This window comes from Streptomyces sp. NPDC127114 (assembly GCF_042677525.1).
In the GTDB taxonomy this organism is placed as follows: domain Bacteria; phylum Actinomycetota; class Actinomycetes; order Streptomycetales; family Streptomycetaceae; genus Streptomyces.
In genome coordinates, this window is the sequence record NZ_JBHXTJ010000001.1 from 169,357 (window position 1) to 268,064 (window position 98,708).

Here is a 98,708-nt window from a genome sequence, read left to right on the forward strand (position 1 = left end):
GGTGGAGTTGGCGGTGACGGTCACGCTGACGCCGGTGATGCTGGTCGAGCAGCCGCTGAAGGTGGGCGGGTTGATGGTGGCGGAGACGGGTCCGGCGTCGTTGTGGTTTGCGGGCGCGGCGGGGACCTGGTTGTTCGCGCCGGTCGTCGGCACAGAGGCGGAGACCGTGCAGGTCATGGTGGTGGAGCCGGCCACGAAGGTGGCCTTTCCGGTGAGTTTGGCGGCGAAGGAGTGACCGGCGGGAAGCAGTGTGGTCGAGGCCGCCTGGGTGCCGGTGCCGCCGAGGGTGAGCGCGGTGGCCGCGGCGAGACCGGTCGCGGCGAAGAGCAGCTTGGACATGGGGATCTCCTCGGTTTCGGAGTGTGGGGAGCGAGGAGGTGCGGATACGCGGTGCGTGTGCGCGGTGCCTCTGCGCGCGGGCTGACGGGTGGGGTGGGGGGTACGCGCAAAGTGACTTGAGAGTAGAACCGGCCGGTAGTCGTGTACAGGCATCATTCCGGCCACTACTGACATCCTGTCAGGAGGATCCCAGGCTCCGCATCGCTCGACGGGGCGGTCCCAGGTGAGCGTTGGTGCCACCCCCGGAGCGGAGCCTCGTCCGGGGGCGGCGGCGAGCGGCGATATCGGCGCACGACGCTCGGACACGGGATCCGGGAGCCCCCACGGCTCCCGTTCGGAAACGATCCCGACCCACATGATCTTGCCGTGTCTCCCCCCGGGTTCCGCGATCTTCACGCGCGAAACCGCACGATCCGGCGAAGTCCTCGCCGCGCCTTGACGCCGCGAGCACACCGACGCGCGCCCCCTCCCCCACTCCGCCGTCCCCCGTCGCAACCCCGCCGACCCTCGCCGCCGATCCGTAACTACCCATTCGCCGCCGGGTGGTTGACGCTCCTCGCGCCCGGCTGCGAAGGTGACCCGCCCCCACACCCAAGGAGTTGACGTGCACCTGACTTCCACGCCGGGGCGCCGCCGGACGGCGCTCGCCGCCCTCCTGTGCGCCCTCGCCCTCGTCGTCGGCGTCCCGGCCACCGCCCACGCCGCCGTGCTCCCGCCCCTGCCGCAGAACGCCGACGGCCTCGACCAGACCTTCGCCCCCGCCTACGACTTCGACACCGACGGCTGCTACATGACGGCCGCCATCGGCTCCGACGGGACCCTCAACCCCGGCCTCAAGCTCGGCGGCACGGTCAGCGGTCAGTGCCACGACCCCGCCCAGCTGGCCTCGGCCAACAGCTACTCCCGCGCGAAGTGCAACAACGGCTGGTGCGCCGTCGTCTACGCCGGCTACTACGAGAAGGACCAGGCGACGTGGGGCCCCCTCGCGATCGGGCACACCCACGACTGGGAACACGTCGTCGTCTGGATCAGCGGGAACGAGGTCCAGTACGTGTCGGTCTCGCAGCACAGCGGCTACCAGGTGGCCGCCCGCTCCTCGGTGCGCTTCGACGGCACCCACCCCAAGATCGTCTACCACAAGGACGGGCTCTCCACCCACTGCTACCGCTTCGCCAACTCCACCGACGAGCAGATCGAGAACTCCACCGGCCGCTGGTTCTCCCCGCGGCTCGTCGGCTGGAACGGCTATCCGACGGGCCTGCGGGAGAAGCTGACGGGCGCGGACTTCGGTTCCGCCACCCTCAAGATCCGGGACTCCGACTTCGCCTCCGCGCTGTCCCGCGCCAAGCCGGCGGGCATCCCGTTCGACCCGAACGCCTGAGCCCGCGAGCCCGCCCCTCCTTCGGTCGGTCCTTCCCGTCCGTCGCGGCGTCCGAATCCGGCCTCCTGCCGAAAGACCTGGTCCGCGGGTTGGAGATACTGGGAGGCCCACGGATCGAGGCGAGAAGGAGGGCCGGGTGGAGTTCCGCCTGCTCGGGACGGTGGCGATCACTTCCGAGGCGGGTGAGTTGCCGCTCGGCCCCGCCAAGCGGCGCAGCGTGCTCGCCGCGCTGCTGCTGCGCGCGAACGCGGTCGTGCCCGTCGACCGGCTGATCGACACCCTCTGGGCCGAGTGCCCGCCGGCCCGCGCCCGCACGGTGGTCCAGGGACACGTCTCCCGGCTCCGGGCGCTGTTCGAGCAGGGCGGCGCGGGCGAGTACGGAGTGGAGCTCGCGACCCGCTCCCAGGCCTACGAGCTGCGGATGCCGGACGAGCTCCTCGACACCCACCGGTTCGAGGAGCTCGTCCAGCTCGCAGGCCATCAGAAGCACCCAGGAGACGCGGTCTTGATGCTCCGCGAGGCCCTGGCCCTGTGGCGCGGGCCTGCCCTGACCGGCACGGTGGCGAGCGAGCCGCTGCTGGTGGCGGCGCACGCCCTGGAGGAGACCCGGCTGGTCGCGGTCGAGCAGCTGGCAGCGGCGTACGGCCGGCTCGGCGAGCACACCAGGGCGGCGGCGGTGCTGCGCGCCGAGGCAGCCGCCAACCCGCTGCGCGAGTCCCTCACGGCCGCCCTGATGCTGTCCCTCTACCGGACGGGGCATCAGTCCGACGCCCTGGACTGCTACCACCGCACCCGCACCCTGCTCGCCGACGAACTGGGCGTCGACCCGGGACCGGCCCTCCGCGCCGCCTACGAGGCCGTCCTGCGCGGGGGCATACCCGGCGTGATACGCGGCGCGTCACCGGGGCTGGTGACGGACGGGGTGTCGGGCGCGGTTTCGGACGTGGTGACGGGGGCGTTGCCGGGCGCGGGGCCGGGCACGTCACAGGGCCTGGTGCGAGACGCGGGGCCGGGCCCGTCGCGGGGCCCGGGGCCCGCGCACCCCGGGGCGCCGGACTCCCCCGTGCTCGCCTCCGGCCGTACGCCCGCCGTACACACCGACGGCGACGGTGACGGCGACACCGAGGACCCCAACGGCAACGACGTCAGACGGAGGCATGCCCAGGCCGTCTCCGAAGCCTGCCTTGCCGACGAGATCGCGCCCTTCGCGGCTCCGGCCGGCGCGGTGGACGCGCCGGCCGGCGGCGGCACCACCGCCGCGAACCCCGCCGGCACGAACCCTGCCGGGGCAGCCCGCGCCTGGGCGGAGGCGACCGCCGGCACGGGAGCCACGGGCACGGGAACCCTCGGCACAGGGGCGTTCGGAGCCGGCGCCGGCGCCGGCTCCGCGGTGCTGCCCGCGCCCGACCTGCTGCCCCGTACACCGCGCGGGTTCATGGGCCGCGAACGGGAACTCGCGGCGCTCGACGCGGCGGTCGAGACCGCGGGGGTCGCGATCGTGACCGGCCCGGCGGGCGTCGGGAAGACCGCGCTCGCCCTGCACTGGGCGCACCTTCGGGCGGACCGGTTCGAGGACGGCGTGCTCTACGCCGACCTGCGCGGTTTCAGTCCCGACGAAGGGCTCGACGCCCCCGACGTGCTGCGCGAGTTCCTGTTCGCGCTCGGCGTGCCGCCGCGACGGGTGCCGGAGTCGCCCACGGCCGCCGCCGCGCTCTACCGGTCGCTGACCGAAGACCGGGCCGTGCTCGTCGTCCTGGACAACGTGCGCGCTGCCGAGGAGGCACGGCCGCTGCTGCCCTCCGGGGCCCGCGGCGCGGCCGTCGTGACCTCGCGGCTGCGGCTCGGCGGCCTCGTGGTGAGCGAGCTGGCCCGGCCGGTGCCGCTCGGCGTCCTCGGTCCGGACGAGTCGGCGGCGCTGCTCGCGGCGGCGGTGGGGGCCGACCGGCTGGCCGCCGAACCGGCCGCCGCGCACCGGCTGGCCGCGCTCTGCGACGGCCTGCCGCTGGCTCTGCGGGTCACCGCCGCCCAGCTGGCCGCCCGCCCGCACTGGCGGCTCGCCGACCTGGCCGCCGAACTCGCCGACGAACAGCGGCGGCTGGCCCTGCTCTCGGTGGACGGTTCCGGAGGCGGCGAGGGCCAGGGAGTACCGGCCGCGCTGCGGCACACCGTGCAGGGGCTGCCGGACGAAGCGGCCCTGCTGTTCCGTCAGCTGGGGGCGCTGCCGGGGCAGGACCTCGACCGGCACGCGGCGGCGGCGCTGCTCGACCGGCCGCCGGCGGTCGCCGCCGAGGCGTTGGACCGGCTCTGCGACGCGCATCTGCTCACCGAGTACGCGCCGGGCCGGCACACGCTGCACGACCTCGTACGGCTCTACGCCCGCGGGCTCCGCCCGGACGAGGAGGCGCTGCTGCGGCTGCTCGACCACTACACGCTGACCGCGATGGCCGCGGCTCGCGCCGCCGAGCCCGACGACCTGCCGTGCTGCGCCGTGCCGCCGGATGTGCGCACGCCCCCCGCGACCCCGCACTTCGCGGGCCGTGACGCGGCGCTGCTCTGGTACGCGGCGGAGCGCGACAACCTCGCCGCGGCGGTCGCCGCCGCCCGTGCGACGGGCCACCACGACCGGGCCTGGCGGCTCGCACTGCTCCAGTGGCCGTACATGCTGTGGGACAGCCACGACGGCTGGGTGCCGCTCCTGGAGGCCGCGGTCGACTCGGCCGCGCGCGAGGACGATCCGGACGCCGAGTCCCGCGCCCGGGCGCTGCTCGGCTGGCTGCTCACCCAGGACGGACGGATCCCCGAGGCCCTGGCACACCTGCGTCTGGCACCGAAACTGGCCGCCCGCGCGGGCGACGTGTCCAGCGAGGCGACCGCGCTGGTCAATCTCGCGGTGGCGCTCGACACGGTCGGTGTGACCCCGGAGTCCCTGGCGCACACCGCCCGGGCCGCCGCGCTCGTACGGGACGGCGGTGACGTGATCACCGAGCTGCTGGCCCTGGAGCACCGCGCGCGGCAGCTGCTCGCGGCGGGCGATCCGTCCGGTGCGCTCGCCTGCGCCCACCAGGGCCTCACGCTCGACGGCGACACCGTCAACGGCCTCCTGGGCCTCCGGCACGGCATGCTGACGGCCACGGCGGGCGCGGCCCTGCTCGCCCTGGGCCGCACCGCCGAGGCCGAACTCACCCTGACGAAGGCACGGGAACTGGGCCTGACCCACACCCACCAGGAGACCGTGCACCGCGCGGAGACCCACCTGCGGCACCTCCGCACCCCGGAACCGGCGGCGCGCCGGGGTGCGAGCGGCCAGGATCGTCCGGACGCCGGTCCGCCGGACCGGCCCGAGATCCCCTAGGGGTGTCGCGCCGATCATGCCGGGCTCGTGACGCCCGGCACCAGACGCCGCTCCCTGATCCGGCCTGATCGAGGAGACACCTTTTAGCGCCCGCCCGCGGGCCGGTCCTGGCGACCCGTCTTCCGGCGCGTCGCGGCGCCGGCCGCGGCGCGGAGCAGGCGGACGTACGGCGACCAGCGGGCCGGCCGTCGTACGGTGCCGGTGCCGGCGAGTTCGGCGCGGTCGAGGCCGTCCTCCAGGCAGGCGTCGTGCATCGGGCGCCAGGCCAGGGGCCAGGTCAGCCGGGCCAGGCCCCTGGCCTCCATGGCCAGGGTGTGGTGCAGCCGTGTCCGGTCCGGGCCGTCGGGGAGCACGGCCAGTTCGTGGAAGCCGTGGAAACCGCGGGGCCCGGTGAACTCGAAGCGGATCCAGCGCCCGGGGGCGTACCCGGCCACGATGTACCGCACCGGCCCGTGGCCGCCCCGCGCGCCGGCGGACAGCGGGCGGTCGAATTCCATCGGCCCCCAGGCGGCGCCGGGCCAGAGCCGGTCGCCCTCACCGCTCGCCAGGCCGTCGATGAGCGCGCCCACCTCGCTCTCCTTCATCGGCAGCAGGCGCTCGTGCACGTTGTAGACGCCCATGGGTCCTCCCCTGAGAAGTATTGGAGACCTCTCTCCAATTAATTGGAGAGTACTCTCTGATTCATGGCGAGACCACCCCGCTTCGACACGGACCAGCTCCTCGACGCCGCCGTCCTGCTCGCGGCCTCCGGCGGCCCCGCCGCCGTGACCATGTCGGCGGTGGCCCAGGCCGTCGGCGCACCCAGCGGCTCGATGTACCACCGCTTCCCGGGGCGCACGGCACTGCTCGCCGAGGTGTGGCTGCGTACCGTGGAGCACTTTCAGGAGGGCTATTTCGCGGTCCTGACCGGAGAACCGGACCCGCGCACGGCCGCCCGAGCGGCCTCGCGGCACGTCGTGGCCTGGTGCCGCGAGCACCCGGACGAGGCGGCCCTCCTCCTGTACGGCGCCGCCGACTTCGGCCGCAGCGACTGGTCCGAGGAGCACGTGCGACGCGCCGACGCCGGCAACAGCCGCGTGTTCGCCGCGCTCGCCCGCCTGGCGGAGGCCCTGGGCGCCCGCGACGAGCAGGCCCGGGACCGCGTCGTCCTGGCGCTCGTCGAACTCCCGCTGACCGTCGTCCGCCGTCATCTGCGCGCGGGCAACCCCCTGCCCCCGCACGCCGAGGACCTCACCGAGCAGTGCACGGCGGCCCTCCTCGCCTGAGGAGGACCTTCTGGGTTCACTCGCCCCAAGCCCGGACGGATTCCGCCCGCTCCGGCCGCGTGAGGTCCGATTTCAGGGCGAGGCACAGGCGGCCGTGGACGGCTCCGGCGGTGGGGCCGTCCGCCGCCCCGCGGAGTTCGCCGGCGAGCTGCCAGTAGCGGCCGATCAGCGGATCGGCGCCGGCGACGAGGAGGCCGGCGAGACGGCGACGGAAGGCCGGGGTGTCACGCGCGCCGAGCGCGTCGGCGTAGGCGGCCACGAAGCGGCCGAGGGCCTGGCCTCCCGGGCCGGGTGGCGGGGGTCCGTCGGCCGATGCGCCGACTGTCCGGTCGCTGACTGTCCGGTCGCTGGCTGTCCGATCGCTGGCTGTCCGATCGCTGGCTGTCCGATCGCTGGCTGTCCGGTCGTCGTCTGCGGGTTCGCCGTCTGCTCGTCCGCCGGTGGCCCGTTCGGGAAGGGCCCGCGCGGCGGCGGCGCGCTCGGCTCCCCGTTGTGCGGGGGCCAGTGCGGCGGCGGCCGCCCGCTCGGCGGCGACCCGTTCTGCGGCGGCCAGCTCGTACGCCTCGGCGAGCCCGGCGTAGAGCGTGGCCGGCCGGTGGGCCACGTCCGCCAGGTGGACGGTGGGTGCGGGCGCCGCGGCGACCAGGTCGTGCAGTCGCGCGAAAGCCAGTACCTGCGCGGGCGTGGGATCGTCCGGCGGCTGCGGCACGGCCGCCTCCACGACCGAGGCCGCGAGCCGCGCCGGGAACCGCACGGGGAGGGTGCGCCGCCAGAACCGGGCGAGGGCGGTCGTGTCGGGCGGCGTGGACAGCCCGCCGAGCAGCCGGAGCCGTTCGGCACGTTCGGCCGGAGTGCAGTCCTGGAGGAGCCGCAGCGAGGCCTCGTGCCAGCGCAGCGCGGTGAGCCGGCCGCCGACCTCGCGCAGCCGGCGCGCGACGACGTCCTCGAGCGCGTCGTCCTGGTCGAGCACCCGTCCCACGTCGGTCACCGGCAGGTCGAGCGTGCGCAGCGAGCGGATCAGCCGTAGTCGCTCCAGTGCCGGGGGTCCGTAGCGCCGGTGCCCGCCGCCCGTGCGGCCGGTCTCGGGCAGAAGGCCGCGGTCGGAGTAGAAGCGGACGGTCTTGACGGTGGTTCCGGCGCGCTCGGCGAGTTCGCCGATGCTCCACAGCCCGTCGCCCGAGACCGCGCCTGCGCCTGCCCCGGCGCCGGATCCCGCGCCTGACGGGCTACTCACTGAGCCCCACGACCGCCCAGCCCCTGCGAGCCGCCTCCGTGAGGATCAGGCCCCAGTCCCGCAGCAGCAGTTCGAACTCGCCGAACTCGCCGACCCAGCCGGTGGGATCGGCGGCGTGCGCGTCGAACGGTGCCCGCAGCACGCCGAGTCCGGGCGGCCGTCTCGCCGCCCGGTCCCAGGCGGCGGCGAGTTCCCGCACGCCGGCCGGCGTGCGGGCGAGGAGCACGCCGTAGACCTCGGGCCCGTCGCCGAACACCTCGCGCTCCACACGGAGTTCGACTCCCTCCGGGCCGTCCCAGATCAAGCCGCGCAGCACGGTGTCCAGGTCGGCGCGCAGGGCCCGGTCGACGTGGTCGCGGACGTCTTCCCAGCGGCTGCCGGCCCAGAAGTGCGGCTTGAACGAACTGGTGGTCCGCGTGAACTCGTAGAGCGCGAAGCGGTCCTGGTGCGGGCCGCGCGGCAGGATCCAGCCGCCGTCGGTGACGGGCGCGTCGGCTTCCCAGAACCCGGTCGCGTCGTCGTACCACGCGTCACGCAGCAGCCCCGGCCGCTCCGGGGCGGGAGCCGCGCTCAGCCACGACCAGTCGGCGATCAGCACCGTGATGTCCAGACCCATGGGCACGAGCCTACGACGGCGAGTACTTGAACCTCCCCCAGCGGGAGTTCCTACGGTGCCCCGCGTACGGAACGGACGGACGGGACGAGGAGAGGAACGTGACGATGACCGCTTTCGTGCTGGTGTCGGGGCCCTTCACCGGCGGGTGGGTCTGGGAGGAGACCGCGGCGCTTCTGCGGGAGGCCGGGGCCGCCGCGTATCCGGTGACACTGACCGGCATGGCGGGCGGGGACGGGCCGGCGGCCGGTGGGACGGCGGCCGGTGGGACACCGGCGGAAGGGACCGGTCTGGAGACGCATGTCGAGGACGTGGTGCGGGCCGTCGACGAGGCCGCGGTCGACGGGCACGACCGGGTGGTGCTCGTCGGCCACGACTACGGGATCCATCCGGTGCTCGGGGCCGCGGACCGGCGGCCCGGGCGGTGCGCCCGGGTGGTGTACCTGGATGCGGGGATGCCGGCGGACGGCGACCCGGCGAGCGCCTTCGTGCCGGATCCGTCCGCCGTGGGGCAGGCGGACGGGACCGGTCTGGTGCCGGCGCCCTCGGGTGCGGGGTGGGGCCGTTGGGGCAGTACGGAGGGGCTGACCGAGGAGACTGTCGCACGCCTCGACCGGCTGGCCGTGCCGCAGCCGGTGCGGACCCTCACCGAGCCGCTGCGGCTGACCGGCAGCCCGTTCGACCGGCCGGTGACCGGTGTGCTGTGCACGGCGAACGGCGGGTCGGTCTCCATGGTCGAGATGCTGGTCGCGTCGGGGCCGCCCCGCTTCCGCGCGCTCGCCGGTCCCGACGTGGGCTTCTTCGAACTCGCCACCGGACACTGGCCGATGCTCTCCGCACCCGGCCCGCTCGCCGATGTCCTGCTGCGGGCGGCGGCCGACGGGGGCGTGCGCCTGAAGCTCCCCGACTCCGCGCCGCCCGCGGACGGCGGTTCCTTCGTGCTCGACGTGCCGGAGCGCCCGCGCGAGCGCCGGGGCCGGGTGGACCTCCATCTCCCGGACGCCGAAGGACCGCGCCCCGCCGTACTGTTCGTGCATGGCGGCCCGGTCACCCCGGACCAGGTGCCGACGCCCCGGGACTCGCCGTTCTTCCTCGGCTACGGCCGCCTCGCGGCGGACCTCGGCCTGGTCGGGGCGACCCTGGACCATCGGCTGTACGGCTTCGCGGACTATCCGCGGGCGGCGGACGACGTCGCCGAGGCGGTGGAGCTGGTGCGCGCGGACCCGCGGGTCGACGCCGACCGGATCGCCCTGTGGTTCTTCTCGGCCGGTGGCCTGCTCGTGGCCGACTGGCTCGCGGCCCCGCCGCCGTGGCTGCGCTGCGTGGCCCTGAACTATCCCGTCCTGGCACCGCTGCCGGACTGGCGCCGGGTGGAGGCCCGCTTCCGCCCGGCGGACCGGCTGACGGCGGCGTCCCCGCCGATCGTGCTGACCAGGGCGGGTCTGGAGCACCCGATGTTCCAGGCGACGGTCGACCACTTCCTCGCCGTCGCGGAGGAGGCCGGCGCCGAGGTCGAACGCATCGACGTCCCCACGGCCCACCACGGCTTCGAGGCCGTCGACCACAGCCCGGAGACCCGCTCCGCGGTGCGACGGGCGGCACGCTCGGTGCGCGGGCGACTGATGGGATGACCGCGCAGGCTGGTGACCGCTCCTCCGCCCCAGGGAGCGTCACCGACAGCACGCCCGCTGCCCGCTGCCGGGCGACAAACCCGGTCGACGTGCGCCGGTCCCGTACCCGATCATGCGTTCATGTCCGTGAAAGAGACCCTTGCCCGAGTCGACGCGGACCTGGCCGCCGGCCGGGTTCCCGTCGCGCGTCAGCGTTTGCGCGGGCTCGTTTCGTCCTTCCCGTACGACCTGACGCTCCGCCGGCGTCTGGCCGAGGTGTACCGGCTCTACGGCGACGTCGCGGAGGCCGGGCGCTGGATGTACCTCGAAGAGGACCGCGACGCGGACGAGACCGCGGCCTTCGAGGCACGGTACGGGTCTCCGGGGTGGCGGATGAGGGCTCTCGCCTGGCGCGGCCCGGAGGGCATGGCCGCCACGGCCTTCGCGGAGGGGCAGCTGGTCGCGGTGCGCACCGCATGCGCCGAGGAGCTGGGGCACCCCGTCGACTGGGACGATCCCGCGTCGTACCGGGACGGTCTGGAGGCGGCGTACGAGGCGCCCTCGGAGCCGCGGACGGTCGGCGGTGTGCTGGCGGGTGTCGGCTGCCTGGTAGGGGCCCTCGCGTTCCTCGCGGTCTGGGTGAACGGAGTCGTCGCCCTCTTCGACTGACTCTTTCCTCCGGGTGCCCCGGGTGCGGTGGGCGACGAGGCACCGGACGCACCATCGGGGCCGTCGCGCCGGGTCGCGATGGGCATCCCCGGGCGCCCCGGCGCCGCCTGCCGTCGGGCGCGGCCGATCGGTACCCGAAAAGCGGGCCGTCCAGCCCTCCACCCCGGCGCGGGCGCGGGCTGAGACTGATAGCGGAGGAAGAACGACGACGAGGCCCGGACCCCGCCTGACGTGCGGATGGCGCACATCCGGCCCGTACGGCAGCAGGTACGTGGACGGACCGCGCCGCCCCCGTCTCGGTCTCCGTCGCAGGAGGACGTCATGACCGTCCACGCGGACGCCACGCTCGCCGAGGCGGCACGGATCATGGCCAAGCGGAGGGTGAAGCACCTGCCGGTGGTCAACGACCTCGGCATGCTGGAGGGCGTGGTCAGCCGCAGCGACCTGCTGAAGGTCTTCCTCCGCCCGGACGCCGAGATCGAGGAGGACATCCGCCGTTCCGTGCTCGGCGAGCCGGCCGCACCGACGGGGCTCGACATCTCGGTGCGGGAGGGCGTGGCCACCGTGCGTGGCGTGCTCGCCGACCGGTCCCTGGTACCGCTGACCGCCCGCGCCGTGCGCGCGGTGGAGGGTGTCGTCGACGTCCGGATGGACCTCGGCGCCCCTTGAGACGCTCCATGACGGACAATCCTTGTGGGGGCGGGTACGGACCCACCGACCGCAGGGAACGCCATGACCGATCTGCCGACAGCCGCCACAGCCACGCGGGTGTTCCTCGTCGACGATCACGAGGTCGTCCGCCGCGGCATCCGTGACCTGATCGACGACGAGCCCGACCTGGAGGTGGTCGGCGAGGCCTCGACCGCGGAGCAGGCACTGGCCAGGGGTCCCGCCCTGCGGCCGGACGTGGCGGTTCTCGACGTACGGCTGCCGGACGGCGACGGCATCTCGGTGTGCCGGGAGCTCCGCTCCCGGATGCCCGAGCTGGCGTGCCTGATGCTGACCTCGTTCGACGACGAGGACGCCCTCCTCGACGCCATCATGGCCGGCGCGGCCGGCTACGTCCTCAAGCAGATCAAGGGCTCCGACCTCGTCTCGGCGGTACGGACCGTGGCCACCGGGCAGTCGATGCTGGACCCGGCGACGACCGCCCGGCTGATGCACTCGCTCCGCGACCCGGAGGCCGCGAAGCCACCGGAGGACGAACGGCTCACCGGACTGTCCGAGCGGGAGCGGTCCGTACTCGACCTGATCGGCGAAGGCCTCACCAACCGGCAGATCGCCAAGCGCCTCTACCTGTCGGAGAAGACCGTCAAGAACCACATCTCCCGACTGCTCGGCAAGCTCGGCGTCGAACGCCGCGTACAGGCCGCCGTCATCGCCGCACAGGCACACGGGCACCACGAGACCCCCGAGCACCCCCAGCACGACCGCGAGAAGGGCGCCCCTTCGCGGTAGTTCGGGGAACCCCGGGGCACGACGGGCTCGGTGTCTTCTTCACCCTCGATGTCCTCACCCGGCCCGTCATCACGTGTCCTCACGTGCTGCCGTGTCCCGGCCCGCTCCGGGGAATGAGCTCCACGGGGCAGTGGGCGTGCTGCAGCAGGCCGAGCGTGGTCCGTCCGATGGTGGGACCGAGGTAGCCGGGCGACCGTCGACCGCCGCTGACCAGCAGGTCCGCATGGCGCGATGCCTCGACGAGGGCGCCGGGCACGCTGTGGCTCTTCTGGCCGTCGGCGTACACGGTCAGGTCCGGGAACTCGTCCCGGATCCGGTCGGAGATCGCGGCGAGCACGTGCACGTGGCCGCGGGCGGTTTCCTCGCCGCCGTTGCGCAGCGCGGCCCGCGAGCCGGCGGACAGCGGCGTGCCCCAGATGTGCAGAAGCCGCAGCGGCACCTTGCGCAGCAGGGCCTCGCCGGCCGCCGCACGGGCACAGCCCACGTCGGCCTCGTTCCGTACGGCCGCGAGGACCACGCCGGCCTCGACTGGCTCCGCCGCCCCGCGCACCACGATCACGGGGGTGGTCGCGGCAGCCGCGACCTCGAGACCGACCGATCCGAGCAGCAGGGAGGAGAATCCGCCGAGTCCGCGGTGGCCGACGACGATCGTTCCGGTCAGGGCGGCGGCTCGGCGCAGGCCGGCGGCGGCGGCGCCGTCGGCGAGTTCCGTGACGACCGCCAGCTCGGGGTGGCGCGCGGATATCGACCCGGCGGTCCGGTCGAGCAGTTCCCGGCCCGCCTGCCGGATCCTGACGATCTCCGACTGCGGCAGGAACGGGGCCGGTGCGTCCGTGTCCGCCGCGTGGACGAGGCACAAGGAGCTGCCGCGCAGGGCGGCCTCGGCCGCCGCCCACATCGCCGCGGTCCGTGCGGACGGAGATCCGTCGACGCCGACGACGATCCTGCCGAGGCCGGGACGAGCTGTCGTTCCGCCCATGGCTCCTCCTCACACGGTTCTCCACGCGGTCTCTCGCGCCGCTCCTCGCACGGTGCCCCACCCGCTTCACCCAGCGCGGTCCCAGCGCTTCCTTCCACTCTGGCAGCTGGTCCCGGGCGGCCGCAGGGCCGCTGGGGGCAAGGGCGGGGCCCGAAGGTCCCCATCGGGTCGGGACCGGCCGCCGGAGCGGCGGTGACGAGCCCGTTCGGTCCTGAGGGTGGACCGTTCGGCCCCTCCCTGGCCCCGTGCGCGCGATGGAGGGTGGTGACACGGGACGGCGCACACCGTCCGAACCCTCGCCCTCGAACAGGAGGCCCGGCGATGAAGCACATGAAGATCGGCGGGCTCATGACCGGCGACGTGGTCTCCGCCGTTCCCGGGACCTCGTTCCGGGAGATCGCCAGGCTGCTCGCCGAGCACGAGATCAGCGGCGTCCCGGTCGTGGACGAGGACGACCACGTCCTCGGCGTCGTCTCCGAGAGCGACCTCCTGGCCCACCACGACCTGACCGCACGGGCCCTGATGACGACGCCGGCCGTCACGGTCCACGCCGAGGAGACGGTGGCCGACGCGGCGCGGCTGATGGTGCGCCTGGGGGTCGAGCGCCTTCCCGTGGTCGACGTGGAGGAACGGCTGGTGGGCATCGTGACCCGCCGTGACCTGCTCTGCGTCTACCTCCGCCCGGACGCGGAGATACGGCGCCGGCTCCGCGAGGACGTCCTCACGGACGCCACGGACCTGCCCGCGGACGCGGTCGACGCGCACGTCCTCGACGGCGTGGTGACGCTGGCCGGCCGTGTGCGTCGGCGCAGCCAGGCCCTGATGCTCGTCGGACTCGCCGAGCGGGTGGACGGCGTCGTCGCCGTCGTGGACCGGCTGACCTGGCACGAGGACGACACGCGTCTCACGTCCGCCACCCGGACTCCCCACGACCTCGCATGGTGACCCACCTCAGAGGGGACGAACCGTGACCACCACCACTCTGACCCGACCACTCGTGACCTCGCTGATCGAGGACGCCGTCACGGCTCCCTCGATGCACAACGCACAGCCCTGGAAGTTCGTCTGCAGGGCGGGCACCGGCGTCATCGAGCTGCACGGCGATCCGTCGCGCGCCATGCCGCGCGAGGACCCGGACCACCGCGCCCTGCACCTCGGGTGCGGCGCCGCGCTGTTCGGGCTGCGGGTCGCCGCCGCGCACCGGGGCAGGCATCCCGCGGTCCGGCTGCTGCCCTCTCCGGACGACCCGTGGCACCTCGCGGACGTGCGCCTCGACGGTCCCGACGACGCCGACGACGAACTGGACGCGCTGCATGCCGCGCTGCGACGCCGGCACACCAGCCGCTTCCCCTTCACCGAGGAGCAGGTCCCCTCCGAGGTGATCGGCGGGCTGCGTGCCGCGGCCCTGCTGGAGGGCTGCCGGCTCGTCGTTCCCGGGGCGTGGCACACCGACACCGTCATGGACCTCGTGCACACCTCCGAGCTGTTCGAGGCGGCGGACGAGGCCGTCCGCGCGGAGATCGCCGCCTGGACGCGCACGGGCGCGCCGGGGGAAGGTTCCGACGCCGAGGGCATTCCCTCGTACGCCTTCGGTCCACGGCAGTACGACGTGACCTCGCCCGTCAGGGACTTCGGCGCTCCGGGACGGGTGCCCGGCCGGGTGTCGGCGCGCTTCGAGAAGAGGCCGCAGATCGCCCTGCTCGGCACGGTCGGGGACACGCCACGGGACTGGCTGAAGGCCGGTCAGGCGATGCAACGCGTCCTTCTGCGGGCCACCCTCGACGGCCTTGCCACCTCCCTCATGTCCCAGCCGCTGGAATGGCCCGAACTGCGTTCCGACGCCCGCGATCCCGGCTCGGCCATCGGTTTCGTCCACATGGTGATCCGCCTGGGCTACGGCCCCCAGGGGCAGGCCACACCGCGCCGGCCCGTCGCCGACGTGCTCACCTTCGGCTGAACCCCTCCTCACGGGCGGGAGCGCTGCTCACAGGCGGAACCAACGCTCCTGTCCGGCCTCGACGGTGAGCCGCCGGCCGCCGGGGAGCACGACGGCGAGCGGGCCCTCGGGCGAGGCGGGCACCCGGACCGCCAGCCGCCCGGGGAGCATCCGCAGGCGCACCCCCCGATGGCGCCCGACGCACAGGGTGAAGGCGAACCGGGGGATCTCCGCGAGGGCCACCGGAGCCACCCGGAGCCCTTCCGGCCCCGTTTCCAGGCCGGTGATCCCGCGTTCGACCAGGTCGATCGTGCCGGCCATCGCCCCGAGGTGGATGCCTTCCCCGGTCGTGCCGCCCTGGACGTCGGCCACGTCGGCGAGCAGGGCCTCCTCGCAGTACCGCCAGGCCTCGGCGCCCATCTGCCGGGCCAGCACCCAGCCGTGGACGAGGCTGCTGAGCGTCGAGCCGTGGCTGGTGCGCCGCAGGTAGTACGAGACGGTCGCCCGCCACACCTCGTCGTCGAGCTCGTAGCCGAGCCGGCGGAACAGGCCGTACAGCTCGGCGGGCCGGAAGAGGTAGCCGAGCATGAGGGTGTCGGCCTGCTTCGACGCCTGGTAGCGGTTGACCGTGTCGCCCTCGGCCTCCAGGATCCGGTCGAGGCGGCGGATGTCCCCGTAACGGGTGCGGTACGCCTCCCAGTCGAGCTCCGCGAGGTCCCCGTAGCCCTCGAACTGGCTCACCACGCCCTGGTGGAACGGCACGTACATGCGGCGGGAGACGTCGTCCCAGCGGGCGAGTTCGCCCGCGTCCAGGGACAGTCGTTCCGAGAGCTCCGAGCGGCGGGCCGCGGGCAGTTCGCCGAGCAGGTCGAGGCCGCGGGCGAGCACCCAGGCGGCGGTCGCGTTGGTGTAGGCGTTGTCGTCGATGCCGGGGGCGGCGGCACCGGGATAGGCGTCGTGGTACTCGTCGGGGCCCACGACCCCGCGGATCCGGTAGCGCCCCGTGCCGGTGTCGAAGGCGGCTGCCCCGGCCCAGTGGCGGGCGATCTCCAGCAGGATCTCGGCGCCGGCGGAGTGCAGGAACCCGCGGTCTCCGGTGGTCCGCGCGTACCGCCACACGTTGTGGGCGACGGCCGCACCCACGTGCCGCTGGAGCCGGGAGAAGTCGGGCAGCCAGCGTCCGGAGCGCGGGTTGAGGTGCAGTTCCTGGGTCTCCTCCCGGCCTGAACTGGCGCTCTGCCAGGGGTACATGGCGCCGACGCCGCCGGCCCGGCGGGCCGCCTCGCGCGCCGCCGGGAGCCGCCGGTACCGGTACAGGAGCAGGGACCTGGCCACCTCGGGGAAGTGCAGGTCCAGGTAGGGCAGGACGAACAGCTCGTCCCAGAAGACGTGGCCCCGGTACGCCTCGCCGTGCAGACCACGGGCGGGAACGCCCACGTCCAGGTCGGCCGTGTGCGGGGAGAGCGTCTGCAGCAGGTGGAAGAGGTGCAGACGCAGGATGCGTCCCGCCTCTCCCGGCACGTGCAACTCTCCCTGATCCCATAGGCGTTGCCAGGCCGCCCGGTGACCGGCGACGAGCCGGGGGAAGACGGGGGCGAGGGCGAGGTCGTCGCGGGCGGCCGCGAGCGGATCGGTGGCCGGGCGGTCCGTCGACGCGCGCAGGGCCAGTGTCTTCACCACCGTCGCCGAGCGGCCGGGGCCGATCGGCAGGCGGTAGGTCTGCACGGTGCCGGTGCTCTTGGCGGTCTCGCGCGCGGGACGGGCGGGGCGGGTGACGGTGCGGACGGCGAGGGCGATCCTGAAGCCCGGGTCGACGGTACGGCAGGTGAGCCAGGCGACGCCGTCGGAGGTGAAGCCGGTCCGGTGCTCCCGGAGGTGGTCCTTCTCCAGGTGCCGGTAGCGCTGCACCCCTGCATTGGTGACGGCGCCGTCGAGCATGCTCTTCACCTCGACGGCTCCGCTCCAGCCGTAGGCACGGAACACGGTCTGCTGCGCCGCCAGGTGCGCTTCTCCCATGTGCACGACGCGGGTGTGACCGACGCGCAGTCCGCGGCCGCGGGCGTCCCGGAACAGCATGCTCCGGGTGAGCACTCCCCCGCGCACGTCGAGCTGTACGTCGTAGTGCCGCAGGGCATCGGCGTCGGGCGTCAGCCATGCGCCCGGCGGTCCGTCGTCCGGCAGGCAGCGGTACGACAGCGGCGTCCAGTTCGGGAGGTTGACAAGGTCCTCGTTCTCGACCTCCGCACCGGCGACGGCCGACGTGCGCCGGTCGTAGCAGCCGGCCAGGTAGGTGCCCGGGTAGTGGGCGCCGCCGGCGGCGCACTCGGGAGCGGAACCCCGGGTGGCGAAGCGGCCGTTGCCGAGGGTGCAGAGCGCCTCGACGAGCTGTTCCCGTTCCGGCTCGTACCGGTCGTACCGCCACGTCCAGCCGGTGCTCATACGCGCTCACCCCACACCTCGCGGACCAGCGCCGCGAGGTCGGCCACGACCAGGTCGGCGCCCTGCTCCCGCAAGGCGGCGGCGTCATGACCGCCCGGCGTGCGGTCGACGCCGACGACGAGACCGAAACCGCCGTGACGAGCCGCGCGGACACCGGCGAGCGCGTCCTCGACGACCGCGGTGCGGCTCGGGGCCGCACCGAGCAGCCCGGTCGCGTGCAGGAAGAGCGCGGGGTCCGGCTTTCCGGGGAGACCGAGCCGGGCGGCGTCCTCTCCGTCGACGACGGCCGCGAGGTACGGGCCCAGCCCGGCGGCGGTGATCAGCGCCCGGGCATGGCGGGACGCCGACACGGCGGCGCACGGCACCTGGAGCGAGCGGAGAGCCCCGAGGGCCGTCACGACGTCGTCGAAGGCGGCGACCCCCCGCGTGGCCAGCCGGTCCAGGAAGGCCGCCTCCTTGCGGGCCGCGACCGCCCAGACCGTCCCGCAGCCGGGCGGGTCGCCCGGCTCCCCGGAGTCGAGGCGGATGCCTCGGGCCGTCAGGAACGCCTCGGCCCCGTCGTAGCGCGTCCTGCCGTCGACGAACCTCCGGTACTCGGCGTCCGCGTCGAACGGCACCCACTCCGCCGGCGCGGGCGCCAGCTCGTCGAGGCAGGCGTCGAACGCCGTCTTCCACGCCGCCGCGTGGACGACGGCGGAGTCGAGCAGGACGCCGTCGGTGTCGAGGACGACCGCTCGGGGCAGCGGAGCTCCCGGGGGCGAGCCGTTCATGGGGCACCCGGCGGGCCGGCGGCGTGGGCGGCTGAGCCGCCGACCGCGCGCGGGGGCGGGGGCACGGACTGGTCCGTGCGGGTCACCCGGACCGGTGGGTCCTCGGGTCCGCGGACCGTCCATGCGACCGGGCCCTGCCACCGGGAGACGGCTGCCTTCATGGCACCCACCTTTCTGTCACAGGTGCGGATGTGCCGGCACGCCCAGGCTCGGCCGTCCCGCCGCGACGGCGCACGTGCCGATCGGCCCACAACCGGGGCCGACCGGCCCCTCGGTGCCTCGGTCCCTCGGTCTCTCGGTCTCTCGGTCTCTCGGTCTCTCGGTCTCTCGGTCCCTCGGTCTCTCGGTCTCTCGGTCTCTTCCAGGGTTTCGCGAACCTCGGGCGCCGCAACCGGGACCGGTTCGCCCGGAGGGGCCGACGCGGACGGGACGGCGCAGACGAAGGCCAGGGGGCGGACTGCGATGGACCGGCTGCCGCGCACGGACTGCTGTGGCCGTTCCGGTCGGCCGGACCGGGCCGATCGGCACCCATCGGGTGACCCGTCCGGCCCTCGCGGCGCACGCCGCCCGGCGGCAGTCTCAGGGGTGAGGGCTTCACGTGAGGAGCGAGTGATGACCCCACAGCCGTTCACCGTCACCGACGTCATGACCAAGAAGGTCGTCGCGGTCCTGCCCGGCGCGGACTTCAAGGAGATCGTCACCACGATGCAGCGGTGGAACGTGACGGCTGTCCCCGTCATCGCGGGCGAAGGCCGCGTCCTCGGCGTCGTCTCCGAGGCGGACCTGCTCCTCAAGGAGGAGTTGCACGACCACCGCCTGGGGCTCGTCGAACAGCTACGGCGGCTCGACGCGACGGCCAAGGCCGGCTCCCGCCGGGCCGAGGACCTGATGACCTCGCCCGCCGTCACCGTCAGGCCCGGCACGTCGCTGCCGCAGGCCGCACGCCTCATGGCCACCCACCGGGTGAAGCGGCTGCCGGTCGTCGACGCGAACGGCACGATCCAGGGGATCGTCAGCAGGTCCGACCTCCTCAAGGTCTTCCTGCGCCCGGACGACGAGCTCGCCGCGGAGGTGCGGCGGGAGGTCGTCGAGCGCCTGTTCCCGCTGTCGGGGAAGCGGGTCGACGTCCGGGTCGACGGCGGCGTCGTGGTCCTGTCCGGACGGGTCCGCGACGGTGCTCTCATCACCGTGGCGGAACGGCTGGCGCGGGCAGTCGAGGGCGTGGTGGACGTGCGGTGCGACCTCACCGCCGCCGAGAACGACGCGTAACGATTCGCAGCGATACGTCATAGCGAGGCGTGAGGCGGCCGAGAGGCCGCGGCGACGGGCCGGGACGGGCTGAGCGGCGACGGCGAACCGGCGGCAAGCGCCCTCCCGCCTCCGGGGTGAACCCGGGGCTGGAGGGCCGGATGCCGCGGCGGTGCCGCTCAGCGCATGGCGCCGAGCTCCTTTCCGATGTGATGCGCCCATTCCTGGATCCGTGCCGGATTGCGGAAGTCCCCGCCCTTGCCGTGGCGGACCATGGATCGGGCGAAGCGGCCGGGCGTCTCGGCGGTCATGGCGCCGCCGAAGGTGATGTGCTCGCGGGCTCCCAGTTCCTTCATCCGGCGCGCGACACCGGGCGCGGGCGGGATGTCCCGCTGTTCGGCCGAGCTGTCGACGGGGCCGCTGCTGAAGAGCCAGACGGGCCGGTTCCGCAGCTGGTCGGCGTTGCGCCGGGCGCAACGGCGGGCCTTTCCGTTCCAGTGTCCGGCGTACAGGGCGCCGCCCAGCACGACACCGTCGTAGTCGCTCACGTCGGTGACCGTGTCGGCCGGCAGGACGACCGCGTCGACGCCGTCGTCGCGGAGCGTCCTGCCGATCTCGTCGGCGATGCCCGCGATCGCCCCGTGCTTGCTCCCGTAGGCGACCAGCACGCGCTTGGCGTTCATGACGTCGCTCCCCTCTCCCCGCGCTTCACCGGGATGCTGCGTGCGGTCCGGGCCTTCTCCTGGGGCATCGGGAGGCGGACGGTGAGGATGCCGTCCTGGTAGGAGGCGTCCACGTCGTCGGCGGGGATCGCGGCGGGGAGCCGCAGGGTCCGGCGGAAGGATCCGTAGCGGAACTCCGAGTGCTCCTTGTCCTCCTCGCTCTCGCCGTGCTCCGCCCTGATCGTGATCGTGTCGTCCTCGACGGTGATCGTGATGTCCTCCGGCTCCATCCCGGGCAGCTCGGCCCGCAGCACGTAACCGCCGTCGCCGCTGGTGACCTCCACGGGGATGGAGTGAGCGGCGGCGCCGGGGCGCCATCCGGGCAGCCCGGGGAACTCGCGGTCGAACCAGTCGCTGAAGTCGGGGATCAAGCTGTGCCTGCGTTCCACCTTGTCTCCGGTCATCGTTCCGCTCCTCGTGTGCGGCTCCCGGTACGGGACCCGGCGGACGGATCCGTTCGGGAGCTCTCGTTTCCCACGCTGCTCCAGGGAGGGCGTGCGCCCCAGTGCCGAGGGGGTCAGCGGGCCGGGGCCGGTCGGTCCGTACGTGCCGGGACCGGTCGGTCCCGGGTCGTGGCCTGCCCGGCCCTCACCTCCGCCGCCGCAGCGCGTCAGGGGCCGGTCCCGTGCTCATCGGTGACCGGTCCCGGCGCCCGTCAGCGACCGGTCCCGGCCCCGTCCCCGTCCCCCGCTCCCCCCGGAGCGCCCTGCGCCCGGATCCGGCGGCCGGTCACCCGGTGCGGGGTGAGCACGACGAGGACGTCCCGCCCGTCACCTGCCCACGGCGTCGAGTAGACGGCTTCTCTGAGCGTCCGGGCCGTGGCCGGGTCCGACACCCCGTGCGCGGGGCCGACCAGAAGGACGCTCCAGCCCTGGCTGAAGGCCTCGTCCACGCGGTCCTGTTCGAAGGCGATCGTCGCGCCGGCGGACGCCGCCTTCGCGAGCGGCGTGTCCGCCGCCGTCATGAACAGCACCTCCCTGCCCACCACCTGGTAGTTCACGGGGAAGATCTCCGGCCCGTCGTCCCCCACGACGGCGACCCGGCCGACGCCGTGGTCGTCGAGCAGCCGCCGGCACTCCGCCTCGTCGATGCCCGCCATCGTGGCGTGACGGCCGGCGCGCCCCGCTCCCGGGGCGATGTCCGCGGCGTACCCGGTCAGGTCCTGGACGGTGGTCTCCAGCGCGTTCGCGAGCCGGACCAGGAACTCGATCCCCGGGCTGGGCAACTGCTCCTCCAGGAGGCCGATGTAGCCGGGCGTGGATCCGGATCGCTCGGCCACCTCCTCGCGGGACAGGCCGAGGTGGGTGCGCCGGGCCTCGACGCGGCGGCCGAGGTCGCTCATGTGGTGCCGGACGGCGGCGTTCATCACTGGTCTCCCTCCGTAAGGGCGGGAAGGTGCTGCGGGACGACGGCGACCGGGCACGAGGCGTGGTGCAGCGCCCGGTGCGCGACCCTGCCCAGTTCCAGGCCGACGAGACGGCCCCGGCGTCGCGCCCCGACGACCAGCAGGTCGGCGGCGGCGGAGCGCTCGGTCAGCACGCGGTGGGCGGGACCCTCGACCGTGCTCCTGCGCAGCCGTACCCGGGGGTACTCCCGCGCGAGCGGATCGAGTGCCTTGTCCAGGAGCGCGGAGGCGCGGTGCTCGAGGTACGCGCCGGGCTCACCGGCCAGGAGCGGGTGACCGGCCGGCGCGTGGGCGGGCCGCCGCCAGGTGGACACGACGTCGAGTTCCGCGTTCCGGACCGCCGCCTCGCGAAAGGCGAAGCGGACGGCCGGCGAGTCCACGTCGTGGTCGCCGACGCCGAGAAGGACACGCTGGTGGCGCGCCTCCAGCGCGTGCCGGTCGCCACGGACGACGACGGCCGGGCCTGGGGCCCGGGCGGCCACCATGAGACCGACGGATCCGAGGAGCAGGTCGGCCGGCTCTCCCCGCCCGCGGGACCCGACGACCAGCAGCAGGGCTTCCTGGCCTTCGCGGAGCAGCGCGCGGGAGGCGTCCTCGGCGAGGACGTCCGCGGTGAGGGCGAGGCCGGGTGCACGGCGCCGGGCGCGTTCCACGGCCGTGCCGACGATGTCCTCGGCGAGGACCTGTTCGGAGGGCCGGTCGGTGCTCGGGGCCGATGCGACGCCCTCGTACCGTTCCCAGAGCGAGGCGTACACGATCCGCAGCGGACGTCCGTGCCGCATCGCTTCGTCGACCGCCCAGTCGAGGGCCGCGAGACCGGCGTCGGAACCGTCGACGCCCACGACCACGGGGCTCGCCGCCACGGGGTCCGTCACCACGGGGCCTGTCACCACGGGCGATTCCATCGTCCTCACCGCCTTCCGGGTACGAGGTGGCTCCCTGTCACGCTGTCACCGGGCGCCCGCCCGGGTGGGGCCGGTCGGGCCCGGCCCGGTCCCGACCGGGTAAGCCGAAGCGATCCCGGTCCCGACCGGGTCCGACGCGAACGGACCGGCCTCTCGCGGGGGCGAACGGTCCCGGAAGGGGACCGTTCGGCACTGCCGCGGGGAAGGTCCGCACATCAGGGTGGGATCCACTGAGGACGACCGCCCGGCCCTCGCCGTCGGACCCGTCCCGACTGGACCGGCGTGGAGGCGGCGCGTCTCATGGAGAGCGACGACAGCACAGCAGGAGGTGGACGATCATGACGCAGGGCATCGTGGTCGGCGTCGACGGCACGGACCAGGCGTACGCCGCCGCCGAGTGGGCGGCGAACGAGGCGGTGCTGCGCGGCACCGGCGTCCATCTGGTCCACGCGAGGGAGCCGTGGCCGGATCCTGACGAGGCCTGGGCCGAGGAACTGCTCGCGCGGACCGCCGGGCGGCTGCGTGACGCGTGTCCCGGACTGTCGGTGACCACCCGGGTGCTGACCTCGGGTCCCGTTCCGGGCCTGGTCGCCGCCGCCGACACGGGTGACCTGCTGGTCCTGGGATCACGCGCGCTGGGCGGCGTGGCCGGCTATCTGGTCGGCTCGGTCGGCCTGTCGGTGGCCGGGGCCGTCGGGCGGCCCGTCGTGCTCGTACGCACCCTCGGCACCGCCTTCCCGCGCGGACGGGTCACCGTGGGGGTCGACGCGGAGGAGCCCGCGGACGCCGTCCTGGAGTTCGCGTTCGAGGAGGCGGCCCGGCGGAGCACCGACGTGAAGGCCGTCTACGCCCAGCAGCTCCCGCTCTACGGCGCCCTCGGGCCCGCCATGGTCCCGGACGTCCGACCCGCCGTGGCCCCGGCGGTCGAGCGTTCGCTCGACGAGATCCTCCGGCCCTGGCGGGAGAAGTACCCCGCCGTGCCCGCGGCCGGGCGCGTGGTGGTCGGATCGGCCGGGGTGGAGCTGGTGCAGTCCTCCGACGACGCGGCGCTCGTCGTGGTCGGCAGGCGCACCCGGGGGTCCACGTTGGGCGCGCACATCGGCAGCGTCACGCACTCGGTGCTGCACCACAGCCGGGCGCCGGTCGCCGTCGTCCCGCACGACTGACCTTGACGGCCGCGCGGCGGACCCGGCGCTCAGGCCGTGCCGCTGATGCGGGCGACGAGGAGGGCGATGTCGTCGTCGGCGGAGGCCGGGACGAGGTGGGTGAGCAGCCGGTCGCAGAGGGCGGGCAGGGACGGGCCGGGCTCGGCGAGCAGGTCGGTCAGTTCGCCGAGGCGCGCGTCGATGTCGCTGCTGCGGGCTTCGACGAGGCCGTCGGTGTACAGGACGAGGAGGCTGCCGGGAGGCAGGGTGAAGTCGGTGGTCGTGAAGCGGACGCCGCCGACGCCCAGCGGCAGTCCCGCCGGCACGTCGAGGAGGCGGACCGTGCCGTCGGGGGCGACGGTCGCGGGGGGCGGGTGACCCGCGCGGGTGATGCGGCAGTGACCGGTGGCCGGGTCGACGACGACGGAGAGGAAGGTCGCGAGCATCGGTTCGGCGAGGTCGTGCAGGGCGGCCTCCAGCTGGTACAGCAGCTCCTCGGGTGACAGGTCGAGCCGGGCGAGGGCCCTGACGCTCGCGGAGAGCCGGCCCATCACCGCGGCTGCCGCGATGCCGTGCCCCATCACGTCGCCGATGACGAGCGCGGCCCTGCCGTCCTCCAGGGCGATGACGTCGTACCAGTCGCCACCGACCTCGTTGACGTCGCTGGCGGGCAGGTACCGGTGGGCGACCTCGATCCCCGGCGGCGGGGTGATGTGCTGCGGCAGCATGCTGCGCTGCAGCACGGCGGCGGTGTCGTGCTCGCGGCGGTAGAGGCGGGCGTTGTCCACGCAGACGGCGGCACGGGCCGCCAGGTCGCCGGCGAGGGCGACCTCGCTGTCGGTGAAGGGGCCGACGGGGCGGGTGCGGTAGAAGGTGGCGAGGCCGAGCACCACGCCCCGGGCGAGCAGCGGGACCATCATGAACGAGTGCACTCCCCGCCGGAGCAGCTCCGCGGGCGCGGCGGAGTGGCCGGCCGCCGGGGCGATGGCCTGCTCGTCGAACCGGGCGAGCACGAACGGGCGGTGTGCGCCGAGCGCCCGGACGTAGGGCGTGCCGGCCGGGAAGGCGAGCGTGCGTCCGAGCGGGGCGAGGACGTTGGTGACGGGGGATCCGGCGAGCGGCGCCTTGGCCAGTCGGCGCAGTACGGCGCCGCCGACCAGGCCGGTGCCGAGCTCGCCGCCGGCGGCGAGGCTGTCGAGGACGTCGACGGTGACGGCGTCCGCCAGGTCGGGAACGGCGACGTCGGCGAGTTCCTGTGCGGTGCGTTCCAGGTCCAGACTGGTGCCGATCTTGAGCGTGGCCTCGTTGACCAGGGCGAGGTGGCGCCGGCCCGCCTCGGCCTCGAGCTGCGCCTGTTCCTTGGCGGTGATGTCGATCAGGGTGGCGGCCACCCCGATGGGGCGTCCGTCGGTGTCCTGCAGCCGGACGTACGACCCGGACCACACGTGGTCGTGGTCCGGGTCGGCCGGCGTGCGGCCCGTACGGCGCGAGTCGAGGACGGGCCTTCCCTCGTCGAGTGCCCGGCGCATGGCGCGCTCCATCTCGGCGGCGTTGACGTCGGGCAGGATCTCGACGAGCCGGCGCCCGATGTGGGCGGCCTGGGGAAGACCGTTCATGGCCTCCAGTGCCGGGTTGACGCGGAGGAACCGCAGCTGGGTGTCGAGGATGGCGATGCCGACCGGGGAGCGGTCGAACAGCCCGTCCCACACCGCCGACGAGCCGCGGATCCGCCGCGCGGCCTCCGCCTGCGCCGCGAAGACCAGCACCGTCGTGCCGCCCCGGTGCCGGGCCGGGACGGGACACGCCCAGATCTCCAGGTCCAGCGGGCGTCCGTCCTTGTGCCAGGCGGTCACCATGCCCATCACGCCGCGTCCGGTGGCCGCCCCTTCCCACAGCGACCGGCCGAGACTCCGGTCCGCACCCGGATGGAGCAGGTCGGCGATGTGCAGGCCGAGCACCTCGTGCGGGGTGTAGCCGAGCAGGTCCTCCGCCGCGTGGTCCCAGCGGACGATCGCCCCGTCCGCGCTGGTGGCGACCACGGCCACCGGCAGGGCTCCCAGCCACCCGCCGGCGTCCCTCGCCGCACCGGTGGTCACTTCGTCGAAGGGCACCTGCTGCATCGCCACCGCGATTCCCGTCCGTACGCACCCCGGGACCGCTGCCGTCCTCCTCAGTATGGGCGCGTGCGTTCGGTTCGTCGCGCGGACCGGCCGGGCCTGCCGCGGTCGTCGGGCGGTCCCGGAGGACGCGCGGGGTGCCCCGCGGAACCGGATTGGGCCGTTCGGACCATCGCCGGGGCCTGGACGGCCGTAGCCGCGGGTCGCCTCCGGGGTTTCGGATGGAAGGCATGAACAGCGACCTGCCCCTCCTGGTCGCCACGGGAGTCCGCAAGATCTACCGGACGGGCTCGGTGGCGGTCACCGCCCTGGACGACCTGGACCTCGCCGTGCGCCACGGAGAGCTGGTGGGCGTCATGGGCCCGTCCGGTTCTGGCAAGACGACCCTGCTGAACTGCCTGTCCGGGCTCGACGACATCGACGGCGGCCGGGTGGAGATCGACGGCCGCGACCTCTTCGCGATGTCGGACGCCGAGCGCACGGAGCACCGGGCCCGGACGATGGGCTTCGTCTTCCAGTCGTTCAACCTCATCCCCGTCTTCTCGGCGGCGGAGAACGTCGAACTGCCCCTGCTGCTCGTGGGCACCCGGCCGCGCGAGGCGCGGAGCAGGGCACTGGCCATGCTCGACCGCGTCGGCCTCGCCCACCGCGTGGAGCACCGGCCCAGCGAGCTGTCCGGCGGCGAGCAGCAGCGGGTGACCATCGCGCGGGCCCTCGCCGGCCGGCCGGCCGTCGTGTGGGCGGACGAGCCGACGGGCAACCTCGACAGCGCGATGGCCGACCAGGTCATGGACCTGCTGTGCGACCTCAACCGGGACGAGGGCCAGACGATCGTCCTGGTCACCCATGACAGTGCCATCGGGGCCCGCGTCCCGCGGCTGATCAGCATGCGTGACGGGCGGCTGGTCGACGACCTGCGACAGGTCGTCCCGGGCCCGGGCACGGTCACCGACGCCACCCGGGGCTGACGATGTACCCGAACCTCCTGCTCCCGCTGCTGGTCGCCCTGGCGCTCGTCCTCGTGGTGCTCGCCTGGGTGGCGGTCCGGCAGCCGGTCTCGCGCCGTCTGGCCTTCCGTCAGCTCGCCCGGCGGCGCACCGAGGCCGCACTGGTGACCGGCGGATCCGTCCTCGGCACCGCCATCATCATCGGTGCCCTGGTGGTCGGTGACACGCTCGACTTCTCGGTGCGGCAGGAGGCCTACCGCACTCTGGGGCCGGTGGACGAGCGTGTCGTCGCGCCGCCCGGCCCGGCCGGACGCACCGTCGCCGAACGGCTCGCCTCCCTGGCGGACGACCCCGACGTCGACGGCGTGCTCGACGCCCGGGCCGCCCAGGCGTCGGCCGTCAGCCGTGGCGACGGCCGTCCGGGCGCGGAACCGCGCGTCCTGGCGTGGCAGATGGACTTCGACGACGCCTCCCGCTTCGGCGCCCCGAACGGGGCCTCCGGTCTCGCCGGACCGGCCCCGGGGCCCGGCGAGGTCGTGCTCAATGAGCCGCTGGCGCAGTCCCTGCGGGTCGGATCCGGGGAGTCGGTCACGCTCTACCTGTTCGGGTCCCCGCACACGTTCCGGGTGGACCGTGTGGTTCCGGAGCAGGGTCTGGCGGGTGTGGGCCTCGGCGGCAGGCTGAACCGCGACGTCTTCCTGGCGCCGGGCACCCTGGACGCCGCGGCCCGGGCGGCCGGGGCGGAACCGCTGTCGGTCACCTTCGTGTCCAACCGCGGCGGCGTCGAAGGCGGCAACGCCCTGACTCCGCGCGTGACCGAGGACATCCGCGAGGCCCTGGGCCCGCTCGCCGGCCAGGTGGCGGTCGACACCCCGAAGCAAACGGTGCTGCGGGACGCCAAGCGGGCCGGGGACTCGCTCGGCGCGCTGTTCCTGATGATCGGCAGCTTCAGCATCATCGCCGGCGCCCTGCTCCTGGTGAACATCTTCGTGATGCTCGGTGAGGAGCGGAAGGCGCAGATGGGCATGGTGCGGGCGATCGGCATGAAGCGCTCGCGGCTGGTCGGTTCGTTCACCCTGGAAGGGGCGGCGTACGCGCTGCTGTCCGCCCTGCCGGGCGTGGCCATCGGGGTGGCCGTCGGCTGGGGCGTGGCCGTGGTGGCCGCGGAGATCTTCCAGGGCTGGTCGGTCGGCGGCAGCAGCCTGCGGATCGCGTTCGCCGTCACCCCGACGAGCATCCTGAACGGGGTGGCCATGGGCCTGCTCATCGCGTTCGCCGCGATCGTCGCCACCAGTGTGCGCATCAGCAGGTTCAACATCATCGCCGCCATCCGCGACCTGCCGTCGGAACCGGGCCGACGGCCGCGCCGCCGGCTGCTGGTCGTGTGCAGCGCCCTGTCGGTCCTCTTCGCGGTCGCGGCCGTCCCCGCGGTGGCCCGCAGCCAGGCTGAGGGGACCTACCTCATGCCGACGCTCGCGATCGCCTTCGCCGTCCCCGCGCTGATGCGCGTGACGTCCCGGCACGCCGCGACCTCGCTCGTGGCGGGTGCCGTGCTGGCCTGGACCCTCCTGGCGCCCGTCCTGCGCCCTCGGATCTTCGACACGCCGTCCATGTCCGTGTACGTCATCCAGGGCGCCCTCGCGGCCTTCTCCGCGGTGGTCCTCGTCAGCGACAACCAGAAGACGCTGCTGCGCCCCGTACGGCGGCTGCTCGACCGCCCGTCGGAATCGGGGCTGGCGGCACGGCTCGCCGTCGCGTATCCGCTGGCGAAGCGGTTCCGCACGGGCGCGACGCTCGTGATGTACACGCTGATCGTGTTCGTCCTCGTCCTGCTGACCGAGATCTCCGGCATCCTCCGCGCGGGCGTCGACGGCGTCGTCAGCGACGCCACGGCCGGCTACTCCCTGCGGCTCGACTACAACCCGCAGGTCGCGGGCGATCAGCTCGTCGCCGACCTGCGCAGCGGCCCTTCGGCCGCCGGGATCTCCGCCGTCACGCCGCTGCTGAACGCCAACGGCCGGGCCACCGACCCGGGCCGCCGCAGCGCCCAGCCGCTGGACGTCGCCGCGGTGGGCGTGCCGGACGGCGCGATCACCGGCATCACCTTCCGCGAGCGGCTGCCCGGACTCGCGGACGACCCGGCGGTCTGGCACGCCCTGGCCACCGACCCCCGGTACGTCGTCCTGGACGCCTTCTTCGGCAGCACCGGTGGCCCGGCCGGGGACTACTACGACCCCGGCGACACCCTCACCGTCACCGACCCGCGCACCGGCCGCGCCGAAGAGAAGGTCATCGCCGGCGTGCTGAGCAACGGGATGGTCTTCTATCCGGGGACCGGGGCCAGTTCGACTACCTACCCCGTGGTCATGGGAGAACGGGGCATCCGCGGACTGTTCGGCGACCAGGCCCAGAACGCGTCCGCCCTCGTCGCCACGAGCCCCGGGACCTCCGCCGACGCGCTGGCGACCCAGCTGCAGGGCGAGCAGCTGTCGTCCAGTCTGGTCGCCACGCCCATCGCCTCCGAGATCCGCCACCAGTTCGACTCCAGCACCGCCTTCTTCCGCCTCATGCAGGGCTTCCTCGCGCTGGGCCTCGGCGTGGGCATCACCGGCCTCGGCGTGGTCATGGTCCGCGCCGTACGCGAACGCCGGCGCACCATCGGCATCCTGCGCGCCCTCGGCTTCCGGGCGCACACGGTGCGCCGCTCCTTCCTCTGGGAGAGTGCCTTCGTCGCCTCGGAGGGCATCGTCCTCGGCTCCCTGCTCGGCGTCCTCACCACCTGGCTCATGTACCGCAACAGTGCCGCCTTCGAGGGGCTCGAAGGCGGGTTCCCCGTCGAGTGGACGAGCATCGTCGGCCTGGCCGCGGCGACCTTCGCGGCCTCGCTCCTCGCCACCGTGGGCCCGGCCCACCGCGCCGCAGCCATCCGCCCGGCCCGCGCGGTCCGCGTCGCGGACTGACGGGTCCTGGCTGCCCGCGGCAGCGGCGGCGGGCCTCCGTCGGTGTCAGGCCAGGGCGAAGTAGCGCAGCCACAGGTAGAGGGCGGACACGGCGACCGTGGCGGCGGTGACGACGAGGCCGTACCTGGTGAACTGCCAGAACGAGATGGGCCGGCGGTTGCGTTCGGCGATGCCGAGGACGACGACGTTGGCGGAGGCGCCGATGGCGGTGGCGTTGCCGCCGAGGTCGGCGCCGAGCGCCAGGGCCCACCACATCACGTGGTCGGGGTCGCCGCCCGTGCCGGTGACCAGCTCGCCGGTGATCGGCGCCATCGTGGCGACGTACGGGATGTTGTCGACGATGCCCGACAGGACGGCCGAGCCGCCGAGCAGCAGCATCGATCCGCCGAGTTCCGCGCCGCCGATCGCGTCCGCCAGAAAACCGGCCAGCTCCCCGATGACGCCGGTCTCGATCAGCGCGCCGACCATGACGAACAAGCCGGCGAAGAAGGCCAGGGTGGGCCACTCCACCTCGCCGAGGACCTCGCCGGTCTCCACCTTGGAGACGGCGACGAGCAGACCGGCGCCGAGCAGGGCGACCACGCTGGGCTCGTAGTGGAGCACGGGATGAAGGACGAACCCGGCGACGACGACGGCGAGGACGCCCAGGCCCAGCACCAGGAGACGGGGGTCGGTGATCGCCTCCCGCTCGCGCAGCTCCATCACCTCCGCCGCGCGCTTCTCGTCGTGGACGAAGTACTTCGCGAACATCACCCGGCACAGCAGCACCAGGACGACCATCAGCACGGCGCACAGGGGGGCGAGGTGGACCAGGAAGTCGTTGAAGGTCAGGCCGGCCCGGCTGGCGATGATGATGTTGGGCGGGTCGCCGACGAGCGTGGCGGTTCCGCCGATGTTGGACGCGAAGACCTCGGCGAGGAGGAACGGCATGGCCGGCAGCTTCAGCCGGTCGCACACCAGGAGCGTGACCGGCGCCACCAGCAGCACGGTGGTGACGTTGTCGAGCAACGCGGACGCCAGGCCGGTGATGACGACCAGCATGGCCATCACCCGGAACGGTCTGGCCCTGGCCCTCTTCACCGACCAGATGGCGAGGTACTCGAAGAGACCGGTCCGCCTGAGCACGCCGACGATCATCATCATGCCCATGAGCAGGAAGATGACGTTCCAGTCGATGCCGGTCTCGTCGGAGTGGAAGGCGGAGGCGTCGTCGGTGGCGCGGATGGCGAGCATCAGGCCCGCACCGCCGAGGGCCGCCGCGACGCGGTGGACCCACTCGGTGATGATCAGGACGTAGACGCCTGCGAAGACGGCGACCGCGGCCCAGCTCTGCCAGTCGCTCACGCCCGGCCTCCGGCCGCGAGCAGGTGCCGCATCAGCCCCGCCGCCGAGACGACGCCCAGGAGGCGGGTCGCGCTCCCGTGCCGCTCGACCACCGCCACCAGGGGAACGTGGGTGCGTGCCATGGCGGCCGCGATCTCCATCATGCCCGCGTCCGGGCCCACGTACGGCGGCCTGAAGGAGCGGGCAGGCAACCACTGGAAGACCGTCTGCCCCTCGAGTTCCCCGACGACCGCTTCGGCGTGCCGGTCGTCGATGACCGGGGCGAGCAGCGGGTCCTCCATCACGTACGCGGGGACCAGTTGACGGACCAACTGAGAGCCGGGCACGGCGGCGTACGGAGCGCCGTCGGCGTCCAGGACCAGCAGCGCGGGAAGGTTGTGCTCGGCGAGCAGCCGGACCGCGTCCACGGCACTGTCGTCGGTGGTGACGTGCGGGTAGGGCTCGGCGAGATCACGGGCGGACATGGCGCTGCTCCTGGTGGGGTGGGGTGCCGGAGGGCGAGGGGCCGGAGGCCTGGGGTGCCGGAGGCCTGGCGTGCCGAAGGCCTCGGGTGCCGGAGGGCGGGGGTGCCGGAGGGCTCTGGCGCCGGGGGCCCGAGGCCTGGGGTGCCCGAGGGCTGGGGTGCCCGAGGGCTGGGGTGCCCGAGGGCTGGGGTGCCCGAGGGCTGGGGTGCCCGAGGGCTGGGGTGCCCGAGGGCGGCAATATCCACGGGGCCTACGGGGGCGTGGGGTTGGCTCGGACCGCCGCCCGACGGCCGACGGCCGGACCGCTCGCTGCAGGTGAGGTCGCGCCGGCGTGCGCAAGCCGCCAGGGCCGGGCCGGCGGTCACGCCGCGGAGCGCGCGGCGCGACCGAGCGCCGAACTGCGATGAACGTCATGGCCCCAGGTCCCGATCCGCGCAGAGATTCGTCCCTTGCTCGCCGACCAGACTTCCCCGCACACCGCGGGCCACCTTATCGACATCCCTACGGTTCTCCGACGACTTGCTGCCGGCACTCCGGCGCGCCGGAGGCCGCCGGGCTCCGGCATGATCGCGCCCGATCACCGGTGCCCCCTGCGACGCGCACGACACGGCCGCTCTCGGCGGGACGAGGCCGTCCTCGGCGTCCCACGGGAAGTGGACGCCGAGCCGGATCCTGCTGTACCGCGTCCTGCCCCCGGGGCCGTGCCCGCGGGCTGCAGCGATGCGATCAGTCCTCGCAGCCGTATGCCGCGGCCAACTCCGCCAGTCCCTCACGGTCGCCGTCCGCGATCCCGCCCTCGCCCGCGCGGGCGATCAGGACCACCCGGGCCGGGACGCCGCCGGCCGCGTACGCGGCGAGCCGGTGGTGACCGTCCAGCACCACGCCGACCAGCCACCGCTCCTGGTGCTGTGCCTGCACGTACCGCTCGTCGATCCAGCCGAGGAGCACGGCGGCGGGCCGCTCCCCCGCCGCGATCGCACCGGCGTGCCGGGCGATCGTCAGGGGATCGAGCGCCTCCGGCGGCTGCGAGGGCAGGACGGCGCCGTACGTGAACGGCACCCGGCTGCCCGGAACGGGCGTGGTGAGCTGGTAGTGGGCGACGCCGGGCCAGTAGTCCTCCTGACGGTCGGAGGCGGACTCGGAGTCGTAGTTGGAGTCGTAGTCGGAGTCGTCGCTGTCCCCCTGCGCCCGGGCTGCAACCCGGTGGTACCACCACGACCGGGCCGGCTCGGCCACCTGCCCCAGGGGAAGATCGAGCAGCAGGGCGCGGTAGTGGCCCGTCTCCAGCTCGCCGAGCACGGGGCTCCATTCGGCGAGCAGCGCGGCGTCGAGCCGGTCCAGGCCGGCCAGCCGCCCGCGCATGCGGGCCGCGATCCGGGCCGCCTCGTCTTCCGGCCAGTCCAGCAGTCTCAGGCTCAGCTCGCAGGTGTCGCAGACCGAGCCGACCCGGTACAGCGGCTTCCCGTCGAACGTGAGGGACCGGTCCCAGCGGGGCCAGGAGGAGCCGGGCGACGGCGGGTCGAAGGCGATTCTGATCCGGCCGGCACCCCCGTCGACGGAGAACCGCGCCTGCGCACCGGACTCGATGACCAGGTCCCGCACCACTGCGGGAGCGCGCTCGGTGCGGCCGTCGGCCCAGGCGGCGCGCACGGCCGCCGCGTAGGCCGCCCCGCCCGACCCCTCGGGCAGGAGTGGATCACGTCCAGTGATCCGCACAAGGGCGTGATGGACGTCGTACACCCGCTCCTCGCCGCTCTCGGCCAGCCATCGCAGCAAGTGCGGTACGGCGGCGGGGTCGCCCATCAGCTCCAGGGCGACGACGAACGCGGTGTGGTCGAGCCCGGTCACCTCGGACAGCCGCACGGCGATCTGTTCCGTCCACTCGCGGGCCCCGAGGCGGCCCAGCGCGAGCGCGGCAGTGGCGCGGGGGGCGGCGGGGTCCCCGAGGAGGGCGCCGAGGTACGGCGCGAACGACGGGTCGCCGGACAGTCCCATGGCCTCGACGAGCTCGGGGGCGGGCGGGCCACCCGCGCGATTCCCGCCCGCGCCGGGCTCCGGAACGTCCCTCGCGTACGCGCGCAGCACGTCGGCGGGCAGGCGCAGCCCGCGCGCCACGGCGGCCTTCAACAGGTCCTGGCGGTCGTCGGCAGCGAACGCGGGCTCGGCGAGCAATCGCAGCAGTACCGCGTCACCGGGCTCGCCGATGCTCCCGAGGAGCCAGGTGAGGTGCCGACCGAAGGCTGCCCGGTCCGCGTCCGATCGGTACAGCTCCTCGACCGGCCCGGCGAGACAGCCGGGCAGGTCTCCGTTCAGTGCGTACAGCGCGGTCCACGGGTCGTCGGCGCTCAGGGCCGTACGGAGACGCGTCTGGACGGTGTCGTGATCCCCCATGCAGGCAGTATCGGCCACGGACGGGCCCAGCCGCGGCGGACTGCGCCTCGCGTCAAGGAGTCGGGGGCGGCCGGCTCTCCAGGTGAATCGTCCAGCCCGATCGTCAGTGGGTGCCGTCCGGTAGCCCGACCGCTTCGGTACACCACGTCACGAGGTCGGCTGTGAGGTCCTCGACCGAGTGATCGATCTTCGTTCGGGCGCGGCCGTCCGGGCCGAGGAATACGGCCTTGAACGGCCACGGCCCTTCCATGTGCACCACATGGTCTTCCGTGTCGTCGGTCAGCACGGCCGTCCGCGCGCCGTCCAGGGTCACCACCCAGTACGCGCCGTCGCCCTCCAGGTCATGGAACACCTGTATCCGGGCGGCATCGACACCCGCCCTCAACAGCGCGCTCAGAACACCGTATCGATGCGCCACGCGGTGGGCGTCCTCCGTCTCCCGCCACGCCACCGGGGCCGCGCCGGCAGGGACCTGCACGGGCCGAGCGGGTCCCGGTGCCCAGGGACGCGAGTCCCCCTCCGCACACCGTGATCCGACCGAGTCCTCACCCGTCACGACAGCCCCCTCTCCTCGACGCATGGGTTCCCTCCCTCCGGGAGTCCCATGCGCAGCGCCGACCGGTGTCCCCGCCGTCGGGGATCGTCCGTCACGGAGCAGCCCGGAGACCGTGGAAGGTCGTCATCGTCGCTCGCGGGGACGGCCGGATCCACACACCTCTCACCGCGAGAAGTCGCTTCGTCGACGGGGTATGCATGGGCTTCGGTGACGACAGCGAGAGGGAACCTGTGAACGGTGAGGGCTCCATGCCGCAGTGGCTTCTTCCGGAAGGTGCGGGCCTTGCGGCGCGTCAGCTCGTCGAAGGGACCATGGCTCCCGTCGTCGTTCTCGACGCGCAGCTGCGCCATCTGTACGTCAACCCGGCATGGGTCCGCGTCAGCGGTGTGCCCGCCACCGCATTCCTGGGACGAACGCTCGGGGAGGTGCTGCCGGATCTCCAGAGCCCGGACGACGTCCTGTTCGAGGTACTCGCCGACGGGCAGCCTCGGGAGGCCACCATCTCAGGCACGACGGAGGTCTCCTCGCCGTTGGGGCAGCGGCTCTGGCGAGCGGTCTATCACCGGATGGAACTGCCGGAACGGGGCCCGTGGCTGTGCGGAATCGGCGTGGAGATCAGCAGTCTGCGGCGCTATATGGACGACCTGGAGACCGCCCATCAGCGGCTTGCCCTGCTGGATGCCGCGGCCACGCGCGTCGGCACGACACTCGACATCGACACCACGTGCCAGGAACTGGTCGACTTCCTGGCCCCCTCACTGGCCGACCTGGCCGCGGTGGGCATCGTCGAAGAGGAGTTCACCGGCGCTCCCCCACCTCCGCCCGGTTTCCTGCGGCTGCGCAAGGTGAGGGGCTCGGCACCCCCTGGGTTGGAATGGGTCCTGGACCATCTGGGCGGACCCGGGCCGTACGTCGACGTTCCCCGTGGCGTCGCCACACGGCATTGTCTGGACAGCGGGCGGCCGTGGCTGGGCAACCTGGCCTCGGACGAGCTGTTCCAGAAGGTGACGGTGGCCCCCGAGCGGGCCAGGCTCTTTCGCGCGGCCGGCGTCCACTCGCTTCTCATCGCCCCGCTGCTCACGGCGGGCCGCCCGGTCGGCGTCGTCCTTCTGGGCCGGGCCGGCGCGTCTCAGCCTTTCGACGACAACGACCTCGCGACGCTCCAGGCGCTGGCCGGACGGGCCGCCGTCTCGATCGACAGCGCGCGCCGCTACAGCTACGAACACACCATGGCGCTGGAACTCCAGCGGGCCCTGCTGTCCGAACCCCGGACGCCCCACCCCGCTGTGGAAGTGGCCGCCCGCTACCTCCCTTCCGGCCACAGTGTCCTCGTCGGCGGGGACTGGTACGACTCGATTCCCCTGTCGGACTCCCGCACCCTGCTGGTCATGGGCGACGTGATGGGCCACGGTTTCCAGGCCGCCGTCGCGATGAGCCAGTACCGCTCTCTGCTCCGCACCATCGCCGCTTCCGGCGCGGGCGTCGACATGATCCTCGACGAGTTCGACCGCCAGGTCGCGCACCTCGGTCTCGACCGCCTCGCCACCTGCCTGCTCGCGCTGATGGATCCCGCTGCCGGCACCTGTACGACGGCCAGCGCCGGGCATCTGCCGCCCGCCGCCGTCCGACCGGACGGCAGCGTCGACGTCCTCTGGCTCCCGGCCGGCCCGCCCGTCGGCACCGGACTCGGCAGCTACGAAGCGCTCACCCTCCGCATGGACCGCGGCACCACGCTGCTGCTGTACACCGACGGGCTGGTGGAAAGACGCGGCACGGACATCGACACCTCGGTGCAGGCGCTCGAGACCGTGCGCCTGCCGGCGGACAGCCCTCTCGACGACATGCTCGACACATTCCTGGCCCACTTGGCGAACGGCGCGTACGAGGACGACGTCGCCGTCCTCGCCGCTCGCCCGCGTGACGGAAGCGATTGACCTCCCGTCGGAGCCGGAAGCGATGCGAGGAGTACCACCGATCCACTCATACCCGCGCTTGCACTTATGGCGCGTGTGCAACTATTGTCGAAGCATGCAAAGGGATCGTTCAAGTAATTCCGCGCAGGGCCGAGCCATGCCCCTCGCTCTCCTCGCGCTTGCGGTCGGGGCCTTCGGTATCGGTACGACCGAGTTTGTGATCATGGGGCTGCTCCCGGAGATCGCCGCCGACTACGGCGTCTCCATCCCCACCGCGGGCCTGCTGGTCACCGGGTACGCGCTCGGCGTCGTCCTGGGTGCGCCGCTGCTGACCGTCCTGGGCAACAAGGTGAGCCGCAAGCGGATGCTCATGATGCTCATGGGCCTGTTCGTGGCCGGCAACCTGCTCTCCGCCTTCGCGCCGAGCTTCGGGCTGATGCTGACCGGCCGCGTCGTCGCCTCGCTCGCCCACGGCTCGTTCTTCGGCATCGGGTCCGTCGTCGCCGCCGATCTCGTCGCCCCGGACAAGAAGGCCGGCGCCATCGCCACCATGTTCACCGGCCTGACCGTGGCGAACATCGTGGGCGTGCCACTCGGCACCTTCATCGGGCAGGCCGTCGGCTGGCGCGCCACCTTCGCGATCGTCGCCGCGCTCGGCGTGGTCGGTCTGCTCGGCATCGCCCGGCTCGTGCCCGCCATGCCCCGCCCCGAGGGCACCCGGCTGCGCGGCGAGCTGAAGGCCTTCCGCAACCCGCAGGTGCTGCTCGCGATGGCGATGACCGTGCTCGGCTTCGGCGGCGTCTTCGCCGCGATCACCTACATCGCGCCGATGATGACCGAGGTCACCGGCTACTCCGACGGCGCGGTCACCTGGCTGCTGGTCCTCTTCGGCGTCGGCATGTTCCTGGGCAACCTGCTCGGCGGCCGGTACGCCGACCGTGCGCTGATGCCCCTGCTCTACGTCACGCTGGGCGGGCTCGCGATCGTTCTCGCGCTGTTCACCGTGGCCGCCCACGACAAGATCCTCGCCGCGGTCGCCATCCTCCTCGTCGGGGCGCTCGGCTTCGCCACCGTGCCCCCGCTGCAGAAGCGCGTCCTCGACCAGGCGCACGGCGCGCCGACCCTGGCCTCCGCCGTCAACATCGGCGCCTTCAACCTCGGCAACGCGCTCGCCGCCTGGCTCGGCGGCGTCGTCATCGCCGCCGGCTTCGGCTACACGTCCCCGAACTGGGTCGGTGCCGTCCTCGCCGCCGCCGCTCTCGGCCTCGCCTTCTGGTCCGCGGTGCTCGAGCGCCGGGCCCCCACGCCCGCGGCGGCGGCCGCGCCTGCCGAGGCGACCGGGGCGACCGGGGCGACCGGGGCGACCGGGGCGACCGGCGGAGCCGACGTTGCCGACGCAGCTGGCGTGGCCCCGGCGGCCGCTGTGGGCGCCGCCCCCCGTCCGTAGCCCTGTCCACCACTGACCCACCGCACCGGTCCCGACCCCACCCCACCCCGCCCCTCAAGGAGAAGCGCCATGAGCACCACCACCGTCACCCCGCTGACCACCGCCGACGCCGAGGTCCTGATCACCGCCGCCCGCCACGCGGCCGAGGCCGCCGGGGCCACCGTCAGCATCACCGTGCTCGACGCCGGCGGACACCTGCTCGCCTTCCGACGCGACGACCGCGCGGTCCTGATCGCGGGCGAGACCAGCACCCGCAAGGCGTACACCGCCCTCCAGCTCGACGCCGCCACCGCCGACCTGGTCGACCTCGTCAAGCCGGACGGCCCGTTCCACTCGCTGACCACCGCCCTCGACCGGCCGCTGCTCTTCATCGCCGGCGGTCTGCCGATCCACCGCGACGGCCGCCTCATCGGCGCCATCGGCGTCGGCGGCGGCGCCCCCGAGCAGGACCACTCCTTCGCCACCACCGCGGTCGAGGCCCTGTCCCGCTGACCCGCACCCCGCACCCCGCAGCCGGCGGTAGCCGGCGTGCACCCCGGCCGCCGGGGCATGGCGGAGGGGCGGCACCGGCAGCCCTGAGGCTCCGGTGCCGCCCTTCGGTCGGCATGGACCGGCGCTGCGCGCACGTCGGCTCACCGACGCCGGCCCGTTCGGTTCGCAGCCGGCGCCCGTGTTCAGTTCACGAACACCACCGGGCTGCCGGCCTGACTGGTGTCGAGCACCGGGCCGTACTTCGCGCTGAAGTAGCCGCTGGCCGGACAGGTGCCGGGTCCGCTGTACTTGCTGAACAACTGGTCGGTGAAGGTGAGCGAGTTGTCGGCGTTGGACGGCGTCGCCGTAAGGCTGTTCGCCCGGTAGACGCAGGTCGTCGTGCCGAGGATCGTGCTGATCTTGAGCGTCGTCTGGATCGGTCCCGCGGCGCCCGCGGTGACCGTGAGCGAGCCGCCGGAGGTGACGGCGGCGGCGAACGGCAGGTTGTTGACGGTGATGCTCTGCACGCCCGTGGCGCCGACGATGTTGGTGGTGCAGCTGCTGAGGGTGTGCGCCGTGACCGTCTCCGTCGCGGTGCCGGGAGCGGCCGGGTTGCCGGTCACGGTGGCGGTGAAGGCGGACGTGCCGCAGGTGATGCCCGTGCTGCCGCCCTGGGTGGTGGCGATCCTCGCCTTCGTACCGGAGGCGAGGGAGGCGGACAGGACGTCACCGGTCGCTACGGCGGTGCCGCCGGCGCTTCCGGTGGTCAGGACCTCGCCGGCGGAGGCGGTCGCGGAGGCCGAGGCGGTCACCGCGAGCACCGCGGCGACGGCGGCGCCGAAGGCCGCGGAGAGAGCACGCTTGTCCATGGGGGTTCCTTTCGCGCGAAGGCGGAGGGTGGAAGAACTCGGCGGTCAGCGTGGGTCGTTGGGGGTCGTTGCGGGGTTGGGATCGTTGGGGGTTGGGGTCGTTGGGGGTCGCGGAATGAGTCGCTGCGTGGGAACGTGCGCGCGTGGGGACGTGGCGCACGGAGGGGCTGCGGGAGCGCTCGCCACGCGGGGATCACGTCATGCACCCGCCGCACGGGCACACGTCCGGGCACGGCGTACGGCCACGGCGCGCGGGCACGGCTCGCGGGCCCGACGGCCGTCGTACGAGTGCGGGGAAACGGGTGCCTGGGCACGGTGAGGCGATGGCGTGGTGACGCGGCTGCGCCATGACGGCGACGGCCGCCGCCGGAGAGTTCCGGCGCCACGGTTCTCCGGCGGCGGTGTCGCGATACGGGGTGGAGCGTAATACTCGGTGTGCGGTGCGCGGCGGCGGCGCATCCCGTCCCACTGGGGTGCGGCTCCGCCGGTGCTCGCCCGGAACACCGAGAGGAAAACCCACGAGGGTTGTAATCCTGTCGAGTATGTGACGTCAACAACCGCAGAAGGATGTGGCCGATGACGAGCGTTCGCGGCGCCGAGGAGGATCTGGTCCTGCCGGGGGCCCGCACGGGCCGCGAGCCCGAGCGCTCGCTGCGCCCGGGGCCGCGCCGGCTGAGCCCCGAGCAGGTGGCCTCACGACAGCGTGACCGGCTGCTCGACGGGGTGGCCCGCACGGTCGCGGCGAACGGCTACACGGGCGCCCGGATCAGCGACATCTGCCGGGCCGCCGGAGTGACCCGACCGGTCTTCTACGAGCTGTTCTCCGGCAAGGAGGACGCGGTGCTCGCCGCCTTCCGGGGCGGCACGGAGACGGTGGTACGGGCGATGCAGCGGGCGTACGAGGAGCGGGGCGGCGCGGTGGCCTGGCCGGCCGCGGTGCGGTCGGGGCTCGAGGTGCTGCTGACCCTGCTCGCGCAGAACCCGGCCTTTGCCACCATGGTCGTGGAGATCGAGTCGGTGGGGCCGGCCGGGCGCCGGGCGCGCTCCGAACTTCTGGCCAGTTTTCGCCGGTTCTTCGCGGACGCGCCACCCGGTCCGCCGGAGGTCGCGCGGGCCGAGCTCGTGGACGCGGTGGTCGGCGCCGTCCACGCGGCGGTGCTCCGGGCGGTGGACGAGGGCCGGTTCACCGGGACGGCGGGGACAACGGTCTCGGCCGGGACGGCGGGGACGACGGGGAAGGCCAGGACGACTGGGGCGGCAGGGGCGTCGGGAACGCCAAAGGCACCAAGGACGCCAGGGACGATCGAGGCGGTGGGGGCGGCGGAGGCAGATGGCGGGCTGCGCGGGCTCCTGGACGTGCTGGTGCACGTGGTCGTGTCACCCTTCGACTGCCCGACGGATCCGAAGCAACCGGACGGCGAGGCCGAAGAGGACGGCGAGGCCGGAGAGGACAGCGGCAGGGCCCCCGGCCGGGCCGGCGGCGGCACCGCCGAGCGGCGCTCCGGAGCCCCGCTCGACTCCTGACGGAGCATCAAACCCTATTTGTTACTGACCGGTTGACGCGCCCTGTTACCGCGCGTACGGTCCGTTACGGTTCCCTGCGGCACCGCTGCCTCCGCACGAGTCCGGGAAGACCCAGGTGGATGGGGAACCGTCCGCGCCAGGACGTCGTCGCCGCGCTCCGTTACCCCAGTCACGTCAGGAGCGACGCATGGCCCTGCCCGAAGGCACCACCGCACCCGGGTCGACGCCCGACCCGGCCGATTCCGCAAGGCGCGGCGGCGTCCGCTACCGCCGCGCCGCCCTGATGGGCGTCCCCGCCCTCCTCGCCGCCTCGACCCTGGTGGTGCTCACCGCCCAGGGTGCGCTCGCCGCCCAGTTCGCCATCTCCGGCATGCCGTTCACCGTGACCGCCGACTCCCTCGAGGGCAGCGGCTTCGGACAGTTCGGCGCGCTGGACAACATGGCAGAGGGCAGCCCGAACGCGGGCGACACGGGTGGTCAGGTGCTGGTCATCGTGACCGCGTTCCGCGAGGCGAAGCTGACCAACCTGTGCCAGAGCGTGGAGCTCGGCGGGACCCATCTGCTGATCACCGCGGGCAACAAGGGCATCCCGGTCAAGGCCTCCGGCCTGACCACCGACTCGACCGAAATGGCAGCGAAACTCGCCGAGTTCGAGAACATCGAGATCGGCGGGGACGCCAGCACCTTCGACAAGCCGCCGGTCAAGGGCCCGCTCGGCTCGTTCGGCCAGCAGGCCGACACCGTCAGCATCAAGAACGTACGGCAGAACAACTACGCCACGACCGCGACCCGGTTCACCCTGCCCGATCTCCACATGGGCTTCAGCTCGAAGGGCTGCTGAGGATGACGTCGGGCACGGACGAGGCCGCGTCGCCGCCTGGGGCGGGCACCCGGCGGGCGGCACGGCCGGACGGCCGCCGGCACCCCTGGCGGGCGTTCCGGCGCTGGCAGCACCGGCGGCCCTTCGGGGCCGGCCTCGCCCTCGCACTAGGCGGCGCGGAGATCCTGCTGACCCAGCGGGCCAGCGTCTCGGTGATCCTCACCGCCGGCGCCGACAGCCTCGCGGGCTACGTGCTGCCGATCATCATGACGGTCTGCGGGCTGCTCATCGTGTTCAACCCCCGCCAGCGGCTCTTCTATTCGGTGATCGGCGTCCTCGCCTCGCTCGCGAGCTGGGTCACGTCCAACCTCGGCGGCTTCTTCATCGGCATGCTCCTCGGCCTGGCCGGCAGCTCCCTGGCCTTCGGCTGGCTGCCGGACCGGCCCCGTCGACGTCGTCGGCTGCGCCGCCGGGGCCGCCGTACCGAGGAGGCCGCCTAGGCGGCTTCCGGTGCCTTCACCCCTCCCGTGGCTCGCCGCCACACCCACTTTTTTGTGGGTACTTGTCGCGCGTCGGGCCACGGGAGAGCCTTGTGGTGGCCGAGGGAACGGACACCGGAAGGAGGATGACGAGGCGTCACACGCCTCGGGGGCGTACGCGACACCGGAAGCCACGGAACATCGTGGGCGCACGAAGCGCCTGGGCGCCCCGGGCGCCGGGAGTCTCAGGAGACGGCCCGCTCCGCGGTCATCCGGTCGAGTCGACGGTGGCCCCACACCGACAGCGCAGCCAGCGCGACGGAGAGCTCGCGGCCCTCGTCGGTCAGCGAGTAGACGGTCTTCGGCGGCACCACGTCGAACGCCTCGCGGTGCACCAGACCGTCCGACTCCATCTCCCGCAGGGCCTGGGTCAGCACCTTCTCGCTGATCGCCGGGACCTTCCGGCGCAGTTCACCGGGCCGGTGCGGGCCTGATTCCAGCAGCCAGAGCAGCAGGGTCTTCCACTTGCCGTCGATCACCGCGACGGCGGCGGTGACCCCGCACACGTCCGTGTCCCTGGCTCGCACGCGCCCCATCGTCCTCGTCCTTCCCTTCCTTCGGCATGCCGTTCCGCGCCGGCCCGGCCGTGCCTACGTCACCTACCTCACTTATCTCATTTACAAGGGAGTTCACCCATGTCTTCTTCCCCGCAGCCCGCCACGCAGCCGGCCGCCGTCACCGTGATCGGTCTCGGTCCCATGGGCCGGGCGCTGGCCGGCGCGTTCGTGGCCGCCGGGGTGCGCACCACCGTGTGGAACCGCACGCCGGGACGTGACCGCGAGCTCGTCGAGCGCGGCGCCGTCGGGGCGGCGAGCACCGCCGAGGCGGTCGCCGCGAGCCCGCTGACCCTGGTCTCCCTGGTCAACTACGACGCCTCGGACGCCGTGCTGCGCCAGGAGGCGGTCACGGCCGCGCTCAAGGGCCGCGCGCTGGTGAACCTGACGGCCGACACCCCGGAGCGGGCCCGGGACACCGGGCGGTGGGCCGCCGAGCACGGCATCGCCTATCTCGACGGGGCCATCATGACGCCGACGACGACCATCGGCACGCCGCAGGCGGTGTTCCTCCACAGCGGCCCCGAGGAGCTGTACCAGGAGCACCGGCCGGTGCTCGACGTGCTCGGCGGTACGCACACCCACCTCGGCGAGGACGTCGGCCGGGCCGCCGCGTACGACATCGCGCTGCTCGACATCTTCTGGACCTCGATGGCCGGCTACATGCACGCGCTCGCCGTGGCGGGCGCGGAGGGCATCAGGCCGGGCGAACTGGTCCCGTTCGCCCAGGGCATCGGAGCGATCCTGCCGCCGCTGTTCCAGGAGTTCGCCGAGGACATCGAGAGCGGCACGTACTCCGGTGAGATCAACCCGCTGACCTCGGCGGTCTCGTCGATGGCCCACATCGTGCACGCCTCCGAGGCGCACGGCATCGACGCGGGCGTGATGCGCGCCGCCGAGGGCCTGGCCCGCAGGACCGTGGGCCTCGGTCACGGAGCCGACGGCTTCTCCCGGATCGCGGAGGTCCTCGGCCGGCGCTGACCCCGCATCGCGGTACCGCACGGCCCCGCGCCGCCTCGTACGGCACCGCACAGCACGGCACCGCACGGCGCGGCACCGCACTTGCCCCGCACGGTGCCGCGCCGCGCTCCCCTCCACCTGCTCAGATCCTGCGCAGCGCACCCTCCGCGCGCAGGTCGGCCAGGGTCGGGTAGCCGTCGACGGCCATGATCAGGTCGGCCTCGGCGAGGAGCGAGCGCAGCACGTGGACGATGCCGTCGGTGCCGTCGAGGGCCAGGCCGTAGGCGTACGGCCGTCCGACGGCGACGGCGGTGGCACCGAGCGCCAGCGCCTTGACCACGTCGGCGCCGCTGCGGACGCCCGAGTCGAAGAGCACGGGCAGTCCGTCGGCGGCGGCGACCACCTCCGGCAGCGCGTCGAGGGCGGGCAGGCCGCCGTTGGCCTGGCGGCCGCCGTGGTTGGAGCAGTAGATGCCGTCGACGCCGCCGTCCCTGGCCCGGCGGACGTCCTCCGGGTGGCAGATGCCCTTCAGGATCAGGGGCAGTTCGGTGAGCGAGCGCAGCCAGGGCAGGTCGGCCCAGGTCAGCGGCTTGCCGAAGATGCCGGTCCACTCCAGGACGGCGGCCTGCGGGTCCTCTTCGGGCGTCTTGGCGAGCCGGGCCCGGAAGACGGGGTCGGAGGTGTAGTTGGCCAGGCAGTGGCCGCGCAGCTGGGGGAAGTTGCCGGCGGCGAGGTCGCGGGGGCGCCAGCCGGTGACCCAGGTGTCGAGGGTGACCACGATGCCGCGGTAGCCGGCCGCCTCGGCGCGGTGGACCAGGCTCTCGGCGAGGGCGCGGTCGGTCGGGGTGTACAGCTGGAAGAGGCCCGGGGTGTCGCCGGACTCGGCGGCGACGTCCTCCAACGGGTCGACGCTCAGCGTGGAGGCGATCATCGGGACGCCGGTGCGGGCGGCGGCGCGCGCGGTGGCGAGGTCGCCGTGTCCGTCCTGGGCGCACAGGCCGATGACGCCGACCGGCGCCATGAGCAGCGGGGTGGGCAGGCGGAGGCCGAACAGCTCGACGGAGAGGTCGCGTCGGTCGGCGCCGACCATCATCCGGGGTATCAGGCCCCAGCGCCGGAAGGCCTCGGTGTTGGCCCGCTGGGTGCTCTCGTCGCCCGCGCCGCCGGCGACGTACGACCAGACGGAGGGCGGCAGCGCGGCCTCGGCACGTCGTTCGAGCCCGGCGAAGTCCATCGGGAGCCTGGGCAGGGTCCCGAAGAGCCCGTTGAGGTAGATCTCGTTCTGGTAGTCGCCGAACCGCTGGTTCATCGATGCCCCTCACCCTCGCGCTCGCCCGCGCGCGCTCACTCGCGCGCTCGCCCTCGCCGTGCCCTGCCAGGCTTCCGGCACGGACGCTACCTTCCGGTAGGGCGGTTGACCACGGCCCGGGACGGCGGGCCTGGCGCGGTCGCGGAGGGTCAGGCGGTGGCGAGGGCGAGGTCCTGGCGGACCACGATCGCGTTGAGCCGGATCGCGAACGGCACGGTGTCGGTCATCCCCAGGGTTCCGACGCGGGCCTTGTCGCGGCCGATGGTGACGTCGATGCAGAAGGCGACGGCGTACAGGTACGCGCCCGTCTCCTCGTCCTGGAGGGCGAAGAACACGTCACGGTAGTAGCGGGTGCTGTCCGGGCCCTCCTCGTAGTACGAGAGGCCCTGCAGGCCCTCCTGCTCGGCGAGGCCCGTGAACGCGCTGACGAGCTCGCGCTCGATCGTCTCCCAGAACGCGGCTTCCGCCGCCTCGGGGGGCAGCGCCTGGCGCACCGCCTCCTTGAGGGAGAGCACCATCACCAGGACGGGGGCCTCGTCCTGGAGGCCCCAGCCGCGGACCATCCGCACGATGTCGCTGTCGGGGATCGCGGCTGCGGCGTCGCGGATGTGGTCGAAGTCGAAGTTGACGGTGGCCGGGGCGATGGCCTCCTGGAAGGCGCGGGCCAGGGCCTCCGCCTGACCGAGGTGGGCCGGGGCCACCTCGATGACCGTCTTGAAACTGGCGGCCAAGACTCCTCCTTAAACATTTTGTTGATCGAGGGGGCGTCAGTATGCCGCAGCGCTGCCGGGCGGTCGCGGCCGGGTCGTACGAGGCACCGATGCCCGGGTCAGCCGAACGGCTGACCCGCTCGGACGAGAACGGCCCGAGCATGGGAGACGGGGTCGGCCCCACCCGCCCCGTCCGCCCTCGTGGCGGCTGCGCGACCGGCGCGGCCCGACGCCCGCCGGTCGAGCGCCCGTCGCCCGATCGTGCGCCGCCCGACCGCTCGACCTCCTGGGAGCCCGCCGATGAACCGAAGCCGTGCCCTCGCCGTACTGGCCGCCTCCGTCGCGCTGCTCGCGGGCTGCGCGCAAGGCTGCGGCGAGCCCACCCCGGCCGGCGAGCCCACCCGGTCCGGCGAGCCCGCCCGGTCCGCCGAGAGCCGCCCGGCCACCACGGCCGCGCCGTCCGCCGCGGGCCCCCGAGCAGGCTCGGGAACGACGAGCGGCGCCACTCCCTCCGGCACCCTTCTCGTCGCCGACTTCGGCTCCGACACCGTCACCTTCGTCGACCCGGCCCGCGGCGCCTTCGCCTCCGTCGAGGTCGGCACCGCCCCGTACGGGCTCGTCGTGGGCGCCGACGGCCGGGCCTGGGTCGCCACCGCCGAGGGCGTCGCCGTCGTGGACACGAAGACCCGCACGCGCCTCGCCCTCGTGCCGTACCGCACGGCCACCGGCCCCGCCACGACGGGCGAATACCGGGGCGGCGGCATGGGCATCGCGCTTTCCCCCGACGGACGACGGGTGTACGTCGGCGTCAACGTGCCCGGCGGCAACGGCACCCTGGAGGTGATCGACACCGCCGCCCTGAAGGTCACCGACCGGGTCCCGGTCGGCCGGCGGCCCTTCGACGTGGACGTCTCGCGCGACGGCTCCGAGGTGTACGCGACGAACCACGACTCCTTCGACGTCACCGTCGTACGGGCGGACAGTCTGAGCACCCGCCGGATCGAGGTGGCCCCGTACGGCACCGAGGGCGGGCTCGGCTCCTGGCTGAAGCCGCACTACACGGCGGTGCGCCCCTCCGACGGACGCCTGCTGCTCCCGTTCGAGGGCGAGAGGCTCGTGGTGGTCGACCCGGCCACCGGCCGCTCCGAGGTCCTGCGGATGACGGCGAACACCCATCAGCACGGCACCACGATCACGCCGGACGGCACCCTTCTCACCGTCGGTACGGGCCCCATCGACCCCGCCGCCGACCGCGGCCCCTCGCTCACCGTCCGGGCGCCGGACGGCACCGAGCGGGTCTTCCCGCTGGACGGCCCGCACGAGGACGTCGCGGTGTCCGATGACGGCCGCACCGCCTACGTGACGGGCGGCTTCACCCGCGACGGGTACGGGGACGGCCTGACCGTCGTCGACCTGACGGACGGTTCCTCGCATCGGCTCGCCGCCGGATCCCGGCCGCTGGGGATCGCGGTCCTCTAGTGCCTGTCCGGCGGCCGCAGGTGTGCGGAGGCCAGGGGACTGTCGGTGCCATGGTGTTGGGTGGGAGGCGCACCGACCCCGTACGAGGAGACACCATGACCGACGCCGCCCCCGCCCACCGCAACGTCCTGCCGCCCGCGGCCCAGGCCTCCCTGGGCGCGGGTGTCGTGGTGACGGACGCGGCCGGCCGCGTCCTGCTCGGGCTGCACCGCTCCGGAGTGTGGGAGCTGCCCGGCGGCAAGGTCGACCCGGGCGAGTCCATCGAGCAGGCCGCCGCGCGCGAACTCGCCGAGGAGACGACGCTCGTCGCCGACCCGGCCGACGTGTCCGTGATCGGTCTGGTCCTCGACACGGAGACCTCCGCCGAGCTGACCCGGCTGACGGCGGCGACCGTGGTCCACGCCCACACGGGCACCCCGGCCGTCGCCGAGCCCGACAAGATCGAGCGCTGGGAGTGGTTCGCGCCGGACCGGCTGCCCGACGCCCTGTTCGTGCCCTCCGCCCAGACCCTCAGCTTCTGGCGGCCCGGACTCCCGCTGCCCCGGGGCCCCTTCCACCGTTACGACGTGACGCCGCGCCGTTGAACCCGCGCAGGCCCGACGGCTCGCCGACGCCGCCGACACCCTGGCTCGGCCCCGGCACCGGTGACATCATGCCGTCGGGGGGATGCGCTATGGAGCGACTCGACCGGGGACTCGACCGGGCGACGGTGCCTCCGCCGAGTGAGGCGGCGACGCGTGCCGCGCGCGAGGCGGGACTGGGTGTCTACTTACGGGCCTTCAGGGCGCGGCACTGCGACGACGAGCGGGCGTCGGCGCGGCCGGGGCGGCGACGCCGCCGGACGCTGCTCCTGCTCCTCCTGGGGGCGGCGGGTCTCGCGCTCCCGGCGGTCGCCACCCGTTTCGTGGGGGCCTGGCTCGGCGTGCCGCTGTTACTGGTGCCGTTCGGCGCGCTCGGCTGGTTCCTGTGGCGTTCCTTCCGGCCGCCGCCGGCGGGGCTGCGGCCCGAGGAGTACGTGTACCTGTACGAGCGAGGCCTGGTCTGCCCCGGTGCGGGCGGCGCCGCGCGGGCGGTGCCCTGGCGGGCCGTGACGGCGATGCACCAGGACGTCACCCGCACCTATGTGAACGGCGGCTACACGGGCACGCACTACGCGTACCGGCTGCTGACGGGCGGGGGGCAGGGGGTGACCGTGGGCGGGTTCCTGAACGAGGAGACGGTGGCGGGGCCCGCGGACTCGCAGATCCGCGAACTGGCCCAGATCGTCCTGGACGAGACCGTGCGCCGCGCACTGCCGTCGGCCGTGACCGCCCTGGAGGCGGGTGAGCGGGTCGCGTTCGGTGAGGTCGCGGTGGACGGCCGGGGCATCGCGCTGCCGTCGGGGACGGCGCCGTGGGAGCGGGTGCGCGGCTGTGAGTGGCGCGGGGACGGCCTGGTCGTGGTGCGGACGGCCGGGGCGGGCCGCTGGGCCCGCGAGGCGAAGGACATCCCCGATTTCCCGGTGTTCTGGACGCTGGTGAAGGAGCTGTTCCCGCACGCGCGGGAGTACCGTCGCTGAGCGTTCACTCGAACGTCCGTCCGTCACCGTGCGTCACCGAGCGGAGCGGGTCGGACGTGGCTAGCGTGGCCTGGAGACAACGACGTCAACGATCCGGAAGAGAGTCACCGTCATGACCTCACGACCTGAGGGCTCGCCGTGCTGGGCCGACGCGATGTTCACCGACATCGAGGGTGCGAAGTCGTTCTACGGCGACGTGCTGGGCTGGACCTTCGGCGAGTCCTCCTCGGAGTACGGGAACTACACCCAGGCGTACAAGAACGGCAAGGCGGTCGCGGCGGTCGTCCCGCCGATGCCCGACCAGGACGGCGAGACGCACTCGGCCTGGTGTCTGTACTTCGCCTCGCCCGATGTCGCCGCCACCGCCGAGAAGATCAAGGGCGCGGGCGGCACACTGCTGATGGAGCCCATGCAGGTGGGCGACTTCGGCTCGATGTGCCTCGCGCAGGACCCCACGGGCTGTGTGTTCGGCGTGTGGCAGGCCGGTGTCCACGAGGGCTTCGAGCTGCAGGGCGAGACGGGCAGCTATATGTGGGCCGAGGTGTTCACGCGTGAGCCGGCGAAGGCCGACGCGTTCTACACGGAGGTCTTCGGCTACTCGTCGAAGAAGATCAAGGACGAGCACATGGACTACCGGGTCTTCGAGCTCGGTGCCGACCAGGTGCTCGGCCGCATGGTGATGACCGCGGACGACTTCCCGGCCGAGATCCCCGCGTACATCCAGATCTACTTCGCCGTCGACAACTGCGACAAGGCCGTCGAGGCGGCCGAGGCGGCGGGCGGACGCAAGGTCTTCGGCCCGATGGACAGCCCCTTCGGCCGTTTCGCGGCCGTGCTCGACCCGCAGGGCGCGGCGTTCGCGGTGATCGACGTGCGGACGACGGTCGGTGAGATGCCCGAGATGGAGTGATCTCCGCCGAGCCCCTCACGGGATGCGGGTGCCCGGGACCGCGGGGGTCCCGGGCACCCGTGCGTGCGGCCTCAGCCGCCGTCGCGGACGGAGACGATGCCGTTGAACACGCCCACGTAGGCGGTGCCGTCCGGGCCGATGGTGATCGGCGCCCAGTTGTTGTCGTAGGCGGGACCGGTGCCGGTGAGGCGGGACCAGGCGCGCTCGCCGGTGCGGAAGTCGACGGCCGTGAGGTACCAGGCGTCGATGCCGAGGGCGTGCGGGCGCTTCTCGTAGAAGTAGAGCAGCCCGTTCGCGGTGGAGAGCTTCGGTACGGTGGACGGCGAGCGGACGTCGCTCTCCCAGACGGTGTCGCAGCCGCTGCCGTCGGGGCGGACGTCGATGCGGGTGACACCGCCGACGACGCTGCGGCCGAAGGTCAGCGACGTGGGGTTCTCGTAGCCGTAGTTGTTCTCGACGACGAGGCTGTCGCCCCAGCTGATCAGGGAGTTGTCAGTGGTGGAGGCGCCGGTGCCGAAGACCGGGACCTTGCAGACGAGGCGGTCGGCCTCGGCGACGTCCGTACCGCGCCGGTAGACGAGCACGTTCATCCGGTCGTCGGCGTTGTCGGTGATGGCGACGTACCGGGCGCCGTGCTGCCCGAAGAGGTCGGGCGTCGTGCCCGAACCCTGGTTCACCGAGCCGGGTTTGGTACCGGTGCCACGGTCGTAGGTCTGCCGCCACTGGACGCGGGGAGTCCCGTCGGCGTCGGCGCGGAAGCTGTAGAGGGCGTGGTCGGAGACGATGGAGACGCCGTCCTCGGCGACGGAGAAGGAGTTCTGGATCTCCTCGCCGTCGAGCCGGACGGCGCGCAGCGCGCCGGTGGCGGGGTCGACCGTGCCGACCCTGCCGAGGCGGGTGACCCACCAGATGCGGCCCTGCCAGTCGGGCATGACGGAGGTGACGGGGTCGCAGACGCCGCTGGGGAAGAGGTTGGTCCAGCTGACGCAGTCGTGCGGGACGAGCGGGGTCAGGTCCCAGTCGTCCTCGACCACGAACTCCCAGCCGCCGCCCGCCCGCTGACGGTGCGCGATGCGCAGGACGTGCTGGCGGGAGTCGGCGAGCACGACGCGGTCGCGGTCGTCGAGGTAGAAGTAGGCGCCGCCGGAGGTGTCCTTGAAGATCTTCTCGAAGTCGAGGCGGGTGATGGCCTCGACGGTCGAGGAGCGCTGCGGCAGCTGGTACTCGGCGAGGGTGTCCAGGGTGCGCGGGTCGAGCAGCTTGAGCAGGAAGCCGTTGAAGGTGCCGCAGACGGTGAGGAGCCGGCCGCCGGCGTCGAAGGTGACGGTGGCGCACTCGCCGCCGAGCGCGGCGATCTTCTCGCTGTCGACCTTCGGGTCGCGGCCCAGCGGCCCGGAGTAGGGGTGGGTGCCGCTTCCCGCGGCGTCGGCGTGCATGCCGCTGCGGCCGTTGGGGGCGAGGTACGGGTGCTGGGGCGGGGCTTCGCCGGGGACCGGCCGCGCGGTGGCGGGGGCGCCGTCGTAGTGGTCGACGAGCCGGTGGCCCGGGGCGAGCGGTATCTCGTCGGCGAGGGCGGCGGGCGTGGCGAGCGCGAGGGCGGTCGCGCCCACCGCGGCGATCAGCGCGAGTGCGCGGGTTCGCCGGCGGGGCGGTCGGGTGGTCAATGCGGCTCCTCGGGTCCGTGCGAAGGTCGCGCCGGCGGCCGACGCTAGGCCCGAGTGCGTGAGATGTACATGGAAGTGCGTGCGGTTTCACGGGCACTTCATGACCTTGAAACGCTGCTGCGTGCCGAGGTCGGGGCTCAGGGGTCGAAGGGCTCAGGGGTCGAGGCTCGGGGCTTCGGCCCTCAGGGCTTCAGGCTGGACACCACGTTGGCGGTGGCGGCGACGCCGTTCTGGATCGTGGGGGCCATGCTGGTGCTCGCCAGGAAGAAGCCGAGCAGGGCGCAGACGATGGCGTGCGAAAACTTCAGACCTCCGTTGCGGAGGAAGATCACCGCCAGGATCAGCAGCAGCATGACGACGGAAACGGAAATGGCCACCGGACTCATCCTCCTCGCGCCGCACGGGAATTGCGGCGTTCGGCGGACAGTGTGACGTAAGGGACGATCCGGACGGCGGTATGGCAGGGCGGCCATCCGGGTGACTTTCCGGAGCAGGCCGTTCCTCAGGCGCCGGCCAGGGCTTCCGCCGGTTCCGTCCAGTGGACCGTGCGGTCGCACCAGCGTTCCAGGAGCACCCGGTCGTGGCCGACGGCGAGCAGTCCGGTGCCGGTCTCGGCGCGGTAGGCCTCGACGGCGGCGACCAGGGCCGCGGTCGTGGACGCGTCGAGCATCGCGGTCATCTCGTCGCAGACCAGCCAGCGGGGGCGCAGCACCAGGGCCCGGGCCAGGCAGGCGCGTTGCAGCTGGCCGTCGCTGACCTCGTGCGGGCGGCGGCCGAGCAGGTCCTCGGTGAGGCCGACCGCGGGCAGCAGTTCGGCGAGCCGCGCGGGGATCTCGCCGCGTCGCCCGGTGGCCCGCAGCGGCTCGGCGACGAGGTCGGCGAGGCGCAGCCGCGGGTCGGCGGAGAGCCGCGGCTGCTGGAAGACCACGCCGATCGCGGTGCGTTGTGCGCGCGGGGCGCGGTGGCGCCAGGCCCGTACCGTGGTGCCGTCGAGGACGACCCGGCCCGCGTCGGGGCGGTGCAGCAGCGCGGCGACCCGGGCCAGGGTGGACTTGCCGCAGCCGCTGGGGCCGAGCAGCCCGACGGACTCGCCGGCGGCGACGGTGAGGGAGACGTCGCGGAACACCGGCGTACGGCGCTCGTATCCGGCGGTGACGGAGTGCAGTTCAAGCACGGGTCGCTCCCAGGGGATGGTGGCAGGCGGCGCCCGCGAGGAACTCCGGCCGCACCGCGCAGGCCGCGCTCGCCCGGGCGCAGCGCGGGGCGAAGGCGCAGCCCTCGGGCAGGTCGGACAGTGCGGGCGGCAGTCCGGGGACGGGCGTGAACTCCCGCTCCGGCAGGGCGTCCAGGAGTCCGCGTGCGTACGGGTGCCGGGGTCCGGGCTCGCCGAAGAAGCGGGCCGCGGGCGCGATCTCGACGATGCGTCCGGCGTACATGACGGCCACCCGGTCGGCCACCCGGCGGGCTGCCGTCAGGTCGTGCGTGATGAGCAGCAGCGCCTTGCCGCGGTCGGCGTGGCGCCGCAGTTCGTCGGCGGTGCGGTCGACGAGCTCGCGGTCGAGTCCGGTGGTGGGTTCGTCGGCGAGCAGCAGCGGCGCGTCGCCGACGAGGGCGAGGGCGGTGGCGGCCCGCTGGGCGAGGCCTCCGGAGAGTTCGTGCGGGTAGCGGTCGAGGTGCCCGGCGGGGAAAGCGGCTCGCTCGGCGGCGGCTTCCGCCGCGGCACGCCGCTCGCGCCGCGGGGTGTCGGTGAGGGCCCGTACGGTCTCCTCCAGGTGGGCCCGTACGGTGCGCACCGGGGTGAGGTGGGCGGCCGGGCTCTGCGGTACGAGGCCGATCCGCCGCCCGCGTACGGCCCGTGCGAGCGTCCGCTCGTCGGCGGCGAGCAGGTCGAGCACCTCCTGCGGCCGGTCGCCCCGCGGACGACCGGCCTGCCGACCGACGTCCCCGTCCCGGTCGTCGCGCCGGCCCGGGTCCGGCCCCGGCCGGTCCCGGTGGGGCCGCCGCGGGCCGGCCGGGGTCGTCAGGAGGGCCGTGCCCTCCGTTTCCGCGTTGCCGGGGAGCAGGCCGAGGAGGGCGGAGGCGAGGACGGACTTGCCGCAGCCGCTTTCGCCGACGAGGGCCAGGCACTCCCCCGCCGCGAGGTCGAAGTCGGCGTCGGTGACGGCCGCGACGCTCCGGCCGCCGCGCATCCGGAAGCGGACGGTGAGTCCGCGGACGCTGAGGACGGCGTCCGCGGCGCGTTCGGCGCTGACGGCTTCGAGCGCCCGTACGAGGTGCGCGTCAGGGGCGGTCACAGCGTCAGCTCCGATCGGCGGCGCGGGTTGAGCCGGTCGCGCCAGACGCCGACGAGGCCGGCGACGGCGAGGGTCGGCACGATGAGGAAGAGGCCGGGGAAGAGGGTCGGCCACCAGTCGCCGGCGAGCAGCGAGGAGCGTGCGCCCTGCACCAGGTTGCCGAGGCTGGCCTGGTGGCTGGGCAGGCCGAGGCCGAGGAAGGACAGCGCCGACTCGTGCCACATGGCGTGCGGCACCATGAGCACGGCGGCCAGTCCGGCCTGCGGCAGCACGGCGGGCAGCAGGTGCCGCACGGCGATCCGCCAACGGGACGCGCCGCCGGAGATCGCCGCGTCGACGAAGGGCCGGGAGCACAGCGAGAGGACTTCGGATCGGACGATCCGGGCGGTGGAGAGCCAGTGGGTGAGCGCCACGGAGACGATCACGGGCCAGACGCCGGGCCGGAACATGGCGACGACGAAGATCCCGAGCAGCAGGTGCGGCACGGACGAGAACGCGTCGACGACGCGCATGACGAAGCGGTCGACGCGTCCGCCGAGCGCGCCGGCCGCGGCGCCGACGGCGGTGCCCATGACGGTGGCGGCGAGGGCGGCGACCAGGCCGACGAGGAGCGAGACGCGCAGCCCGTAGACACAGCGGAGCAGCAGGTCACGGCCGACGTCGTCGGTGCCGAAAGGATGGTCCCAGGACGGTGGCAGCAGTTTGCGTCCCAGGTCGACGGCCTGCTCGTCGAGCCGGACCAGCGGCGGGACGAGGAGGACGGCGAGGACGACGGCGCCGAGGATCAGGGCAGAGGTCCACAGCCGGACCCGGCGGGTGGCGTCGGCCGGGACGGCGGCGCGGGGCCGTCGGCGGGCGGTCGCGCGCTGCGTGTCAGCCATCGAATCCCACCCGGGGGTCGGCGAGCCCGTAGAGGAGGTCGGAGAGGAGGTTGCCGAGCAGCACGGCGGCGGTGGCGAGCACGGTGAGCGCGGCGAGCAGCGGGAAGTCCGCGGAGACGGCGGCCTGGACGGTGGCGGCGGCGATGCCGGGCCAGCTGAAGACGGTCTCCACGAGCAGCGCTCCGGTGATGAGTTCGGGCACGCGGGAGCCGACGAGGGTGAGCACGGGCAGCATGCCGGAGCGCAGCGCGTGGCCGGTGAGGACGGTGCGTTCGGCGAGGCCGCGGGCGCGGGCGCCGCGGACCGGGTCCTCTTCCAGGGCGTTACCGACGCCCTGGCGTACGTAGAGGAAGAACCAGGGCAGTTGGGAGACGCCGAGGACCAGGGCGGGCAGCACGAGGTGGGTGGCGACCTGGCCGGCGGTGACGGTGTCGCTCGCGGTGTCGGTGAGGCCGCCGGCCGGGAGCGCGCCGAGCCTCAGGGCGAAGAACCAGATGGCGAGCAGGCCGAGCCAGAAGGCGGGCGCGGCTTCCAGGGTGTACGCGAGTGAGCTGACGGCGCGGTCGAGGAGGCCGCCGCGGCGGCGTCCGGCGAGCACGCCGAGGGTGGTGCCGAGGGTGATGGCGACGAGGAAGGCGGTGGCGGCGAGCAGCGCGGACCAGCCGACCCGCTCGGCGATGGCGTCGGCGACGGGTTGGCGCATGACTCCGGAGTCGCCGAAGTCGCCCTGGACGGCCCGGCCGAGCCAGTCCCACCACTGTGCGGGCCAGGGCCGGTCGACGCCGAGGTTGGCACGGATCTGGTCGAGGTTCTCCTGCGAGGCGGTGAGTCCCGCGGTGCCGGCGTAGGCCTTGACCGGGTCGAACGGGGAGGCGGCGGCGACGGCGAAGACCGCGAGGGTGACGCCGAGGAGGACGGGGACGGCGGCGAGTGCGCGCCGTCCCGTCATCCGGGTCATGGCCGCCCAGGGGAGGCGGCGGCTCACTTCGCGCTCGTTCCGCCGCTCTTGGGCTTCCAGTCCTCGATGTTCCACCAGGGGCCGGAGCCGAGGCCGTGGTCGTGCGGCTCGACCTGGGTGGTGAGGCCGCCGGCGGCGGTGTCCCAGCGGTCGCTGACGACGTAGAGGTGGTCGACGTGGGTGAGGAAGGTGTAGCCGGGGTTCTTGACGAGTTCGCGCTGGACGGTGTCGTACGCGGCCTTGCGCCTGGCCGGGTCGCCGGTCCGGCGGCCGTCCTCCAGGGCGCGGTCGACGGTCCTGTTGTCGTACCACGCCATGTTGTTGAAGCCGTCGCCGCCGAGGGTGGACTTCAGGAGCAGGTACTGGTCGAAGTCGGGGTCGCCGGGTGAGCCGCCGCCGGCGAGGACGGCGTCGGTCTTCATCCGCGGTTCGATGACCTCCCAGGTGCCGGCCTGGGTGGTGATCTCGATGCCGGCCTTCTTGGCGTCGGAGGCGTAGGCGAGGGCGTGGTCCTGGCGGAGCCGGTCGCCGGAGAGGTACCAGAGCGGGAAGGCGGCGCGGACGCCGTTCTTCACGCGGACGCCGTCGGGGCCGGGCTTCCATCCGGCCTCGTCGAGGATCTTCCGCGCGCCGGCGAGGTCGTGGCGGCGTTCGGTGCCCTTGGCGAACCAGGGGCTGTCGGTGGGGACGGGTCCGTAGGCGGGCCGGCCCGCGCCTTCGAGGATCTTGTCGACCATGGTCTGCCGGTCGACGGCGACGTCGAGCGCGCGGCGGACGGCCGGGTCGCCGGCGACGCGGTTGTGCGTGGGCAGGGTGACCGTGCGGTAGTCGTAGGTCGTGGCGGTGTAGGTCTTCTTCGCCGTGTCGCCGCTGAAGCCGGCGGCGAGGTTCGGCGGCAGGATCGCGGCGTCGAGGTCGCCGGCGCGCAGCCGGGTGGCGCGCACGTCGTCGTCCTTGACGACGGCCATGGTGAGCTTCTTCACGGCCGGGGCGCCGCCCCAGTAGTGCGGGTTGGCCTGGAAGGTGAGCTTCTCGCCCTTGGACCAGCCGGTGAGGACGTACGGGCCGGTGCCGACCGGCCTGGTGGTGAAGGAGCCGGTGTTGACGTCCTGCCGGCCGGCGACGTGCTCGGGTGCGATGGCGAGGACGGTGCGCTCGGCGAAGGGCGCGTAGGGGTACTTGAGGGTGAAGACGACGGTGTCGTCGTCGGTGGCCCTGACGTCCTTGAGTGCGTCGAGTTCGGTCCGTGACGGGTTGTTGGTCCTCGGGTCGAGGATCGTCCGGTAGGTGAAGACGACGTCCCTGGCCGTGAAGGGCTTTCCGTCGCTGAAGGTCACGCCCTGGCGCAGCCTGTAGGTGTACGTGAGGCCGTCGGCGCTGACGGTGGGCAGCGCGGCGGCGAGCGCGGGCCGCAGCTTCATGCCGGCGTCGAAGGCGAGGAGCCCGTCGAAGATCTTGGAGTTGCCGTCCTTGCCGTAGCCGAGGAGGGGGCTGAGGGTCTCGGGCTCGAAGGCGATGCCGACGACGGCGGAGTCCTGGGGGCCGCCGGAGCCGGCGCCGCCGCCGGGGTTCGAGCAGGCCGCCGCCGTGAGGGCGGTGGCCCCGGCGAGTAGCGCGGCGGACGCGCGTCGGACCGGTCGGGCGGCCGTCCTGGCCATGGTGTCCACACCCCTTTTGAAGATCAACTGTTATTGCGAAGACTTCGCAATTAAACAGTATGTAAAGGAGTGCGGACACATGGGCCCCTTACCGGGCACCTCGGTGGGCGATGCGGACGCTCACCTCGGGGCCGGCAGGTCCATCAGGTCGGCGACGGCGTCCTGGTGCCGGCCGGCCGAACCCAGCGCGATCGAGGCGGACTTCGCCCGCTTGAGCGCCAGGTGTGCCGGGTGCTCCCAGGTCATGCCGATGCCGCCGTGCAGCTGCACGCACTCCTCCGCCGCGTGGACGGCCGCCTTCGAGCAGTAGGCCTGTGCGACGGCGACCGTCAGCTCGGCGTCCGGGGCGCCGGTCGCGAGCGCGTCGGCGGCGGCGCGGGCCGCCGCCCTGGCGCCCACGAGCTCCAGCCAGAGCTGGGCCATCCGGTGCTTCAGCGCCTGGAAGGAGCCGACCGGCCGGTTGAACTGGTGGCGTTCCCTGGTGTGCCGGACGGTCTCCTCCAGGCACCACTCGGCGATCCCCAGCTGCTCGGAGGCGAGCAGCCCGGCGCCCGCGAGGAGCCCCTGCCGGACCGCGGCGCGCCCCGCCTCGGCGTCCGCCAGCCGGACACCCGCGGCCCCGCTCGTGTCGACGACGGCCAGCGGGCGCGTCAGATCGAGCGAGGACTGCCGGGTGACCACGGCGTCCCCGGCGTCGACGGCGTACAGCCCGTCGGGGCGCGGGACGAGGAGGACGTCGGCCGCCGCGGCGTCCGCGACGGCGGGCACGCGGTGAGCGGGGTCGGTCACCGTGCGGGGTGCGGTGGCGAACGGCACGGCCAGAACGGCGACGCGTTCACCGCTCGCCATCCCGGCGAGCAGGTCGGCCGCCGGGCCGCTTCCGGCCTCGAGCGCCAGCAGCGTCCCGGTCGCCACGACCGCGCTGGTGAGGTACGGCGCCGGGGTCACCGCCCGGCCGAGTTCCTCCAGGACCACGGCCGCCTCGCGGTGGCTCGCGCCCTGGCCGCCCAGCTTCTCCGGGACGAGCAGCCCGGCGGCGCCCATCCCGCCCGCGAGGGCGTCCCACAGTCCGGGGAGGTAGGGGCGCTCGTCCTCGATCCGGCCGAGCACCGCCTGCGGGCCGGCCCGGTCGGCGAGCAGCGAGCGGACGGCGGCCCGCAGGTCGTCCTCGGTCTCGGAGTAGAGCAGGTCCGGCTGTCGCGTCATCGGGCGAGGTCCTTCCAGGCGACGTCCTTGTCGTTGCGGGGCTCGGGCGGCAGGCCCAGGACCCGTTCGGCCACGATGTTGAGCAGCACCTCGGTGGTGCCGCCCTCGATCGAGTTGCCCTTGGAGCGTAGATAGCGGTAGCCCGCGTCGCGGCCGGTGAAGTCGACCAGGTCCGGCCGGACCATCGCCCAGTCGCCGTACAACAGACCCTCGTCGCCCAGGAGTTCGACCTCCAGGGCGCTGATGGCCTGGTTGAGCCGGGCGAAGCCGAGCTTCATGGCGCTGCCCTCGGGGCCCGGCTGGCCCGCGACCAGCTGCTGGCGCAGCCGTTCACCGGTGAGGCGGGCCACCTCGGCGTCCACCCACAGGTCGAGCAGCCGGCGGTGCAGGTCGTGGGTGCGCAGGTCGGGACGGTTCCGCCAGGTCTCGGCCGCCTTGCCGATCATGCCGCCCTCGCGGGGCAGCCGGGCGCCGCCGATGGAGACCCGCTCGTTCATGAGGGTGGTCTGGGCGACCCGCCAGCCGTCGCCGACCTCGCCGAGGCGGTGGGCGTCGGGGATGCGGACGTTCGTCAGGAAGACCTCGTTGAACTCGGCCTCGCCGGTGATCTGGCGCAGCGGCCTGACCTCGACGCCCGGGTCGGTCATGTCGCAGACGAAATAGGTGATGCCCCGGTGCTTGGGCACGTCGGGGTCGGTACGGGCGATGAGGATCGCCCAGCGGGCCACGTGGGCGCTGGACGTCCACACCTTCTGTCCGTTCACGACCCACGCGTCTCCGTCGCGGACCGCCCGGGTGCCGAGGGCGGCGAGGTCCGAGCCGGCGCCGGGCTCGCTGAAGAGCTGGCACCAGACCTCCTCGCCGACCCACAGCGGCCTCAGGAAGCGCTCCTTGACCTCCTCGGAGCCGTAGGCGAGCAGGGTCGGGGCGGCCATGCCGAGGCCGATTCCGATCCGGCGGGGATCGTTGTCGGGGGCTCCGGCGGCGGCGAGTTCGGCGTCGACGACGGCCTGGAGCGAACGCGGGGCGCCGAGGCCGCCCAGGCCCACCGGGTAGTGCACCCAGGCGAGTCCGGCGTCGAAGCGGGCGCGCAGGAACTCGGTGCGGCCGGTGGTCGCGGGCGGGTGCTCGGCGAGCAGGCGGCGGGTGCGGTCGACGAGTTCGGCGGCGTCGAGCGTGGTCTCCGTCATGCCCGGGCCCCTTCCGGGAGGACGACGAGGCGGCCGGTGGTGACGCCTTCGGAGAGCCGCTGCACGGCGTCGGCCGCGCCGGCGAAGGGCACGCGCTCGCTCACGTACGGCTTGATCAGGCCCTTGGCGGCGAGTTCGGTGAGGGTCTCGTGGCAGCGCAGGACGGCGGCCGGGTCCTTCAGGTTGTACAGGCCCCAGTGCAGGCCGACGATCGAGTAGTTCTTCACGAGGGCGTGGTTGAGGGTGGGGCTCGGAATGGTGCCGCTGGCGAAGCCGACGACCACGATCCGGCCCTCGAAGGCGACGACCTTGGCGGACTGCTGGTAGGCGGCGCCGCCGACCGGGTCGTAGATCACGTCCGCGCCGCGGCCTCCGGTGGCCTCCTTGACGGCGGCGACGACGTCCTCGGCATGCCGGTCGACGACGGTGTCACAGCCGAGTTCGCGGGCGACGGCGGCCTTGTCGGCGCCGCCGACGACGCCGATGACGGTGGCGCCGGCCGCCTTGCCGAGCTGGACGGCGGCGCTGCCGACACCGCCCGCGGCGGCGTGCACGAGCAGGGTCTCGCCCTCCTGCAGGGCGGCCCTGCGGTGCAGCCCGAACCAGCCGGTCTGGTAGCCGATGTGGAGGGCGGCGGCCTCGGCGTCGTCCAGCGCCTCGGGGGCCGGGAGCAGCGCGGCCGCGTCGGCCACCGCGTACTCGGCGAGTCCGCCGTAGGGCAGTGCGGGCGTCGCGATGACGCGACGGCCGTCCTCGGTCTCGGCGCAGACCTCCACGCCGGGGGTGAAGGGCAGCGGAGGGCGCACCTGGTACTGACCCCGGCACAGCAGCGCGTCGGGGAAGTTGAGGCCGGTGGCGCGCACCTTGAGCAGCACCTGGCCCTCACCGGGCACGGGCCGGTCGGTCTCGTCGAGCTGCATCACCTCGCCCGGTTCGCCGTTCTCGTGCACTCGCCATGCCTGCATCCGGAGCCTCCAGGTGCCGTCGTCCGTCCTGCGTGGGTCGACCGCATACTAAGCGGTCGCTTGGCTTCGCGGAACCAGCCGCGCGAGTCGTCTTTCCGCCGCTGCTAGATTCGTCCGCCATGCGATCACGTGAGTACGACCTCGAGTTCCGCGCCCAGGCCCGTCGGACGAGCGCCTGGGGTGTCGGCCTGCTGGCCGTGGCGGCGCTCCTGTGGACCTGGTGCGCGCTGCTGCTGCTCACGCCGTACGAGGTCGAGAGCCCCGACGGCCGGCACACGCGTGACTGCAGATCCCGGCTGCTGACCGAGTACGGCACGGCCAACGAGGGCCGCCACAACGGCGACCTGTGCGGGGACGAGCGCGACTGGCCCGAGGCCCTGCTGATACTCGGCCTGTCCGTGCCGGCCGCCGTCGCCGGCACGGCGCTCTTCGCCATCGGCACCGTGAGCGGCCGGATGAGCGCCCACTCCGAGACGATGCGCGAACTGGACCGGCTCGCCGAGTCCGGGAAGCCGTAGCACCTGCCCGGCGGCGGCCTCTCAGGAGCTCTTCGGACGAGCCCGCACGTGCATGCGCTCGCCCTGCGGCCCGTACAGGCTGAGGAACTCCACCGGCCGGTCCCCCGCCGGGCCGAACCAGTGCGGCACCCGGGTGTCGAACTCGGCCGCCTCGCCGGCGCCGAGCACCACGTCGTGCTCACCGAGCACCAGCCGCAGCCGCCCGGAGAGCACGTACAGCCACTCGTAGCCCTCGTGGACGCGCGGGTCGGGCGCCTCGGAACCGGGTTCCTGGACGACCTTGTACGCCTGGAGCCCGCCGGGCTGGCGGGTGAGCGGGTACATCGTGCGGCCGTGACGGACGATCGGCCGGGCCTTGACGCGCGGGTCGCCGACCGGCGGGGCGCCGACCAGCTCGTCCAGCGGCACCTGGTGGGCGCGGGCGATCGGCAGCAGCAGTTCGAGGCTGGGCTTGCGCTGTCCCGACTCCAGGCGCGAGAGCGTGCTCACCGAGATGCCGGTGGCGGTGGACAGCTCGGCGAGCGTCGCCCCGCGCTCCCTGCGGATGCGGCGGAGCCGGGGCCCGACCTCGGTGAGGACGGCTTCGATGCGGGCGTCTTCGGTCATGCTCCCATTGCAGAAACGGCAACTTCGTTTGTCAACCGTGTGCCGACGGGCGACCCTCGCGGCATGAGCGAACACAGCGTGCGGAACACGCGGAACATGCGGACCGACTACGACGTGGTGGTGGTCGGCGGCGGCGCGGCCGGCCTGAGCGCGGCCCTGGTCCTGGGCCGGGCCCGGCGCACCACCCTGGTGATCGACGCGGGCGAGCCGCGCAACGCGCCCGCCGGCCACATGCAGGGCTATCTCGGCCTGGACGGCATGAGCCCGGCCGACTTCCTGGCGGCCGGGCGGCGGGAGATCGCCGCGTACGGAGTGGAGTGGACGGAGGGCCTGGTCACGTCCGTGACGCGACAGCCGGCCGACGGCGCGCACGACGGTCCGGGAGTCGGTCCGGGAGTCGGTCGGGACCGCGACTCGGACCGCAGCTCGGCCGGCGGCTCCGGCGAGGGCTTCGCGGTGCGTCTCGCGGACGGGCGGGTGGTCCGCGCGCGCCGGCTGATCGTCACCACCGGTCTGGTCGACGAGCTGCCGGCGATCGACGGTCTCGCCGAGCGCTGGGGCCGTGACGTGATCCACTGCCCGTACTGCCACGGCTGGGAGGTGCGCGACCGGGCCTTCGGCGTGATCGCGCACCCGGCGATGCCCGCGCACCAGGCGCTGATGGTCTCGCAGTGGTCCGCCGACGTGACCCTCTTCCTGCACACCGCCCCGGAACCCTCGGCCGAGGACACGGCCCGGCTCGCGGCGGCCGGTGTGACGGTCGTGAGGGGCGAGGTGGCCGGGCTGGTGGTCGCAGAGGACCGGATCACGGGGGTACGCATGGCGGACGGGCGGGTCGCGGCCCGCGAGGTCGTGTTCGTCGGGACCCGGACCGTGCCCCGCGACGGCCTGCTCACGGCGCTCGGCGCGGCCACGCACGAGACGCCGTTCGGCACCTTCGTCACGGTCGACGAGACGGGCCGCACGAGCGTCCCGGGCGTCTGGGCGGCCGGGAACGCGATCGGCGCGCACGAGCAGGTGGTGAACGCGGCGAGCGGCGGCTACCGGGCGGCGGCCATGGTCAACGGCGACCTCCTGATGGCGGACCTGGACCGCAGGGCCACGGCGGCCGGCGAGGGCTGAGTGGTCTGGGTGAGGCGCCTGAGGGGCTGAGTGATGCGCCTGAGGTGCTGGATGAGTGGCCTGGGTAGGCCCGCCTGAGGGGCCTGGGTGAGGGGGCCTGAGGAGCCCGGGCGCCCTGGGTGAGGGGCCTGAGAGGCCCGGGTGAGGCGCCTGAGGGACCTGAGCGCCCTGGGTGAAGGGCGGCCGCGGCGCCCGCCAAGGAGACGCAGGCATCAGGCCCCGTACGGCGGCGCCCGCGAGGAGCGGCCGGGGTGAGGCCCGGTGGGCGCGCTGCGCCGTGCGGATGAAACCCGGCGGGCGGCGCTGCGCGGGCCTGGCCCGGCGGCAAGGATCGGCCATGGTGGCCGGAACACCCGCCACCCGCCGTCACGGCACGGCCTCCCCACCCGGAAGGACGGGACTCACCCCCATGCTCGGAACGGACTTCACCACCGGCTCGCCCGACTGGCTCGACCTCGGCAGCCGAGACACGGACGCCGCCGCGATGTTCTACGGCCGGGTCTTCGGCTGGGACTTCGTCTCGGCCGGCCCGGACGCCGGCGGCTACGGATTCTTCCAGCAGGACGGCAAGACCGTCGCCGCGCTCGGCCCGCTCACCGAGGAGGGCGCGAGCAGCGCCTGGACCGTCTACTTCCAGACCCCGGACGCCGAGGCGACCACCCAGACGGCCGAGGACAACGGGGGCACGGTGCGGCTCGCCGCCTTCGACGTCATGGACGCGGGCCGGATGGCGGCGCTGACCGACCGCGGCGGCGCGCAGTTCGCCGTGTGGGAGCCGGGCCGGGTCAAGGGTCTGGAGCGGACCTCCGTACCCAACACACTGGTGTGGGTCGAGCTGCACACCGTCGACCCGGAGGCCACGCTCGCCTTCTACCGCGCGCTGTTCGGCTGGCGCTGGGAGGAGATGGAGGCGCCGGGCATGACCTATCGGGTGATCTCGACGGCCGAGGGTGACCTGAACGACGCCTCGTTCGGCGGCGCGGCACCGCTCCAGGGCGGAGCCGACAAGGCGCGCTGGATCCCGTACTTCATGGTCGAGGACCCCGACACCACCTCCGCGACCGTGCAGGAGAGCGGCGGTTCGGTCCTCATGCCGCCGGCGGACGTCCCGGACGTCGGCCGGATCGCCTGGTTCGCGGACCCCTTCGGCGCGCCCTTCGCGGTCCTGAAGCCCGATCCGTCCATGGGCTGACAGCTCATGCCGTGACGAACAGGAGCCTCCACGTCCACGGAACCTCCGTTCCTCCGGTGACCGTGAGGCCTTGCGGGCGTCGGACGACGACGAGGAAGCGGCCCCCGCCTCCATGACCGCTTCAGGAGGCACTGAGGGCCTGCCCCTCCCTAGGCCCACTCCCCCAGGGCCCGTCCGGCACCCACCCGTGCGCCGGACAGGCCCTAGCGGGGGTACACCTCGAAGGCCACCGCCGGGCGGCCGCCGAAGCGGTCGGCGGCGCGGGCGGTGGACTCGGCGACGAACGACCGGCAGTACTCCTCCACGTCCTGCTCGGTCAGCGCCTCGATGTACGTGCGGTGGGCGCGCAGCGAGAGCACGGCGCGCTCCAGGCCCGGACCCGCGTCGACGGCGTGGGTCGGCAGGTTGGAGCCGGCGACGGCCACCCAGCGCACGCCGTTCCACGGCTCCAGGCCCTGCTCGGTCAGCTCGGGGAAGATCCAGCGGTTGCCGGCGTCCGCCGCCGCGTCCAGGGTGGCGCGGCCGACGGCGCGGTGGTCCGGCGTGTTCCAGAAGCCGCCGGGCTCCGGGCCCCAGGTGTCGCGGTGGTTGAGGGTGATGACGAGTTCGGGCCGGTGGCGGCGGATCGCGGCGGCGATGTCGCGGCGCAGCCCGAGCCCGTACTCGATCACACCGTCCCCGTGGTCGAGGAACTCCACGGTCCGCACGCCCACGACCGCGGCGCTGTCCCGCTGCTCCTGCTCGCGCAGCGGCCCGCAGGTGGCCGGGTCGAGCGAGTCGATGCCGGCCTCGCCGCGGGTGACGAGGAGGTAGGCCACCTCCTTGCCCTCGTCGGTCCAGCGGGCGACGGCGGCCGCGCAGCCGTACTCCAGGTCGTCGGGGTGGGCGACGACGGCGAGGGCGCGCTGCCAGTCGGAGGGCATCTCGGCCAGCTGCGGGGCCTGTTCGGTTTTCTCGATCATGAGCGCAGGATACGAGCCGGGGCGCGGCGGCGTCCGGCGGTGCCCGGTCAGCGGGCCCCGGCGAGGATGACCGAGCGGGTGAGGTTGCGCGGCCGGTCGGGGTTGAGGCCGCGACGGCGGGCGAGGGCGACGGCGAGCCGCTGGGCGCGCACCAGGGCGGCGACCGGGTCGACGGCGTCGGCGACGAACTGGGCTCCGGTGGCGTTGACTTCGTCGGCGAGGCCGGGCGGCACGGGGCCGAGGCACCAGACCAGGCTGTCCGGGTCGCTGATGCTGATGGGTCCGTGCCGGTACTCCATCGCCGGGTACGACTCCGACCAGGCGCGGGCCGCCTCGCGGAGTTTGAGCGCGGCCTCGTCGGCGAGGCCGACGGTCCAGCCGGTGCCGAGGAACGTGAACTGGCCGTGCCGCTCCCAGGCGGCGGGCAGCGGCTCGTACAGGGCGAGTTCGGCGTCGCCGACCGACGCCTCGAGGTCGACGCCGAGGCCGGCGCGCAGGAGTTGCAGCGCCGTGGTGGCGAACCGGGTCTGGACGACGGAGCGTTCGTCGGCGAAGCCGAGGTCGAGGACGGTGTCGGCGTGGTGGCCGGCCGGGCTGTCGGGGACGCCGGTGAGCGCGAGGGTGGGGATCCGCCCGGCGGCCCGGGCGAGCAGCCCGGCGACCTCGGTGGTGGTGCCGGAGCGGGTGAGGGCGACGATCCGGTCGTAGCCGCGGCCGAGCGGGGTCGGGTCGGAGGCCGGGAAGGCGTCGGTCTCGCCCTCGCCGAGCGACTCGCGCAGGGCGGCGTAGGCGCGGGCGATGAAGTAGGAGGTGCCGCAGCCGACGACGGCGATCCGCTCGCCGGTGCGGGGCAGCAGCCCGGCCCGCTCGGCGGCGGTCTCGGCAGCGCGCCGCCAGCAGTCCGGCTGGCTCGCGATCTCGGTCTCGACGTGGGTGGTCATGTCCGTCCTCTCCAGACACGCCGAGACACCGTCTCGGGGCTCGGGGCTCGGGGCTCGGGGCTCGGGGCTCGGACCGATGTCTATCCCCCGCGGGACGGCCGCACCATGAGCAATCGGTGGGCACCGCTTGGACTTTTGTCCGGGGCCACCGCCGCCGGTCCGGTGGGAGGCGCGGGGCGCCGGGGCGCGGCCGCGCCCGCCGCCCCCGCGTCCGGGGAGCGCTCCCCGGACGCGGAGTGGCCGGTTCCGTCAGAGCTCGTCGCGGACGAGAGCGAGGAGCCGGTCGAGGACGCGCGGTCCGCCGGCCCGCACGCCGTCGTGCTCGAACTCGTCGGTGACCCAGGTGCGCAGGCCCCGGATCGCCCGCGCCGTCTCGAGGGAGTGGGCGGTGTCCACGTACATGTCGTCGTGGTAGACGGCCGCGGCGACCGGCACCTCGTTGGCGGCGAGCCGCGCCGGGTCGTAGAGCGGCGCCCAGTCGGCGCGGGCGGCGAGGTGTCCGGCGGTCTCGCGCAGCGGGCGCAGCGCCGGGTCGGTGGTGAAGTGCCAGGGGTGGATGCTCTCGCCGGTGAGGAGGACGGGACCGTCGCCGGCGAGCGCCTTCGCCGCGTCGAACTCGGGGAACTCGGTCCGCACGCGCTGCGCGGCCCAGTCGGTCGGGCCGTGGCCGCGGCTCGGGCCCTGGGCGTAGATGGCCTCGTGGAGCACGGCGTACAGCGGGTGTCCCGCGTACGAGAGCTGGGCCTGCACGTCCTCGAGGAAGGCGTCGGACAGCGCGGGACCGGCCGCGGTCGGCACGAAGGCCTCCTCCAGGAGCAGGTGGAGCTGGTGGCTGCCGCTGCCGCCGCCGAGGAGGATGCCGAGGGACTGGAAGGCCTCGGGGGTGAGCGTGCCGCCGCCCGGCAGGGAGACCTCGTGCTCGTGGAGGTGGGCGGCGATGCGGCGGACCCGCTCGACGTCGTCGGGGTAGCGGGCGTAGTGGGCCTCGTTCTTGCGCCGGATCCGCGGGTACGCGGCCCGGTAGACCTCGTCGGCGGTGGCGTGCAGCGACGGCAGTCCGCCGGTGACGAGGACGGTCGCCAGTCCCTCGGGCGCGGTGGACAGGTAGTGGGTGGCGCAGAAGCCGCCGAAGCTCTGGCCGAGGACGGTCCAGGGGGCGCCGCCGGTGAGTTCGCGGCGCAGCAGCTCGCAGTCCCTGACGATGGAGTCGGCACGGAAGTGGGCGAGGTAGGCGGCCTGCTCCGCCGGGGTGCCGCGCAGCGGCAGGGTCTGCCGGTTGGCCGGCGTGGAGTGTCCGGTGCCGCGCTGGTCGAGCAGGAGGACGCGGAACTCCTTCACGGCCCGGCCCAGCCAGGCCTGCGGTCCGATGAACCGGCGCGCGCCGAAGCCGGGTCCGCCCTCCAGGTACAGCAGCCAGGGCAGGTCGGTCCGGTGCGCCTTGTCGCTCGCGACGACCTCGCGTCCGTAGAGCTCGATCGTCTCGCCGTCGGGGCGCTCGTGGTCGAGGGGGACGGTGAAGCGGCGGTCCGTGAGGACGAGCCCGGGCTGACGGTACGTGGACAAGGCTTCCTGCTCCTGTTCGTGACACCGGGCCCCGTGTCCGGGACCCGCCGTGTGGGACACCCGTGCGGCGGACACCCGTGTCGGACGCCCGTGGGGAGCCTGCCATGCCGGACACCCGTCTCGGACGCCCGTATGGGACCCGCCCTCGGACGCCCGTGTCCGACACCCCCGCCGGGCCAGTGGATCACATGACGGTGGTACGCCGCCGCACAGGGCCGGGGTCAGTCCTGGAGCACCGCGATGACGTTCTTCGCCGGGTCGGTGAACCAGGCGATGGCCGGGCCGTGGGTGTCCCGGCAGATGCCCTTGTCGTCGAACTCGAAGCCCGGGTAGCGCTGGAACTCGACGCCCTTGTCCTTCAGGGCGTCGACGGCGGCCTCGATGTCGTCGACCTGGAAGTTGAGGACGGTGAAGCTCGCCGGGCTGTGCTGGTCGCCCTTCGGGTAGACCAGGACCTTCGCGCCGCCGGCGAGGGTGAGGAACAGCATGCGCATGTCGCCGGACCCCTCCTCGCCCGCCTGAAGACCGAGCGTGTCGCCGTAGAAGGCGCGGGCCGCGTCGAGGTCGTCGACCGAGAAGCTGCTGAATGCCGGGGTGCTGCCGAACAACACGGGTGGTTCTCCCTTCGGTGGTGCGTCTGCTGACGTCACCTCAGGGCACACCACCGCCCGCTCGCCCGGCCGCCCCCGCCACGCGGAAACGGCCGGATGGTCCCCCGCCCGTCACCCGGGGGTGACGGGCGGCCGCGGAGCGCCCGGTGGGCTCCGGGCAGGGGTTCAGGGCGCGATCGGCAGGCGGCGCTTGTGGTCGGTGAGCTCGTAACGGCGGACGATCGACGCGAAGGCGGCGTCGCCGACCGGCTTGCCCTCCAGGAAGTCGTCGATCTCGTCGTAGGTGACGCCGAGGGCGTCCTCGTCGGGCTTGCCCGGGTCCAGGGTCTCCAGGTCGGCCGTCGGCGTCTTCCAGACCAGTTCGGCGGGGGCACCGAGCTCGTCCGCGACGGCGCGCACGCGGCGCTTGGTCAGGCCGGTGAGCGGCACGACGTCGGCGGCGCCGTCGCCGTGCTTGGTGAAGAAGCCGGAGACCGCCTCGGCCGCGTGGTCGGTGCCGACGACGAGTCCGTCGTACGCGCCGGCGACGGCGTACTGGGCGATCATCCGCTGCCGGGCCTTGATGTTGCCGTGCACGAAGTCCTGGTGGTGCGCGTCGCGGAAGACGACGCCCGCGGCCACGGTCGCGTCGAGGGCGGCGTCGCTGGCCGGCCTGATGTCCACCGTGAGGACGTGGTCGGCCCGGATGAAGTCGAGGGCGAGCTGGGCGTCGTGCTCGTCCGCCTGGACGCCGTACGGGAGGCGCATGGCGTAGAAGGTGGCGTCGTGGCCGGCCGCGCGGGCCCGCTCGACGGCGAGCTGGCAGAGCCGGCCGGTGGTGGTGGAGTCGACGCCGCCGCTGATGCCGAGGACCAGGCAGCGCAGCCCGGTGGAGGTGAGGCGCTCGGTGAGGAAGGCCACCCGGCGCTCGATCTCCGCGGTCGGGTCGAAGGTCTCGGAGACCTCCAGCTCCCGGGCGATCTGCTGCTGCAGGGCGGTGGTCTCCGGGTCGGTCACGGAATGCTCCTCGGTCATGCGGTGGTGTGCGGCGACGGACGTCCGCGGACGACTCTAACCCGGGCTCGGAGGGGACCGGGGCGGGCGGGTACGGCACCCCTGGCACGGGCGGAGCCAGGCACCGCTGTCGGAGCGGGGCACGGTTGTCGGAGCCTGGCCCTGGTGTGGCTACAGGAGCGGGCGCGGCTACAGAAGCGGACGCGGTTACGGAACCGGCGCGGCTACGGCAGGCAGTGCACCTCGACCCGCTGGACCAGGTTGTTCCCGAAGCCGCCCCGGTTCCAGGGGGCCGTGAGCGGCTGGGTGTGGCCTGCGGCGTCGGTGGCGCGGACGGCGAGCACGTGCGTGCCGGGGGTCGCCGTCCAGGTGGTGCGCCAGGCCGCCCAGGCCCAGGGCCGCTCGGGATCGGCGACGACCTCGGTGTCGGTCCAGCTCTCCTCGCCGTCGTCGCTGAGCTCGACGCGCACGACGGGCGCGTGCCCCGACCAGGCGCGGCCCGTGAGCGGCACCGGCCCCGGGCGGACGACCCGGGCGCGGGTCATGAAGTCGGGGAAGCCCGGCGGGATCATCAGGGCGCGGGGCGCGATGACGGTCACCGGCTCGCCGGGCTCGTCCGCGCGCTGCCGGAAGCGGTAGGCGACGGTCTGCTGGAAGCCGGTGAACGGGGTGTCGGTGACGGTGACCGCGCGCAGCCACTTCACGGAGGCCATCCCGTACCAGCCGGGCACGACCAGGCGCAGCGGGCTGCCGTGCTGGGGCGGCAGTGGTGCGCCGTTCATCGCGTACGCCACGAGCACCGCGCGGGCCGGATCTGCGGCGACCGTGAGGGGCAGGGCGCGGCGGTAGTCCTGCTCGCTGCCGCGCTCGACGCCGTGGTCGGCGCCGGTGAACACGACGTCGACGGCCCCTTCGCGGACGCCCGCCTCGGCGAGCAGCGTGGCCAGCGGGACGCCGGTCCAGTCGGCCGTCCCGACGGCCTCGACCAGCCAGGGCTGGCTGACGGGGCGGGGCGCGAGCCGGGCCCGGCCGTTGCCGGCGCATTCCAGGGTGACGCGGTGGGTGACGGCGGGTCGCTCGCGCAGCGCCGCGAGGCCGAGCGAGAGCGGCCGGTCGACCAGGCCGTCGACGGTGAGCCGCCAGTCCTCGGCGTCGGCGGCCGGGATGTCGTAGTGGACCAGGACGTAGTGGAGGCCGGGCGGGCTGGTGTCGTAGCGCAGGGCTTCGAGGGGCAGCCCGTGGTTCCGGGCGGCGAGGGCGAGCTCGGCGGTGCTGATCCCCTCGTCGGGCCCGGCGACGCGGCTCGGCGCGCTGAGTTCGCCGAACTCGGGTGTGCCGTCCATGTCTTCATGGTGCGCCGTTCGGGGGCGGGGGGCATCCGGGGGCCGGAGGGCATCCGGGGCGAGCTCGGCCCTGCCGGGCGGGGGCCTCCCGTCACGGCGTGGCCGACGTGGGGGCCTCCCACCTCGGCTCGTCGGCAGGTTGGCCGGTCGGCCAGTCAGCCGGTCAGCCGGTCAGCCGGTCAGCCGGACGGTCAGTCCGACGGCTCTTCGGCCGGACGGCCAGCCGGACGGCCGGACGGCAAGCCGGCCGGACACCACGCGGCGGCCCCGCCCGGCCCCTCACGCCGCGTCGACGGTGACGACGACGGAGTGGAGGCCGGTCGCGCCGTCCGGCATCGTGCCGGTGCGCCGCTCGGTCTGCACGGCGCCGGTGCCGTCGGTGGCGCGCACGGTCAGGGTGTACCGGCCGGGGGCGGCCGGCCAGCGGTAGAGCCACTGGCGCCAGGTGTCGCGGCTGTCCTCGGCACCGAGCTCGGCATCCTGCCAGGGCCCTTCGTCGACCCGTACCTGGACCCGCGAGATGCCCCGGTGCTGGGCCCAGGCGACTCCGGCGACGGCGACCGTCCCCGCGGTCACGCGGCCGAAGGCGCGGGGCGTGTCGATCCGCGACTGGGTCTTGACCGGGGCCTGGGCGGCCCAGCCGCGCGGCACCCAGTAGGCGTCGTACGCGTCGAAGGTGGTGAGCTCCACCGACGAGATCCACTTGCAGGCCGACACGTAGCCGTAGAGGCCGGGGACGAGCATGCGCACCGGGAAGCCGTGCGCGAAGGGCAGCGGCTCGCCGTTCATGCCGAAGGCGAGCAGGGCGTCGCGGCCGTCCATGACGTCCTCCACCGGCGTGCCGATGGTCATGCCGTCGACGGAGCGGGCGACGAGCTGGTCGGCGGGCCCGCCGGCCGAGGGCGGCCGCACGCCGCACTCGCGCAGCAGGTCGGCGAGGCGGACGCCGAGCCAGCGGGCGTTGCCGACGAGCGGCCCGCCGACCTCGTTGGAGACGCAGGCGAGGGTGATGTCGCGCTCGATCACCTCGCGGCGCAACAGCTCGGACAGCGTGAGGACGCGCTCGCGGGCCACGCCCCTGCCGTGGATCCGCAGCCGCCAGGTGCCGGCGTCGACGCGTGGGACGACGAGGGCGGTGTCGACCCGGTAGAAGTCGCGGTTCGGGGTCACGAAGGGGCTGATGCCGTCGACCGGGAGCTGGGCTCCGGGTGGTACGGCGGGCGCGGGCGAGGCCGGCCGGGGCAGCCGCAGGGCGTTGCGGGAGGCCGTGGCGTGCTCGGAGCGCGTGGAGCCCACGGTGTGGCCGAGGACCAGGGCGCCGGTGGCGCCCGCCGCCACGCCCGTCGCGGCGACGAGGAAGCCGCGCCGGCCCGCTCTCCCGGCGGCGGCCGGGCGCGGCCGGGTGAGCCGCCAAACCAGGAGGTACAGCAGGGCGGCGGCCGTGGCCGCGCCCACGAGCGAGGGCAGCGCGTCACTCGCCGACTCGGAGTCGGGCCGGGTGACGGCGGCGAGCGCCCCGACGGCACCGACCACGGCGACGCCGGCGAGCGCGGCGGCCGTGCTGCGCAGGGCGAGCCGGCCGAGGGCGGCCGCGAGGGCGGCGAGCAGCACCAGGATGCCGAACTCCAGGACGGCCTTGTCGCTCTCGCCGAACGTCCGGATCGCCCATTCCTTGACGGCGGTCGACGTGAGGTCGACGACGGCGTCCCCGACGGCCGGCACCGGCCCGGCCTCGGGCCGCACCAGGACGGCGACGAGCGCGGCGGCCGCGAGTCCGCCGTACCCGGCGAGGATCCCGGCGAGCGCGGCGAGCAGCCGGTCGGTGCGGCTGGTCGGCGGGGAGGACGTGGACGGCGGACGGGCTGCGGGCGGCGTGTCGCTCATGCCCTGCATTCTCGGCAGAGCGGGGGCTCCGGCTGAGCACGCCGCACGGACCCGTCCGACGGACCGGCCCGCCGACGACGGCAAGAGCCCCCGCCGGTCTCCCGGCCGGGCGCACCCCGCCTCCGCCTCCCTCACGGCCGCCCTCCGCCCTCCCCCGGCCGAGGACCCGTCAGCCCGGCCGAAAAAGGCCGGCCCTCCCGGACCGGTCCCCCCTCCGCTCGAAGCGGCCGACTCCGCTCCCGCCGGTCGCCGGCTCCGGCCGGAGGGCCGACCCCGCCTCCCCACGCCCGGGCGCCGAGCCCGACCGGTCGCCGACCTCCGGTCGGAGGGCTGGACCCCCTCCCTCAAGCCCAGGCGCCGAGCCCCGGCAGGGCGCGGCCCGGGCCCCGCCCCCGCCACGCGGGCAGCCGGGTCCCGGCCGAGGGAGGCCGGGCCGCCTCCCTCACCGCGCGCCGGCGCCCCCGGCCGGCGTCGCCGTATCCGGCTTCCTCACTTCCGTTCGCCCGGTTCCGGTGGGTGTTCGCCCGGGCGGGCGAGTTCCTCCACCGCCTCGACGCCCACCACCGCGCCGGTGGTCCTCTTGCCGCGGCGCAGGCGGCCCTCCAGCCAGGAGGCGAAGGAGGTGAGGAGGAAGTTGAGGACGACGAAGACGACGGCCACGATCGTGAAGGAGGCGATGGTGTTCGCCCCGTAGTTGGCGCTCATCGGGCGGACGGAGGCGAGGAGCTCGGAGAAGCCGAGCATCGCGCCGCCGAGCGCGGTGTCCTTCACGATGACGACGAGCTGGCTGACGAGGGCCGGCAGCATGGCCGTGACCGACTGCGGCAGCAGCACGTTCGTCATGGTCTGGCCCTTGCGCATGCCGATCGCCTTGGCCGCGTCGGTCTGCCCGGACGGCAGGGCGAGGATGCCCGCGCGGACGACCTCGGCGAGCACGGACGCGTTGTAGAGGACGAGGCCGGTGACGACCGCGTACAGGGGCCGCGTCTCGGGGCTGACGTCGGTGAACTCCGAATAGGCGGCGTTGGCGAAGAGCATCAGGATCAGGACCGGGATGGCGCGGAAGAACTCCACGACCGTGCCGGCCGCCGCCCGCACCCAGGCGTGGTCGGAGAGCCGGGCGATGCCGAACAGCGCACCCAGCGGCAGGGCGATGACCATGGCGAGGGCGGCGGCGATCACGGTGTTCTTCAGGCCCGGCAGGATGTACGTGTTCCAGACCCGGGGGTCGGTGAAGAACGGCTCCCACTTCTCGCCCTCGAGCTGGTTCTTGGCGGCGAGGCTGTCCACCACCCACCAGACGACCGCCGCCACGGCGACGAGGAACAGCACGGTGTAGAGCACGTTGCGGCGGCGGGCGCGTGGACCGGGGACGTCGTAGAGGACGGTGGGCTTCTCCTTCATCGTTTCACCGCCACCTTCTTGGCGACCCAGCCGAGGAACAGTCCGGTGGGCAGGGTGAGGCAGATGAAGCCGAAGGCGAAGATCGCGGAGATGAGGATCAGCTGGGCCTCGTTCTCGATCATCTCGCGCATCAGCAGGGCCGCTTCGGCGACGCCGATGGCCGCGGCGACCGTGGTGTTCTTGGTCAGGGCGATCAGGACGTTGGTGAGCGGGCCGACGACCGAGCGGAAGGCCTGGGGCAGCACGATCAGCCGCAGCGTCTGGGTGAAGTTGAGTCCGATCGCGCGGGCGGCCTCGACCTGGCCGAGCGGCACGGTGTTGATGCCGGAGCGCAGTGCCTCGCACACGAAGGCGGAGGTGTAGGCGATGAGGCCGAGGACGGCGAGCCGGAAGTTGATGGAGGTGAAGTCCTTGGCGCCGAGGCTGACGCCGAGGGTCTGGAAGAGGCCGAGCGAGGTGAAGACGATGATGACGGTGAGCGGGATGTTGCGGACGACGTTGACGTAGACGGTGCCGAAGCCCCGCATGAGGGGGACGGGGCTGACCCGCATGGCGGCCAGCAGCGTCCCCCAGACCAGGGAGCCGATCGCGGAGTAGAACGTCAGCTGGACCGTGGTCCAGAACGCTCCCAGGATGTCGTAGCCCTCGAGGAAGTCGAACACGGCGGCCTGCTCACTGAACGACGACGCCGATCTTCGGGGCGGGTTCGTTCTTGTATCCGGCGGGTCCGAGGTTCTTGTCCACGGCGGCCTGCCAGGAGCCGTCGGCGACCATCTTCTCCAGCGCCTTGTTGATCTGCGCCTTGAGTTCGCTGCCCTTCTGGACGCCGATGCCGTAGTTCTCGTTGCTCATCTTGAAGCCGCCGAGCTTGAACTTGCCCTTGAACTCGGGCTGCGCCGCGTAACCCGCGAGGATCGTGTCGTCGGTGGTCAGGGCGTCGATGACCTTGTTCTCCAGGCCGGTCAGGCACTCGGAGTAGCCGCCGTACTCCTGGAGCTGGGCCTGCGGGGCGAGCTTCGTCTTGACGTTCTGCGCGGAGGTGGAGCCGGTCACCGAGCAGAGCTTCTTGTTGTTGAGGTCGGCCGGCTTGGTGATGGAGTTGTCGTCGGCGCGGATCAGCACGTCCTGGTGGGCGAGCAGGTAGGGACCGGCGAAGTCGACCTTCTCGGCCCGCTTGTCGGTGATCGAGTAGGTGGCGGCGATGAAGTCGACGTCGCCGCGCTGCAGCAGCGTCTCGCGGTCGGCGCTCTTCGCCTCCTTCCACACGATGTCGCCCGGGTCGTGGCCGAGTTCCTTGGCGACGTACGTCGCCACGTCCACGTCGAGACCGGTGTACTTGCCGTCCGGCGTCTTGAGCCCGAGACCGGGCTGGTCGAACTTGATGCCGACGGTGATCTTGTCGCCGTCTCCGCCGCCCGACCCGCCGTCACCGTCGTCGCTGCACGCGGCGCCGGTGAAGGAGAGGACGATCGCGGCGGCCGCGGCGATGGTGAGCCTGCGGTTCCTGAGCGGGTTCATGGTCATCACTCCACGCTGATCACGGTGGTAGGGGTCGGTCGGTGGTGCGGGTCGGGTCGGTGGTGCGGTCCGCGGTCCGGTCAGTGCTTGAGGATCTTGGACAGGAAGTCCTTGGCGCGCTCGCTGCGCGGGTTGCCGAAGAACTCGTCCGGCGGGGCCGACTCGACGATCCTGCCGTCGGCCATGAAGACCACGCGGTTGGCCGCCGAACGGGCGAAGCCCATCTCATGGGTGACGACCACCATGGTCATGCCGTCCCTGGCCAGCTGCTGCATGACCTCCAGGACCTCGTTGATCATCTCCGGGTCGAGCGCCGACGTCGGCTCGTCGAACAGCATCACCTTCGGTTCCATCGCGAGCGCGCGGGCGATCGCCACGCGCTGCTGCTGCCCTCCGGACAGCTGCGCCGGGTACTTGTCCGCCTGGTTGGCCACCCCGACCCGCTGCAGCAGCGTGCGGGCGCGCTCCTCGGCCTTCCTGCGGTCCGTCTTGCGGACCTTGATCTGACCGAGGGTGACGTTGGCCAGCACCGTCTTGTGCGCGAAGAGGTTGAAGGACTGGAAGACCATGCCGACGTCGGCGCGGAGCGCGGCGAGTGCCTTCCCTTCGGCCGGCAGCGGTTTCCCGTCGATGGTGATCGTGCCGGAGTCGATGGTCTCCAGGCGGTTGATGGCACGGCAGAGCGTGGACTTGCCGGACCCGGACGGCCCGATGACGACCACGACCTCCCCGCGGTGGATGGTGAGGTCGATGGACTGGAGCACGTGGAGCGTGCCGAAGTGCTTGTCGACGTCTTCGAGGACGACGAGTGCGTCGCCCCCTTGCGGGACGGCCATGGCACCCTCCTGGGTCCGCCCCCGTGTCGGCGCTTCCTCCCCACGTTCATGCTCCGCCTTGCGCCTGGTGAGCGCACGCCGGGACGCCTTCACCGTAAGCGCAGGGTGACGGCCTCGCCACCGGCGGTCCGGCGGTCGTGGGGACGCGTGCGGCGTCCGTGTGACGGGCCGGTGCGGTGTCGGCGTACGGCGGGCGTGCGGCGGACACTGGAGTCGGGACGCACCCCCGCAGCTCCGAGGAGGCCGTCATGAGCACCGCCGCACCCAAGGTCAGTACGCTGCCGCCCGAGCACCGGGAGCGGCTCATGGCCTTCGCCGAGGACGTGTACTTCGAGGCCGGTCACCGGCTGTTCGAGGAGCAGGACCGCGCGGACCGGTTCTGGATCGTGAAGACGGGCGCGGTCACCCTGGACGCCAAGGTGCCGGGGCGCGGGTCGCCGGTCATCGAGACGCTGCGGCACGGCGAGCTGGTGGGCCTGTCGTGGCTGTTCCCCCCGTATCTGTGCCAGTCCGGTGCCGAGGCGATGACGCCGGTCAGGGCGTACGAGTTCGACGGGGCGGCGGTGCGCTCGATGTGCCGCACGGACCCCATGTTCGGCTCCTCGGTGATGTTCTGGGTCGGCCAGATCCTCGCCCACCGCCTCCAGGTCACCCGGGTCCGTCTGCTCGACCTGTACGCCCCGCACGGCAGCGGGATCCTGGCCTGAACGCGCGCCGGGCCGGCCCCTGCTGGTCCGGCCGCTGCCGGTCAGGTCGCTTCCGGTCCGGCCGTTTCCGCTCCGGCTGATCGGTGCCGGGGCGACGCCTCTTACGGCCGGTCGAGCGGCCTGACGTACCAGTCGAGGAGGGTGCCGTCCGCGTGGCTGATCTGCCCCCGGTGCGCGAAGCCCGCCCGCCGGGCGACGGCGGACGCGGTCGTGTGCCCGGCGGCGGTGACGATCACGGCGCGGCGGGCGCCCTCGGCGCGGGCGTGGTCGCAGGAGAGGAGGACGGCCCGGGTCGCGAAGCCGCGGCCGCGGGCCTCCGGCGCGAGGACGTAGCTCAGGTCGACGTCGTGGCCCGCGAGGCCCCCGAGGTCCCCCGGCTCCGGGGCGGCCGGGCGCACCTGGACGGCGCCGAGCAGCCGCCCGGCCAGGACGGCGAAGGTGCGCGCGGGCCCGTGGACGCGCCAGGAGGCACCGGGAGGTGACGGAGCGGCAAGGGGGAGGCGGGCCGCGTCGGCGGGGTCGAGCGGCGACAGGGTGACGAACCCGTCGGAGAGCTTCGCATCATCACGCACCCGAACGATCTTGTCGTCAATCCGGCCGTGCCACAATCGGTATCCGGACGATCCGGACGCACACGCGCGGGCAACCCGCCGAGGCATCACCCGAACGGCTCCGCGCGGACGGTACGACGTACGGCGAAGCCCCACGCTGGGGCGGGGACCACGGACCCGGGAGGGCTGACGTGAGCACGGAGGACCGCGATCGGGTACGAAGGCGGACGCGGCCCCGCCTGTTCGCGCGGTGCGCGCTGCTCGCCGCCGCCCTCGCGGTGGTCTCGCTCTTCGTGCCGTTCGGCAGCGGCGGACTGGTGATCGTCGCGAGCGGTCTGGCGGGACTGGCGCTGTGCGCCGCGGGCGTGTGGTGGTTCCTCGCCCACCGTGGACCGGTGCGCCTCCTGGGCGCGCTGCTCGCCGCGGCCACACCGGTCGCCGTGCTGCTCCTCTACGTCGACCGCGGTCTGTGGCGCTCCGCCCTGACCTCGCTGCTGCTGTGGGCCGGGGCCCTGTTCTGCGCGCGGTCCGCGCTGCGCCATCCCCGGCGCAGCCGGCGCGTCCGGCCGGCGGCGCGGCCCCGGCGGCCCGTGCTGGTGATGAACCCGCAGTCGGGCGGCGGCAAGGTCGGCCGGTTCGAGCTGGTCGAGAAGGCGGAGCGGCTCGGCGCGAAGGTCGTGCTGCTCGACCCGCCGGCCCCCGGCGAGGAGCCCGTCGACGTCACCGCTATCGCCCGGGCGGCGGTCGCGGAGGGCGCCGACCTGCTGGGCGTCGCGGGCGGTGACGGCACCCAGGCGCTGGTGGCCGCGGTGGCGGCCGAGCACGACCTGCCCTTCCTGGTGATCAGCGCGGGCACCCGTAACCACCTGGCCATGGACCTGGGCCTCGACCGCTCCGATCCGTCCCGTTGTCTGGACGCCCTCGTCGACGGCGAGGAACTGCGGATCGACCTCGGTGACGTCGGCGGGCGGCCGTTCGTCAACACGGTCTCGTTCGGCGTGTACGCGGATGTCGTGCAGCGCCCCGAGTACCGCGACGCGAAGGCGGGGACGGCCCTGAGCATGATGCCGGACCTGCTGGCCGCGGACACCGGGCGGCGCCTCGACGCCCGCGCCGACGGGACCGCGCTGCGCGACCAGCAGGCGCTGCTCGTCAGCAACAACGCGTACAACTCGCCCGACCCGATCGGCGGCGGACGCAGACCCCGTCTGGACGGCGGCCTGCTCGGGGTGATAGCCGTCCGGGTGGAGGGCGTGGCGCAGGCGGCGGATCTCGCCGTCCGCGGCTCGCAGTCCACCGGCCTGAACGTGCTGACGGCGCACCGGGTGGAGGTCACCGCCGACGCCGACACGCTGCCGGTCGCGGTCGACGGCGAGGCGCTGACCATGCCGACCCCGGTCGTCTGCGTCATCCGCCCGCGCGCGCTGCGCGTCGTCGTCCCCCGCGACCGGCCCGGTACGGTGCCGGCCGCCCCGCCGACCAACTGGTACCGGATCCTGGTGCTGGCCTTCGGTCCCCGTATCCGTCGAGGAGGCTCCCATGGCTGAACCGCCCGCCACCGGTGGGTCCGTCCCGCCGCCCGGCGGCACGGACCGGCACCGATCGCCGCTCCGCGAGGTGCTCGCCGACCTCAGCGCGGTGGACGGCGCGCTCTACGCTGCGGTCGCCGCGACGCCGACGCCGGCGCTCGACCGGGCGCTGCGCCGGTTGTCGCACGCCGCCGACCACTCCAAGATCTCGCTCGCCGTGGCCGCGGCCCTCGCGCTGCCCGGCGGGCGTCCGCGGAGGGCGGCGGCGGCCGGGGTCGGCGCGATCGCGGTCGCCTCGGCCGTCGGCAACCTGCTCGGCAAGAGGCTGGTCCGCCGCCCCCGGCCCGACCGCGAGGCGGCCCGGGTCACGGTGGACCGGCATGTGCGGATGCCGACTTCGGCCTCGTTCCCGTCCGGGCACACCGCCTCGGCGGTGGCCTTCGCCACGGCCGTGGGCGTGGTGCTGCCTCCCGCGGCGGCCCCGCTCGGCATGCTGGCCTGCGCCGTGGGCTACTCCCGCGTCCACACGGGTGTCCACTATCCCGGTGACGTCGCGGCCGGCGCGGTCCTCGGTCTGGCGAGCGCGGCGACGGCCCTGACGGTGACGGAGGCGCTGCTGTCCCGGCCGCCTTCCCGGCCTCGCCTCGCTCTGGCCCTCGTCCGGCCTCGTTCTTGACCTTGCCCCTGGGTCAGGGCCGAGGCTCGTCGCGAACCCGGAGGGAGCCCCCGTGCGGGGCGGGCGAGGGGCGCGCACGAGGATGAGGCAGTGACACGTCTGACCATCGGGGAGTTCGCGACCCGCTCGCGGCTCTCGCCCAAGGCACTGCGCCTGTACGACCGGCTGGGGCTGCTCGTTCCCGCGTCCGTGGACGAGGCGACGGGCTACCGGAGCTACGAGCCCGGGCAGGTGGAGCGGGCACGGCTGATCGCCCTGCTCCGTGGGCTCGACATGCCGCTCGCACGGATCGGGGAGTTGCTCGCGCTCGCCGAGGAGTCGGGTCCCGCGGCGGCCGCGGACCTCGCCCGCTACTGGGCGGACGTCGAACGCGATGTCGCCGCGCGGCGCGGGCTCGTCGCCCACCTCCGGGCCAGGCTGTCGGGAGAACCCGGCGGTCCGTCAGGAGAGGGGCAGACGGTGGAATCGACGGACAGGTACGAGATCAGGACGCTGGAGGTGCCGGAGCGGACGGTGCTCGGCGAGCGCAGGCACGTGCTCGCCGGGGAGCTGCCGCTGTGGATCCCGGAGGCGTTCGGCCGGCTCGCGCGCGCGGCGACGGAGCGGTGCGGGGGCTTCGCGGGCCCGCCGTTCGTGGCGTACCACGCGGAGGTGAGCGAGGAGAGCGACGGCCCGGCCGAGGTGTGCGTGCCGGTCGCCGACCCGGCGGCGGCCGCCCGTTACGCCGCCGAGGGCGGGCACGGGGCCGCGCTGTCGCTGCGGGTCGAGCCGGCACGCCGGGTCGCGGCCACGCGGCTCACCAAGGAGGGGATGACGTATCCGCGGATCCTGACCGCCTACGCGGCGGTGGAGGACTGGCTGCGGGAACACGGGCAGGTCTGCGTCGCGTCCGCGCGGGAGGTGTATCTCGAACCGGACTGGGACGGGGCGGCGCCGACGGACGTGGTGGGCGAGGTCCAGTACCCGTACGGACCGGCCTGATCCGGGCGGGACCGGCCTGGGTCGGCCGAGAGCGGCCTGAGCCCGGCGGCGCCTGCCTGCGCCCGCCGGGACCGGTCTGGGCCCGGCGGGATCTGCCTGATCCGGGCGGGACCGGTCTGGGCCCGGCGGGACCAAAGGGCTCGCGCCGGGAACAAACCAGTGGTGTGCGGGACTTGGAGGAGGACATGACGACGACATCCTTTGACGCCCGTGACCTCCTCGCCAAGAGCCGGCTCGGCGTGCTCGCCACCCTCAAGGCGGACGGCCGTCCGCAGCTGTCTCCGGTGATGCCGTACTACGACCCGGAGACGGAGACGCTGTACGTGTCGATGACCGAGGGCCGCGCCAAGACGGCCAACCTGCGCCGTGACCCGCGCGCCGCCCTGGAGGTGACCAGCGAGGACGGCCGGTCGTGGGCGACCGCCGAGGGCACGGTGACGCTGATCGGCCCCGGGACCGATCCGCACGGGCCCGAGGTCGAGGCGCTCGTGGAGTACTACCGGCTGGCCGCGGGCGAGCACCCGGACTGGGAGGAGTACCGCACGGTGATGGTGGCCGACCGGCGGGTGCTCATGCGGATGCCCGTGGAGCACGTGTACGGGCAGTCCTTGCGCTGACCCGCCGGACCGCGGCGGTCACTTCTTGCGGACGGGGCCGAGGCGGCCGGCGGGGCGCTCCACCGGCTCGTCGCGGGCCTCGGCCCACAGCGAGCGGACATGGCCGAGGTGGCGCAGCATGCAGGCCTCGGCGGCCTGACGGTCGCCGGAGATCATCAGGTCCAGCAGCTCCAGGTGTTCCTCCGCCGAGGAGACCAGCTTGCCGGCCTCGTCGAGGCCGGTGAGCCCGTAGAGCCGGGAGCGCTTGCGGAGGTCGCCCACGGTCTCCACGAGCCGGTCGTTCCCGGCCAGGCCGAGCAGCGTGAGGTGGAAGAGGCGGTCGGCCTCCAGGTAGCCGATGAGGTTGTGCTCGCGCGCCTTGACGACGATGTCCTCGGCGAGCGGGCGCAGTTCCTCCAGCTGTTCCCGGCCGGCGATTTCGGTGACCCGGCCGACGGTGGGCACCTCGATCAGCATGCGCAGCTCGGTGCACTGGTCCAGCTCGCGCTCGCTGACCTCGGTGATCCGGAAGCCCTTGTTGCGCACGGGCTCGACCAGGCCCTCGCGGGCGAGGTCGAGCATCGCCTCCCGCACCGGGGTGGCCGACACGCCGAGCTCGGCGGCCAGGCCGGGCGCCGAGTAGACGCTGCCCGGCCGGAGTTCGCCCGCTATCAGGGCGGCGCGCAGCGCGTGGCCCACCTGGTCGCGGAGCCTCTCCTGGGCCTTGATGAGACTGTGCTGCTTCAGGTCACCCACGCTGATCCTCCGAGAACTCGCAGGAGGACAGCGTACAATGTCACGTTTCGCTGCCGGACGCCGCGCGGTACAGGGCGACGGCGACGGCAAGATCCTCCCAGGCCATGCCCACGCTCTTGAAGAGCCGCGGCGCCTCCGGATCGGGCGGGGCCGCCCGGCCGGTGACCAGTTCGGCCAGGTTTCCCGCGATGTGCCCGGGTCCGACGGCTCCCTCCGCCTCCGGGATCAGCAGGTCGCCGGCCTCGCGTGCCGCGGCGGCGCGCGACTCGACGTAGACGGCCGACCGCCGCACCAGGGTCGAGTCGGTCTCCCGGGCGTCCGGTTCGTGCGAGCCGACGGCGACCACCGTCGCCCCGGGCGCGACGAGCCGCCCGTCGAACAGGGGCGTACGGGCGGTGGTGCAGCACAGCACCAGGTCCGCGTCGGCCACGTCCTCGGCCGCGCCCGTACGGGCCTTCGGCACGCCCAGGTCACGGGCGTGCGCGGCCAGCCGGTCGGCGCGCTCCCGGTTCCGCGCGACGACCACCGCCTCCGCCACCTCCCGCACGGCGAGCACCGCCTCCAGGTGTCCGTACGCCTGCGGGCCCGAGCCGAACAGCACGATCCGGCACGGGCGGTCGGGGGCGGTGAGGTGACGGATCGCCAGGGCGGAGACCGCCGGGGTGCGCAGGGAGGTGAGCGCGGCTCCGTCGATCACGGCCATCGGCCGCAGCGTCGGGCCGTCCAGAAGCAGATAGGTGCCGGTGATGCGCGGCAGGCCCTGGGCCGGGTTGCCGGGCGCCACTCCGGCGATCTTCACCCCCGCCCAGGAAGCCGACGCGGCGGGCATCAGCAGCAGTTCGCCGGCCGGCACGGGCACGGTGGTGCGCGGCGGGCACTCCTCGGGGTCGAGTCCTTCCCGGAGGACGTCGGCCAGCGCGTCGACGGCCCCGGCCGGGGAGAGCAGCCGGGTGACGGCCGGGGCGTCGAGCGGAGCGTCCAGCGGGGTGCCGGGCGGGGCGCCGCGCCGGACCACGTCCGGGTTCACAGGGCGAACCCGGTGCCGAGGGCGTCGTCCGGGTCGAGCAGGAAGCGGTGCTCGCCCGTGCGGTGGGCCGTGCCGGTCACCTCGGTGACGAGGCCGCCCTCCGTCGTGGCCGCGGGGACCGTCCGCCCGGTGAACACCGTGCCGGCGACGGACTCGTGGGTGAGCACGTCGCCCGCGCCCAGGCGGCCCTCGTCGGCGAGGAGGGCCAGCCGGGCGGAGGTGCCCGAGCCGCAGGGCGAGCGGTCGATCTGGCCGTCGGCGAAGACGGTGACGTTGCGCTGGTGCGGGCCGCGCGGGGTGTCGGGCAGTTCCTCGTGGAGGATCACGCCGTACACCCCGGAGAGCAGCGGGTCCCCCGGGTGCCGGGTGGCGGGGTGGCCGGCGAGGGCGTCGCGGATCTCCCGGCCGGCCCGGGTGAGCGCGGGCAGCGCGGCGCGGTCGACGGTGAGGCCGAGGGCCTGGGCGGGCAGCGAGGCGTAACAGGCGCCGGCGTGCGCCAGGTCAACCTCGACCGTTCCGAGGCTCGTGGTCACCGGCACCTTGCGGGCCGACACCCGGGCCGGGACGTTGCGGAAGGTGACGCCGGTGGTGCGGCCCGCGGCGCGGTGCACGGTGGCGGTGACCCGCCCGGAGGGGACGTCGATGCGGACCTGCACGTCGTCCCGGCCGGCGGGGGCGGTGACCAGGCCGGTGTCGACGGCCCAGACGCCGAGGGCCATGGTGCCGTGGCCGCAGGCCGTCGAGTAGCCGTCCTTGTGCCAGAACAGCACGCCCAGGTGGGCGCCGTCGTCGTCCGGCGGTACGACGAATCCGCCGTACATGCCGGCGTGGCCGCGGGGTTCCCGCACGAGCAGTCGCCGCAGCTCGTCCAGTGCGCCGGGGCGCGGGGCGGTGCCGGGTCCTCCCGGGCCGAGGAGCGTGGCCCGGCGTTCCGCGACCGTGTCGCCGGGTAGCGGGGGCAGGCCCTCCGAGACGATCCGGAAGGGCTCGCCCGCCGTGTGGTAGTCGATGGTGCGGATCTCGGTGGGGCGGAGATCGGTCGGGCTCACAGGAGGAACCCTCCGGGGAACGGGTCCGTCGGGTCGAGGAAGTACTGCGCGGTGCCGGTGATCCAGGCCCGGCCGGTCACCGTCGGCACGACGGCGGGCCGGCCCCCGACCGTGGTCTCGGCGACGAGACGTCCGGTGAACTCCGTACCGATGAAGGACTCGTTGACGAAGTCCGTGTCGAGCGGCAGCAGTCCGCGGGCGTGCAGCTGGGCCATGCGGGCGCTGGTGCCCGTGCCGCACGGGGAGCGGTCGAACCAGCCGGGGTGGATGGCCATGGCGTGCCGCGAGCGGCGGGCGTCGGAGCCCGGGGCGGCGAGGTAGACGTGCTTCACTCCGCCCTGGGCGGGGTCCTCCGGGTGGACCGGCCGGTCGGGGCCCTTGTTGATGGCGTCCATGACGGCCAGGCCCGCGGCGATCAGGTCCTCCTTGCGGTCCCGGTCGAAGGGCAGCCCGAGGGAGTCCAGCTCCACGAAGGCGTAGAAGTTGCCGCCGTAGGCCAGGTCGTAGGTGACCGTGCCGTGGCCGGGCACCTCGGTCTTCAGGTCGAGACCGACGGAGAAGGCGGGCACGTTGGTGAGGGTGACGGCGGTGGCCGCGCCGTCCGCCACGCGTACGTCGACGCTGACGAGCCCGGCCGGCGTGTCGAGCCGGACGGTGGTGACGGGCTCGGTCACCGGCACCATGCCGGTCTCGACGAGGACGGTGGCGACACCGATGGTGCCGTGGCCGCACATCGGCAGCAGGCCCGACACCTCGATGAACAGGACGCCGTAGTCGGCGTCGGGGCGGGTGGGCGGCTGGAGGATCGCGCCGCTCATGGCGGCGTGTCCGCGCGGCTCGTACATGAGGAGGGTGCGCAGGTGGTCCAGGTGCTCGATGAAGTGCAGCCGCTTCTCGGCCATGGTGGCGCCGGGGATCACCCCGACGCCGCCGGTGATCACCCGGGTGGGCATGCCCTCGGTGTGCGAGTCGACGGCGTGGTAGACGTGACGGGTGCGCATGGGTTCGTCCTGACCTCTCAGTGGTGGCCGTCGGCCAGGGCCTTCTCGGTGGCGGCGCGCACGGCGGCGGCCGTGGTTCCGGTGAGCGGGAGGCGCGGCGGCCGGGTGGGGCCGCCGGGCCGGCCGGCGAGGTCCATGGAGGCCTTGATGGCCTGCACGAACTCCGTCTTGGAGTCCCAGCGGAGCAGCGGGTGCAGCGACTTGTAGAGGGGCAGCGCGGTGGCCAGGTCGCCCGCGACGGCGGCGTGGTAGAGCTCGGCGCAGGAGACCGGAAGCGCGTTGGGGTAGCCGGCGATCCAGCCGACCGCGCCCGCCAGGGCCAGTTCGAGCAGCACGTCGTCCGCGCCGATCAGCAGGTCGAGGTCCGGGGCCAGTTCGGCGATCTCGTAGGCGCGGCGGACGTCGCCGCTGAACTCCTTGACCGCCACGATGTCTCCGGCCGCGTGGAGCCGGGCGAGGAGGGCGGGCGTCAGGTCGACCTTGGTGTCGATCGGGTTGTTGTACGCGACGATCGGGAGGCCGGCCTTCGCGACCTCCGCGTAGTGGGCGAGGACCGCGGGCTCGTCCGCGCGGAACGCGTTGGGCGGCAGCAGCAGCACCGAGCCCGCGCCGGCCTCGGCGGCCTGCTCGGCCCAGCGCCGGGACTCCGCGCTGCCGTAGGCGGCGACGCCGGGCATGACCCGCGCGCCGTCACCGGCGGCCTCGACCGCCGTACGGACCACCTGGGCCCGCTCCTCGTCGGTGAGGGTCTGGTACTCCCCCAGGGATCCGTTGGGTACGACGCCGTCGCAGCCGTTCTCGATCAGCCAGCGGACGTGTTCCGCGTAGGCGTCGTGGTCGACCGAGAGGTCGTCGCGCAGCGGGAGGGCGGTGGCGACCATGATGCCGCGCCAGGGGCGGGTGGGGCTCCAGTGGGAGGCGGTCACGCTCTCGCTCATCGGCAAATCTCCTTAGTAGTGTGTGACATTTTATTGAGTGGTGTACGTCGGTCACAAGACCGTGGCGGAGGAAATCAGTTCAGGTCGTCGGGCAGCGAGGCCAGTTGGCGCAGCGGGACCGGGCAGGCGAGGGGGCGTCGGTCGGGCGCCGGGGGCATGGCAGCGCCCTCGGCCGTGACCGCGCCGCACAGTGCCGCGACGGCCGGGCCGCACATCCGGCCCTGACACCAGCCCATCCCCGCGCGGGTCAGCAGCTTCACCGTCCGGGCGTCACGCGCGCCCAGTTCCGTGACCGCCTCCCGGACCTCGCCCGCCGTGACCTCCTCGCAGCGGCACACGTCGGCGGCGTCGGCGAGCCAGTCGGTCCAGCCCGCGCCGGGACGGTGCGCCGAGGCCATCGCGTCGGCGAAGGCGCGGAGGCGGGCGCGGGCGCGGCGCAGGGCTGCGGGGGCTGCGGGCGCGGCGGCAACAGGCCGAACGACACGTGCGGCGTCTGCGGCGTCGGTGACGTGCACGGTGTCTGCGGCGTGCACGGTGTCTGTGGTGTAGGCGGCGTCTGTGGAGTAGGCGGTGTCCGTGGCGTGTGCGACCCGTGCGATCGAATGGGCGGCCAGAGCGCCCTCCACCAGGGCCAGTTGGGCGCCGCCGATGCCGCCGGTCTCGCCCGCCGACCAGACGCCCGGCACCGAGGTGCGCAGGTCGTCGGTGAGGGCGAGGGCGACCGTGCCGTCCGCCGCCGTCCGGGTCGCGCAGCCCAGCGCCGTCGCCAGGGACAGCTCGGGGACCAGGCCGTGACCGACCGCCACCGCGTCGCACGGGATGCGGCGGGCGGTGCCGGGGACCGGGCGCCAGTCGCGGTCCAGGCGGGCGATCGTGACGGCCTCCACCCGGTCCGTGCCGTGCGCCTCGACCACGGCGTGCCGGGTCAGCAGCCGGGTGTGGTGGCGGACGAGCGCGGAGCCGTAGCGGGCGCCCTCGACGAGTTTGGCCGGGTTGCGCAGGATGGTGGCCGCGTGGGCGGCGTAGCCGCCGTACCCGGACGCCTCGGCGACGGCCGGGACCCGCGCTCCGGCGGCCGACAGGGAGGCGGCGACGGCGAGCAGCAGCGGGCCGCTGCCGGCGACGACGATCCGCCGGCCGGGCAGCACCAGACCGCCCTTGAGCATGGCCTGCGCGCCGCCCGCGCCGATCACCCCGGGCAGTGTCCAGCCGGGGAAGGGGAGTTGGCGCTCGTACGAGCCGGTGGCGAGGAGGACCGCGCGGGCGGTGACGGGTGCGGGTGGCTCGGCGGCGCCGTCGGTGCGGGCGTGGACGGACCAGGGGCCGGCGCCGCCGGTCGGCGTGACCGTCCAGACGTGGTGGTTCGGCAGGTAGGCGACCCGGCCCTGCCGCCGGTGCGTCTCCAGGCGCCGCGTGAGTGCCGCGAAGGGCTGCCAGTCGTGGTGCAGGGCCTGCGGGCGCGCCGCGCCGAGGCCGGGCGCCGGGTGGCGGTAGTACTGGCCGCCGGGGCGGGCGCCCGCGTCGAGCAGGGTCACCGTGAGGCCGAGGTCCGCGGCCGTGACGGCGGCGGCGAGGCCGGCCGGGCCCGCCCCGACGACGGCGAGGTCAGCGGTCGAGTGCGGCACGGCCCGTTCCTTCCTGGGTGGTGACGGTGTCGCCGGGGCGGGCCTGCACCATGCACGCGCGCTGGTTCGGGAGGCCGTTGACGGTGACCAGGCAGTCGTAGCACTGGCCGATGCCGCAGAAGACTCCGCGCGGCGCGGCGCCGTTCCGGGTGGTGCGCCAGGCGAGGATGCCGGCCGACCACAGCACCGCGGCGACGGACTGGCCTTCCTGGGCCGGGAGTTCGCGGTCGTCGAAGGTCAGGGTGAAGGTGGTGCGCGGCGCGCCGCCCACGAGGTCGCGCGGGGTCGTCAAGGCGTGGCTCCTGGGTGGTCGGTGGGTGCGTCGGGGCCGTTGCGGCGGGCGTCGCTTCCGTCCGTCATCCGGCTTCTCCCTCGTGGTGGGCGAAGTCCCGGGACGGCGAGAAGGGACTCGGGTCCAGGGGCGGTTGCGAGCCGGTGAGGGCTGCCGCGACCAGCGCTCCGGTCGCCGGGGCCAGACCGATGCCCGCTCCCTCGTGGCCGCAGGCGTGGTGCAGCCCCGGGACCCTCGGGTCGGCGCCGATCGCCGGGAGGTGGTCCGGGAGGTACGGGCGGAAGCCGTGGTACGCGCGGATCACCTCGACGTCGGCGAGGAAGGGGAAGAGCGCGGCGGCCTGGGTCGCGAGGCGGCGCAGGGCCTCCAGGGAGAGCGAGCGGTCGAAGCCGACGCGCTCGCGGGTGGCGCCGATGAGGACCGGGCCGGACGGTGTGCCCTCGACCACCGCGGAGGACTGAAGCGACGCGGAGCCGCTGGCGACGTCCGCGACGTAGTCCGCCGCGTACACCTTGTGGCGGACCATGCGGGGCAGCGGTTCGGTGACCAGGACGAAGCCGCGGCGCGGCAGCACGGGGAGGTGCGTGCCCGCGAGGCGGGCCACTTCGCCGCCCCAGGTTCCGGCGGCGTTCACCACGGCCGGGGTGAGGAGTTCGCGGCGGGTCGTGCGGACGCCCGCGACGCCGCCGGCCGGTGTGCGCAGGATCTCCGTGACCTCTTCTCCCAGGTGGACGGACACCCCGGCCGCCTCCAGGAGCCGGGCGGCGGCCTTGGCCGGCTGGACCTGGGCGTCCTGCGGGTAGCGGAAGCCGCCCGCCTGGTCCGGTGACAGGTGGGGTTCGAGTGTGGTCAGGTCCTCGGCGGCGATCTCGTCGGCGCGGACGCCCGCGGTCCGTTGCGACTCGGCGAACACGCGGAGGGCCTTCAGGGTGGGCTCGTCGTGCGCCACGACGAGCCCGCCCTTCGGCTCGTACTCGATGTCCGCCGGGAGTGCGTCGGACAGCTCGCGCCAGAGTCTCGTGGACAGCAGCGCGAGGTCGAGCTCGGGGCCCGCCCCCTTGTCGGAGACGAGCAGATTGCCTTCCCCGGCACCTGTGGTGCCGCCCGCGACGGGACCGCGGTCGACGACGGCGACGGTGAGGCCGGAGCGGGCCGCGTAGTACGCGCAGGCGGCTCCGACGACGCCGGCACCGATGATCACGGCGTCCAGGGAGTGTCTCTTGGGCACGACAGTAATATGTCACATTCTTCAGGCGGTGCCCAGGGGTTCCGGCCCCCGGGCACCGGGTTGACGGTGGATCAGGTGGTGATCAGGTGGTGATCAGGTGCGGAGCGGGCCCTCGCAGCGGTAGCTCGACGTGCCCGCCGTCCTCGTGGACCAGATCTCCACGGGGCCGAAGGAGCAGTTCATGTCGTTGAGGTTGTTCAGGCGGGCTTCCGCGGCGCGGTCGAGGATGAAGTAGTCGACCGTCTCGGACATGTCCTTGAAGACCTGGTCCTCGCTGTTCGCGTTGCTCAGGTTGGCGGTGATCCGGCCGGTGCAGACGAAGCGCCGCTTGCCCGGGTCGCCGTTCTCGACGCAGTCCGGGTTGCTGTAGGTGGCGCCGGCGAAGGCGGTCCTGACGCCCGCCACGGTGGAGTACGTGAGCTGCTCGTTGGGCGTGAACGTGGTGTTCGGCACGAACAGCTCGTTGACCTTGGCGATCTGGGCGTCGAGGAAGCGGTCGTAGGCCGCCTGGAGGCCGGCGTCGGCGCTGAGGCGTTCGCGCCAGGCGTCGTAGCCCGCGACGTCGTCGGCGCGCAGCCGCGCGTACATCTCGCGGAGCTGGGACGGCCGCTCGGTCCACAGGAACTCGAAGAAGGTGCCCGCGTAGTTGTAGAAGCGGAAGCCGTCGCCGTCGTAGGTGGCGTGCAGGATCTGGCGCACGCTCATGCGGGGGCCGCCGTTGGCCGTGTCGTTGATGATGCCGCGGACCAGGGACTTGCGGACGGCGATGCCGTTGTCGCGGGTGGCTCCGTCGAAGAACTCGGCGGTTCCCTCGTCCATGGCCGTGGTCCGGTCGCCCTCGTACCAGGGGCCTTCACCGAAGAAGCCGGGGACCGCGAAGCGGCCGTTGAGGTAGTGCGTGTACTCGTGGCGGAAGAGCTCTTCGAGGGTGAGCGTGGAGTCCTGCGGGACGCGGCGCTGGTAGGTGTAGAAGGTGGCGCCGTTCTCGATGTAGATGCCGCCGTTGTTGGTGGAGTACCCGGTGAGGATCGGGTGGTAGTTCTCGTAGTCTGCGCGTGAGGCGTAGAGGACGATGTTCAGGGTGGTGTTGGGGTCGCCGGCGAGCGGCTGCTCGGTGCCGAGCACGCGGTGGTACTGGGCCTTGACCTGCTTGCTGGCGTAGTACAGCTGGTCGACGGTGGCGCGGTCGAGGGCGGTGCGGACCTTGATGGCCCCGTTGTCGTAGGTGTACGTGTACGGGAAGATGCGCTTCTCGATGTCGGCCTTGCAGACGTTGTAGGGCGCGCAGGCCTCGTAGAAGTTGAGCCAGTTGACCAGGCTCGCCCACGGCGCGCTGCCGGCGCCGAAACGGGACTCGACGGGGGCGAGGAGGCCGCCGAGGTCGGCGGTGACCGCGTCCTTGAGGCCGGATATCTGGCCGAAGCGGCCGAACTCGGAGAGCCCGTCGCGAACCACCCAGGCGTTGGCCGTGCCCTTCAGGTGGGTGTGTCCCGCGAAGGCCTTGAAGGCGGCCCGGTAGGCGGGGTCGGCCTTTGCGGCGGCGTGGAACGCGGTGTCCTGGTTGCCGGGGTAGACGCCGAGGTAGTTGACGGACAGCGCGGCGAGGGCGGCGCCGCCCCAGGTGGGGTCCTGGTGGGTCGCGGTGTGCGCGCCGTCCATGGTGGCGAGGACCTTGACGATGAGGCCGAGCTGGTGCTGGCGCAGGCCGGGTGCGCTGCCGATGTAGAGGGCCTCGCGCAGGGTGCGGGCGTTGGAGGCGGTGGCGTCGAAGGTGCGGGCGGCGTTGCCGAAGTCGGCGATCGCGCGGCGGACCGCGTCGACGGTGGGGGCGTCGGTGATGTCGATCTCGGTGCGCGAGAAGTCGTGGTAGGCCACCGCGTGGAGGTAGGTGAACATCTCCTCCAGGTGGGTGGAGTTCCGGCCGTCGTGGGCGGCGGCCAGGGTGGAGATCCGGCGGGCGACGGCCTGCACGTGGGCGTCGGACATCACCGGGGCGAGACGGGCGTCCCAGGTCCAGATGAGGTTGCGCAGACAGCCGTCGGCGGTCACGGCGGGGTCGGCGAGGAAGTCGGCGAACTGCTCGGGTGACAGGCCCGTGACGCCGTCGAGGGTGCAGGGGACGCCGGCGGCGAGGGCCGGAGCGGGGGTGCGGGCCGCCCTGGCCTTCGGCGTTGCGGGGCCGGGGACGCGGGCCTGGATGCCGCCGGGGGCGGGGGCCGGAGCGGGCTTCGCGACGCGGGCGTCGGCGAGGTGCTCGACCTCGTCGAAGGTGTTGGGCGCGGGCGCGGGGAAGGCCGCGGGGGCCTGCGCGCGGGCCGGGGCGGGTCGCTCGGCGGCCTGGACGGACTGTCCGGCGGAGGCGACGAGGGTCACCGCGACGGCGGTGGCGAGGAGGGAGCTGCGCACGACTCTGTGCTGGGACAACCTGGGCTCCTGGAAGTGGGGGATGGGTGCGCGCGGCGAACTCCCCCGGCTCGCAGGGGAGTTGACGGTCGTCGAGCTCACCGCGCGAGCTGTAACATAGTAATGTGAAATTGCACTGACAAGGTCTGCGTACCCGTCAGTTCGGAAAGCCCTCCCGGAACGGACCCTTCCGCCGGACAGGCCCTAGCCTGACCCGATGCCCGCCGCCGCGATCCTCTCCCTCGCCCTGGACGACCTCGACGCCCCGCCGCTCCGCCCGCTGCCCGGCCCCGTCGCCGAACTCCTCGCCCGACTGGCCGCGCCGCCGCGCCTGGTGGCGCATCTGCGGGCCGTGCACGACGTCGCCGTACGCCTCGTCGACGAACTCACGCAGCGGTTTCCCGATCTGGAGGTGGACCGGCAGGCGGTGCTCTTCGGCGCCGCCACGCACGACATCGGCAAGGTCCGGCACCGCGCCGAACTGTCCGGGCCTGGCTCCGCCCACGAACCCGCCGGCCGGGACCTCCTGCTCGCCGAGGGCGTGGCGCCCGGGCTCGCCCGCTTCGCCGCGACCCACGCGGCGTGGGGCGGGCCGGAGATCCGGATCGAGGACCTGCTGGTGAGTCTCGCCGACAAGGTGTGGAAGAACCGGCGCGTACGCGAGCTCGAGGACCCGGTCGTGGCCCGGCTCGCGACCGGTGGAAGGGAGCAGTGGGAGGTGTTCCTGGAGGTCGACGACGTGCTCGGGGAGATCGGGGCCGGGGCGGACGCGCGGCTCGCGTTTCAGGGGGCGTACCCGGTGGTGTGAGCGTGCGGGCGGTTACCCTGGCGCCCGACGCGAGGAGGCAGCATGGCACGGATGCCGTCGGCGGAGCGGCGCCGGCAGTTGGTCGAGGCGGCGGTCCGGGTCATGGCCAGGGACGGGGTCGCGCGGGCGACGACCCGGGCGATCTGCGCCGAGGCGGAGGTCTCGCTCAGCGTCTTCCACTACTGCTTCGACTCCAAGCAGGAGCTCCTGGAGGCGGCGATCGGCTCCATCACCGGGACCTACGTGGCCCGCGTGATGTCGGCGGTCGAGCCGCGCGCGACGCTGCGCGAGACGGTGCGGGACGCGCTCGGGACGTACTGGGACCATGTGACGGAGCACCCGGCCGAGCACATGCTCACCTACGAGCTGACCCAGTACGCGCTGCGCGAGGAGGGCTTCGAACGGCTCGCACGGGCCCAGTACGAGCAGTACGTGGCGTCCGCCGTGGTCCTCGTCGAGCAGGTGTGCGCGGTGCGCGGCATCACGCCCAAGGTGCCGGTGGACCTGGTCGCGCGGGTGCTCGCGGCGACGATCGACGGGCTCACCCTCCAGTACCTCGTGCTCGGGGACGACCGCGCCGCCGAGGCGCTGCTCGACGCGACGGCCGACCACCTGGTGGCGCTCGTCGAGGGCTGAGCGATCGTCAACAGGTCATCTGACCCGGACCCTTGACTCACTCCACGATCCTCGCGATCCTCGGCCCGGAGCCGCTGTTACCGCAAGAAACACCCCTGGACGGCTCGTAGCCCGGTATCCCCCATGACCGAAGGCATCGCTGACCATGAATCGACCATCAACACGCGGGGCGGGCGGCCGGTTCGCGCTCGTGTCCCTCTTCATCGCCCTGGCCACCGTCGTCTTCGGCGCCGGTCCGGTCCCCGCCGCCGACACGGGCGGCTCCTGGTGGGAGCCGGCCGCCCGTCCGGCCCCCGACTCCCAGATCAACGTCACGGGCGCGCCGTTCACGGGAACGGACGCCTCCGGCAAGGTGCGCGGCTTCGTCGACGCCCACAACCACCTCATGTCCAACGAGGGCTTCGGCGGCCGCATGATCTGCGGCCAGACCTTCTCCGCCGCGGGGATCGCCGACGCGCTCAAGGACTGTCCCGAGCACTACCCCGACGGTTCGGGCGCGCTCTTCGAGCATCTCACCGGCGGTGACAACGGCAAGCACGACCCCGTCGGCTGGCCCACCTTCAAGCACTGGCCGGCCCACGACTCGCTGAGCCACCAGCAGAACTACTACGCGTGGGTCGAGCGGGCCTGGCGCGGCGGCCAGCGGGTCCTGGTCAACGACCTGGTCACCAACGGCCTCATCTGCTCGCTCCTGCCGCGGGACCGCGGCTGCGACGAGATGGACGCCATCCGTCTCGAGGCGCGCAGGACCTACGAGCTCCAGGACTACGTGGACCGGATGTACGGCGGCCCGGGCAAGGGCTGGTTCCGCGTCGTCACGGACTCGGCGCAGGCCCGCTCGGTGATCGAGCAGGGCAAGCTCGCGGTCGTCCTCGGCGTGGAGACCTCGGAGCCGTTCGGCTGCAAGATGATCCTCGACGTCGCCCAGTGCGACCAGGCGGACATCGACAAGGGGCTCGACGAGCTGTACGGCCTCGGTGTGCGCAGCATGTTCCTGTGCCACAAGTTCGACAACGCGCTGTGCGGCGTCCGCTTCGACAGCGGCACCACCGGTGTCGCGGTCAACATCGGCCAGTTCCTGTCCACCGGAACGTTCTGGGCGACGGAGAAGTGCGCGGGCCCGCAGACCGACAACCCGATCGGCCTGGCCGCCGCCCCGGCCGCGATGGCCGAGAAGCTGCCGGCCGGCGTGACCGTCCCCTCGTACGCCTCCGACGCCCGGTGCAACAGGCGCGGACTCACCCGGCTCGGCGAGTACGCCGTGAAGGGCATGATGCAGCGCGGGATGATGCTGGAGCTGGACCACATGAGCGTCAAGGCGGCGGGCCGGGCGCTCGACATCCTGGAGTCCGAGGAGTACCCGGGCGTCCTGTCCACCCACAGCTGGATGGACCTGGACTGGACCGAGCGGCTCTACCGCCTCGGCGGCTTCGTCGCCCCGTACATGCACGGCGCCGAGGGCTTCGTCGGCGAGGCCGCGCAGAAGGCGGACCTGCGGAAGAAGTACGGCGTCGGCCTCGGCTACGGCACCGACATGAACGGCGTCGGCGGCTGGCCGGGGCCGGTCGGCGAGACCGCCCCGAACGCGGTGAAGTACCCGTTCAAGAGCTTCGACGGCGGCTCGGTGCTCGACCGGCAGGTGACGGGCGAACGCACCTGGGACCTCAACAAGGACGGTGCCGCGCACAACGGTCTGGTCCCGGACTGGATCGAGCAGATCCGCCTCACGCCGGGCGGTCCGGCCGTCGTGGAGGAGCTTTCGCGCGGCGCCGAGTCGTATCTGACGACCTGGAAGGCCACCGAGCGGCACGAGCTCGGCGTGAACCTCGCGTCCGGGGCGCCGACCGCCGCGAGCACCACCCAGTGGTGGAACCCGTTCGTGGACTACTCGCCGGGACTCGCCACCGACGGGAACACCGGCACCCGCTGGGCCAGTGAGTGGTCCGACGACCAGTGGTGGCAGGTGGACCTCGGTTCGTCCCGCCGGGTCGGCCGGGTCACCCTCGACTGGGAGGCGGCCTACGCGCGGGCGTACCGGATCGAGCTGTCGGACGACGGCAGCACCTGGCGTTCGGTGTGGTCCACGGACTCCGGTGACGGCGGCTACGACACGGCGGAGTTCGCCTCGCAGCCGGCCCGGTACGTGCGGGTCCACGGCGAGCGGCGGGCGACCGGCTGGGGCTATTCGCTCTACGAGGTGAAGGTCACCAGGTCCTGATCCGCGGAAGCCTCGCAGGGCCGACGTGCCGAAGGGGCCTGCCGGGAGTGTCCGGCAGGCCCCTTTCCGCCGTGACGGCGCGTCGGCTCGGTGTCAGCCGGTGGTGGGGCCGGTCCAGTCGGCGGGCACGTGGGCGAGCCGTACGCGCTGCGGGTGGTCGCCGACCTCTACGGAGGCGACCCGCTCGCCGGTGGCGAAGTCGATCGCGCTCACCCGGTCGGCGCCGCTCTCGGAGACGACGCAGGAGCGGCCGTCGCCGCTGACGGTGGCCCAGTACGGCTTGGCCGTCTCGACCAGCGGGCCAGGGGCGAGGGTCGCGCGGTCGACGACGGTCGCGTAGTCGTCCATCGTGCCGGCGACGCACAGCCTGGTGCCGTCGGGGCTCATCGAGAGGCCGTGGTGGCGGGAGTCGTTGACCCAGGTGGTGCGGTCGGGGTCGGTCGCCGGGTTGCCGGGCAGTGCCTTCAGGCGCGTGATCCGGTCGGTGGCCACGTCGTACTCGAGGAAGCCGTTGAAGAAGGAGACCTGGAAGTAGATCTTCTTCTCGTCGGGCGTGAAGACGAGGGGGCGCACGGCGTCGGAGAGGTCGCCGCGGCCGAAGGCGTCGAGCCGTTCGCGCATGTCGATGACGCGTACCGTCCTGAAGGTGGTCGCGTCGACGACGGTGATCTTCCGGTCGCCCTTGGTCCAGTCGAGCCAGGGGGCGTCGAGAGCGGTGGTGACCTCGCCGATGGACATGTTCCAGAGCAGTCCGTCGGAGGTGAAGACGTTCTCGTGCGGCTTGTCGCCGGTCTTGAAGGAGCCGAGCTGGCGGCCGGTGACGACGTCGAGCACGTGCACCGTGTTGGCGGTGGACGCCGAGACGGCGACGCGGGTGCCGTCGGGCGAGACGGCCATGTGGTCGGAGCGGTAACCGGCCACGGGAAAGCGCCAGTTGATCCGGCCGGTGCGCACGTCGACGGAGACCACGTCGGCGAAGCTGGGCCGGGAGACGACCATCGCGGAGCCGTCGGGCGTGGCGTACATGTCGTCGACGAACTGGTCGTGGCCCTCGCCCGGCCCGTTGCGCACCCCCAGGAAGAAGGCCAGCCTGACCGGGTCGAGGTAGATCTCCCGCATCCGCTCCTCGCGGTCGGGGATGACGTTGACGCGCCCGACGCGGCGGAACTCCCCGCGGGCCTCGATCACGTCGGCGGTGCCGTCCCAGTTGTTGCCGACGAACATCACCTCGCGCAGTCCGGCGGCGGTAGGCCCCGCGTCGGCGGTGGCCGGGGCCGCGGCGGCCGGCGCGGCGGTGACGCCGGAGCCGGCGACGGCGGCGAGCAGCGCGAGCGCGGCGGCGAGGGAGCCGCCGATCCGCCGGCGCCGGCCGCGCGGGGACACCGGGAGGGGTTCGGGACGGGGCGTACGGGGAGAGGGCATGGGGGTTCCTTCTTCCGGCTCCGGACAGGGCTTACCGGCGGTAAGCGAGCAGGCTCCCCCGAGGGAAGCATGACCGTACCGCCCTCAACAAGCCCTCGGCACAGGGCTGTTACCCCTGAGTACGACATCCGGGCACAGCAGCCGCACACCGTCTTCACATCGTCCGCAAATCGGCTGGTAGCGGCCCTGCCGGCCGGTGCGCACTCGGGCAGAATGCGGGACGACGGGGACGGTCGGGGCATGGTGGTACGGGAGGCACGGTCTTGCCGGTGGGGTCCTTATCCGCGGCGTGGGCGCGATCCGTGGCGTGGTCGCGGTCCATGGGGTGGTGGCATGCACGGCGGCAGTCGCAGGGCGTGGGATCCGCGCTCCAGCGCGCCCGGTCCTTCATGATCCTCACCACCCTCCTGTACCGCGCGAGCCATCTCACCGTCGGCGTCCTCGCGGTCGCCCAGCGCCGCTCCGGCCAGCCGTTGCCGTACCTGGGAATGGCCGCCGCGCTCGGCCTGAGCCTGCTCGTGTACGGAACCGCCCTGCGGCGCGGCTGGTTCGACGCCCGGCACGTACGGGCCGACGTCCTCGTCACCGGCTGCCTGCTGCCCTTCGCCCTGTACGCGTGGGGCGGGCTGCGGGAGACACCGGCGATCGGCTGGGCCATGCTGCTCGGCGGTTCGGCGAGCGCCGCCGCGGCCATCGCCCTCCCCCGGCTCCAGGCCCTCGTCGCCGTCGCGCTGCTCGTCGCCACCCATCTCGTCGGCTACCACCTGGTGGGCGCGAGCCGGGCCGTGCTCGGCGGACACCTCAACTCCCTTCTGTCCTCCGCCGTGATGGCCTGGGTCATGTGGTGGTACCTGCGCCGCCAGGGCCGGCTGCTCGACGAGGCGAACGCCCGCGCGCTCGCCGCCGAGACCCAGAAGGCCCGTTACGCCGAACGGCTCGACCACCACCGGGCGCTGCACGACACCGTGCTCGCCACCCTGACCACGCTCGCGGCCGGCGGAATCGACGCCAACGCGCCCGAGGTACGGGAGCGTTGCGCCCGCGAGGCCGCGTACCTGCGCCGGCTCGTCCAGCAGACCGCCGAGGAGGTCCACCACCCCGCGATGGGCGCCGCCCTGGAGGAGGCCGTCAGCTCCGTGGAGAGCCTCCGGCTGCGGGTCACCGCCCAGTACCACGACCTGCCCGAGGTGCCGCCCGCGGTCGCCGCCGCGTTCGCCGACGCCGCCCGCGAGGCCCTCAACAACGTGCGCCGTCACGCGGGCACCGGCCACGCCTATCTCACCGCGGCCGGCGAGGCCGACGGCGCGGGCGCCGTGGTGACGGTCGTCGACCGGGGACAGGGCTTCGACCCCGAGCACCACGTGCCCGGCTTCGGGCTGCGCGGATCCGTGCACGCCCGGATGGCCGAGGTGGGCGGCCGGGCCGTCGTCGACACCGCGCCCGGCGAAGGCGTACGGGTGGAGCTGCGATGGCCGGCGTGATCACCGTCGCCGTGGTCGACGACGACCGGATGCTGCTCGACGGCATGCGGTCCTGGCTGGGCCGCGTACCGGAGCTGCGGCTGGTCGCCACCGCGGCAACGGTCGGGGAACTGCTGGCCACCATGACTCCGGCCGGCGCTCCGGCGCCGCCGGCTGGCCTGGCGCCGCCGGACCCCGGGGCACGAGACACCGCGGCGCCGGGCCTCGCGCCGCCCGACCTCGTGGCGCCCGACCTCGTGGCACGAGACGTCGCACCACCGGGCCTCGCGCCGCCCGGCCTCGCGCCGCCCGGGCCGGCGCCGCTGGACACGGCACCACCGGACACCGCTCCGCCGGGCCTCGCGCCGCCGGACATCGTGCTGCTCGACCTGATACTGCGCGACGACTCGGCCCCGGCCGACAACATCCGGCGGCTGCTCGCCGCCGGCAGCCGGGTCCTGATGATCAGCACCGTCCCCGACCGCACCCGGGTCATCGAGTCCCTGCGGGCCGGCGCCGACGGCTATCTGACCAAGGACAACGACCTGCCGACCCTCGTCGCCGCCATCAAGGACGTGGTGGCCGGACACGGTGCCCACTCCCCCGAACTCGCCTTCGCCTGCGCCCATGACGACAGCCCCTCCCGGCCGAGGCTCTCGCCGCGCGAACGGGAGATCCTGCTCGACTACGCGTCCGGCCTGACCCTCAAGTCCGCCGCCCGGCGCGCCGGGATCACCGTGCACACGGCGAAGGACTACCTCGACCGGGTCAAGGCCAAGTACCAGCAGGCCGGCCGCCCCGCGTACACGAAGATCGACCTGGCCCGCCGGGTCCGCGAGGACAGTCTCGACGCCGGGTGACCCCTCCCCGCAAGCCCCCCAAACGGACGGCTGCAAGCGGAACCCGGCCGCTTCCTATCGTCGTCCCCGGCGCGCCGCCGAGCGGGCCGGAGCGGGAGGCGGATGACGGATCCGCACGCCCGCACCGGCCCGGCCCGTCGGGAACCCGTGGGCCGGGGTGAGGAGATGAGCCGCCTCGCCGTGGTCCTCGGGGCAGCCCGCTCGGGGCGCGACGGGCGGTCTTCGTCGGCGGCGGGACCCGGCGGTGGGGGGCCCGCGGAGGGCCCCGGGGGGTATGCCGGGGGGCGGGGGGGGGGGGTGGGGGGGGGGGGGGGGGGGGGGGGG

Annotated in this window: 90 protein-coding genes (1 of these 90 running past the window's edge); 37 read left to right on the forward strand and 53 right to left on the reverse strand. The window is 73.7% G+C overall.

Going from position 1 to position 98,708, the window contains the following annotated elements:
* Positions 1-339, reverse strand: the 5' portion of a protein-coding gene (locus tag ACFVGS_RS00735; RefSeq protein WP_384407250.1) for a hypothetical protein. Its footprint begins 318 nt before the window's first position; 339 of the gene's 657 nt are visible here — the first part of the coding sequence; it begins with the start codon at positions 337-339; the stop codon falls past the left edge of the window.
* Positions 340-943: 604 nt separating this feature from the next.
* On the opposite strand from ACFVGS_RS00735, the gene ACFVGS_RS00740 reads away from it, so the two are divergent.
* Entirely contained in the window at positions 944-1,720 is a 777-nt protein-coding gene (locus ACFVGS_RS00740; protein WP_385688978.1) for an NPP1 family protein, read from the forward strand.
* Between the two features lie 136 nt (positions 1,721-1,856).
* Positions 1,857-5,072, forward strand: a complete 3,216-nt coding sequence (locus tag ACFVGS_RS00745) for a BTAD domain-containing putative transcriptional regulator (protein ID WP_385688981.1) — start codon at positions 1,857-1,859, stop codon at positions 5,070-5,072.
* An 83-nt stretch (positions 5,073-5,155) separates the two neighbouring features.
* On the opposite strand, the gene ACFVGS_RS00750 is transcribed toward ACFVGS_RS00745, so the two are convergent.
* Positions 5,156-5,692 (reverse strand): SRPBCC family protein, encoded by a 537-nt coding sequence (locus ACFVGS_RS00750; protein WP_385688983.1) that lies wholly within the window; start codon positions 5,690-5,692, stop codon positions 5,156-5,158.
* 63 nt (positions 5,693-5,755) lie between these two features.
* On the opposite strand from ACFVGS_RS00750, the gene ACFVGS_RS00755 reads away from it, so the two are divergent.
* Positions 5,756-6,337 carry a TetR/AcrR family transcriptional regulator gene (locus ACFVGS_RS00755; protein ID WP_385688986.1) on the forward strand — a complete coding sequence of 194 codons (582 nt, stop codon included), beginning with the start codon at positions 5,756-5,758 and terminating at the stop codon, positions 6,335-6,337.
* A gap of 16 nt (positions 6,338-6,353) precedes the next feature.
* Here ACFVGS_RS00755 and ACFVGS_RS00760 read toward each other — a convergent pair whose 3' ends face one another.
* Both ACFVGS_RS00760 and ACFVGS_RS00765 read right to left on the reverse strand, forming a co-directional pair.
* Positions 6,354-7,571, reverse strand: a complete 1,218-nt coding sequence (locus tag ACFVGS_RS00760; protein ID WP_385688989.1) for a MerR family transcriptional regulator — start codon at positions 7,569-7,571, stop codon at positions 6,354-6,356.
* On the reverse strand, positions 7,564-8,187 hold the full coding sequence (locus tag ACFVGS_RS00765) for a hypothetical protein (RefSeq protein ID WP_384409275.1): 624 nt from the start codon (positions 8,185-8,187) through the stop codon (positions 7,564-7,566). Before ACFVGS_RS00765 ends, ACFVGS_RS00760 begins: the two co-directional genes overlap by 8 nt.
* 104 nt (positions 8,188-8,291) lie before the next feature.
* Between ACFVGS_RS00765 and ACFVGS_RS00770 the strand changes: the two genes are divergently transcribed.
* The 4 genes from ACFVGS_RS00770 to ACFVGS_RS00785 all read left to right on the forward strand — a co-directional run bounded on the left by ACFVGS_RS00770 (position 8,292) and on the right by ACFVGS_RS00785 (position 11,921).
* A complete protein-coding gene (locus ACFVGS_RS00770; RefSeq protein WP_385689502.1) occupies positions 8,292-9,815 on the forward strand; it encodes an alpha/beta fold hydrolase in 1,524 nt (507 codons plus the stop codon).
* Positions 9,816-9,935: 120 nt separating this feature from the next.
* Complete coding sequence (locus ACFVGS_RS00775) at positions 9,936-10,463, forward strand: DUF6584 family protein (RefSeq protein ID WP_384409277.1); 528 nt, start codon at positions 9,936-9,938, stop codon at positions 10,461-10,463.
* A gap of 321 nt (positions 10,464-10,784) precedes the next feature.
* Complete coding sequence (locus tag ACFVGS_RS00780; protein ID WP_385688993.1) at positions 10,785-11,132, forward strand: CBS domain-containing protein; 348 nt, start codon at positions 10,785-10,787, stop codon at positions 11,130-11,132.
* Positions 11,133-11,195: 63 nt separating this feature from the next.
* Positions 11,196-11,921 (forward strand): response regulator, encoded by a 726-nt coding sequence (locus tag ACFVGS_RS00785; RefSeq protein ID WP_385688995.1) that lies wholly within the window; start codon positions 11,196-11,198, stop codon positions 11,919-11,921.
* A gap of 79 nt (positions 11,922-12,000) precedes the next feature.
* Here the strand turns inward: ACFVGS_RS00785 and ACFVGS_RS00790 are convergent, their stop codons facing one another.
* Positions 12,001-12,900, reverse strand: coding sequence for a universal stress protein (locus ACFVGS_RS00790; protein ID WP_385688998.1), 900 nt, complete (start codon positions 12,898-12,900; stop codon positions 12,001-12,003).
* 321 nt (positions 12,901-13,221) lie between these two features.
* On the opposite strand from ACFVGS_RS00790, the gene ACFVGS_RS00795 reads away from it, so the two are divergent.
* Both ACFVGS_RS00795 and ACFVGS_RS00800 read left to right on the forward strand, forming a co-directional pair.
* Complete coding sequence (locus ACFVGS_RS00795) at positions 13,222-13,845, forward strand: CBS domain-containing protein (RefSeq protein ID WP_385689000.1); 624 nt, start codon at positions 13,222-13,224, stop codon at positions 13,843-13,845.
* 22 nt (positions 13,846-13,867) lie between these two features.
* Positions 13,868-14,857: an Acg family FMN-binding oxidoreductase gene (locus tag ACFVGS_RS00800; RefSeq protein WP_385689003.1), complete on the forward strand. Its 990-nt coding sequence runs from the start codon at positions 13,868-13,870 to the stop codon at positions 14,855-14,857.
* Positions 14,858-14,884: 27 nt separating this feature from the next.
* Here the strand turns inward: ACFVGS_RS00800 and ACFVGS_RS00805 are convergent, their stop codons facing one another.
* Complete coding sequence (locus ACFVGS_RS00805) at positions 14,885-17,275, reverse strand: glycoside hydrolase family 65 protein (RefSeq protein WP_385689006.1); 2,391 nt, start codon at positions 17,273-17,275, stop codon at positions 14,885-14,887.
* Positions 17,272-18,045, reverse strand: a complete 774-nt coding sequence (locus tag ACFVGS_RS00810; RefSeq protein ID WP_385689008.1) for an HAD family hydrolase — start codon at positions 18,043-18,045, stop codon at positions 17,272-17,274. Before ACFVGS_RS00810 ends, ACFVGS_RS00805 begins: the two co-directional genes overlap by 4 nt.
* Before the next feature lie 612 nt (positions 18,046-18,657).
* Here ACFVGS_RS00810 and ACFVGS_RS00815 point away from each other — a divergent pair.
* Positions 18,658-19,314, forward strand: coding sequence for a CBS domain-containing protein (locus ACFVGS_RS00815; RefSeq protein ID WP_384409291.1), 657 nt, complete (start codon positions 18,658-18,660; stop codon positions 19,312-19,314).
* A gap of 158 nt (positions 19,315-19,472) precedes the next feature.
* On the opposite strand, the gene ACFVGS_RS00820 is transcribed toward ACFVGS_RS00815, so the two are convergent.
* From ACFVGS_RS00820 to ACFVGS_RS00835, 4 genes are all read right to left on the reverse strand, one after another.
* Positions 19,473-19,976 carry a flavodoxin domain-containing protein gene (locus tag ACFVGS_RS00820; RefSeq protein ID WP_385689011.1) on the reverse strand — a complete coding sequence of 168 codons (504 nt, stop codon included), beginning with the start codon at positions 19,974-19,976 and terminating at the stop codon, positions 19,473-19,475.
* Positions 19,973-20,419: an Hsp20/alpha crystallin family protein gene (locus tag ACFVGS_RS00825; protein WP_384409295.1), complete on the reverse strand. Its 447-nt coding sequence runs from the start codon at positions 20,417-20,419 to the stop codon at positions 19,973-19,975. The genes ACFVGS_RS00820 and ACFVGS_RS00825 overlap by 4 nt, the downstream gene beginning before the upstream one ends.
* A gap of 251 nt (positions 20,420-20,670) precedes the next feature.
* Entirely contained in the window at positions 20,671-21,381 is a 711-nt protein-coding gene (locus ACFVGS_RS00830) for a helix-turn-helix domain-containing protein (RefSeq protein WP_385689014.1), read from the reverse strand.
* A complete protein-coding gene (locus tag ACFVGS_RS00835) occupies positions 21,381-22,313 on the reverse strand; it encodes a universal stress protein (protein WP_385689017.1) in 933 nt (310 codons plus the stop codon). The genes ACFVGS_RS00830 and ACFVGS_RS00835 overlap by 1 nt, the downstream gene beginning before the upstream one ends.
* Positions 22,314-22,663: 350 nt before the next feature.
* On the opposite strand from ACFVGS_RS00835, the gene ACFVGS_RS00840 reads away from it, so the two are divergent.
* Complete coding sequence (locus ACFVGS_RS00840; protein WP_385689020.1) at positions 22,664-23,491, forward strand: universal stress protein; 828 nt, start codon at positions 22,664-22,666, stop codon at positions 23,489-23,491.
* Positions 23,492-23,520: 29 nt separating this feature from the next.
* Here the strand turns inward: ACFVGS_RS00840 and ACFVGS_RS00845 are convergent, their stop codons facing one another.
* On the reverse strand, positions 23,521-25,590 hold the full coding sequence (locus ACFVGS_RS00845; RefSeq protein WP_385689505.1) for a SpoIIE family protein phosphatase: 2,070 nt from the start codon (positions 25,588-25,590) through the stop codon (positions 23,521-23,523).
* A gap of 227 nt (positions 25,591-25,817) precedes the next feature.
* Here ACFVGS_RS00845 and ACFVGS_RS00850 point away from each other — a divergent pair, with 227 nt between their 5' ends.
* Positions 25,818-26,555, forward strand: a complete 738-nt coding sequence (locus ACFVGS_RS00850; RefSeq protein ID WP_385689023.1) for an ABC transporter ATP-binding protein — start codon at positions 25,818-25,820, stop codon at positions 26,553-26,555.
* Positions 26,556-26,557: 2 nt separating this feature from the next.
* Positions 26,558-29,494 carry an ABC transporter permease gene (locus tag ACFVGS_RS00855; protein ID WP_385689026.1) on the forward strand — a complete coding sequence of 979 codons (2,937 nt, stop codon included), beginning with the start codon at positions 26,558-26,560 and terminating at the stop codon, positions 29,492-29,494.
* A 45-nt stretch (positions 29,495-29,539) separates the two neighbouring features.
* Here ACFVGS_RS00855 and ACFVGS_RS00860 read toward each other — a convergent pair whose 3' ends face one another.
* The 4 genes from ACFVGS_RS00860 to ACFVGS_RS00875 form a co-directional block, all read right to left on the reverse strand.
* The gene (locus ACFVGS_RS00860) at positions 29,540-30,838 is read right to left on the reverse strand and encodes an SLC13 family permease (protein WP_385689029.1); all 1,299 of its coding nucleotides are present in this window, start codon (positions 30,836-30,838) and stop codon (positions 29,540-29,542) included.
* A complete protein-coding gene (locus ACFVGS_RS00865; protein WP_385689031.1) occupies positions 30,835-31,302 on the reverse strand; it encodes a CBS domain-containing protein in 468 nt (155 codons plus the stop codon). Before ACFVGS_RS00865 ends, ACFVGS_RS00860 begins: the two co-directional genes overlap by 4 nt.
* 726 nt (positions 31,303-32,028) lie before the next feature.
* Positions 32,029-33,693 carry a hypothetical protein gene (locus ACFVGS_RS00870; protein WP_385689034.1) on the reverse strand — a complete coding sequence of 555 codons (1,665 nt, stop codon included), beginning with the start codon at positions 33,691-33,693 and terminating at the stop codon, positions 32,029-32,031.
* A 103-nt stretch (positions 33,694-33,796) separates the two neighbouring features.
* Positions 33,797-34,111 carry a hypothetical protein gene (locus tag ACFVGS_RS00875; RefSeq protein WP_385689036.1) on the reverse strand — a complete coding sequence of 105 codons (315 nt, stop codon included), beginning with the start codon at positions 34,109-34,111 and terminating at the stop codon, positions 33,797-33,799.
* Between the two features lie 386 nt (positions 34,112-34,497).
* On the opposite strand from ACFVGS_RS00875, the gene ACFVGS_RS00880 reads away from it, so the two are divergent.
* The 3 genes from ACFVGS_RS00880 to ACFVGS_RS00890 all read left to right on the forward strand — a co-directional run bounded on the left by ACFVGS_RS00880 (position 34,498) and on the right by ACFVGS_RS00890 (position 38,101).
* Entirely contained in the window at positions 34,498-36,183 is a 1,686-nt protein-coding gene (locus ACFVGS_RS00880) for a SpoIIE family protein phosphatase (protein WP_385689039.1), read from the forward strand.
* 136 nt (positions 36,184-36,319) lie between these two features.
* A complete protein-coding gene (locus ACFVGS_RS00885) occupies positions 36,320-37,609 on the forward strand; it encodes an MFS transporter (protein WP_385689042.1) in 1,290 nt (429 codons plus the stop codon).
* A gap of 69 nt (positions 37,610-37,678) precedes the next feature.
* Positions 37,679-38,101: a heme-binding protein gene (locus ACFVGS_RS00890; RefSeq protein ID WP_385689045.1), complete on the forward strand. Its 423-nt coding sequence runs from the start codon at positions 37,679-37,681 to the stop codon at positions 38,099-38,101.
* A gap of 182 nt (positions 38,102-38,283) precedes the next feature.
* Here the strand turns inward: ACFVGS_RS00890 and ACFVGS_RS00895 are convergent, their stop codons facing one another.
* On the reverse strand, positions 38,284-38,949 hold the full coding sequence (locus ACFVGS_RS00895; RefSeq protein ID WP_384409327.1) for a Tat pathway signal sequence domain protein: 666 nt from the start codon (positions 38,947-38,949) through the stop codon (positions 38,284-38,286).
* Positions 38,950-39,525: 576 nt separating this feature from the next.
* Between ACFVGS_RS00895 and ACFVGS_RS00900 the strand changes: the two genes are divergently transcribed.
* The 3 genes from ACFVGS_RS00900 to ACFVGS_RS00910 all read left to right on the forward strand — a co-directional run bounded on the left by ACFVGS_RS00900 (position 39,526) and on the right by ACFVGS_RS00910 (position 41,793).
* The gene (locus ACFVGS_RS00900; RefSeq protein ID WP_385689048.1) at positions 39,526-40,473 is read left to right on the forward strand and encodes a TetR/AcrR family transcriptional regulator; all 948 of its coding nucleotides are present in this window, start codon (positions 39,526-39,528) and stop codon (positions 40,471-40,473) included.
* Positions 40,474-40,660: 187 nt separating this feature from the next.
* Positions 40,661-41,314 carry a DUF6230 family protein gene (locus tag ACFVGS_RS00905; protein WP_384409331.1) on the forward strand — a complete coding sequence of 218 codons (654 nt, stop codon included), beginning with the start codon at positions 40,661-40,663 and terminating at the stop codon, positions 41,312-41,314.
* Between the two features lie 2 nt (positions 41,315-41,316).
* Positions 41,317-41,793 carry a DUF6114 domain-containing protein gene (locus tag ACFVGS_RS00910; RefSeq protein ID WP_385689050.1) on the forward strand — a complete coding sequence of 159 codons (477 nt, stop codon included), beginning with the start codon at positions 41,317-41,319 and terminating at the stop codon, positions 41,791-41,793.
* Between the two features lie 224 nt (positions 41,794-42,017).
* On the opposite strand, the gene ACFVGS_RS00915 is transcribed toward ACFVGS_RS00910, so the two are convergent.
* Positions 42,018-42,368, reverse strand: coding sequence for a winged helix-turn-helix transcriptional regulator (locus tag ACFVGS_RS00915; protein WP_385689053.1), 351 nt, complete (start codon positions 42,366-42,368; stop codon positions 42,018-42,020).
* Between the two features lie 99 nt (positions 42,369-42,467).
* On the opposite strand from ACFVGS_RS00915, the gene ACFVGS_RS00920 reads away from it, so the two are divergent.
* Positions 42,468-43,367, forward strand: a complete 900-nt coding sequence (locus tag ACFVGS_RS00920) for an NAD(P)-dependent oxidoreductase (RefSeq protein ID WP_385689056.1) — start codon at positions 42,468-42,470, stop codon at positions 43,365-43,367.
* Positions 43,368-43,488: 121 nt separating this feature from the next.
* Here the strand turns inward: ACFVGS_RS00920 and ACFVGS_RS00925 are convergent, their stop codons facing one another.
* On the reverse strand, positions 43,489-44,655 hold the full coding sequence (locus ACFVGS_RS00925) for an alpha-hydroxy-acid oxidizing protein (RefSeq protein ID WP_385689059.1): 1,167 nt from the start codon (positions 44,653-44,655) through the stop codon (positions 43,489-43,491).
* A gap of 149 nt (positions 44,656-44,804) precedes the next feature.
* Entirely contained in the window at positions 44,805-45,386 is a 582-nt protein-coding gene (locus ACFVGS_RS00930; RefSeq protein WP_385689062.1) for a Type-2Aa cytolytic delta-endotoxin, read from the reverse strand.
* A 279-nt stretch (positions 45,387-45,665) separates the two neighbouring features.
* Between ACFVGS_RS00930 and ACFVGS_RS00935 the strand changes: the two genes are divergently transcribed.
* The 4 genes from ACFVGS_RS00935 (at position 45,666) to ACFVGS_RS00950 (ending at position 49,312) form a co-directional block, all read left to right on the forward strand.
* Positions 45,666-46,844, forward strand: a complete 1,179-nt coding sequence (locus ACFVGS_RS00935; RefSeq protein WP_385689065.1) for a beta-propeller fold lactonase family protein — start codon at positions 45,666-45,668, stop codon at positions 46,842-46,844.
* Between the two features lie 95 nt (positions 46,845-46,939).
* Positions 46,940-47,428, forward strand: coding sequence for an NUDIX hydrolase (locus ACFVGS_RS00940; RefSeq protein ID WP_384409345.1), 489 nt, complete (start codon positions 46,940-46,942; stop codon positions 47,426-47,428).
* A gap of 89 nt (positions 47,429-47,517) precedes the next feature.
* Positions 47,518-48,402 (forward strand): DUF6585 family protein, encoded by an 885-nt coding sequence (locus ACFVGS_RS00945; protein ID WP_385689068.1) that lies wholly within the window; start codon positions 47,518-47,520, stop codon positions 48,400-48,402.
* A 112-nt stretch (positions 48,403-48,514) separates the two neighbouring features.
* On the forward strand, positions 48,515-49,312 hold the full coding sequence (locus ACFVGS_RS00950) for a VOC family protein (RefSeq protein ID WP_384409349.1): 798 nt from the start codon (positions 48,515-48,517) through the stop codon (positions 49,310-49,312).
* Positions 49,313-49,383: 71 nt separating this feature from the next.
* On the opposite strand, the gene ACFVGS_RS00955 is transcribed toward ACFVGS_RS00950, so the two are convergent.
* The 10 genes from ACFVGS_RS00955 to ACFVGS_RS01000 all read right to left on the reverse strand — a co-directional run bounded on the left by ACFVGS_RS00955 (position 49,384) and on the right by ACFVGS_RS01000 (position 60,128).
* Positions 49,384-50,976 carry a hypothetical protein gene (locus tag ACFVGS_RS00955; protein ID WP_385689071.1) on the reverse strand — a complete coding sequence of 531 codons (1,593 nt, stop codon included), beginning with the start codon at positions 50,974-50,976 and terminating at the stop codon, positions 49,384-49,386.
* 182 nt (positions 50,977-51,158) lie between these two features.
* The gene (locus tag ACFVGS_RS00960; protein ID WP_384409353.1) at positions 51,159-51,353 is read right to left on the reverse strand and encodes a hypothetical protein; all 195 of its coding nucleotides are present in this window, start codon (positions 51,351-51,353) and stop codon (positions 51,159-51,161) included.
* 125 nt (positions 51,354-51,478) lie between these two features.
* On the reverse strand, positions 51,479-52,150 hold the full coding sequence (locus ACFVGS_RS00965) for an ABC transporter ATP-binding protein (protein ID WP_384409355.1): 672 nt from the start codon (positions 52,148-52,150) through the stop codon (positions 51,479-51,481).
* Positions 52,143-53,270: an ABC transporter ATP-binding protein gene (locus ACFVGS_RS00970; RefSeq protein ID WP_385689074.1), complete on the reverse strand. Its 1,128-nt coding sequence runs from the start codon at positions 53,268-53,270 to the stop codon at positions 52,143-52,145. The genes ACFVGS_RS00965 and ACFVGS_RS00970 overlap by 8 nt, the downstream gene beginning before the upstream one ends.
* Entirely contained in the window at positions 53,267-54,151 is an 885-nt protein-coding gene (locus ACFVGS_RS00975) for an ABC transporter permease (RefSeq protein ID WP_385689077.1), read from the reverse strand. Before ACFVGS_RS00975 ends, ACFVGS_RS00970 begins: the two co-directional genes overlap by 4 nt.
* Positions 54,144-55,136 (reverse strand): ABC transporter permease, encoded by a 993-nt coding sequence (locus ACFVGS_RS00980; RefSeq protein WP_385689079.1) that lies wholly within the window; start codon positions 55,134-55,136, stop codon positions 54,144-54,146. The genes ACFVGS_RS00975 and ACFVGS_RS00980 overlap by 8 nt, the downstream gene beginning before the upstream one ends.
* Complete coding sequence (locus tag ACFVGS_RS00985; RefSeq protein WP_385689082.1) at positions 55,133-56,767, reverse strand: ABC transporter substrate-binding protein; 1,635 nt, start codon at positions 56,765-56,767, stop codon at positions 55,133-55,135. The genes ACFVGS_RS00980 and ACFVGS_RS00985 overlap by 4 nt, the downstream gene beginning before the upstream one ends.
* A gap of 120 nt (positions 56,768-56,887) precedes the next feature.
* Positions 56,888-57,973, reverse strand: a complete 1,086-nt coding sequence (locus ACFVGS_RS00990) for an acyl-CoA dehydrogenase family protein (RefSeq protein ID WP_385689084.1) — start codon at positions 57,971-57,973, stop codon at positions 56,888-56,890.
* Positions 57,970-59,163, reverse strand: a complete 1,194-nt coding sequence (locus tag ACFVGS_RS00995) for an acyl-CoA dehydrogenase family protein (RefSeq protein WP_384409367.1) — start codon at positions 59,161-59,163, stop codon at positions 57,970-57,972. Before ACFVGS_RS00995 ends, ACFVGS_RS00990 begins: the two co-directional genes overlap by 4 nt.
* Positions 59,160-60,128, reverse strand: a complete 969-nt coding sequence (locus ACFVGS_RS01000; protein ID WP_384409369.1) for an NADPH:quinone oxidoreductase family protein — start codon at positions 60,126-60,128, stop codon at positions 59,160-59,162. The genes ACFVGS_RS00995 and ACFVGS_RS01000 overlap by 4 nt, the downstream gene beginning before the upstream one ends.
* A gap of 119 nt (positions 60,129-60,247) precedes the next feature.
* Between ACFVGS_RS01000 and ACFVGS_RS01005 the strand changes: the two genes are divergently transcribed.
* A complete protein-coding gene (locus ACFVGS_RS01005) occupies positions 60,248-60,646 on the forward strand; it encodes a hypothetical protein (RefSeq protein WP_385689088.1) in 399 nt (132 codons plus the stop codon).
* 21 nt (positions 60,647-60,667) lie between these two features.
* Here ACFVGS_RS01005 and ACFVGS_RS01010 read toward each other — a convergent pair whose 3' ends face one another.
* Positions 60,668-61,252, reverse strand: coding sequence for a helix-turn-helix domain-containing protein (locus ACFVGS_RS01010; RefSeq protein ID WP_384409373.1), 585 nt, complete (start codon positions 61,250-61,252; stop codon positions 60,668-60,670).
* A 63-nt stretch (positions 61,253-61,315) separates the two neighbouring features.
* On the opposite strand from ACFVGS_RS01010, the gene ACFVGS_RS01015 reads away from it, so the two are divergent.
* Positions 61,316-62,374, forward strand: a complete 1,059-nt coding sequence (locus ACFVGS_RS01015; protein WP_385689091.1) for an NAD(P)/FAD-dependent oxidoreductase — start codon at positions 61,316-61,318, stop codon at positions 62,372-62,374.
* Positions 62,375-62,783: 409 nt separating this feature from the next.
* Positions 62,784-63,566 (forward strand): VOC family protein, encoded by a 783-nt coding sequence (locus tag ACFVGS_RS01020; RefSeq protein ID WP_385689094.1) that lies wholly within the window; start codon positions 62,784-62,786, stop codon positions 63,564-63,566.
* Between the two features lie 203 nt (positions 63,567-63,769).
* Here the strand turns inward: ACFVGS_RS01020 and ACFVGS_RS01025 are convergent, their stop codons facing one another.
* The 11 genes from ACFVGS_RS01025 to ACFVGS_RS01075 form a co-directional block, all read right to left on the reverse strand.
* The gene (locus ACFVGS_RS01025; protein WP_384409379.1) at positions 63,770-64,528 is read right to left on the reverse strand and encodes a PIG-L deacetylase family protein; all 759 of its coding nucleotides are present in this window, start codon (positions 64,526-64,528) and stop codon (positions 63,770-63,772) included.
* Between the two features lie 47 nt (positions 64,529-64,575).
* Positions 64,576-65,469, reverse strand: a complete 894-nt coding sequence (locus ACFVGS_RS01030; RefSeq protein ID WP_385689097.1) for an SIS domain-containing protein — start codon at positions 65,467-65,469, stop codon at positions 64,576-64,578.
* 249 nt (positions 65,470-65,718) lie between these two features.
* Entirely contained in the window at positions 65,719-67,032 is a 1,314-nt protein-coding gene (locus ACFVGS_RS01035) for an alpha/beta fold hydrolase (RefSeq protein WP_384409383.1), read from the reverse strand.
* A 221-nt stretch (positions 67,033-67,253) separates the two neighbouring features.
* Positions 67,254-67,640, reverse strand: coding sequence for a VOC family protein (locus tag ACFVGS_RS01040; protein ID WP_385689508.1), 387 nt, complete (start codon positions 67,638-67,640; stop codon positions 67,254-67,256).
* 168 nt (positions 67,641-67,808) lie between these two features.
* Positions 67,809-68,657: an ammonia-dependent NAD(+) synthetase gene (gene nadE, locus ACFVGS_RS01045; RefSeq protein ID WP_384409385.1), complete on the reverse strand. Its 849-nt coding sequence runs from the start codon at positions 68,655-68,657 to the stop codon at positions 67,809-67,811.
* A gap of 203 nt (positions 68,658-68,860) precedes the next feature.
* The gene (locus ACFVGS_RS01050) at positions 68,861-69,979 is read right to left on the reverse strand and encodes a sulfite oxidase (RefSeq protein ID WP_385689101.1); all 1,119 of its coding nucleotides are present in this window, start codon (positions 69,977-69,979) and stop codon (positions 68,861-68,863) included.
* A 279-nt stretch (positions 69,980-70,258) separates the two neighbouring features.
* Entirely contained in the window at positions 70,259-71,863 is a 1,605-nt protein-coding gene (locus tag ACFVGS_RS01055; protein WP_385689104.1) for a molybdopterin-dependent oxidoreductase, read from the reverse strand.
* A 489-nt stretch (positions 71,864-72,352) separates the two neighbouring features.
* Complete coding sequence (locus ACFVGS_RS01060; RefSeq protein WP_384409392.1) at positions 72,353-73,267, reverse strand: amino acid ABC transporter permease; 915 nt, start codon at positions 73,265-73,267, stop codon at positions 72,353-72,355.
* Positions 73,264-73,929, reverse strand: coding sequence for an amino acid ABC transporter permease (locus ACFVGS_RS01065; RefSeq protein WP_384409394.1), 666 nt, complete (start codon positions 73,927-73,929; stop codon positions 73,264-73,266). The genes ACFVGS_RS01060 and ACFVGS_RS01065 overlap by 4 nt, the downstream gene beginning before the upstream one ends.
* A gap of 10 nt (positions 73,930-73,939) precedes the next feature.
* On the reverse strand, positions 73,940-74,791 hold the full coding sequence (locus ACFVGS_RS01070) for a glutamate ABC transporter substrate-binding protein (protein ID WP_384409396.1): 852 nt from the start codon (positions 74,789-74,791) through the stop codon (positions 73,940-73,942).
* A 74-nt stretch (positions 74,792-74,865) separates the two neighbouring features.
* The gene (locus ACFVGS_RS01075; RefSeq protein ID WP_384409398.1) at positions 74,866-75,621 is read right to left on the reverse strand and encodes an amino acid ABC transporter ATP-binding protein; all 756 of its coding nucleotides are present in this window, start codon (positions 75,619-75,621) and stop codon (positions 74,866-74,868) included.
* Between the two features lie 248 nt (positions 75,622-75,869).
* Here ACFVGS_RS01075 and ACFVGS_RS01080 point away from each other — a divergent pair, with 248 nt between their 5' ends.
* Positions 75,870-76,328, forward strand: coding sequence for a Crp/Fnr family transcriptional regulator (locus ACFVGS_RS01080; protein ID WP_384409400.1), 459 nt, complete (start codon positions 75,870-75,872; stop codon positions 76,326-76,328).
* Positions 76,329-76,429: 101 nt separating this feature from the next.
* Here ACFVGS_RS01080 and ACFVGS_RS01085 read toward each other — a convergent pair whose 3' ends face one another.
* Positions 76,430-76,900, reverse strand: a complete 471-nt coding sequence (locus ACFVGS_RS01085; protein WP_384409402.1) for a GNAT family N-acetyltransferase — start codon at positions 76,898-76,900, stop codon at positions 76,430-76,432.
* Positions 76,901-77,070: 170 nt separating this feature from the next.
* Here ACFVGS_RS01085 and ACFVGS_RS01090 point away from each other — a divergent pair, with 170 nt between their 5' ends.
* From ACFVGS_RS01090 to ACFVGS_RS01105, 4 genes are all read left to right on the forward strand, one after another.
* A complete protein-coding gene (locus ACFVGS_RS01090) occupies positions 77,071-78,426 on the forward strand; it encodes a diacylglycerol/lipid kinase family protein (protein WP_384409404.1) in 1,356 nt (451 codons plus the stop codon).
* Positions 78,419-79,084 (forward strand): phosphatase PAP2 family protein, encoded by a 666-nt coding sequence (locus ACFVGS_RS01095; RefSeq protein ID WP_384409406.1) that lies wholly within the window; start codon positions 78,419-78,421, stop codon positions 79,082-79,084. The genes ACFVGS_RS01090 and ACFVGS_RS01095 overlap by 8 nt, the downstream gene beginning before the upstream one ends.
* Positions 79,085-79,174: 90 nt before the next feature.
* Complete coding sequence (locus ACFVGS_RS01100) at positions 79,175-80,065, forward strand: MerR family transcriptional regulator (protein WP_385689111.1); 891 nt, start codon at positions 79,175-79,177, stop codon at positions 80,063-80,065.
* A 185-nt stretch (positions 80,066-80,250) separates the two neighbouring features.
* On the forward strand, positions 80,251-80,682 hold the full coding sequence (locus ACFVGS_RS01105) for a PPOX class F420-dependent oxidoreductase (RefSeq protein WP_384409410.1): 432 nt from the start codon (positions 80,251-80,253) through the stop codon (positions 80,680-80,682).
* A gap of 18 nt (positions 80,683-80,700) precedes the next feature.
* On the opposite strand, the gene ACFVGS_RS01110 is transcribed toward ACFVGS_RS01105, so the two are convergent.
* The 9 genes from ACFVGS_RS01110 to ACFVGS_RS01150 all read right to left on the reverse strand — a co-directional run bounded on the left by ACFVGS_RS01110 (position 80,701) and on the right by ACFVGS_RS01150 (position 91,001).
* Positions 80,701-81,417 (reverse strand): GntR family transcriptional regulator, encoded by a 717-nt coding sequence (locus ACFVGS_RS01110; RefSeq protein ID WP_384409412.1) that lies wholly within the window; start codon positions 81,415-81,417, stop codon positions 80,701-80,703.
* A 40-nt stretch (positions 81,418-81,457) separates the two neighbouring features.
* Positions 81,458-82,444 (reverse strand): ornithine cyclodeaminase family protein, encoded by a 987-nt coding sequence (locus tag ACFVGS_RS01115; RefSeq protein ID WP_385689115.1) that lies wholly within the window; start codon positions 82,442-82,444, stop codon positions 81,458-81,460.
* Positions 82,441-83,493 carry a proline racemase family protein gene (locus tag ACFVGS_RS01120; RefSeq protein WP_385689118.1) on the reverse strand — a complete coding sequence of 351 codons (1,053 nt, stop codon included), beginning with the start codon at positions 83,491-83,493 and terminating at the stop codon, positions 82,441-82,443. Before ACFVGS_RS01120 ends, ACFVGS_RS01115 begins: the two co-directional genes overlap by 4 nt.
* Positions 83,490-84,494, reverse strand: coding sequence for a proline racemase family protein (locus tag ACFVGS_RS01125; protein ID WP_385689121.1), 1,005 nt, complete (start codon positions 84,492-84,494; stop codon positions 83,490-83,492). Before ACFVGS_RS01125 ends, ACFVGS_RS01120 begins: the two co-directional genes overlap by 4 nt.
* Before the next feature lie 17 nt (positions 84,495-84,511).
* Complete coding sequence (locus ACFVGS_RS01130) at positions 84,512-85,432, reverse strand: dihydrodipicolinate synthase family protein (RefSeq protein WP_384409420.1); 921 nt, start codon at positions 85,430-85,432, stop codon at positions 84,512-84,514.
* Between the two features lie 74 nt (positions 85,433-85,506).
* A complete protein-coding gene (locus ACFVGS_RS01135) occupies positions 85,507-87,057 on the reverse strand; it encodes an FAD-dependent oxidoreductase (protein ID WP_385689123.1) in 1,551 nt (516 codons plus the stop codon).
* Entirely contained in the window at positions 87,038-87,349 is a 312-nt protein-coding gene (locus ACFVGS_RS01140) for a (2Fe-2S)-binding protein (RefSeq protein ID WP_384409424.1), read from the reverse strand. The genes ACFVGS_RS01135 and ACFVGS_RS01140 overlap by 20 nt, the downstream gene beginning before the upstream one ends.
* A gap of 64 nt (positions 87,350-87,413) precedes the next feature.
* Positions 87,414-88,577, reverse strand: coding sequence for an NAD(P)/FAD-dependent oxidoreductase (locus tag ACFVGS_RS01145; RefSeq protein ID WP_385689126.1), 1,164 nt, complete (start codon positions 88,575-88,577; stop codon positions 87,414-87,416).
* 93 nt (positions 88,578-88,670) lie between these two features.
* Positions 88,671-91,001, reverse strand: coding sequence for a collagenase (locus ACFVGS_RS01150; RefSeq protein ID WP_385689129.1), 2,331 nt, complete (start codon positions 90,999-91,001; stop codon positions 88,671-88,673).
* A 196-nt stretch (positions 91,002-91,197) separates the two neighbouring features.
* On the opposite strand from ACFVGS_RS01150, the gene ACFVGS_RS01155 reads away from it, so the two are divergent.
* The 3 genes from ACFVGS_RS01155 to ACFVGS_RS01165 all read left to right on the forward strand — a co-directional run bounded on the left by ACFVGS_RS01155 (position 91,198) and on the right by ACFVGS_RS01165 (position 94,642).
* Complete coding sequence (locus tag ACFVGS_RS01155) at positions 91,198-91,788, forward strand: HD domain-containing protein (protein WP_385689132.1); 591 nt, start codon at positions 91,198-91,200, stop codon at positions 91,786-91,788.
* 42 nt (positions 91,789-91,830) lie between these two features.
* A complete protein-coding gene (locus ACFVGS_RS01160) occupies positions 91,831-92,424 on the forward strand; it encodes a TetR/AcrR family transcriptional regulator (protein ID WP_384409432.1) in 594 nt (197 codons plus the stop codon).
* Between the two features lie 145 nt (positions 92,425-92,569).
* Positions 92,570-94,642 carry a discoidin domain-containing protein gene (locus tag ACFVGS_RS01165; protein WP_385689135.1) on the forward strand — a complete coding sequence of 691 codons (2,073 nt, stop codon included), beginning with the start codon at positions 92,570-92,572 and terminating at the stop codon, positions 94,640-94,642.
* 93 nt (positions 94,643-94,735) lie between these two features.
* Here the strand turns inward: ACFVGS_RS01165 and ACFVGS_RS01170 are convergent, their stop codons facing one another.
* Positions 94,736-96,064 carry a YncE family protein gene (locus ACFVGS_RS01170; protein WP_385689138.1) on the reverse strand — a complete coding sequence of 443 codons (1,329 nt, stop codon included), beginning with the start codon at positions 96,062-96,064 and terminating at the stop codon, positions 94,736-94,738.
* A 320-nt stretch (positions 96,065-96,384) separates the two neighbouring features.
* Here ACFVGS_RS01170 and ACFVGS_RS01175 point away from each other — a divergent pair, with 320 nt between their 5' ends.
* Positions 96,385-97,545 carry a sensor histidine kinase gene (locus ACFVGS_RS01175; protein ID WP_384409438.1) on the forward strand — a complete coding sequence of 387 codons (1,161 nt, stop codon included), beginning with the start codon at positions 96,385-96,387 and terminating at the stop codon, positions 97,543-97,545.
* Positions 97,533-98,384, forward strand: coding sequence for a DNA-binding response regulator (locus tag ACFVGS_RS01180; RefSeq protein ID WP_385689141.1), 852 nt, complete (start codon positions 97,533-97,535; stop codon positions 98,382-98,384). The genes ACFVGS_RS01175 and ACFVGS_RS01180 overlap by 13 nt, the downstream gene beginning before the upstream one ends.
* Positions 98,385-98,708 lie beyond the last annotated feature (324 nt).

Coding starts and splice junctions, on each gene's coding strand:
- ACFVGS_RS00750 (WP_385688983.1), bottom strand. CDS start 5,692: ATGGGCGTCTACAACGTGCACGAGCGCCTGCTGCCGATGAAGGAGAGC.
- ACFVGS_RS00755 (WP_385688986.1), top strand. CDS start 5,756: ATGGCGAGACCACCCCGCTTCGACACGGACCAGCTCCTCGACGCCGCC.
- ACFVGS_RS00765 (WP_384409275.1), bottom strand. CDS start 8,187: ATGGGTCTGGACATCACGGTGCTGATCGCCGACTGGTCGTGGCTGAGC.
- ACFVGS_RS00770 (WP_385689502.1), top strand. CDS start 8,292: ATGACCGCTTTCGTGCTGGTGTCGGGGCCCTTCACCGGCGGGTGGGTC.
- ACFVGS_RS00775 (WP_384409277.1), top strand. CDS start 9,936: ATGTCCGTGAAAGAGACCCTTGCCCGAGTCGACGCGGACCTGGCCGCC.
- ACFVGS_RS00780 (WP_385688993.1), top strand. CDS start 10,785: ATGACCGTCCACGCGGACGCCACGCTCGCCGAGGCGGCACGGATCATG.
- ACFVGS_RS00785 (WP_385688995.1), top strand. CDS start 11,196: ATGACCGATCTGCCGACAGCCGCCACAGCCACGCGGGTGTTCCTCGTC.
- ACFVGS_RS00790 (WP_385688998.1), bottom strand. CDS start 12,900: ATGGGCGGAACGACAGCTCGTCCCGGCCTCGGCAGGATCGTCGTCGGC.
- ACFVGS_RS00795 (WP_385689000.1), top strand. CDS start 13,222: ATGAAGCACATGAAGATCGGCGGGCTCATGACCGGCGACGTGGTCTCC.
- ACFVGS_RS00805 (WP_385689006.1), bottom strand. CDS start 17,275: ATGAGCACCGGCTGGACGTGGCGGTACGACCGGTACGAGCCGGAACGG.
- ACFVGS_RS00810 (WP_385689008.1), bottom strand. CDS start 18,045: ATGAACGGCTCGCCCCCGGGAGCTCCGCTGCCCCGAGCGGTCGTCCTC.
- ACFVGS_RS00815 (WP_384409291.1), top strand. CDS start 18,658: ATGACCCCACAGCCGTTCACCGTCACCGACGTCATGACCAAGAAGGTC.
- ACFVGS_RS00820 (WP_385689011.1), bottom strand. CDS start 19,976: ATGAACGCCAAGCGCGTGCTGGTCGCCTACGGGAGCAAGCACGGGGCG.
- ACFVGS_RS00825 (WP_384409295.1), bottom strand. CDS start 20,419: ATGACCGGAGACAAGGTGGAACGCAGGCACAGCTTGATCCCCGACTTC.
- ACFVGS_RS00830 (WP_385689014.1), bottom strand. CDS start 21,381: ATGAACGCCGCCGTCCGGCACCACATGAGCGACCTCGGCCGCCGCGTC.
- ACFVGS_RS00840 (WP_385689020.1), top strand. CDS start 22,664: ATGACGCAGGGCATCGTGGTCGGCGTCGACGGCACGGACCAGGCGTAC.
- ACFVGS_RS00845 (WP_385689505.1), bottom strand. CDS start 25,590: ATGCAGCAGGTGCCCTTCGACGAAGTGACCACCGGTGCGGCGAGGGAC.
- ACFVGS_RS00850 (WP_385689023.1), top strand. CDS start 25,818: ATGAACAGCGACCTGCCCCTCCTGGTCGCCACGGGAGTCCGCAAGATC.
- ACFVGS_RS00855 (WP_385689026.1), top strand. CDS start 26,558: ATGTACCCGAACCTCCTGCTCCCGCTGCTGGTCGCCCTGGCGCTCGTC.
- ACFVGS_RS00865 (WP_385689031.1), bottom strand. CDS start 31,302: ATGTCCGCCCGTGATCTCGCCGAGCCCTACCCGCACGTCACCACCGAC.
- ACFVGS_RS00870 (WP_385689034.1), bottom strand. CDS start 33,693: ATGGGGGATCACGACACCGTCCAGACGCGTCTCCGTACGGCCCTGAGC.
- ACFVGS_RS00880 (WP_385689039.1), top strand. CDS start 34,498: ATGCCGCAGTGGCTTCTTCCGGAAGGTGCGGGCCTTGCGGCGCGTCAG.
- ACFVGS_RS00885 (WP_385689042.1), top strand. CDS start 36,320: ATGCCCCTCGCTCTCCTCGCGCTTGCGGTCGGGGCCTTCGGTATCGGT.
- ACFVGS_RS00890 (WP_385689045.1), top strand. CDS start 37,679: ATGAGCACCACCACCGTCACCCCGCTGACCACCGCCGACGCCGAGGTC.
- ACFVGS_RS00895 (WP_384409327.1), bottom strand. CDS start 38,949: ATGGACAAGCGTGCTCTCTCCGCGGCCTTCGGCGCCGCCGTCGCCGCG.
- ACFVGS_RS00900 (WP_385689048.1), top strand. CDS start 39,526: ATGACGAGCGTTCGCGGCGCCGAGGAGGATCTGGTCCTGCCGGGGGCC.
- ACFVGS_RS00905 (WP_384409331.1), top strand. CDS start 40,661: ATGGCCCTGCCCGAAGGCACCACCGCACCCGGGTCGACGCCCGACCCG.
- ACFVGS_RS00910 (WP_385689050.1), top strand. CDS start 41,317: ATGACGTCGGGCACGGACGAGGCCGCGTCGCCGCCTGGGGCGGGCACC.
- ACFVGS_RS00915 (WP_385689053.1), bottom strand. CDS start 42,368: ATGGGGCGCGTGCGAGCCAGGGACACGGACGTGTGCGGGGTCACCGCC.
- ACFVGS_RS00920 (WP_385689056.1), top strand. CDS start 42,468: ATGTCTTCTTCCCCGCAGCCCGCCACGCAGCCGGCCGCCGTCACCGTG.
- ACFVGS_RS00925 (WP_385689059.1), bottom strand. CDS start 44,655: ATGAACCAGCGGTTCGGCGACTACCAGAACGAGATCTACCTCAACGGG.
- ACFVGS_RS00935 (WP_385689065.1), top strand. CDS start 45,666: ATGAACCGAAGCCGTGCCCTCGCCGTACTGGCCGCCTCCGTCGCGCTG.
- ACFVGS_RS00940 (WP_384409345.1), top strand. CDS start 46,940: ATGACCGACGCCGCCCCCGCCCACCGCAACGTCCTGCCGCCCGCGGCC.
- ACFVGS_RS00945 (WP_385689068.1), top strand. CDS start 47,518: ATGGAGCGACTCGACCGGGGACTCGACCGGGCGACGGTGCCTCCGCCG.
- ACFVGS_RS00950 (WP_384409349.1), top strand. CDS start 48,515: ATGACCTCACGACCTGAGGGCTCGCCGTGCTGGGCCGACGCGATGTTC.
- ACFVGS_RS00975 (WP_385689077.1), bottom strand. CDS start 54,151: ATGGCTGACACGCAGCGCGCGACCGCCCGCCGACGGCCCCGCGCCGCC.
- ACFVGS_RS00985 (WP_385689082.1), bottom strand. CDS start 56,767: ATGGCCAGGACGGCCGCCCGACCGGTCCGACGCGCGTCCGCCGCGCTA.
- ACFVGS_RS00990 (WP_385689084.1), bottom strand. CDS start 57,973: ATGACGCGACAGCCGGACCTGCTCTACTCCGAGACCGAGGACGACCTG.
- ACFVGS_RS00995 (WP_384409367.1), bottom strand. CDS start 59,163: ATGACGGAGACCACGCTCGACGCCGCCGAACTCGTCGACCGCACCCGC.
- ACFVGS_RS01000 (WP_384409369.1), bottom strand. CDS start 60,128: ATGCAGGCATGGCGAGTGCACGAGAACGGCGAACCGGGCGAGGTGATG.
- ACFVGS_RS01005 (WP_385689088.1), top strand. CDS start 60,248: ATGCGATCACGTGAGTACGACCTCGAGTTCCGCGCCCAGGCCCGTCGG.
- ACFVGS_RS01010 (WP_384409373.1), bottom strand. CDS start 61,252: ATGACCGAAGACGCCCGCATCGAAGCCGTCCTCACCGAGGTCGGGCCC.
- ACFVGS_RS01015 (WP_385689091.1), top strand. CDS start 61,316: ATGAGCGAACACAGCGTGCGGAACACGCGGAACATGCGGACCGACTAC.
- ACFVGS_RS01020 (WP_385689094.1), top strand. CDS start 62,784: ATGCTCGGAACGGACTTCACCACCGGCTCGCCCGACTGGCTCGACCTC.
- ACFVGS_RS01025 (WP_384409379.1), bottom strand. CDS start 64,528: ATGATCGAGAAAACCGAACAGGCCCCGCAGCTGGCCGAGATGCCCTCC.
- ACFVGS_RS01030 (WP_385689097.1), bottom strand. CDS start 65,469: ATGACCACCCACGTCGAGACCGAGATCGCGAGCCAGCCGGACTGCTGG.
- nadE (WP_384409385.1), bottom strand. CDS start 68,657: ATGACCGAGGAGCATTCCGTGACCGACCCGGAGACCACCGCCCTGCAG.
- ACFVGS_RS01050 (WP_385689101.1), bottom strand. CDS start 69,979: ATGGACGGCACACCCGAGTTCGGCGAACTCAGCGCGCCGAGCCGCGTC.
- ACFVGS_RS01055 (WP_385689104.1), bottom strand. CDS start 71,863: ATGAGCGACACGCCGCCCGCAGCCCGTCCGCCGTCCACGTCCTCCCCG.
- ACFVGS_RS01060 (WP_384409392.1), bottom strand. CDS start 73,267: ATGAAGGAGAAGCCCACCGTCCTCTACGACGTCCCCGGTCCACGCGCC.
- ACFVGS_RS01070 (WP_384409396.1), bottom strand. CDS start 74,791: ATGACCATGAACCCGCTCAGGAACCGCAGGCTCACCATCGCCGCGGCC.
- ACFVGS_RS01075 (WP_384409398.1), bottom strand. CDS start 75,621: ATGGCCGTCCCGCAAGGGGGCGACGCACTCGTCGTCCTCGAAGACGTC.
- ACFVGS_RS01080 (WP_384409400.1), top strand. CDS start 75,870: ATGAGCACCGCCGCACCCAAGGTCAGTACGCTGCCGCCCGAGCACCGG.
- ACFVGS_RS01095 (WP_384409406.1), top strand. CDS start 78,419: ATGGCTGAACCGCCCGCCACCGGTGGGTCCGTCCCGCCGCCCGGCGGC.
- ACFVGS_RS01105 (WP_384409410.1), top strand. CDS start 80,251: ATGACGACGACATCCTTTGACGCCCGTGACCTCCTCGCCAAGAGCCGG.
- ACFVGS_RS01125 (WP_385689121.1), bottom strand. CDS start 84,494: ATGCGCACCCGTCACGTCTACCACGCCGTCGACTCGCACACCGAGGGC.
- ACFVGS_RS01130 (WP_384409420.1), bottom strand. CDS start 85,432: ATGAGCGAGAGCGTGACCGCCTCCCACTGGAGCCCCACCCGCCCCTGG.
- ACFVGS_RS01155 (WP_385689132.1), top strand. CDS start 91,198: ATGCCCGCCGCCGCGATCCTCTCCCTCGCCCTGGACGACCTCGACGCC.
- ACFVGS_RS01160 (WP_384409432.1), top strand. CDS start 91,831: ATGGCACGGATGCCGTCGGCGGAGCGGCGCCGGCAGTTGGTCGAGGCG.
- ACFVGS_RS01165 (WP_385689135.1), top strand. CDS start 92,570: ATGAATCGACCATCAACACGCGGGGCGGGCGGCCGGTTCGCGCTCGTG.
- ACFVGS_RS01170 (WP_385689138.1), bottom strand. CDS start 96,064: ATGCCCTCTCCCCGTACGCCCCGTCCCGAACCCCTCCCGGTGTCCCCG.
- ACFVGS_RS01175 (WP_384409438.1), top strand. CDS start 96,385: ATGGGGTGGTGGCATGCACGGCGGCAGTCGCAGGGCGTGGGATCCGCG.
- ACFVGS_RS01180 (WP_385689141.1), top strand. CDS start 97,533: ATGGCCGGCGTGATCACCGTCGCCGTGGTCGACGACGACCGGATGCTG.